The sequence below is a fragment of the Stenotrophomonas lacuserhaii genome, from assembly GCF_014836545.1.
Lineage (GTDB): Bacteria > Pseudomonadota > Gammaproteobacteria > Xanthomonadales > Xanthomonadaceae > Stenotrophomonas > Stenotrophomonas lacuserhaii.
The window spans coordinates 1-109,017 of the sequence record NZ_JACSQS010000003.1; the positions used below are offsets into that span (position 1 = coordinate 1).

The window sequence follows — 109,017 nt, forward strand, 5'->3', positions numbered from 1 at the left end:
CCCCCCCCCCCCCCCCCCCCCCCCCCCCCCCCCGCCCCAAACCAAAGAATCCGCACTTAGCGACCCGCCACGAGGGGCTTAGCCGTTCGCAGCAATCAGTACGCGAATTCGCGGAACACGTGGTCCACGTCGCCATTCCAGCGCCCATGGAACAGCGCCAGCTTGCGCTCGGCCGGGGTCAGGCCGGACTCGACGATTTCCTGCAGCACGTCCAGGTAATGGCTTTCGTCCATGCCGTCGGCGTTCAATGCCGCGCGGCGCTTCAGGCCGCCCACCGCGATCTTCACCGCCTCGCGCGAAAGATCACGCACCGTGCCGTTGCGGAACGGCAGGTTCATCGCATGCCTGGGCACGCCATCGCGCAGCGCGTGGCGCTCGACCAAGGTGAAATCACGCACCAGGTCCCAGGCTGCGTCCAAGGCTTCATCGTCGTACAGCAGGCCCACCCAGAAGGCCGGCAGCGCGCACAGGCGGCTCCACGGGCCCCCGTCGGCGCCGCGCATTTCCAGGTACTTCTTCAACCGCACTTCCGGGAAGGCGGTGGTCATGTGGTCGGCCCAATCGGTCAGGGTCGGCAGCTGGCCGGGCAGCACCGGAAGCCTGCCGGCCATGAAATCGCGGAAGCTCTGGCCGCTGGCATCGTGGTATACGCCATCGCGGTAAGAGAAATACATCGGCACATCAAGCAGGTAATCCACGTAGCGCTCGTAACCGAAGCCGTCCTCGAACACGAAGTCCAGCATGCCGGTGCGGTCGCCATCGGTATCGGTCCAGATGCGCGAGCGGTAGCTGAGGTAGCCGTTCGGCTTGCCTTCGGTGAACGGCGAATCGGCGAACAGCGCGGTGGCGATCGGCTGCAGCGCCAGCGACACGCGGAACTTCTTCACCATGTCCGCTTCGGATGCGTAATCCAGGTTGACCTGCACCGTGCAGGTGCGGGTCATCATGTCCAGGCCGAGCGAGCCGACCTTGGGCATGTAGTTCTTCATGATCTGGTAGCGGCCCTTCGGCATCCACGGCATCTCATCGCGCGTCCACTTGGGCTGGAAGCCCATGCCGAGGAAGCCCAGCTGCAGCTCACCGGCTACCTGGGCCACTTCATTGAGATGGGTGCCGGTCTCCACGCAGGTGTGGTGGATGGTTTCCACTGCCGCGCCGGACAATTCCAGCTGGCCAGCCGGTTCCAGCGTCACCGAGGCGCCATCGCGCAGCAGGGCGATGGTGCGGCCTTTTTCCTGCACCGCTTCCCAGCCGAACCGCTGCAGGCCCTGCAGCAGTGCTTCGATACCGCGATCACCGTCGAAGGTAGGCGCACGCAGGTCGTCCAGCCGGAAGCCGAATTTTTCGTGCTCGGTACCGATGCGCCAGGCGGCGCGCGGCTTCTCTCCCGAGGCGATCACCTCCACCAGCTGCGAACGGTCAGTGATGGGCGTCTGCGCGACGTGGCTGGGGCTCGACAAGGGACAGGCTCGCTGGTGGGGTGGCGGATGGAATGGGGCTGCGGCCCCGTCATCACAAGGGCGCACTATAGCGTGAGGCCTGCCTGCGTCACGCCCCCGTGACGGACTTCAGCATCCCACCTGCGGGGGCTTGACCCCCGTACACTGGAGGGATGAGGTTCGTCCCGCCCGCCATGGCCGATTCCGACACGCGTGTCGAGGGTTGTGCCAGCGCGCGCAGCGGCAGGCACAAGCGTGACGACCAACGGTCGTCACCCACCAAAACTAGCGCGCCGGGGTCAGAGACCCAGCCAGCCGCCGATGATGCCGCGCGCTTCGTCCACGCCCAGCCGGCTTTCGCCGGAGAACACCTGCACGCCGACGGTATCGCCGAAGGCCTCGTGCAGTTCCTTCTTGACCTTGTTCAACGAGATCATCTGCTGGCTGCGGCTGAGCTTGTCGGCCTTGGTCAGCAGCGCATGCGCCGGCAGGCCGCGCTGCACCGCATAGGACAGCATCTGCCGGTCGTATTCCTTCAGCGGATGACGGATGTCCATCACCACCACCAGGCCGCGCAGGGCTTGCCGGGTGCGGAAGTACTGGTCGATGAAGGCCTGCCAGTGCGCCTGCAGGTCCAGCGGCACCTTGGCGTAGCCGTAGCCGGGCAGATCCACCAGATGGGCTTCGGGGGTGACCCGGAAGAACACCAGCTGCTGGGTACGACCGGGGGTCTTGGACACACGGGCCAGCGCGTTCTGGCGGGTAAGGGCGTTCAGGGCACTGGACTTGCCGGCGTTGGAGCGGCCGGCAAACGCCACTTCGGCACCTTCATCAGGCGGCAGCTGCCGCATGTTGTGGGCCGAAACGAAGTAGTGCGCGCGTTCGATGAGAAGAGACATGGCGCATAGGATCGCATGTTGCGCTGCCGCGCGCCCGACCATTGTTTGACCGTGCCATGAACCGGCGTTGATAATCCGGCGTATCCGGGCGGAGGGCCTGGCCGGACCAGAACGGAGCTTTAGCATGCGCCACGCTCGCGTTATTGCCGTTTCCGCTGTCGCCATATCCATCCTGGGCGCTGCCGCCTGGGCGCAGACCAGCATCACCCCGCTGCCGGACAACGGCCCGATCCAGACCGCATCGCTGGAAATCGACTTCAGCAAGACCCAATGGGGCGATGCCAAGGCCGGCCAGACCAAGGCCGCCGCCTGCGCGGCCTGCCATGGCGCCGATGGCAACGCGAGCATCGAGATGTATCCCCGCATCGCCGGGCAGAGCGAACGCTATTCCGCCCAGCAGATGGCACTGATCGCCACCGGGCAACGCACCTCGGGCGCGGCGGTTGCCATGGTGCCCTTCGTCAAGGATCTCACCGCACAGGACATGCGGGACATCGGCGCGTTCTTCGCCACCCAGAAGGGCGCCGCAGGGATCGCCGATGACACCGCCGTCGCCGATGGCCCCTACAAAGGTCTGAAATTTTACGAGATAGGCCAGCAGCTGTATCGCGGCGGCGACGTGGCGCGCGGCCTGCCGGCCTGCATGGCCTGCCACGGCCCGACCGGCGCGGGCAACCCCGGCCCCGCCTATCCGCACATCGGCGGCCAGCACGCCAGCTATGTGTCCCGTCGCCTGCAGGAGTACCAGGCCGGCCGCACCGGGGAGACGGACAAGACCCACTTCCAGATCATGGCCAGCGTGGCATCCAAACTCACCGAGCAGGAAATCCAGGCGCTGGGCAGTTACCTGCAGGGCCTGCACGATCGCGCCGACGATGTCGCCGCGCAGGCCACCGCAGCGGCGCCGACCGCTGCACCCTGACGACCGTCGATCGCCTGCGGTATCCCCCGCGGGCGCTGGCTGAGGTATGTTCATCTCCGCGCCGGCACCCGCCGACGACTGTTTTCATGGAGATGCGTGTCGATGAGGTTGATTCCCCGTCTGTTGCTGTCCCTGCTGGCGTTGCTGCCGCTGGCCCTGTCCGCCGCGCCCGCCGCGACCGACCTGCAGGAAGGTCGCGATTACGAGCGCATCGCCCAGCCCGGCCCGTTCCAGCCGCTGGCCGGCAAGATCGAGGTCGTCGAAGTGTTCGGCTATACCTGCTCGCACTGCGCGCACTTCGAACCGCAGCTGGTCGCCTGGGTCGCCAAGCTGCCCAAGGACGTGCGCTTCACCCCCGTTCCGGCCGCCTTCGGCGGGCCGTGGGATGCGTGGGCCACCGCCTACTACGCCGCCGACCAGCTGGGCGTCGCCAAGCGCAGCCATGGCGCGGTGTTCAAGGCCCTGCATGAAGATCGCAGCCTGCCGATGCAGAACGTGTCGGCCGACGAACTGGCGACCTTCTACAAGCAATACGGCGTAACCGAGGCCGCCTACGTGGCCGCGCTGAAAAGCGAGGCGGTACAGGCCAAGGTCAGCGCCGCGCGCGATTTCGCCCGTCGCACCCGGGTTCCGGGCACGCCCAGCCTGGTCATCAACGGCCAGTTCCTGGTCAAGGGCAACAGTGCCGAAGACCAGCTGCGCATCGCCTCGGCGCTGATCGCACAGGCCCGCTCCGGCAAGGCCCGCTGAACCACATGCCATCCACACGCGGTGCCCATGCACCTGCGTGTCATCATTCGTTCCTGGCTGGCGCTCGACGCTGGCCTCAACCATTGCTGGAGAAGCTTTGATGAAGACCCGTTTCGCCCTGACCCTGCTGGCCCTGCTGCCGATCCTCGCTGCCTGCAAGGCCGACGACGGCACCGCCAATGTCGCCGCACCGACCGAAACCACCCCGGCCGCTGAAACCGCTCCGGCAGCCGATGCCGCCGCACCGGCCACCAGTGAACAGGCTGCCGGCACCGAGCAGGCTGCGGGCAGCGAAGCCGCACCGGCGGCCGCCAACGATGCGCCGATGCGCCTGACCGGTCCGGAACCGGTGGCCGGCACCGACTACGTGGTGATCGAGAATGGCCAACCGTTCCAGCCGGTGGCAGGCAAGGTCGAAGTGGTCGAGATCTTCGGCTACGTCTGCCCGGCCTGTGCGGCGTTCCAGCCGCTGGTGGGCCCGTGGAAGGCCGGCCTGCCGGGTGATGTGAACTTCATCTACGTGCCGGCCATGTTCGGCGGCACCTGGGACGACTATGCGCGTGCGTTCTACGCTGCGCAGACCCTGGGCGTGCAGGAAAAGACCCATGAAGCCGTCTACGCCGCCATCCACGCCGAGCAGACCCTGAAGGGCGAGCGCGGCCGCGATTCGGTCGATGACATCGCCGCTTTCTACGCCAAGCACGGCGTGGATGCCAAGCAGTTCAGCGCCGCCATGAGCAGCTTCGCCGTCAATGCCAAGACCAACGCCGCCAAGCAGTTCGCCCAGCGAAGCAAGATCTCCGGCACGCCCTCGCTGATCATCAACGGCAAGTACCTGGTGAAGGGCAAGTCCTTCCCGGACTACCTGCGCATCGCCGACCACCTGATCGCGCGTGAGCGTGCGGCCAAGGCCGGCAACTGATCCCGGACAAGCGCATTCCGTCGTGAATTCCCCCACATCACGCACCCTGCGCCTGCTGACGGCTAATATCCAGGCCGGCTCGAGCACCCGCCGTTACAGCGACTATGTGACCCGCAGCTGGTCACATGCGCTGCCGGCGGGTCGCAAGCGCAGCAGTCTGGATGCGATCGCCACGTTGGCCCGCGGGCACGACATCGTCGGCCTGCAGGAAGCCGACCCGGGCAGCCTGCGCTCGGGCTTCACCAACCAGACCCACTACCTTGCCGAACGCGCTGGCTTCAATTACTGGAGCCATCAGCCGAACCGGCGCATGGGCGGGGTGGCCTCCTCGGCCAACGGCCTGCTGAGCCGGCTGGAACCGGTGGAAGTCCAGGACCACGCCCTGCCCGGCCGCATCGGCGGGCGCGGCGTGCTGCTGGCCAAGTTCGGCGATGGTGCCGACGGGCTGGCGGTGGCCGTGGCGCACCTGTCACTGGGTGCCGGCTCACGGTTGTCGCAGCTTTCGTTCATCGCCGAAATGCTGTCCGACCACCCCAACGCGGTGTTGATGGGCGACTTCAACTGCCTGGCCGAACGCCCGGAAATGCAGGTGCTGTACCAGAAGACCACCCTGCAGCCTCCCGGCTGCGTAGTGCCCACCTTCCCCAGTTGGCGCCCGGACCGGGCCATCGACCACATCCTGGTCAGCAGCAACCTGCAGCAGCGCAGCATCGAAGCCGTCCCCGCGGCGTTCTCCGATCACCTGGCGCTGGCCATGTCGATCGACGTCCCGGCCAGCGCGCTGCGCTGAAAAAGGGGACGGAGGGGATTAAGTCGTTTTCGGCCAAGCAAGCGAGCCGAAAACGACTTAATCCCCTCCGTCCCCTTTTTCTGCCATTGATGATGCGAATCAGTCCCATTATCATGGTGTGATCGTGATCGCACAGGATGGTGCGGACGCGCCTTAGCTCGCCCCCACTTCCCGCTCCGTCTGGCCACCAGGGATCCCCGGCCAGGCGCCTGTAGCGACCTGCCTGGTTGATGCCGATGACCCGTCCCGCCCCTCTCGCCCTGCGCCGCCTGCCGCAGGCCCTGATGGTTGCCCTGTGCAGCCTGGCTGCCGCACCTGCGTTCGCGCAGGACACCGACACGCCCGATGGCAGCGCCGCCACCACGCTGGATGGCATCGTGGTCAAGGGTGAGCGCGCCGAAGGGTATTCGGTCCGCCGTACTTCGGCCGGCACGCGCTTCGACCTGGCCCCGCGCGAGATTCCGCAGTCGGTCAGCATCATCAGCCACCAGCGCATCGAGGACCAGAACCTCGACGACATCATCGACGTGCTGGCCAACACCACCGGCGTCAGCAGCACCCAGTCCGACACCGAGCGCACCGAGTTCTACGCGCGCGGCTTCTACATCGACAGTTACCAGTTCGACGGGCTGCCCACCCAGATGGTGCAGAACTGGAGCTACGGCGATTCCGGCCTGGACTTGGCCCTGTACGACCGCGTGGAAGTGGTCCGCGGCGCGACCGGCCTGCTGAGCGGCGCCGGCAATCCGTCGGCTTCGGTGAACCTGATCCGCAAGCACGCCGACAGCGCCGAACTGACCGGCAACGTGTCGGTCAACGTCGGCAGCTGGGGCCGCACCCGCAGCACCGTGGACGTGACCACGCCGCTGAATGCCAGTGGCTCGGTGCGTGCGCGCGTGATCGGCAGCTATCTGGACACCGAATCGCAGATGGACCGCTACAACCAGCACAAGACGCTGGGCTATGCGGTCATCGATGCCGACCTGACCCCCGACACCCAGCTCAGCGTGGGCTACGACTACCAGCAGAAGCGCGCCAACGGCGCCACCTGGGGCGGCTTCCCGATGCTGTTCTCCGACGGCAGCCCGACCGGCTACGACGAATCGTTCAGCGCCAACCCGGGCTGGACCTACTGGGATACCACCAGCAAGCGTGCGTTCGCCACGCTGGAACATGCCTTCGCCAACGACTGGAAGGTCAAGCTCGGCGCGACGCATGACACCACCAAGGCCGACGACAAGCTGTTCTACCCGGCCTACAACGACTGGACCACCGGCGCTTCGCTGCTGGACAGGAACACCGGCGCCGGCGTTTCGCCCTCGGCTGGTTTCTACAACACCGAGCGCAAGGTCAACGCAGTGGACGGCTTCGTGGAAGGCCCGTTCCAGCTCTTCGGCCGCGAGCACCAGTTCATGGCCGGCCTGAGCTACAACAAGCGCGAGTTCGCCAATTACGGCGACTACCAGGTTGGCTGGGCGCCGCTGGACAACTATTTGGCAGGCGTGGGCAACTTCCCGGAGCCGAACTGGTCCGCCACCCTGCCGTTGCAGAGCGAAGGCACCATCACGCAGAAGGCCGGCTATGCCGCCACGCGCCTGTCGCTGGCCGATCCGCTCAAGCTGATCCTCGGCGCACGTTACACCGACTGGAAGAGTGAAGGCGAAGGCGACGACCGCTCGCACACGGTCACCACCCCGTACGCGGGCCTGGTGTTCGACATCAATGACACCTACTCCACCTACGCCAGCTACACCGAGATCTTCCAGCCGCAGACCGCGCGCGACCGCAGCGGCGGCTACCTGGATCCGGTGGACGGCAAGAGCTACGAGATCGGCGTCAAGGGTGCATGGTTCGACAATCGCCTGAACGCCTCGGTCGCAGCCTTCCGCATCGAACAGGACAACGTGGCGCAGGTCACCAGCGAGCCGATCCCCAGCCGCCCGGGCGAGTTTGCCTACGTCGCCGCGCGCGGCACGGTGAGCCGTGGTTTCGAGTTCGAGCTCAACGGTGAACTGGCCCCGGGCTGGAATGCGACCTTCGGTGCATCGCGCTACGTGGCCAAGGACATCAACGACGCCAACATCAACACCAACCTGCCGCAGACCACGATCAAGCTGTTCACCAGCTACACCCCGCGGTCGCTGAGCGCACTGACCGTGGGTGGTGGCGCCAACTGGCAGAACGGCATCTACTACCCGGTGCCGGCTTACGGCCGCATCGAGCAGGACGGCTACGCGCTGGTCAGTGCCTTCGTGCGCTACCGCCTCTCGCCGGAGTTCAGCGTGCAGGCCAACCTCAACAACCTGCTGGACAAGACCTACTTCTCGCAGATCAACGGGTATGGCGCGTATGGTGACGGCCGCAATGGGTCGCTGACGTTCACCTACAACTTCTGACTCTGGTTGGTTGAACGCCGGGGTCAGAGTCCTTTCGCCCTGCGGAAGGACTCTGACCCCTTTTCTGCCCCCTTTTCTGTGACTGACGTGCCCAGCGTCAGCTGATCATTCCCGGGCCTTTCCGATCCGCGTCAGCGCTTGCAGCAATTCGTCAGGTATGGAACCGTCCGCCGGCCAACCTTGCACCTCAGCAACCAATTCACCATCGCGGAAGAAATAGAACGACGGGATAACTGAAAAATCCAACGCCGTCCATTCATTGTTTCGATAGCTGATCATGATCTTTTGATCCGGCATCCGGGCATTCCAGGCGCGTATAGCTTTCAGATCAGCACTATTGGATGCAGGCGCCACCCACAACGCGCGGGCGTCCTCGAATGCCTGCTTCAACGCAGGACTGTCATTTATCGCCATCGCGGCTCTATCCGATATATGGCATCCGGCAACCACGATGATGCGTGGCCCCTTAGTGAGATCGACCGAAGTGACGGTCCCGATGTCTCCATCCAGTCGGACGTAAGCAGGCCTGCCGGCAGTGTAATCGTCAAAGACAAGCTTGTCGGGCAGCAAGCCGCCTTCCTTCCCAGGTCGCTCCGGCAATAACAATCTGGCGTCTTCGATGTTCCAGGCGGCTGTCTGGTTTCGCGCCATGAGATCCCGCATCTCCGGATCCACACCACCCATCCGCTCAAGCTCATTGAATGCCATCCGTGCCTGCGCGAGATGCAAATCGACGTCATCGGTTCTGAAGATGAAATCATGCGCCAGCACCACATCCAACATCTTCAAACGATCACGCAACGCATTCAAGCCTTGCGCCAGTCCAGAATCACCAGGGTCATCTGCTGCAGCCAGCTCGCTCAGCTTCAAGACCTTGGTAGCAGCAGAGACGTCTCTGTCTTTTGCTATCGCCAGCGCCTGCTCGTGGAGCAACCTGTGCGGCGCAGCAAGGACGCAGCAGGATATCGGCATCAGAACGAACAGGCCCACCACCGCATAGAATTGGAGTTTTATACTACCCATGAGCACTCACACGTAGAATGCCGCCCACAGTGCGGGCGGCAAGCGCAAAGGAACTTAGCGAGGCCTACAGGCATTGGGGTCACAATTTGCGCCGTACTCGTATTCACACCGCACGACGTTGGGTTCCCTGACCCAGCAGACCGAATTCCTTTGAGTCATTGGAAGCTCATCCTGCAGGCTCGCAAGGAAGATCATTGACTCTTCTGCCTCACTCTTCACAGGCATGTGAGGCAACTTGGTCAGGTCATTCTGCGCACCGAAAAGCGCAAGGATCCGGTAGCGATCCACAATGGACAGTTCCGTCAAACTCAACCAAGAATATGAAGCCAGTCCCTTGTCGGTAAATACGAGCGACTTCACGAATCGACGCCGCTGATCTTCACTCAATGCAAGCAGCGGCGTTGCCGGCGCATCTTTCAAATGCAGATCGACATCAGCCAACGACTTCAGCGGCGCAACGGAGCGACTGGCCTCGCGCAGCGCGATGGACACCTGATCCGACATAGCGCCTTCCGCATTTTCAATCTGGCTTGCACCGGCGTCGGATAAAAGCAATAGAGATCCGACTGCCGCCATACATACCATCCATTTTCTTTTCATGACTATCCCTATTTGAGTGTTGACAGGCTTGGAACCCCAACGTCTCCCGAAGTGACAGGAGGCGGGGGAAATAATGAATATCATCAGCAACTTGGGGCATCAATACGGACAAGGAAAAATGACCGATTTTTGATAGATGGAACCCCCTAGGTGGCGCCATCTATCAGTCGACGAACAGCGCATCAGAAGCGCAGCTCCGCGCGTGCGTATTAGAGAGTCTCCAGGCGCCTGTCAGCTATAATGATTAAAACTTGCAAGATGGGCACACAGCGACGGGCACCGAATCCCAGTTTTTTGACGGCGATGTCACGCTCCAATCACGGTCACAGCCCACGTTGAAAAACGGGCTGAATTGGTGATACACGGATGATTCGTGTTTTGAGTCGCAGATCACGGAAACACAGCCGATAGCCGAGCAAATAATCTATTGCAACGATAGGTCGCCAACGTGTCGCAGGCGCGAAATGAACAGGATCCTTATCGCCGCAATATTGTTCTCACTGCTGGCAACATGGAGCGCCGGCAAGGCCCAGGAACCGGGCCAACCTGCTTGGTCCAGTGCAACGACTGCATTTTCCCTCGACAGGCTGCAATCAATACGCAGCCCTCAGGATTGAAGCTGGTAGTGGACTTCAGCAATGCACAGCTCTACGGTTTCCAAGTTGAGTACGACCGTGAGACGAGATGCTGGCTGGCATTCTCTCAGCAGGTCCCAGAACCGATAACTACAGCCTTCCATCGGATCATGGATGCGACTGCGGCATCCGGCCTGGAAATGGAAGACCAGACGCGGTCCAAGAATGGCCTGAGAAAAAATGGCGGACCTCTAGTCACGCTACACCCGGACAATCCTGGGAACGCAAACAACATCCGATTTCCAGATGCTTACAAGGGCCATAATGCCTACGACATCGTCGACTCCGCCACCTCAAGATCCAGACTAGGTCAGAATCTCGCACTGGAGCTGGCTGGCGCGACAGGCAACAACCCCAACTGGAACTCCATCGCACTGACACTGCAGCAGGCTGCGCTGACGTTCGGATCAATATACGGCAGCGGAACGATCACGATCCGTATCACCTGGCGGGATGGATCCACGACCAGTTACACAGTCACCGCTGAAAACGTCAGTGAGGCAAAATACTCCCCAGGACAGAGCAGGGACGCAACCGGGAACATGGTCCCGGACCAGTCCATCGTCGAACCAGCGACAGCTCCGCGATACGCAGGCGCCTACTACTTCGGTGACGCAAATGATCGAGCGCGCTGGACCAGAAGTGCATCCCACTTCGGCGTTCCGGTAAGCGGCGGAAGTTCGGCAGGACGCAGGATGTCCTGCTCATGGGACGGCGAGACCATCACGTGCCAGGCAATGTAGGCGGCACGACCAAGAGAAGAACTCCCGGGCAGCCAGCAGGACGGTTCGTGCCTGCCCGCCAGCAGACAGCAAGTTGATACCCGGGGGTCAGAGTCCTTTCGTACAGCGAAAGGGCTCTGACCCCCTCCTGCATCAGAAGCGCAGGTCTGCCCGTGCGTACCAGAAGCGTCCACGCGGGATGTCATACGTGGACGCGTCGTAGCCGTTCAACGAGCACGACAGGCAGATCGGCGGATCCTTGTCGAACACGTTGTTCAAGCCCAGACTCAGCTGCAGGCCCTTCATCCAGTCGACCTTGTAGCCCACCTGCATGTCATGGAACGTGGTGGCGGCCAGCTTGTTGGTACCAGCGACCTGGTCACTGCAGATCGGGAAAGCGGAGGCGTCGCCGCACTGTTCAGTGAGCTCGGAGATGTGCCGCACCGTCCACGAGGCATTCCAGTTGTCCAGCGCCCACGACACGCTGGCATTGCTGGTCCATTCCGGGATTGAGCTATCCGCCACTTCCACGCCCGGCTCCTGCGGCTGCCGCTGGCCGGCCGCGCCGAGTGCCTCGTAACGGCCAACGAAGGTGTTCTGCCAGCCCAGCTTGAACTGACCGATGTCGGTCTGCGGCAGGGTGTAGAACAGATCCACGTCCCAGCCATCGGTCTTGATCGAACCGAGGTTGGTCAGGCGGTTGTTGAAGCTGCTGATCGCACCGGTGTTGGCGCGGGTGATGCCGTTGCAGTACAGCGGGTCCAGTGAATCCACGCACAGGTCCAGCTGGGTCTGCGCGTTGATGGCCTGGATGGCGCCCTCGATGGTGTGGCGGTAGAACGTCACTTCCACGTCGAAGCGCTCGGACCATTCGGTATTGTTGGCAAACCACGGGCTCCAGACGAAGCCGGCACTGAAGCTGCGCGAATGCTCCGGATCCAGCTCGATGTTGCCGCCGGTGGTGACCGAGATCTGCGAGTTCGCCGACTGGAAGCCGGTCGGCACGCCGAGCGCGGCGCAGTTGGCTGCATTGCCGCGTGGTGCATCGCCGCCCAGGCCGATCGAGCACGGATCGAAGATCTGCAGGTCAGCGCGTGCGGCCGAACCGTACAGTTCTCCGATGGACGGCGCGCGGAAGCCTTCGGCATAGCTGGTACGCAGCACGAAGTCATCGGTCACTTGCCAGCGCAGGCCATATTTCGGCGTGAACTCTCCACCAAAGGTGGAGTAGTCCGAGTAACGTCCCGCCAGGCTCAGGTCCAGCTTCTCGCCCAGCGCGCTCTTGGCGAAGATCGGGATGCTCAGCTCCAGGTAGGCTTCGTTGACGTCGTAGGAACCGGACGTCGGCAGTGACGGGACGCCGTTGTAATGGCCGATCACGGTCAGCGGATCGGGCTGATAGGAACCCTCGTACTTGCGGTACTCGTAGCCCGTGGCGAACGCCACCGGGCCGGCAGGCAGGGTGAACAGCTCGCTGGAGAGGTTGGCAGTGAACAGGCTCAGCTCGTTCTGGCTGCGGTCACGCACCACCGGCTGGATCCACTGAAGCATCTCGGGGGTGATGCTGCCTACACCGCCGAAGATGTTCAACGGCACGCAGCCAGGCGTAGATGCGCATACCGCCGGGTCGCCGAGTGCGGTGGCGATGTTGAAGATGTTGTAGCTGCCGTAGTTGGTCTGCTCGGCCTTGTTCTTGCTGTACATGCCGTTGACGTCCCAGAACCAGCTGCGGTCCGCGGCTTCGAAATCACCCACCAGCCCGGTGGCAAAGTAGCTGGTATTGACCTCCTGCTCAAACACACGCGCGCCGCCTTCCACCGGGCGTCGGCCAATGAACTGCATGTTGTCCGAGGAAACAAGATCGAAGCCGAAGGGGTTGAACGGATTCAATGCCGAGATGGTGATGTTGTCTGCCAGCGGGTTGCCGGTGGCGCCATCAGGGCCGAAGAACAGCGGCTCGGGGCCGGCCTGGTTGGTCGATTCACGGCGGTTGCTCAGCGCCTTGACGTACCACTGCAGGTTATCGGTGATGTCAAAGCGGAACTGACCGAAGACACCTTTGCGCTCGGATGGAGTCAACAACAGGTTGTATTCAGCGAAGTTGAAGCGGTCTGCGGTGGTGAAGCAGTGGTAATCATCACTGCGGCTGCACCCGGCGCTGCCATCGTAGTTGGGGGTGCTGGCACCGTTGTTCGGCACGAGGTCCTGCACGGCGCCGGTGTTGGGATCGATGAAGCGGAAGCGCCCCTGCGGAATGCCACCGCTGCCGAACGTCAAGCCAGTGCCCGGAACCGGGAAGCGCGACTGCTCACGGGTCCGCGCATACACCGGATCCTGCTTCGTATAACTGGCCCCCAGGAACAGGCTGTAGCGATCGCCCTGCGTGCCCCAGGCCAGGTCGATGCCCTTCTGCGTGCCATCGCCCTTGCTGTACTCGCCGTAGTTCATCGTCACCTGGGCGCCGTCGAAATTGCGGCGGGTGATGATGTTGACCACACCGGCGATGGCATCGGAGCCGTACAGCGAGGATGCGCCGTCTTCCAGCACTTCGATGCGTTCGACGATGGCCAGCGGAATGGTATTGAGATCGGTCGCCGAGCCGACGCCGGAGGCGGACGATTCGTTGACCCAGCGGATGCCGTCAACCAGCACCAGCACGCGCTTGGCGCCGAGGTGACGCAGATCAACCTGTGCCGAGCCGGCCCCTACGCCGCTGCCATCTGGCGGGAAGCCGAAGTTGCCCGACGAGTTGAACTTGGCATTCAGCGCCGAGCCCGATCCGGTGAGCTGCTGCAGCACCTCGCCGATGGAGGTCAGGCCGGTGCGTTCGATTTCAGTGCGGGTGAGGGTCTGGATCGGTAGATGGCCTTCGACCTCGGCACGCTTGATGCGCGACCCGGTCACTTCAACACGGTCCAGGTCAGTGGCGACACGAGGTGTCTCCTGCGCCATGACGCTGACGGAGGACATCAGGCCGACGCACAGGGATACAGCGACCGCCAACGGGCGGTAATGCAGGTTGTTCATTCGCTTCTCTCTCTCCAGATGGGCGTGCTAATCAACTGCGGAAATCACACAGCGTCCTAGTTGTAAACAACTTGTAAAACATACGGCGTGACCTGGTCCTCGCTTTCACTTGAGCTGCACAAAGCCGAATTGGGATGCGCGATAGCTGCCAAAGACCCGGCGCGGTCGCGTGAGCAGCAGAATTCAGGCGTCAGCGGCTATGCTCCTCGGCATGACTCGACACTCCCGCCCTGCCCTGTCCCTGCTTGCCGCCGCTGCGTTGTCCTGCGCCGCGCCAAGCGTCTTCGCCCAGTCCTCCGACGCCCAGCGCGCGCAGTTGAAAGCGGCCATCGCCGATGCCGAGCGCGGCCAGTTCAATGCGGTCCAGGCCGGCACCCTGAGCCGCAACCCGGCCTATGGCTGGCTGGAGTACGCCAACCTGCGACGCAACATCGAAACGGTCAGCAACGACCAGGCCCAGGCCTTCCTCAAGCGCTACGACGGCCAGGCCGTGGCCTCCACGTTCCGCAGCGTGTGGCTGCCGGCGGTCGCACGCCGACAGGACTGGTCGACCCTGCTGGCCAACTGGGCCCCGACTGAAAACGTCGGCCTGCGCTGTGCCCAGCTGACCGCGCGCCAAGCCACCGGCAAGGCCGATGCGCAGTGGACGAGCGAGGCGCAGGACCTGTGGCGCAAGGCCGACAAGTCGCTGCCCGATGGCTGCGATGCGGTATTCGCCGTACTGCAGACCCAGGGCGGCATGACCGACGCATTGCGCTGGGAGCGCGTGGACGCCGCCGCCGATGCCGGACAGCCGGCGGTGATGCGCAGCGCCGCGCGCGGCCTGCCCGCGGCCGACCTCGCCCTGGCCACCGATTACGCCGCCTTTGTCGATGCGCCCAGTGCCAAGGCCCTGAACTGGCCACGCAACGAGCGCAGCCGCCGCATTGCCACCGATGGCCTGCAGAAGCTGGCCAAGGCCAATCCCGACGCCACCGAACAGCAGCTGCCGCAGTACGCCCAGGCGCTGGGCCTGAGCGCGGAACAGCAGGCGCTGGTGCGCTACCAGATCGCGCTGTGGACGGTGGCCTCCTACCTGCCCGATTCCGCGCGCCGGCTCAATGCCGTACCGGATTCGGCGTATGACGAGCGCCTGCACGAATGGCGCGTGCGCGAGGCGATGTCGCGCGGTGACTGGCCGGCCACGCTGGCCGCGATCCGCAAGATGGGCCCGACCCAACGGGCGGACTCACGCTGGACCTATTTTGAAGCCCGCATGCTGGAAAAGACCGGCCAGACCGCGCAGGCCAAGCCGGTATTCGCGCGCGCCGCCAGCTCGCCGACCTTCCATGGTTTCCTGGCCGCCGACAAGCTGGAACAGCCGTACATGCTGTGCCCGTGGAAGCCCAACGACAGTGCATCGGCGCGTGCCGCCGTCTCGCGCGATCCGGCCATCGTGCGCGCCATGGAGCTGTACCGCATCGACCGCGCCAGCTGGGCAACGGCCGAATGGAACAGCGCGCTGGCCAAGTTCGACGACACCCAGCGCCGCCTGGCAGTGGAAGTGGCGCAGGAAAACGGCTGGTTCGATCGCGCGGTGTTCTCCCTCGGCAAGCAGCCGGACGAACAGCGGCTGTACCACCTCCGCTTCCCGCTGCACCACGATGGCAGCATCCGGCGTGAGGCCGCACGGAATGCGATCGACCCGGCCTGGGTGGCCGCGGAAATCCGTGCCGAAAGCATCTTCAGCCCCAATGCGCGCTCGCCCGCCAACGCCATGGGCCTGATGCAGGTGCTGCCGGCCACCGGCGCTGCAGTGGCCAGGAACATCGGGCTGACCACCTACGGCGGGGCCGCCAGCCTGTACGACCCGGACACCAACATCGCCATCGGCACCGCCTACCTGCGCCAGCTGATGAACAAGTACGACGGCCTGCCCTACGTCACCATCGCCGCGTACAACGCCGGTCCCACGCCGACGGCGCGCTGGCAGACCCAGCGCCCGGGCTTTGATCCGGACCTGTGGATCGAGACCATCAGCTACAAGGAAACCCGCGAGTACGTGGCCCGCGTGCTGGCCTTCAGCGTCATCTACGACTGGCGCCTCAACGGCGATGCGCTGCCGCTGAGCGACCGCCTGATGGGCAAGCTGGTGGATACCCGCAAGAAGTTCACCTGCACCGCAGCGGCGGGTGCCAAGGCGGATTGAGCTGCGGCGGCAGGAGCGTGACGACCAACGGTCGTCACCCACCCACAGCAGAGGCATGACGGCCAGCGGCCGTCACTACCGGGCGCAGCGGGCCGTATCATGGGGGCCATGAAGATCTATCTCGTCGGCGGCGCGGTGCGCGACCGCCTGCTGCAGCGCCCCGCCGGTGACCGCGACTGGATGGTGGTCGGCGCCACGCCCGCGCAGATGGAAGCCCAAGGCTTCCGGGCGGTCGGGCGCGACTTCCCCGTGTTCCTGCATCCGGACACCGGCGAGGAATACGCCCTTGCCCGCACCGAACGCAAATCCGGCCGCGGTTACCGCGGCTTCGTGGTCGATGCCGATCCATCGGTCACGCTGGAAGAAGACCTGCAGCGGCGCGATTTCACCATCAACGCGATCGCCTGCGATGAAGACAGCGGCACCCTGGTCGATCCGTATGGCGGTGTCGACGATATCGAGAACCGCGTGCTGCGCCACGTCGGTCCGGCCTTCGTCGAAGATCCCCTGCGGGTGCTGCGTGCAGCGCGTTTCATGGCCCGCTTCGCCCCACTGGGTTTCACCATCGCCGATGAAACCATGGCACTCATGCGCGATGTCGCCGCCAGTGGTGAGCTCGACGCGCTGGTGCCCGAACGCGTATGGCAGGAACTGCGTCGTGCGCTGGCATCGGAGCGTCCGTCAGCCTTCCTGCGCACGCTGCACGATGCGCACGCGCTGGCGCCGATCCTGCCCGAGCTGGACGCGCTGTACGGCGTGCCCCAGCGCGCGGAGTACCACCCGGAGGTGGATACCGGCATGCACCAGGAAATGGTCAGCGACATGGCCGCGCGACTGGCGCCGGGCGATGATCTGGTCGGCTTCGCCGCGCTCACCCACGACCTGGGCAAGGCGCTCACTCCCCAGCAAGAATGGCCGCGCCACATCATGCACGAGCAGCGCGGGTTGAAGCCGCTTAAAGCGCTGTGCGCGCGGTTGAAGGTACCGGCCGAGCACCAGCAACTGGCCGAGGCCGTCTGCCGCGAGCACCTCAACGTGCATCGCATCGACGAGCTGCGCGATGCCACCGTGCTGGAGCTGCTGGGCCGCTGCGATGCGCTGCGGCGACCGGAGCGCGTCGCCCGCATCGCGCTGTGCTGCGAAGCGGACAAGCGCGGCCGGCTCGGCTTCGAAGAAGGCGACTACCCGCAGGGCGAAACCCTCAAGCGCCTGCACCAGGCTGCGTTGTCCGTGCAGGCCCGTGACTTGGACACCACCCACCTGCAGGGCCCGGCGATCGGCCAGGCACTGGCCAGGGCGCGCATCGCAGCGATTGCGGCGGCGCGCTGAACCGCCAGCATCTGCCAGCGGCGATCCTCAGCGGGCTTCGCCGCGGGTGAACGCGTCGGCGCGCTGCTTCAACTGCACCACCGCATCGGGAATCATCTCCATGCCCAGGTCGAAACCGGGATTGAGCACGATGCCGACGCCGTCTGAAATCGCGCTCAGCAGCCAGCGCACTTCCACCTGCAGGGCGTTCTCGAACTGCGGCAACTGTTCGCTCCACGCGCTGGCACGTTCGACGGCGGAGAAGATCGCGAACATCGGCTCGTCCGCTTCGCTGGTCAGTACCAGCGGATTGATCGATTCATCCCAGTCCGCGTCCGGGCCGACCGGCTTGTCCAGCAGCACGAACACCTGGTCGCCCAGCAGGCTGTCCAGGAACGCCGGTGCCTGCAGGGTGCCGTCCTGCGCCTGCACCAGGCGCACTTCCAGATCGTTCAGCGGTTCAAAGGGGGCTTCGGCTTCCACGGTTACTCCTGGTTGCGTGCTGACACGCGTGATCGATACCGCGACTTTAACAGGCCGTGACGTTGTCATCCTGTGGACTGGCGCCGCCCCGCGCCGATGACCTCACCCAGCACGCGGAGCCGCCTTGGCCTGTGCGACGCAGCCCGGTTGCGAGAGCAGCCAACGGCTGGCGGCAGTCACCGTGGCCGCCTCCCCCTCGGTGGGCTGGTCCGGCACGATCGGTCCACCATCGCCCACGCCATTGCGGTCGGCCATCAGCGTGTCGGTCAGCAGGAAAAGAGTGCCATCGGGCAGGCGGATGGAGGCGTTGGAGGTGGCAAAACCGGCGGTCGGCGCGCCGAAGCTGCGCGAATCCGGGCGCCCACGAAAGGCCAATGCCGTGGCTTCGCCGGAACTGGCCGTGCGTTCTCCCAGCAGCACGGCCACCGGCGCGCCCGGCTCACGCAGGCGGTATCCGGCCTGGCCAAACCCGAGCATGGGACGGCCTTTCACCATCAGCGTGCCGTCATGCGATTCCCACGGCACATCCGGCCCCGCGCCACGCAGCATGCCAAGCACCTGGATGCCATCGCCGGGGATCCGCAGCAGCGGCTCCACGCCCAGCAGCATCGGCCACATGTTGCCGCCGCTGTTGTTGCGCAGGTCGACGATCCAGCCACAGCGCGGGCTCGAATCGGCATCGCGCACGCGCCGCTGCAGGTCCACCGCGCGCTGCACCGACTGCCGCGCCTGCTCGGCCGGGGAGCTGGCCAGGGCCGGGGAAAAGCGGTCGACCGCTACCCAGCCAAGCCGGCGATCCAGCGTGGCAGGCAGGCCGCCGCGCCCTGCTGCGGTACCCGCCCCAGGCACCGCGTCGAGCCGCGCGGGCAGCTGCACGGTGTCGGTGGCTAGCCAGCGTCCATGGCCCTTTGAACTGCGCTGGATGGCGGCATCCAGCAAGGAGCGCACCCGTGCGGGATCGCCGTGCGCGCGGGCGATATCGGCGCGCACCGCCTTCCAGTCCACGGCCCCGCGGTACAGCGCCCGCTGTTCCATCAGGTCAAGCATCTTCGCCTGTGATTCGGCGGAAGGAAGGTCCACCGCCTGCGCGGCGGCAGGCACCAGCATCATCGCAACCACCCACGCATGCCTACCGGCCATCGCGCTACATCCATGTAGAGGAAGCCGGATGATACGTGAACCGGCCATGGGTAGAGCCGACTTCAGTCGGCTACCCGCAGGTCACCAATCCAAACGCAGGCCGATGTTCCCCTCCACGCTCCTGCGTTCGCGGTTGCGGTCCTCCAGGTCATGCGTGTAATCAGCCACCGCGTACGCGCTCACGTTGCGGTTGAAGCGCCCCACCACGCCCACGCCGACTTCCCACGCGCTGGTCTCCTGCCCCGCCACGATGCGGTTGCTGCCGAAGTCCACGCGGTTGTCACCGTCCAGCGTCTTCCAGTAATTGAGCTTGAAATACGGCTGCCAGCCGTTGTCGGCCAGTCCATGATCGCCGGCCAGGCGCAGGCCGATACGGCCGGTCCAGGCGTTGTCGGCACCGAAGCGGATCGCCGCCACCGCATCGGCCGCATCGTCCAGCGACTGCCGCTGCCAGATGACCTGCAGCTGCGGTTCCAGCCACCACGACGACTGCCCCAGGCGCAGCAGCGGCTTGCCCGCTTCCAGCGAGGCACTGGTGCCATCGCCGCGGACGTCGATGCCCAGCCCGCGGGTCGACCATGCCTGTCCGCGGTAACGGCTCTGCATCACCACCGCATCCAAATAGCCACCGGCAGTGCCGACACCCGTCCAGCTCAGGCCCACGTGCTTGTCATCCAGCCGGGTCTGGCCCACGTGCACGTTCTCCCAACCGAGCGCCAGGCCGGTGATGCGCCCGGTGGCGCGGGTGCGGCCGACGAATACGCCCCACTGGCTGCGGAGGGTGCCAGCGTCGCTGGCATGCAGGTCGATGCCGGCCTGCAGTCCCTGCAGGTCGCCGTCGAAGCCGGTGAGCGCATCGCCGTTCCAGTGCTGCTCCTCGCTGCTGCCGATCAAGCGGCCCCAGGCGGCGCGCGCGACGCCCTCGCCCGCCAGCAGGCGCTGTTCGCCCTGGCGCTCGTGGAAGGTACCCAGCGAGGCCTGCGATACCGTGCGCAGCAGCGAGGGAACCACCGTATACGCCGGTGTTTCCAACCGGTAGATCGGGGTCACAGCGGCCTGCGACGGGCGCGCGCCGGGCGTGGGCGGGGTGGCCAGCGGACCCGGCACCACGGCGATTTCATCGGGCACCGGCGGCGACGGGGTGAGGACCGGCGGGTCAACCGGCTCCGGCTCCGGTGGCGGTGCCGGCGGTGCCGGTTCGGGCGCCACCGGGTCCGGATCCGGGGCCTCCGGATCGACCGGCACATCGGGCGGCGGCGGTGGCGCCGGCGGCAGGACCGAGGGCGGCGTGCCGAGGTCTTCCGGCGGCGGCGGCTCCGGCAATGGCGGTGTGGTCGGCGCAGGCGCCGGGGCAGGATCCGCGCTTGCCACGAGGGTCGAGCGCAGGTACCAGTTTTCAGCGGTGCCGCCGCTGACGCCGCCCTTGAACAGGAAGTACTCGTAGGCACCGGCAGCCACCGGCGAGAACAGCGCGAAGGCATCCGCGCTGGTGGTGGCGCCGTTGCCTGCCTGCACCAGCAGGATGCCATCGGTGAGCGTCGCCCCGCCGGCGCCACCGGCGTTGATCACGTCGATACCGGTGGTGCCGGTACCGGCGCCACCGGAGATCACCAGGCGGTCACTGGCCGAGCTGTCATCGCCCAGCACGGTGTTGAGGTACAGGCCACCGCCGTTGCCGGTGTAGTTGCCGTTGATGGTGAACACATCGCCGGCCACATCATTGCTGCTCATGTCGATGCGCCCGGCATTGAGCACGCTGGCCAACGACCCGGCAGCGAAGGCGGATACGCCGTTCGCCCCGCTGGAAAACAACGCACTGGTGGCATCGATATCCAGCGCCCCGGTGGTGGTGCCCGCATCGCCCAGCACCAGCGTGCCATCGAACGTCATCTGGCTGTCGTTGGCCAGCGCGATGCGTTCCCAGCCGGTGTAGCGCGCTACCGCGGCGGTCTTGACGTTGTCCATCGCCAGCGCGTCGGTGCCGCTGCCGCCATCCAGCCGCGGTACCGCGCCCAGGTGCGATTCGTTGAGGTCGGACAGCCGCGCGGTGTCATCGCCCTCGCCCATGTCGATGAGGTCGTGCACGACCCCGCCACCACTCCAATCGAGGACGTCGTTGCCCACGCTCATGCGGATTTCGCCGCGCACCGTGCCGCCGGTGAGGGTCACCCTGTCATCGCCGCCACTGACACTGATGTTGCCGCCGATGTAGCCATCGGACAGGATGATCGTGTCGCGGCCGAAGCCGGTGACCAGGTTGCCATCGATGGTGCCGCCGGACATGTCGAACACGTTGTTGTCCAGCTTCATGTTGACCCGGCCGATGCGACCGCCGGTCATTTCGGCGTAGTCGCCATCTTCGAACGCCCCGACGATGCGGCCACCGGTCATGCGGAACGAATCGAAATTGTCCCCCTGCAGCAGCGCCCCGAGGCTGCCATCGGTCATCAGGAAGCTGTCGGTGCCGCTGCCCTGCTGCACGGTGCCGGTGATGCTGCCACCGCTGACCTGCAGGCTGTCGGCACCGTCGCCCTGGTCCAGCGAGGCGAGGCTGCCCGCACGTATCACCGCCACATCGTCACCGCCGCCCTGCGTGGCCGCGCCTGTCAACGTACCGCCCTGCAGTTCCAGCCGGTCATTGCCGGCACCCTGCGCCAACGTGCCGCTGATGCTGCCCCCCGCGCGCAGGATGGCGGTGTCGTTGCCACCGCCCTGGGCGACATTGCCGATGATGGCCCCGGAGAGGTCGACCAGGTCGTCCCCTTCGCCCATCACCACGGCATCGGCGTTGCCCACATCGACCACCGCACCGGCCAGCAGTCGTACCGAGCCGCTTGCGGTGGCGTTGCTGCCGGTACCCAGCGTGCTGGTCCACGGCGTGGGCGGGGCCGCGTCGCAGAGCGTGCTGGTGCCGCTGGTGATGCAGTCGGCACTCGCGTTGAGCGTGACCAGCAGCAGCGCGGTGCCTGCCATGGCCCGCGAGTGGAGGAGATCTGAGATGCTGAATGCAAGCCGGGAGGGTGCGGGAGGGTGCAAGGACCGTTCTCCATCATCATGATCGGAAGATACGAAATGCCGCTGGATGTGTCGGCACCGACACCCATCTCGTGTCCGCCTGGATGCGGCGGTTGTCCCGGAATGTCCCCTGCGTCAGGTGCCGCCTTGAATGCGCTGCAACCGCAGTCTGCCACCGGGTTCTACGTAAATTCCACATTTAAATGTGAGGCCGTTCACACATTGGATGTGGACGGGCCTTGGGCTCACGCGCCGCGAACAGGACTAAACAGGTTCAGATCTTCAGGTAGATGCGGCGTGCGTCCAGCCACCACGCCACCGCCCACCACGCAGCGACAAAGGAAACCGCGATCAGCAGCGAGGCCGTCGCCAGCTGCGTCGGCATTGCGCCAGCGGCAGCGTTCCAGGCCGCCTGCCAGAGCCCGCTGGCGCCCAGCAGCACCGACATCACCGATGCGCCGAGATAAACGGTTATGGCGTTCACGCCGAAGCGGCGCCCCAATGCCGGCCAGCCGCGCTGGTCGATCAGCCAATGCGCGGCGAGCAGGGCGATGATCGCCAGGCCCCCCGTCCAGAGCACATACGGCGGCGTCCACAGATTCTTGTTGAGTGGCAGCCACACTGCTGCCGCCAGGCCGATGGCCAGCAGCAGCGCGCCGCCGATGGCCAGCCGCAGGGCTGCGGCGGCACGCAGCATCTGCCCCGCCAGCAGCCCCAGCAGCGTGGTCGCCAGCGCACCCAGCGTGCTCATCAGCCCTTCTGGATCATGGCCCAGTCCGCTCGCCGCCTCGTACTGGTAGATCCATGGGGCGAACAACGCGGTGTCCAGCCGGCTCACCGGGTTGAGCAGCGGCAGCAGCGTATCGGCGCCCAGCAACAGACTGGAATAGCCTGCAAGCAGCAGCACCAGCGCCGCCCACTGCAACCGCTGGCGCGCGTACACCGCCAGCAATCCCACCAGCGCCGAGCACACCGCGATGCGCTGCAGGACGCCCCAGAGGCGGTAGTGCGGCAGCTCCAGCAGCCACCACGCAAGCGCGTGCAGCAGCAGGCCGGCCAGCAGGATCCGCAGTGCGCGGGTCAGCACGCCGCGCGCCAGCGCAGGCCGTGCCGCTGCGTTCGCTGCGCGTGGCACCACGCTGAACGCCATCGACACGCCGACCAGGAACAGGAAAAACGGAAACACCAGGTCGGTCGGCGTGCAGCCATGCCATGCCGCATGCAGCAACGGCGCATGCACATGGCCCCAGTCACCCGGGTTGTTGACCAGCAACATCGCCGCCACCGTGATCCCGCGCAGTGCATCGATCGATGCCAGGCGCGTGCCGGCGGCCGTGCTCATGCCGCTTCGTACTGCCCGGCAATCCAGGTGCCGCGCACCTGCAGGGCATCGTCCAGCAGCACCAGGTCGGCCTGGAAGCCCTCGGCGATATGTCCCATCCGGTCATCCACGTTGAGGAAGCGCGCCGGGTAGGTCGAGGCCATGCGTGCGGCTTCGGCCAGTGGCTGGCCGAGCAGCTGCACGGTGTTGCGCACCGCCGTGGCCATGTCCAGCGCGGAACCGGCCAGCGACCCGGCCGCGTTGCGCACCACGCCGTCCACAGCGGTGATGATCTCCCCGTACAGCTCGTAACTGGGGTCATCCGCACCGACCGGCGGCATCGCATCGGTCACCAGCAACAGGCGGCCGCGCGGCTTGGCGGCCAGCGCAACGCGCAGGCTGCCCGGATGCACGTGCACGCCATCGACGATGATCCCGACCCAGCTGTCCCGGTCTTCCAGCGCAGCACCCACCGCACCTGGCTCACGGCCCTGCAACGGTGACATCGCGTTGTACAGGTGGGTGAAGCCGCGGATACCGGCATCCAGCCCGGCGCGTGCTTCTTCGTAGGTGGCCGCGGTGTGCCCGGCCGCCACGATCACGCCACGCTCCACCAGCGCGCGGATGGTCTCCAGCGGCACCCGTTCCGGCGCCAGCGTCAGCAGGGTCACGCCATTGTCCAGTGATGCCGCCAGCGCGACCTCATCGGCGTCCGGCACGCGGAACTTGCTGACGTCGTGCGTGCCTTTGCGGGCCGGCGCGATATAGGGACCTTCCAGGTGGATGCCGATCACGCCGGGCACCCCCTGCGCGATGGCATCGTGGGTGGCAGTGATCGCCGCGCGCATCACCTGCAGGTCATCGCTGATCAGCGTCGGCAGCAGCGCGGTGGTGCCGAAGCGGCGATGCGCCGCGGCGATCGTGCGCAGGGTCGGCACGTCCGGCGTGTTGTTGAACAAGGCGCCGCCGCCGCCATTGACCTGCACGTCGATGAAGCCCGGCAGCAGCCAACCACCGCCCAGATCGACCTGCTCGTCGGCCTGCCCCAGCGACGGCGCCGCGTCGGGCAGCACCGCGCTGATGCGGCCATCTTCGATCACCAGCGCGAGGTCATCGCGGAACTCGTCGCCCACCAGCATCCGGGCATTGCGCAGCACCTGCTTCATCAGACGGTCTCCGTGACCTTGTTCAGATGCGGCGGCAGGTCCGGGTTGTGCCCGCGACGCAGCGCCAGCGCATTGATCGCGCGGTAGAAGCTCTGCACCGTCAGCAGCGGTGCGCACAATGGATGCGGCGCGGCGGCCAAGGGCAGGTCTCCGCCGGCGCCCGCCAGCCAGACCTGCGCACCGCGCGCGGCGAATTCATCGGCCACCGCGCGCGTACCGGCGCCTGTTTCGTCCGGCTGGGCGAAGGCCAGCACCGGGAAGCCCGGCCCGACCAGCGCCATCGGTCCGTGCTTGACCTCCGCCGAGCTGTACGCCTCGGCATGCAGGCCACAGGTTTCCTTGAACTTCAGCGCCGCTTCCTGGGCCGCGCCGAGACCGAGGCCACGCCCCAGCACGAACAGATTGGAGGCCTCCACCAGGCCCTCGGTGACCGCGCTCCAGTCCGCCTGCCAGGCCTCGCGCAGGGCCGCCGGCAGCGCGTCCAGCGCCGCGCGCAGCGCGCTGTCCTGTTTCCAGTACGCGGCCAGCTGCAGCACGGCGGCCAGCGAGGCGAGATAACTCTTTGTCGCCGCGACGCTGCGCTCGGCCCCGGCGTGCAGCGGGATCACCGTATCGGCCAGCTGCGCCAACGGCGAATCCTCCACGTTGACCAGCGCCACCACGCGCGCGCCGGCGGCCTTGGCCGCCTCCGCATTGCGCAGCAGGTCCGGGCTCTTGCCGGACTGCGAGATCACGATGAACAACGCCCCGCGCAGCTGCAGCGGCGCGGCGTATACCGATCCCACCGATGGCGAAGCCGACGCCACCACCAGCCCCAGCTGGGTCTCCAGCAGGTACTTGGCATAGGTCGCCGCATGGTCCGAACTGCCGCGCGCGCAGGTCACCACGAACGGTGGCGGCGCAGCGCGCAGGCTGGCGGCCAGCGTTTCCATCACGCCATGGTTGCGCGCGAACTGGGCGGCGATGACATCGGCCGCTTCGGCGGCTTCGCGGAACATCAACGTGTCGGCAGGGGCTGGCAGGGTCATGGCGGTACTCAAGGAGGATCGGAAGAAAGGGCGCGCGCGGCGGCCGGACGCATCGGCGCGGTCGAACCACGCACCACCAGCTGTGGCACGAAGCCCTGGTTGTGCAGCGGCGACGGCGCATCGTCGTACGCATCGCTGCGCAGCTGTGCGATCAGCAGGCGCGCGGCATGCCGGGCGATGTCTTCGGTGGCCTGTTTGGCGGTGGTCAGCGGCGGCCAGGACTGGCGCGAAAACGGACTGTCCTCGAAGCCGGCGATGGACAGGTCGTAGGGCACGTTCATGCCGGCCGACTTCGCTGCCGCCAGTACGCCGGCGGCGATTTCATCGTTGGACCCGAAGATGGCGGTCGGCGGCTCGCGCAGCGCGAGCAGGCGCCGTGCACCGCGGAATCCATCGTCGAAGGTGTAATCGCCCTGCACCACCAGGTGCTTGTCCACGGTCATGCCGTAGTCCTTCAACGCGGCCTCGTAACCGGCATGGCGCTCCACCGACGAACGGTGTGAACTACCGCCCCACAGGAAGCCGATCCGCTGGTGGCCAAGCTGGATCAGGTGCTCGGTGACTTCGTAGGCGGCCTCGCGGTCGTCGACGAACACGCAGGCCCCGTCGGCGGGATCTTCGGTAGCGGCGATGATGCGCACCAGCTTGATGCCGCGCGCGGTCAAGGCCTGCACCAGGTCGCGGCGCTCGGACATCGGCGCGGTCAGCACCAGCCCGGCCAGTCGCGAACGCTGTACCCAGTCGGCCAGCTCTTCAGCCAGCAGCGGCGAGCTGGAATCGCAGGGGTGGATCTGCAGGCCGAAGCCGGTCTCGCGGCAGGCCGCCAGCACGCCGTTCTGCACGCCGATGATGTGGTACGGGTTGGGGTTGTCATACACCAGCCCGACCACGAAGGTGGTGCCGCTGCGCAGGTTGCGCGCCGAGGGATCCGGCTCGTAATCCAGCTCGGCCACCGCACGCAGCACCCGCGCGCGGGTGGCCTGCATCACCGACGGTTCGTTGTTGATGACGCGCGACACGGTCTTCAGCGAGACCTTGGCCTTCTCGGCGACGTCCTTGATTGTGGCTCTGCGCATTGCCGTTCCCCGCGGTTGATCCGTGGCGTCCATGATCGCCGATCAGGCAGCGTCGCGCGGCAGGCCCGCGCGGTGCCCGATGGTCGAATAGAACAGGATGTACAGGTAGCACGGGACCATCAGCAGCAGGAACACCAGCTGGAAGTCGACATGCTGCTTGAGCACGGCAAAGGCCTGCGGAATGATCGCACCGCCGGCGATGCCCATCACCAGCAGCGCCGAACCGGTCTCGGTGAAGCGGCCCAGGCCGCGGATCGCGAGCGGGAAGATCGCGGGCCACATCATCGCGTTGGCGAACCCGAGCAGTGCCACGAAGGCGACCGACGCATAACCATGGGTGAAGTAGGCCCCCAGGCAGAACAGCACGCCAAGCGAGGCGGAAATGCTCAGGTAGCGCGACTGGGAAACAAAACGGGGGATCAGCAGCAGGCCCACCACGTAGCCCACCAGCATCGCCCCCAAGGTAAGGGAGGTGAACATCTTGGTCTGGTCCAGCGGCAGGTCGAATCCGTGGCCGTAGGTGCCGATGGCATCACCGGCCATCACTTCCACGCCCACATAGACGAACAGGCACAGCACGCCCAGCCACAGGTGCGGGAACTGGAAAATGCTGCTGCGTTCGATCCCGCCCTTGCCGGCCGGTGCGGCATTGGCCTCGGAGGATTTCAGTTCGGGCAGCGGCGAGAACAGCACCGCCACCGACAGCACCACCAGCAGCGCGGCCATGCCCAGGTAAGGCGCATGGATCTTGGCGGCGAAGTCGTTGAGCAGTGCCGCGCGGGTTGCCACGTCGGCCTGCTCCACCGCGGTGGAGAGATCGCCCACGCCATGCAGTACCAGCGTGCCGATCAGCACCGGCGCGAGCATGCCGGCGATCTTGTTGCAGATGCCCATCAGCGCGATGCGCCGCGCTGCGGTTTCAATCGGCCCCAGGATGCTGATGTACGGATTGATCGCGGTCTGCAGCAGTGCCAGGCCGCTGCCGATGATGAAAAGACCGCCCAGCGCGCCCGGATACCAGCGTTGGGTGGCGAACTCACCGAAAGTGGCTGCACCGGCGGCCATCACCAGCAGGCTCAGGCTCAGCCCTTTCTTCATGCCGGTACGGCGCAGAATCCACGAGGACGGCAGCGCCAGGAAAAAGTAGGACAGGTAGAACACCATCAGCACCAGGAACGCGCCCACCTCGTCGAGCTCGAAGGCCAGTTTGACGAAGGTGATCAGCGGTCCATTGAGCCAGGTGAAGAAGCCGATCAGGAAGAACAACACGCCGACGATGGCGATGGACGTGGTGACGCTGGTACGCGCACCTGCAGCGTGGACGGCGGACATCGGCAAGGCTCCTGCTGCGACTCCGCGCAGGGCGTCGTCGACGAGTGGCTGGGAACAACGTTGTCACATTCTTTCGACGGGCATAGGGACTTTGTCAACTCACAAAATCCTCCCCACTGTATTTGCTGCAATGCCGCATCCTCGTGGCTGTCGGACACACTGAACGCGCTGGACCGCTCAAGCGCATGCGCGGCGGATGTTTGCCCCAAGGAAGCGGGACCGGCATGTAATCGTTTTCTGCGGAAACCATCTCTTGCGATGCAGCAACGAAAAATTCACGAAGCCGTTGACATCGTTGTCAACACGGCTTCATATTCCGCTCAACGGCGGGTCACCCATGGCCCGCACTCCGCAGGAGCCCGCGTGACCGCTGCCAGCCATCCCGCACCCACCCACGTCCTCTCCACTGCAGCGCCGGGCTTCCTGGCCGCGGACGTCGGTGGCACCCATGTCCGGGTGGCCCGCGTAGAGGCGAGCGGCGACGCCGCGCATCCGGTACGCGTGCTGGACTACCGCAAGTACCGCAATGCCGATCATCCCGGCCTGGGCGCGATCCTTTCCGACTTCCTCGGCGACGGCATGCGTCCGGCGCATTGCGTGGTGGCCACCGCCGGCTACGCCCGCGAAGACGGCACGGTGATCACCGCGAACGTGCCCTGGCCGCTGTCGGCGCGCCAGCTGGAAACCGAGGTCGGGGTGCAGCACGTGCACATCGTCAACGATTTCGAAGCCGTGGCCCACGCGGCGGCCCAGGTCGATGCGAGCGGCGTGCTGCAGCTGTGCGGGCCGGACAGCGCGCCGATCGGCCCCACGCTGGTGGTGGGACCGGGCACCGGACTGGGTGCGGCATTGTGGATTCCGACCGCGCATGGTCCGGTGGTGCTGGCAACCGAGGCCGGCCAGGCCAGCCTTGCCGCCAGCGATGAACTGGAAATGGCGATCCTGCGCCACATGCTGCGCGCACGCTCCCACGTGTCGGTGGAACATGCGCTGTCAGGCCCCGGCCTGATCAACCTGTACACCGCGCTGTGCGCACTGGAAGACCACCCCGCCGTGCTGGGCACCCCCGATGCGGTGACCGCTGCCGCCATCGCGGGCACCGACGCATTGGCACGCAGGGCACTGGACGTGTTCTGCGGCCTGCTCGGCAGCACCGTCGGCGACATGGCCCTGCTGTACGGCGCCCATGGTGGCGTCTACCTGGCCGGCGGCATCCTGCCGAAGATCCGCGATTACCTGCGCGCCAGCACCTTCGTGGCGCGCTATCTCAACAAGGGACCGATGAGCGAAGCGCTGCAGCGGATCCCGGTGAAGGTGGTCGAACATGGGCAGTTGGGCGTCATCGGCGCGGCCAGCTGGTATCTCGGCCAGCAACCCCGCTGACCTCGCGGCGCGCTGGAGCGCGTGGCGGCCTGAACGAACGAGGCGGTACCCGGAACACGCAGCACGCTGTACCCGGAACACCCGACCCGCCGGCCGCGGCGAGGTCGTACGAAAGCAACAACCACGCGCCGACGCGGCGAAACTTCGTGTGATGAGGAGAGACATCATGAACACCCGCAAGTCCGTACTTTCGGCCGCCATCGTCGGCTGCCTGGCTTTCAGTGCCCACGCCCAGCAGACCCAGACAGCGCAGGACCTGGACACGATCACCGTGGTCGGCATCCGCGCCAGCCTGGAAAAGTCGCTGGATACCAAGCGCAACAACGTTGGTGTGTCCGAAGCGATCACCGCCGAGGACATCGGCAAGTTCCCCAGCACCAATGTCGCCGAAGCGCTGTCGCAGATTCCCGGCGTCACCCTGGATCGCCGCTTCGGCCAAGGCGAGCGGGTCAGCATCGACGGCACCGATCCCAGCCTCAACCTGTCCTTCCTGGATGGCCACCCGGTCGCTCAGGCCATCTGGCTGTATGGCGAGCAGCCCAACCGCGGCTTCGACTACACCCTGCTGTCGCCGCAGATCCTCGGCCGCGCGGAGATCATCAAGTCTTCCGAAGCACGCCTGACCGAAGGCAGCCTCGGCGGTACCGTGCTGATGCACACCCGCCAGCCGCTGGACCTGAAGAAGAACGAAGTGGCCGCCTCTGTAGGCTACAGCTACAGCCAGCAGGCCAGCGAAGGCAAGCCGAACGCTTCGGCGCTGTACAGCTGGAAGAACGACGACGAAACGTTCGGCATCGCCGTTTCCGCACAGCACTATGAAGAGGCGATCGACCGCCAGGGCATCGAAGTGTTCGGCTACGCCAAGGCCAGCAGCTTCACCAACGCAACGGGCGTGGCCGGCGATGTCGACGTGCCGAACTCGATCAATGCGGCCTGGTTCCAGCAGGAGCGCAAGCGCGACAGCGCCGTGGTCAACCTGCAGTTCAAGCCGAACGAAGACCTCGAGTTCAACCTCAGTGGCCTGTACATCAAGGAAAACTTCGACAACTACAACCAGTCGATGTACTCCTTCCTGACCTGGAACGACGGCACCCGCAACGCCATCGACCAGCTCGGCGGCGTGCGCAACGGCGTGGCCACCAGCGGCCACTCCAATGCCAATGCCGATGCCACCAGCGGCACCGTCATCTATGACAACAATGTGCGCGAATCCGAAGTCACCACCAAGGGCCTGGACCTGCGTGGCGCCTGGAAGGGCGAGGGCTGGGGCGTCAACGGCCAGGTCGGCCAGAGCAAGTCCGAAAACAAGAACCTTGCGCAGTACTTCATCGAACCGGTCTACAACGGCGCCTACAGCTGGAGCGTGGATGACGGCCTGACCTTCGAAGACCCGGCCGGCGCGCGTGACCCGGCCAACTGGGGCGCTCCGGGCGGCTGGCTCGGCAACAACGGCATCTTCGCCACCGACAGCAAGGACACCTACGCGCAGCTGGACTTCAACGTGCAGTTCGACAGCGTGTTCAACCAGCTGCAGTTCGGCGTGCGCCACGGCAAGCACGAAGAAAACTTCGAGCTCAACGTGTACGGCGGCGTGCGTACCGGCACCCTGGCCGACGTCGGCACCATCGGCCTGACCGACGGCATCCAGGGCTTCGGTGACGACCAGTCGCACCACATCCAGGTGGGCCGGGACAACGTGCTGGCCTGGGTCAAGGGCAGCCCGCTGGACTTCGCCAACCCGGATCCGTCCAGCTACCTCAACAACAGCTGGGCGCTGGAGCAGACCAACAACGCCGCCTATGCGCAGTTGAACTTCTCCAACGGCCCGCTGCGCGGCAACGTCGGCGTGCGCTACGTCGACTCCAAGACCGACGGCAGCGGCTTCGTCTACGGCGGCACGCCGACCCTGACCGACCTGGACAGCAAGTGGCAGACCCGGAGCAAGAAGGAAGACTTCGTGCTGCCCTCGGTGAGCCTAGCCTGGGACACCGACAGCGACTGGGTGTTCCGTTTCTCCGGTGCGAAGGTGATCGCCTGGGCGCCGTACAACCAGATGGTCAACAACACCTTCCTCAACGATACCCAGCTGACCGGTTCGGGCGGCAACGCCGACCTGTCGCCGTATGAGTCGTGGAACTTCAACGCGTCAGCCGAGTACTACTTCGCGCCGCAGGCAGTCGTGGCGTGGTCGATCTTCTACAAGAAGATCGAGAACTACATCGACACCTCGGCCACCATCGAGCGCCAGTACAACTCGATCCGCGATACCTCGCCGCTGACCTGGGACAGCATCGTGGGCACCAACGGCTGCACCGCCGATGGTTACTGCGACTACAGCATCCAGCGTCCGCGCAATGCCGGCAGTGGCCACGTCAAGGGCTTCAACCTGAGCTTCCAGCAGCCCTTCGGCGAGAGCGGCTTCGGCCTGACCGGCAACTACACCTACGCCAACGGCGAGAACAACACCGGTGATCCGCTGCCCTACCAGTCGCGCAATGCCGTGGCCTTCAGCCCGTACTACGAAAAGGGCCCGCTAAATGCCCGCCTGACCTACAACTGGCGTGACAGCTACCTGGCCGGCGGCTACGTGGCCGGCGCAGCGCCGGCAAGCGTGGACGACTACGCCGAACTGGGCGCCAGCATCGGTTACACCTTCAACGAGAACTGGTCGCTCAACATCGACGCGCAGAACCTGCTGGACGAGACCTACTTCCAGTACCTGGGCGACAAGGAGCACCTGGCCGGCAAGTACAAGAGTGGCCGCCGCTACATGGCCACGGTGCACTTCAAGTTCTAAGCTGCAGCTGGCAATGTCCCATCGCAACGGGCCCGGTCATCCGGGCCCGTTGCATGATGGGGACGGTAAAACGGGAGGCACCGGCCAAACGTCGGCGCCCCGCCACCACAGGAGTCACCTGATGCGCTTCACCTCCCTGGCCCCGCTGCTGCTGTGCCTGGCCATCGCGCCGCTGGCGCGCGCCGCCGATGCACCGGCCATCGACAACGCCCCCGGCCCATTGCTGCGCGACGGCAGCCTGCCGCTCATTCCCGCACCGGCCCACGTGGAACGCCTCGATGGCGCGCCCTTCAAGGTGGAAGCCAGCACCCCGGTCTGGGCGCGCGGCGACGCGGCCACGCGCGTGGCACGCCAGTTCAGCACGCTGTTGCGCGACAGCGGCGGCCCCACCCTGCCGGTCAAGAACGGGTACGGCAAGAACGGCGTCAACTTCGTGCTCGACACCGCGCTGAAGACCGGCGCCGAAGGCTACCAGCTGCGCTCCAACGGCGACGGTGTGACCGTTGCCGCGGCTACCGAAGCCGGCCTGTTCTACGGGGCGGCGACGTTGTCGCAACTGTTCACCAGCAACACCGACGGTGCCCTGCAGGCACTACGCATCGACGATGCCCCGCGCTTCAGCTGGCGCGGCCTGATGTTGGATTCGGCGCGGCACTTCCAGAGCCTGGACGAGATCAAGCAGGTGCTCGATGCGATGGCCGCGCACAAGCTCAATACTTTCCACTGGCATCTCACCGATGACCAGGGCTGGCGCATGGAGATCAAGCGCTACCCGAAACTGACCGAGGTCGGCAGCTGCCGCATCCCGGCCGGTGACGGTGGCCGCGATCCGGCCACCGGTGCACCGCGCCCTTACTGCGGCTTCTATACCCAGCAGCAGATCCGCGAGGTCATCGCCTACGCCGCCGCGCTGCATATCCAGGTGATCCCGGAGATCGACGTGCCCGGCCACGCGACCGCCGCCATTGCCGCCTACCCCGAGCTGGGCGTACTGGATACGCCGTTGCAACCGCTGAGCGAATGGGGCGTGTTCCCCAACCTGTTCAACACCGAGGAAAGCACGTTCACCTTCCTTGAAAACGTGCTGGAAGAAGTCATCGCCCTGTTCCCGTCGAGCTACGTGCATGTGGGCGGCGATGAAGCGGTGAAGGACCACTGGATCGCCTCGGCGCGTGTGCAGCAGCGCATGCGCGAACTGGGCGCCAGCGATGAAATGCAGATGCAGAGCCACCTGATCAAGCGTCTGGAAACCTTCCTGGAACAGCACGACCGGCGCCTGATCGGCTGGGATGAAATTCTCGAAGGCGGCCTGCCGCCGCAGGCCACGGTGATGTCCTGGCGTGGTACCGAGGGTGGCCTGAAGGCGGCCAGCGAAGGCCACGACGTGGTGATGTCGCCGGTCACCGACATGTACATGGATTACCTGCAGACCTCATCGCCGAACGAGCCGCCGGGCCGTCCGTTGCTCACCACGCTGGCGCGTACCTACGCCTTCGAGCCGGTGCCGGCCACGCTGGCGGCGGACAAGAAGCACCACATCCTCGGCCTGCAGGCCAACATGTTCACCGAACACACGCGCAGCTACCACCGCCTGCAGCACAACCTGTTCCCGCGCCTGGCCGCCGTGGCCGAAACCGGCTGGAGTCCGGTGCAGCAGCGTGATTTCCGCGACTTCCTGGCCCGCCTGCCTGCGCAGCTGCAGCGCTATCGTGCATGGGGGCTTGCGTATGCGCAGACCCCGTTCGAGGTAGCCGTCGAGCATCAGGACGACCGGCGCGTCGGCAGCGTGCGGGTCAGCCTGGCCAATCCACTCGGCTACGAAGTGCGTTATCGCACCGATGGCCAGCCGGTGACCGCAGACTCGACGCTGTACAAGACGCCGCTGCAGGCCACGGTGCCGGTGACCGTGCACGCTGCCGCGTTCTTCAACGGCAAGCCGCTGGCTGCCGCACCCAGCGTGGCCGCGTTCACTGCGCAGTCGCTGCTGACCCGCCGCGACGACGAACTGCTGACCTGCCCCGGCCCGGGCCAGCTGCTGCTGCGACTGGAAGATGACGGCCCGGCTGACGGTGCGCGCGCGGTATTCAACGTCAACATCTTCAACCCGTGCTGGCGCTGGGCCGATGCCGATCTCACCGGAATCCGCACGCTGAAGGTCCGTGCTGGCCGCATTCCCTATTACTTCCAGCTGGCCCACGATGAACCGCAGCGCAAGTTCGAAGCGGCCAGGCGGGCACACGGTGAAATGAAGGTCCGCCGCGGCGACTGCACCGGCCCGGCATTGGCCGAAGTGCCGTTGCCCGCCCAGGTGGGTGCCGATGGATTCGTCACCCTGCAAGCGGCATTGCCCAAGCAGGTGGCCGGCAAGGGCGACCTGTGCATCAGCTTCACCGGTGACACCCGTCCGGCGATGTGGGTGCTGGATGAAGTGACCCTGGCCCGGTAGCGCCGCGGCGCCGGTCGACGGTCAGCCGCGCAGGCGCAACAACAGGTCCCGCCACGGCGTCAGCGCCGTGGCGAGGCCGGCCACGACGCCGATGGTATTGGCCAGCGCATCGGCCGGATCGGCCATGCGGGTTTCGGTCAGCGCGCCCTGCGCGATCTCGATACCGACTCCCATCAGCACCAGGCCCGCGGCCACCCACAGCAGCGCGCGCCCGCGCTGGAACACCTGCACGGCACTGCCCCCCAGCAGGAAGTACGCAAGGAAATGCTCCAGCTTGTCACTGCCCTGCGGCAGCGCCAGCGGCGGCGGCGGGATCAGGCAGACCACGATCACCGTCACCACCGCGGCCAGCCACACGCACAGCCAGAACCGCCGATGGCGCAGTGGCTTGAGCCACTTGCCGCTCACAGCCGCCAGCTCAGGTCACCGAGTTCGAAGGACGGCTCGAAATCCACGTCGCGCTGCAGGCCGATCACCTGGAAGCGCTCGCCCATGCCGCTGGGCAGGGTGAGCTTTTTCACCTCCTCACGCAGCTGCACGCGACCTACGTCGTCGGTGCGCTCATCGGCCAGCGCAAGCACCTGGTCCAGCCCGTTACCGAGCAGGAAACTGGCCTGGCTGCAGTAACCGGCCAGGTCGAAGCCGGCATGCAGGCCCGCTTCGGCCATGGCAGTGAAGTCCACCGAGGCGGTGATGTCCTGCAGGCCCGGCCACAGGTACACCTCGTTGTGTACGTGGTGGCGATAGAACGCACGCACGGTACCGTCATCGCGCTCCGGCAGGTAGTACTCGCCGCGGCTGTAACCGTAGTCCACGAACAGCATCGCGCCGCGTTTCAGTCCGCCGGCCACCGCCTGCAGCCAATAGGGAAGCTGCGGCAGCAGTTCGGACCGGTAGCCATCGGCGAACGGCTTGTCCAGGTAACGTTCCAGGTGCCGTACCGCGCCGTTGAGCAGCATGTCCGCTGGTGCCGTGGCGCGCACGAACTGATCGTTGGCGTCCAGCGCCACGGTTTCCTCGTACACCTCACCGGCGTTGATCACGAAGCGTGGCGTAGGCAGTGCATCGATCACCTCGTTGGCGAACACCACGCCTTCCCAGTCGTCGTCGAACGGCCGGTCCAGCCATTCCACGCGCCCGCCGATCTCCGCCGGCAGGTTCTGCTGCAACCGCTCGCGCTGGCGCTGGCGCAGGTCGGCGCTGGGCTCGAGGATCGCATAACGCGCCGGCAGCGCCTGCAGTTCCGCCAGCCGCAGCAGCAGCGCTTCGGCGAAGGCACCGGTACCCCCTCCGAGTTCAAGCAGGCGGGCCTGCGGTCCCAGCTGGCCGAACACCGGGGCCAGCGCATTTGCGACCGTGGCGGCGAACAGTCCGCCCATTTCAGGCGCAGTGGTGAAATCGCCGCTGGCGCCGAACTTGCTGGCGCCTGCGCTGTAATACCCCCAACCGGGTGTGTACAGGCACAGCTCCATGAAGCGCGAGAACGGGATCGCACCGCCCTGCGTACGGATTTCATCGCGCAGGGCGGCCGCCAGCTGTTCGCTATGGGCCAGGGCGTCGGTATCGGGCAGCGGAAGGGTGGACTGCATGGCGTCTTCAAATGCGGTGACAATGATGCACAGGATAGCCGAGCCATGGAGTACCCGATGACCCCTCCCGCCCCCGTGGCCCTGATCACCGGCAGCGCGCGCCGCATCGGTGCGGCCATTGCCGGTCATCTGCACCAGGCTGGCTACAACATCGTGCTGCACGCCAACCGCTCCAGCGACGAGCTGCAGCAGGCCGCTTTCGCGTTTGAACTGGCCCGGCCAGGCAGCGTGCTGGCACTGCAGGCCGACCTGCGCCAGGCTGATGCCCTGGCCGACCTGGTCGAACAGGCAGCGGCCCATTTCGGCAGGCTGGATGCGCTGGTCAACAATGCCTCCAACTTCTTCGCTACCCCGCTGGGGCAGATCACCGCCGAAGCCATCGATGACCTGTACGCGGTGAACGCCCGGGCGCCGCTGCTGCTGGGGCAGGCCGCCGCGCCCCACCTGCGTCGCAGCCACGGCAGCATCGTCAACCTCACCGACCTGCACGGCAGCCAGCCCATGCGCGACCATCCCGCCTACTGCATGGCCAAGGCCGCGCTGGAAATGGTCACCCGCTCACTGGCGCTGGAGCTGGCGCCCAAGGTCCGGGTGAACGCGGTGGCCCCCGGCGCCATCCTGTGGCCGGAAAGCGGCAAGGATGATTTCGCCCGCGAGGCGCTGCTGGCGCGCACCCCGCTGGCGCGCATCGGCACGGTGGAAGAGATCGCCGAGGCGGTGCGCTGGCTGATCGCCGATGCCGGCTTCGTCACCGGCCATACGCTGCGGCTGGATGGCGGGCGCACGCTGTCCTGAGCCGCCGGCTTCGGTCGTGCTGACCGCGGTGGGTGACCACTGGGAGGGGATGACGACTGGGGTGGGTGACGACCGTTGGTCGTCACTACCTTTGCCGCTGCGCTCGCCGAGCATGGCTCGGCGCTACCGTTGCCTTCGGCGCGACCGCGCGCTCGCCGCTGCATCAGCCCTCTCTGTCCGGACCCAGTTCCACCACCTCGAAGGCGTCGCCGAACTGGCGGTGGGCCCGCCACAGCGCCGCCAGGGGCAGCCCGCTGACCGGATCGACGAAGTCCGGTGCGATGTCGGCCAGCGGCTTGATCACGAACGCATGCTTCAATTCCGGACGGGGAATGCGCAGGTGCCCCGGCCCTTCCACGATCAGATCGCCGTAGAACACCACGTCGATGTCCAGGGTCCGGTCGGAAAAGCGCGGCCCGCTGCGATCACGCCCGTGCCGGTGTTCCAGCGCATGCGCCCACGCGTCCAGCGTGTCCAGGTCCAGATCGGTTTCGATGGCCACCGCATTGTTGAGGAACGCCGGGCCGTCAAAGCCCACCGCCGCGGTGCGGTAGGCCGGAGAGACGGTGATGGCGCCAAAACGTTCCGCCAAGGCGGCCACGGCGGCATGCAGGTGACGGCGGGGCTGGACATTGCTGCCCAGGCTGAGGAGCACGGTGGTCATGCGGATCATCGGGTGGCAGGGGGGAGGTAATGTCTTCATCACGGCATCACCCGTACCATTGGACCGCACTTGATGGGACGATGCCAATGACTTATTGCGTCGGAATCGACGTGGACGAGGGGTTGGTCTTTGCCGCCGACACCCGCACCAATGCATCGGTGGACGATGTACGCGTCCATCGCAAGCTGCATGTCTTCGAATACCCCGGCCAAGCGGTGTTCGTGCTGATGGCCAGCGGCAACCTGGCCACCACCCAGCTGCTCGTTTCACGCTTGCAGCGCGACGTGGAAGAGCAGCGCACGCCGAATCTGCGCGGCCTGCGCCACCTGTTCGAGGTCGCCGAATATGTCGGCGCGCTGCTGGTCGACAGCCAGGTCAAATGCCGCGACGTGGAACACGGCCACGACGGGGTGAACACCCAGGCGACCTTGATCCTCGGCGGGCAGATCGCGGGCGAACGACCCGGGCTGTACATGATCTATCCCCTTGGCAATGCCATCTCCGCCTCGCCCGAAACGCCGTACCTGCAGATCGGTGAATCCAAGTACGGCAAGCCGATCCTGGACCGCATCATCCGGCCGCGCACGCGACTGGACGATGCGGCGCGCACCGCGGTGGTGTCGCTGGATTCCACCATCCGCTCGAACCTGTCGGTGGGCCTGCCGCTGGACCTGGCGCTGGTGCGCCGCGATGAACTGCGGATCGGCGGACAGCTGCGCCTGAGCGGAGATTCGCCGTTGTATGCCGATATCCACCGCAACTGGGCGCATCGGCTGGAACAGGCGGTCGCCGCGCTGCCGCGCTTCCCGTGGGAGCAGCAGGCGTGATGCCTGTACAGCGCGCGCCATGCTCGGCGAGCGCCAAGGCGTGACGACCAACGGTCGCCACCCACCCGTGGCAGAAAGCCGTCGTCACCCACCCGTGGCAGGAAACGGTCGTCACCCACCTGCAGATGGGGCATGACGGCCAGCGGCCGTCATTACCGGTGCGAGCGCAGCGCCTTGGCCACGGAACGGAACACCTGCTGCATCTCCAGCGGCTTGCGTAGCGCGTGCAGCGTAATCCCCGGTGGCGCGACAATCGGCGACACACAGGCCTCATCGCGCAGCAGCAGTGCCGCGCCGCGGTACCCGCGTGCCGAGAGCTCTGACAACAGCGCGCTGGCGCTCAGCAACTGGGCGCCACCATCGAGAATGACCAGCGCCGGCATGGCATCGGGCCTCAACGCGCGCAACGCCGCTGCGCCGTCGGATGCCAGTTGCAGTTCATACCCTTGGCTGCACAAGGCGTTACCCAGCAGCGACAGGCGGGTTGCCTCGGCATCCACGACCAGGATGGACTGCCCCGTGCCGGCGGCCTGTGGTGTGCTGGGCGGCACCGGCAGCCCGGCCTGCTCGCTGACCGGCAGGTGCAGATCGAAACGCGTCCCCTTGCCCACGGCGCTGGTCACCACGATGCGCCCGCCACAGCTTTCCACGATCCGTTTGCAGGACACCAGGCCCAGGCCGGTGCCGTCCGGCTTGGTGGTGAAGAAGGGGCTGAACAGCCGTTCCAGCGTTTGGGCATCCATGCCGATGCCTTCGTCGATCACCGAAATGACCAGCCACTGCCGCCCCTCGCGGCTGCCGTCCGGGCCCACCCGCAGGGTGAGCCTGCCACCATCGGGCATCGCCTGGAGGGCATTGAGTGCAAGGTTGAGCAGCACCTGTTGCAGCTCTGTGTAATTGCCGTCCACCGCCGGCGCGCCATCGGCCGCCTCCACCTGCAGCTCGATGTCGCTGGGCAGGGTGCCGCGCAGCAGCAACTGCACCGCCTCGAACAGATGGTGCACCGGTACCCGCTCGCTTGGCTTGCGCGAGCCGCGCACGAAGGACAGCATCGACTCTGCCATCTCATGCCCGCGCCGCCCGCATTCGGCGATGACCTCGGCCATGTGCAGCAGTTGCGGATCCTGCGTCCGGGCTTTCAGCAACTCCGGCACGATCAGCAGAGGCTGCAGGATATTGCGCAGGTCGTGGCTGAGTCCGGCCGCGAGCAGCGACAGGCTTTCCAGCCGCTGCGCGCGCATCAGCTCCCCTTCCACCCGCTGCCGTTCGCCCGTCGCACGCGCATCGCGCACGGCACGGGCGACCGCCGAAGGCAGCCGCGCGGGCTGGTGCTTGAGGATGTAATCGCTGGCGCCGCGTTGCAGGGCGGCCACCGCCGCCTCTTCGCCAAGCGTGCTGGACAGGAACAGGAACGGCAGGTCCGGTTGCGCCAGGCGCACGATGTCCAGGGCCTGGAAGCCCGAAAAAGCGGCCATGTTCAACTCGGCCAGCACCACGTCCGGCTGGAAGGACTGCAGCGCAGCCAGCAGCTCGCCTTCTTGGTCCACCCGCTGGAAACTGGCGCGCATGCCTGCAGCGAGGATCTGCGCGATGACGCGCTCGGCATCGTCGGGCATGTCCTCGACCAGCAGGATACGCAGATCGCCCACCTCAGTTTTCACTGGCATGGTCTCACCCTGGCCACCCACATTGCCGATCCCCCAGCAAACTCCAGAACGCCGCCCCCCGCGCCGCGCGACCATGGGGGCCGCGAAGGGCGCGTGAAGCCACTATAGTCCAGCGGGGAGGCATCCGGCCATGGGGGTGGCTGCGTCGAACCAAGGCCCCCGGCGCCGGATCCTGTCCACCGCCGTGCAGGCGACCAATACGCGCGGGAAGCACGGCGTTCCGGATCTGGGCAGGACAGGCCGTGGGCAGTCTGGATACCGCCCAGGCCACAGCCAGATACGGCAAAGGCGCCCACCTGGGGCGCCTCCGCCACTATCTCCAACTGCCTGTCGGCTTACTTCATCGACGCGGTGCCAGCGACCTTCAGCTGGCTGGAATCAACGCGGGTAACGCCCTTGATCCCCTTGGCCGTGTTGACCGCCTTGTCATGCTCGGCCTTGTTGGCCACGTTGCCCTGCAGGGTCACCACGCCGTTGACGGTGGTCACGCTGATATCGGTGGCCGGCACATTGCTGCTGACGGCCAAGTCGCCCTTGACCTTGGTAGTGATCCACGTATCGGTCACCGGCTCGTTGGAGTCATGGGTAGCCGCATGGGTCCGATCCTGGGCCATCGTGCCGCCCTTCTTCGCCGGATCGTTGGCCATCGCCAGCGGTGCAGCCAGCAGCATGCCCAGGCCAATGGTCGCGGTAAGCAGCTTGGAATTCGTCTTCATCGTACGGTCCTCCTCGTTGGTGGATGGAGTGTCCCGTAACCGGCGTCCAGCCCGCGTGCCGGTACTGTCATGCTGGGGTGAACCGAGATGCGGGATGCGACATCCGTTCATGTTTTGCACCGCGTGGACGAGCCGCTAGGCTGGTCATCCCCACCCAACGCGGAGCGCGCCATGCCTGTCGACCTGCAGCTTGCACTGATCGGCTACGGCCTCGCCGGGCGGGTTTTCCACGCGCCGTTGATCCAGCACACGCCGGGGCTTTTCCTGCACAGCGTGGTCAGCTCGCGTCGTGATGAACTGCGCCGCCACTTCACCGACGTGCACGTGCGCGCCGCACCCGCTGAGGTGTTGGAAGACCCCGCGGTGGACGCGGTGATCATTGCAACGCCCAACGAACAGCACGCGCCATTGGCCATCGCCGCGCTGCGCGCTGGCAAACACGTGCTGGTGGACAAGCCCTTCGCACTGGACACCGCGCAGGCTGAAACCGTGCTGCGCACCGCAGAAGACAACGCACGGGTGGTGACTGTTTTCCAGAACCGGCGTTTCGATGCCGACTTCCTCACTCTGCGCCACCTGCTGGCTACCGACGTGCTGGGCGATGTTGCCGAATGCCACTCCCATTTCGACCGTTTCCGCCCGCAGGTTCGCGATCGCTGGCGCGAGCGCGAGCAACCCGGTGGCGGGCTGTGGTACGACCTGGGACCGCACCTGCTTGACCAGATGCTGCAGCTGTTCGGTTGGCCGCAGGCGATCACCGCAGACCTGGATCGCCAGCGCAGCGAAGGCAGCACCGATTACCTGCATGCGGTGCTGCACTACCCCCGCATGCGCGCCATCGTGCATGCGGGTTCGCTGGTCAGCGCAGCAGCGCCGCGCTTCACCGTGCACGGCAGCAAAGGCAGCTGGATCAAGCAGGGACTGGATGTTCAGGAGGCACAGCTGGCGGCAGGCAAGGCACCCGGCGCGCCCGGCTGGGGACTGGATCCGCTGCATGGCGTCCACTCGGCCTTCGACGAGGCGGGCACGCTGCAGCACACCACCGTGGACAACGTGCCCGGTGACTATCGGCGGCTGTACAGCGCCTTCGCTGCAGCGATCCGTGGCGAAGGGCCGGCCGAGGTCACCCCGGGGCAGGCGTTGCAGCTGATGCAACTGCTGGATGCCGGCCGCCGCAGCGCGCGCGACGGCCGCACCATCGCGCTGTGACGTGTCTGGTGTAGCGCCGCGATCAGGTCTTCTTGATCGCGTGGCCGCCGAATTCATTGCGCATCGCCGCCAGCAGGCGATCGCTGAAACTGTTCGACTGGCGCGAACGCAGCCGCTCCAGCAGTGCGAGCGTGATGACCGGCGCAGGCACGTCCAGCGCGATGGCTTCGGCCACGGTCCAGCGGCCCTCGCCGGAATCCTCCACGTAGGGCGCGATGCCGTCCAGCGCCGGATTGCGCTGCAGCGCCTGCGCGCTCAGGTCCAGCAACCACGAACGCACCACGCTGCCATGGCGCCATACCTCGGCGACCTGGCCCAGGTCGAGTTCCATTTCTTCTTTCCGCTCCATCAACGCGAAGCCTTCGGCATAGGCCTGCATCATTCCGTATTCGATGCCGTTGTGGATCATCTTGGTGTAGTGCCCTGCCCCGCTCGGACCCACCCGTGCCCAGCCGCGGTCGGCAGCCGGAGCGAGTACCTGGAACACCGGCGCCAGCTGTTCCACGGTGGCCGCATCGCCACCGATCATCAGGCTGTAGCCCTCCTGCAACCCCCACACGCCGCCGCTGGTGCCGCAGTCCAGGTAAAAGATGTCATCGTCGGCGAGCGAACGCGCGCGGCGGATGGAATCCTGGTAATTCGAGTTGCCGCCATCGATCACCACATCGCCTTCAGCGAGATGCGGTACCAGCTGCGCCAATGTCTGGTCGACGGTATCGCCGGCCGGCACCATCAGCCACACCACGCGCGGCACCGGCAGCGCGGCGACGGCCTCGGCCAGCGTGGCGAACACCTCCATCCCCGATTCCGCCGCCCGCGCGCGTGCCGCTTCCATCGGGTCATGGCCCACTACGCGGTGGCCGCCACGCTGCAGCCGCTGGGCCATGTTGGCGCCCATCCGGCCGAGGCCGATCATTGCGATATCCATCTGTTTCACCTTTGCGTTGAGGGACGGCGACCGGCATCGCCGTCGGGTCCGGAATCAGAAGTCAGGCTGCCCGGCAGTCCGGTTGCCGCGCAGTGGCGCAACTGCGCCTGCTGCCAGCGCCGGTACAGCGTGGTAGGCAGATTGTGCACCGTCAGCTCCACCGTGAACGGCGTGCGCGGGTTGCGGTCCAGCAGGCGTGCGACGTGCAAGCCGATCGGCTTTATACCGCGCGGGTGGACGAAGATCAGGAACTGCCGGTAGAACGGATCGTCCAGCACGGCGTCCATGCGCTCCAACAGCACCGCTTCATCATCGGTGAGCGATGCGCGCAGGGCAGGATCGCGCTCGGCCAACAGCCGCTCGAAGAAGCGGACGCCACGGCGTGGCAGCTGCCGGGACAGTTCCCAGAGTTCCCGGTTGCGCTGGTCGTACCAGCCGAATCCGCCGTGCCGCCGCAGCGCCTCGGCCGCCTCGGCGCCCACGTCCACCACGATGAAATTTTCGGCCTGGTTGTTCAGGTCGTCCAGCGTTTCCCGGCCGAGCGCGTGGGTGAGGTAACCCGGCGCACCCATGAAGGCCTGGCGGCCCATCGCCGAGGTGCGTACCGCCTTGCCGTCGGCGAACAGGTCGCCAGCGTGCGCGCCGAGCAGGATGCTGTTGGTGTCGTGCAGGCCGACGAACGTGCCGATGCCGAGCTCATCGTTGTCGAACGCGGTGTCGAACGAGGCGTCCCCGTGCAGCTCGCGCTGCGTGGCCAGTTGGGCGACCTGGCGGCCGACGCCGCATTCGCTGCGCACCTTGCCGGTGTAGAACGCCGCCAGTGCCTGGCTGTTGCTGGCCGCCGGCCGGTAACCCCGCCCCAGGCTGCGCGTACGCTGCCAGCCCTGTGCGTGCGCCCCGCGCGCGCCGAAGCCGATCCATCCCAGCTGCAGGCCTGAAAACCGATAGCCCGGATTGTTCTCCAGCGCGTGGGCCGCCCGCCGCGCCGCTTCGCCCACCCGCATCGCATAGGCACAGACACTGGCCGGATCGTCCAGCAGCTGCTGCATGAATTCCGCGCGCACGGCAGGCTGCCATTGGCGCGGAAGCGTGGCGCGCAGATCGCCCTGCGCGTGCGCCTGGCGTAGATCCTCGCGGGTGCAGACAGGGCCGCCGTGCACGTCGGGTGTCGTCACCGCCGCCGACTCGAATCGCCATCCCAGGCGTTCCAGCAGCCCCTGCGTGCACTCCGGCGCGGCCGACAGCGCCGTCCCCGGAAGAAGGACCAGCAGCGCCCCCAGCAGCGCGGCGCCTGCGCGCATGTTCAGCGCAGCCCGTCGTCCGTGCTGTCCGTCGGCGGCGGATCCGCCGCAGGTGCCGGAGCCGGGGCCGCCACCACCGGCAGGTACTGCTGCAGCCGCTGGAAGAACCGGCCATAGAACTCGCCGTCCTGCACCGTGCTGCTGGCGACTTTCACCAGCGAATCGTCATTGCTGCCGAACGGCAGCGACACCGAGCCCAGCGCACCCACGCCGACACTGGCGGAGGTCGGACTCTTCTTCAACGCGTAACGGTCCTGCACCGCGCTGATGAACACCAGCGCCTGCTGGCCGCGTGGCGCACAGGAAATACGCAGCACCAGCTGTTCGTGGTCGTCATCGCGCGGCTGGAAATTCTTGCTGCCTTCCACGCCGGTCCCGTCGGCACGGGCGATCGCATAGCCCTGGCTGAGCAGGGTGCGCCGGGCGGCCTCGCAGGCCTCGGCCGGCGAACCGTCCACGGTGCGCGAGTACATGTCGCCGGAATCAAACGATTCCCGCAGCAAGGTACTGTCGGCCGCACGGCCACCACAACCGGACAGGCCGGCCATCAGCACTACGGGAGTAAGGAAGACGGCAGTCCGCATGGACGTTCCTGCAACGATTGACTCGTCGCAGCATAACGCGCGGTGCGTAAGCGGCAGGTTTACGCCCATGGCGCGCCGGCTGGCGGCGCGCCATGGGTTGGCGATGGTTCAGCGGCTGCTTCAGTCGGCCCAGCGGCCTGCGCCGGTGGACTGCGGCAGCACCTGGGCGGACAGCGGGCGGTCCTCTTCCAGCAGGTTCACCGCGTCGGCCAGGATCGCCGCCGATTCGCGCAGCAGCGGGTCCGGACGCTTTTCGGCGGCCTTCTCGCGGGCGGCATCCTTGACGATGTCGCGCTCGTTGCCGGTCAGGCCATCGTCGTTGCTGTCATCGGCAAGCGGATCCAGGTCCAGGCCCAACTGCTTGCGCACGGCCTGGCGGTCGGCGCGCTGCTTGTCCTGGCGCTCACGTTCGGTGCGGCGCTCGGCCTCGTTGAGCGAGATGTACTTCTTGGCCTTCTCTTCGCGGAACTGCTGCACGTCCTCGTTCCACCACTGGAACTCCTTGTCAGCGGCAATGCGCGTGTCGTGGCGGCTTTCCAGCTTGGGCAGCAACGGGCCGAAGTTACCGTACTGAGTATGTGGCACGGCGGCGATACGGGTCCACGGCAACGCGTTGTCGTAGGTGCTTTCGCCGAACTCACTGGCGTCCACGCTGGCCGGGAAGGCCAGGTCGGGCACCACGCCCTTGTGCTGGGTGCTGCTGCCACTGACGCGGAAGAACTGCGCGATGGTCAGCTTGACCTGGCCGAAACGCTGGGCTTCGCCGCTCGGCCAGCGGTCCAGGTCGACGATGTTCTGCACGGTGCCCTTGCCGAAGGTGGTCTCACCGATCACCAGGCCACGACCGTAGTCCTGGATGGCACCGGCGAAAATCTCCGAGGCCGAGGCCGAACCGCGGTTGATCAGCACTGCCAGCGGACCATCCCACGCCACCGCTTCGCTGCGATCGCTGTTGACGGTGACGCGGCCACCGGATTCGCGCACCTGCACCACCGGGCCCTGCTCGATGAACAGCCCAGTCAGCTCGATGGCTTCATCCAGCGAACCGCCGCCGTTGTTGCGCAGGTCAAGCACCACGCCGTCCAGCTTGTCGGTCTTGAAACCGGCCAGCAGCTTGGCCACGTCGCGGGTCGCCGATGCATAGTCGGTCGCGTTGCGGCGACGGCCTTCGAAATCCTGGTAGAACGTCGGCAACTTGATCACGCCGACCTTGCGCTCCGGCGCTCCGTCCTTGGCCGGGATGGTCAAGGTCTCGCCCTTGGCCGCCTGTTCGGCCAGGCGCACTTTCTGGCGGGTCAGGACCAGGGTGTGGTGCTTGCCGTCCACGCCCTCTTCGGCCGGGATGAACTCCAGCCGGACCTGGGTGTCCTTGCTGCCGCGGATCTTGGCGACCACGTCATCGATGCGCCAGCCGATCACATCTTCGATCGGACCGGAGGTGCCCTGTCCGACGCCGACGATGCGGTCACCGGGCTTGAGTTTGCCGTTCACCGCCGCCGGGCCACCGGCGATGATCTCGCGGATCACCACCATGTCGTCCTGGCGCTGCAGCTGGGCGCCGATGCCTTCCAGCGACAGCGACATCGCCTGGTTGAAGTTCTCGGCGGTGCGCGGGGTGAAATAATCGGTGTGCGGGTCAACGGCACTGGTATAGGCGTTGAGGAAGAACTGGAAAACGTCTTCGCCCTTCAGCTCGTTGACCGACTTTTCCAGCGTGGCGTAGCGCTTGTCCAGCGTGGTGCGGATCTCGTCCGGCTTCTTGCCGGCGAGCTTCAGGCGCAGCCAATCGTTCTTCACCGACTTGCGCCACAGTTCATCCAGTTCGGCATCGCTGGCCGCCCACGGCACATCCTTGCGGTCGTACTCGAACTTCTCGTCGGTGCTGAAATCCGGCTCGCGCTTCAGCAGATTGCGTGCATAGCCCACCCGCTGGCCGACGCGCTGCTTGTAGACGGAAAACACCTGGAAGGCCGGCTCCAGTTCGCCGCCGCGGATGGCCGTGGCGATGCCGGCCTCGAACGGGGCGAACTTCGCCACGTCGGCCTGGGTGAAGAACTGCTTGCCGCCATCGAGGGTCTCCAGGTAGCGCTTGAAGACGTCCTTGGAGGTAGCCTCATCCAGCGCGCGTGGCCGGTAGGCGTAGCGGCTGTCGGACAGCAGCCCATAGACCAGCTTGGAGGTGGTCGCCTGGTCTGCGGTGGCGGCGGCCGGCAGCGCCGGCCCGTCTGCCTGCGCCGACAGCGCCAGCGGTGCGGTGAGTGCCAGGGCAATCAGGAATGCGGGGGCTTTGAATTTCATGGAATTGCTCAGGGCACCTTGCCGAAAGGAAGACTGCGTGCATTACAGACACCACGACAGTGCCGAAAGTTGCGCGCTTTGTCACCCGCGTTCATGGAACGCGTGTTTCCAGCGTAGACGGGGTCCTGTAGCAGCATGTGAACGAGGATCGGGACCTCGGCAGCGCTGAAGGCAGCGGCAGGAGCCGCTGCCAACGTCGCTTGCGACGGCCCGGAGGGTGCCGGTCAGAAAGCGTGACGACCAACAGTCGTCACCCACCGAAGCAGTAGCGGACGGCCCGCGGCCGTCACCCCCCCGGTAGCGCCGAAGGCAGCGGCAGGAGCCGCTGCCAACGTCGCTTGCGACGGCCCGGAGGGTGCCGGTCAGGAGGGCCGGCATCGCCATGCTCAGCGAGCGCAGCGGGAACCGCTCAGGCGACGCCGGCGCCCTTGGCCTGCACGTCGGCGTGGTACGACGAGCGCACCATGGGGCCGGACGCCACATGGCTGAAGCCCAGCTCGTAGCCGTAGTCTTCCAGCGCCTTGTAATCTTCCGGCGTCCAGTACTTCAGCACCGGATGGTGGTGCGCGGTCGGCTGCAGGTACTGGCCGATGGTGATCATGTCCACGTCGTGCGCGCGCAGGTCGCGCATGGTGGCCTTGATCTGCTCGAACGCTTCGCCCAGCCCCAGCATGATGCCGCTCTTGGTCGGCACGCCCGGGTGCTGCGCCTTGAAGTTCTTCAGCAGGGTCAGCGACCACTGGTAATCCGCGCCCGGACGCACGTTGCGGTACAGGTCCGGCACGGTTTCGATGTTGTGGTTGAACACATCCGGCGGGTTCTGCGCCAGGATCTCCAGCGCACGTTCCATGCGGCCCTTGCCACGGAAGTCCGGGGTCAGCACTTCGATGCGGGTGCCGGGCGACTTCGCACGGATGGCGGTGATGCAGTCGACGAAGTGCTGCGCACCGCCGTCACGCAGGTCATCGCGGTCGACACTGGTCACCACCACGTATTTCAGGCCCATGTCGGCCACGGTCTGGCCAAGGGTGGCCGGCTCGTTGGCATCCGGCGGCTTGGGCCGGCCGTGGGCCACGTCGCAGAACGAGCAGCGGCGGGTGCAGACCTCGCCGAGGATCATGAAGGTCGCAGTGCCGTGGCTGAAGCACTCGTGGATGTTGGGGCAGCTGGCCTCTTCGCAGACCGTCACCAGACGGTTCTCGCGCAGCTTGGCCTTCAGGTTCTGCACCGCATTGCCGGAGGGAATGCGCACGCGGATCCAGGACGGCTTGCGCAGCACCGGCGCGTCGGCGAACTGCACCGGCGAGCGGTTGATCTTGTCACCGCCCAGCTGTTTGACGCCGGCCTGCAACGGCGCGGCGGCGGGAGCGGAATCGCCCTGCAGCATCTGCAGGGGAATGGTGCGGGCAGTCTGTTCGGTCATGGTGTTCCCGGCGGCAATGGGGCCGCGTGGTATGGGTTCGGTCAGGCAGACAGGTCCGGCTGCGTGGAGGACGGCTGCAGGTGCAGGCCGAACTGGCGCGCCAGGTTGTCCAGCAGGACGGGCTTGACGGCTGCCATGCCGGAGGGCCCGCCCAAGTCTACCATCGTGGTCACCTGCAGCCCCTGGTAACCGCAGGGGTTGATGCGGCGGAAGGGTTCCAGGTCCATCGCGACGTTGAACGCCAGGCCATGGAAGGTGCAGCCGCGGCGGACCCGGATGCCGAGCGCGGCCACCTTGGCTCCCCCCACGTACACGCCCGGGGCGCCGTCCTGGCGTTCCGCGCCGATATTCCACTCGGCAAGGGTATCGATGATGGCCTGTTCGATCCGGCATACGTAATCACGCACGCCGATACCCAGCCGCGGCAGGCGCAGCAAGGGGTAGACCACGATCTGGCCGGGGCCGTGATAGGTCACCTGGCCGCCGCGGTCCACTTTCACCACCGGGATGTCCCCGGGGGCGAGCACGTGTTCGGGCTTGCCGGCCTGGCCCAGGGTGAACACCGGGTCGTGCTCGACCACCCATAGTTCGTCGGCGGTATCCTCGTCGCGCTGGTCGGTGAAGCGCTGCATCGCGCGCCAGACCGGTTCGTAGGGCTGGCGACCGAGGTCGCGGACTACGGCGGGCTGGGATTGACGGCCCTGGGACGATTGACAGCCAGCGGCCGTCACTACCGCCGGTGCTACAGCGTCCACTTTACTTCCGGATGCTCGCGCAGCACCTCGTGGGCGAGGTCGTACTGGGCGCGGTCGCGGGCGGTGAATGCCATGCGCACCGAGACGTACTTGCCGTTGGAGGAGTGCTTCCAGCTGATCTGCTCGTTGAGCACGTCAATGCCAGCGGCCATCAGCAGCTTGGGGAGTTCCACTTCCAGCCCGGAGTTGGCCGCGCCCATGGCGCTGAGCTCGAACTGCCCGGGGAACTGGAAGCCGTGTTCGGGATTGTCGGACTTGATTTCCATCCGCCCATTATCGGGCCGCCGCAGATCAAACCCAAGGGGGTCGGATCGGTGGTGACGGCCGCTGGCCCTCTGGTGGGTGACGACCGTTGGTCGTCACGCCTTTGCCCTTGCCGCTACGCTCGCCGAGCATGGCTCGGCGCTACCGCTCCGGCTTCGGTGAATGACGGCCGGTGGCCGTCACTCCCCGCCTTACTTGGCCAGCTGCATGGACGTGGAATTGACCCAGCCCTTGTTGCCCATCTCGTCTTCCACTTCCCACATCGTGCCGTCCTTCTGGCCGGTGGGGTACAGCAGCATGCCCGGTTCCAGGTCACGCACGGCCGCGCCGGTGCCCTTGGAATTGGCCAGCAGGCGGCCGGCCTTCAGCATGGTCACGGCCTGGCTGCTGTTGGCGGCGGAGGCGTCGGCCGGCAGGCCGCCCAGCTCGTTCACCATGTTGGTGTAGGCCTGCAGGTAGGCCAGGGTGATCACCTGGCCCAGTTCGGTGTTGGCATAGCCGCCCACGCCCATCGCGCCGATGCCGCCACCGCCGAACAGGCCGCCGCCAGCACCCCAGCCCAGGTCGGTCTTCTTCGAATTGCCTTCCACGATCGCGACCTGCTCGGACGAACGCACGTCGGTCAGGGTCAGGGTGACGTCCGCAGTCTTGCTGCGGAAGTTCAGCCCACCCACCACGGCACCGGCCTTGCCGCCGATCAGCCCACCCAGCAGCCCTCCGATCGCATTCCCGCTGGCATTGCTGTTCTGCGAGATCAGGTCGGGCACGAGCACGTAATCGGCCGCGCGGATCTGGCCCTTGCCGATGTTCGAACGGCCACGCAGCTCACCTTCCGAAGCCAGCGCGCGCTCGGCCTGGGCGGCGGCCATGCCGACGCCACGGTCGACCAGGGTGAAGCACTTGGACTTGTTGACGAACACCTTGATCAGCTTGGAAGGCGCCGGCAGCTGCTGCCCGGTCCACCAGTTCACCACGTCTTCCGGTTCGATCACCGAAATCGAGCCCAGCGGCTTGGTGCAGACCGGGATCTGCGCCTGGCCCTGCTTGCTCTGCTCCTGCGCGGAGGTACGGCTGGAGCTGAAGCTGTCACGCAGGCCGGCCGAGGCAGGAGCACTGACGGCCATCAGGCCAACGCCCAGCACGGCGGTGACCACGAGGGTGGCGAACGAATTCTGTTGGGTCATGTCTGTTGTCCAGCGCGCCTGCCCGTTGCAGGCGGCGCGCAATCCATTGGGTTGAGAGAGGCCGGTGGTGGCAGGCCGGAATCCTTGAACAGCGCCCTCTGGCGCCGGCGCAGAGGATAAAACACCGCTGTTCCAACGGCAACCGCGGCTGAACAACGGTCCAATTGGACGCGCGGAAGGCAAATTAACGTGACGCTCATCACTTTTTTCAACCCGCCGACGGGACGGTACGAACGCGCGGCGTAGAAGTCCACGTGCGGAACGGACCAGACCGGCCACGGCCGTCGATCCGAATTCACATCGGCGCTACCGTATTTAGGAGAAAAACGTCAAAACAGCCCTCTGGAATTCCATGCACCCCACGCGTATCGCGGCAGCCCTCGGGCTGACCAGCCTGATGGCCCTCGCCCTCCCTGCCCACGCCGCCGATCAATGCAGCCAGAGTGCGCTGGCCGATCATCCCCCGCAGATCAATTTCCGCGTGGACAACGACCTGTTCGGTGGTGCCGACCAGGACCAGGGCTATACCAACGGCGCGCAGATCACCTTCGTATCCCCGAACCTGGTGGACTTCACCGACGACCCCTGCCTGCCGCGCTTGGCGCGCTGGGTCAACAGCCACCTGGAAGCGCTGCATCCGGGCGAGTTCGAGCAGCAGAACATGATCTTCAGCATCGCCCAGGGCATCTTCACGCCGAGCGATTTCACCCGCAAGGACGTCATCGAAGATGACCGTCCCTACGCAGGCGTTCTGGTCGGCAGCTTCGGCTACAACGCGCGGCGCGGCAATTACCTGCAGACCACCCAGCTGACGCTGGGCGTGGTCGGTCCCTGGGCACTGGGCAAGGAAGTCCAGGACGGTGTGCATGACCTGCTGGGCGATGACAAATTCCAGGGCTGGGACAACCAGCTGCACAACGAGCCGGTGGTGATGCTGACCCACGAACGGATGAACCGTTGGCCGCGCGATGCCACCGACAACGCCAGCGGCTGGGGGTGGGATGCGATAAGCCACTACGGCGGCGCGGTCGGCAACCTGGCCACCCACCTCAATGCCGGTGGCGAAGTGCGCTTCGGCTGGAAACTGCCGGATGATTTCGGCAGCACACCGCTGCGGCCCGCAGGCGAGAACACCGCGCCCTCGCGTGGTGGCCGGCCCAGTGGCTGGTCGTGGCACCTGTTCGCCACCACCGATGCGGCCTGGGTGATCCGCGATATCACCCTGGACGGCAACACCTTCCGCAACAGCCACAGCGTGGACAAGAAGCCTGTGGTGGCACAGGGGGGCTACGGCGTGGCGGTGATGCGCGGACGCTGGAAGTTCGCCCTGGCGCGCTATCACAGCACCAAGGAGTTCGACGGACAGCGGCAATCGCCGATCTTCGGCAGCTTCACCATCAGCCGTTCGCTGTAAGCCGGCGGGAAGGCCACCGGCGGATCTCCCCTGCCGCCGCCCAGGCACGCGATCCTACGCAGTCGGCGCCGCATCTCCATCGGACGCGACTGCCGGTGGGTGACGACCGCTGCTGGTGGGTGACGACCGTTGGTCGTCACGCTTCTGCCGTTTGCCGCTGCGCTCGCCGACCAGGGGTCGGCGCTACCGCCGCCGGTTATTCCGATTCCCACCACATCCAGAAGCTGTGCCACAGACGCTTGAAGAAGCCGGCTTCTTCGACCGCAGCGATCGCCACCAGCGGTGCCTGTGCGACCACCTTGCCATCCAGCGTCACCTTCAGCGTGCCGATCTGCTGGCCTGCGGTGAACGGCGCCACCAGCGACTTGGGCACATCGATGCTCGGCTTCAGGTCGTTATAGCGGCCACGCGGCAGGCTGACCAGCATCGGCTGCGCTACGCCCAGCTGCACGGTGTCGGCGGTGCCCTTCCACACCTTGTGCTCGGCGACCACCTTGCCGGGCTCGTACAGGCGATGGGTTTCAAAGAAGCGGAAGCCCCAGTTCAACAGCGCCAGGCTGTCATCGGCACGCTGCTTCTCCGATGCGCCGCCCAACACCACCGCGATCAGGCGCTGGTCACCGCGCTGCGCGGAGCTCATCAGGCAGTAGCCTGCGGCGGAGGTGTGGCCGGTCTTGATGCCGTCAACGCTGCCATCGCGCCACAACAACAGGTTGCGGTTGGGCTGCTTGATGTTGCCCACGGTGAATTCCTTCACCTTGTTGTAGGCATAGGTTTCCGGGTAATCGCGCACGAACGCGCGGCCCAGCAGTGCCAGGTCACGCGCCGTGCTGTGGTGGCCTTCGGCGGTCAGGCCGTGGGCGTTGACGAAGTGCGAGTTGGTCATGCCGATCTTCGCGGCGTAGCTGTTCATCAGCGAGGCGAACGCTTCTTCGCTGCCGGCCACGTGTTCGGCCAGCGCGATGGCAGCATCGTTGCCGGACTGGATCGCCATGCCCTTTTCCATGTCTTCCAGACGCGCGGTCTGGTTGACCGGGAAGCCGCTGTAGCTGCCGTCGGTACCGGCGCCGCCTTCGCGCCATGCGCGTTCGCTCATCATCACCTGGTCGTCGGGCTTGACCTTGCCGTTCTTCACTTCGGCGGCAACGACGTAGCTGGTCATCACCTTGGTGATGCTGGCCGGGGCGAGCTGGGCGTCGACGTTCTCACCGGCGAGGACCTGGCCGGACGCGTAATCCATCAGGATCCAGGCTTTGGACACGCTGGGGACCGGCGCCGGCGGCGTCGCCACGGCGGTCGGTGCAGTGGTCGCAGCCGGAGCGGCCGGGGTCGGCAGCGGGGTCTGGGCATGGGCCAGGCCCACCAGCAGGGTGGCGGCCAGCGCAGTGGCGGCAAAACGGAATTTCATGGGCGGGCAGGCTCCTGGAGCGGCCAAGGTCGGAAGGGGAAAACGACCGCCATTGTAGGCGGTCGGCAAGCGCGGCGCGGCAGGGCGTCAGGCCACGCCGGGGAATGTCATTCCTTGACGATCTGCGGGGCGCCGAAACCAAGACCGGCAATGCGGCCGGCAAGTTCCGTCGCATTGGCGTGGTCGTTGGCCGGCACCCGCAGGCGCCACAGGGTGCGACCGCCAGCGGCGATATCGCTGATGGTCGCACCGACGATGCCCGCAGCGGTCAACTGACCCTGCGCACGGGTGGCGTTGTCGCGGCTGGCAAAGCTGGCCACCTGCAGGAGCACGTTGCCGAGGACCTTTTCGGACAGCGTGGGCGGCTGCGCCGCGACGGCTGCGGTTGCCATGGCGGCGGGCCGGGCGGTTGCGGAGGGTTTATCGGGTCGACGGCCAGCGGCCGTCACTACCGGGGCAGCGGGTTTGCCGGTGGCAACGCGCACGTTGTTATCGCGCATCCAGCGGTCGAAGTTGTCGGCCGAACCGGGCTTGGCGCTGTCGGCAACGCGGTAACGGTAGGCCTCCGCGCCAGTGGGGGGCTTTGCGGCGGCGGCCACCGCTCGCGGTGCCGGTTCCCGGGTGGCCGCAGCCGGTGCTTCGGCCGGCAGGCGGTTCACCAGGGCATCGATGGCCGAGGGCGCCGCCGCCGTGGCCGCCACCATGGTAGTGGCGCGGCGCTCGGCACGGGTCGGTTTGGCGTCGGCCAGCAGGTTGCCCTCGCCCGGCTGCAGCGCGCGCACTTCCACGTTGCCGGTGCCGCGCTGGGTGATGCCCAGGCGCACCGCGGCCGCGTAGCTGAGATCAATCACGCGGCCGTCGTGGAACGGGCCCCGGTCGTTGACCCGCACGATCACCGATTCGCCGTTGTCCAGGTTGGTCACCCGGGCGAAGCTCGGCAGTGGCAGGGTCTTGTGCGCGGCGGTGAACTGGTACATGTCATAGACCTCGCGGTTGGAGGTCAGCCGCCCGTGGAACTTGGCACCGTAGTAGGAGGCCGTGCCCTTTTCGGCATAACCCCGGGTGCTGTCCATCACCTTGTACTTCTTGCCCAGCACCTCATAGGGCGACCGGTTGCCGATGGCCGAGCGGGCCAGCTCCTGCACTTCCGGCTCCGGGATGCAGGCCACGTTGGGGATATAGGTTGGCGTGGTGTCCTTCACCCCCGGCTTGTACAGGCCGCCAGCGGTGTAGTTGCCGCGGGTGGCGAGGTCTTCCGACGCGGCCGCGTACGGCGACCCTTCCGGGCAGTGCGCGGGACGGCCGCCGCCTTTGCCCTGCACCACCGTGGTGGCCGGCTTGCCGCCCGTGCTGGCGGTTCCACCGGGTTTCTTGGGCGCGCTGCTGCATGCGGCCAGCGCAAGGATCAACGCTCCGGGGACCCACCATCTGATGTTCATGCCGGTGGCAGCTCCTGTCCTGCGATGGCCTGCGACAGCTGGAACACGGCCATCGCGTACATCTTGGAGATGTTGTATCGGGTGATGGCGTAATAGTTCTGGAAGCCCAGCCAGTACTGCTTGCCGGTGCTGCCTTCCAGGGTGATCGGGGTGGCGGTGGCGCCGGGCTGCACGGCCGCGTTGGGCGTGTAGCCGCGTGCAGCCAGATCCTGCAGCGACCAGCTTGGGGTCCATTCGGTCGGATTGAATTCTTCGCGTCCGGCCGCCAGCGTGGCGGGCACGGCAACCTGTCCGCCGCGCACCCAGCCGCCCTTCTTGACGAAGTAATTGGCGATGGACGAGAACACGTCGTCGTAGCTGTTGAAGAGGTCACGGCGACCGTCACCGTTGCCGTCCACGGCGAAATCCAGGTAACTGGACGGCATGAACTGGCCCATGCCCATCGCCCCGGCATAGCTGCCCTTGAGCGTGGTGATGTCCAGCTTTTCGTCGCGCGCCAGCACGAAGGCCTTGGCCAGTTCGTCGCGGAAGAACAGTTCGCGGCGGACTTCGCGTTCCAGCTTGGCCGGATCGCCGCTGCGCGGGTAATAGAAGGCCAGGGTATACAGCGCATCCAGCACGCGGTGGTTGCCGGTGTTGCCGCCGTAGCTGGTTTCCACGCCGATGATGGCCACGATGACTTCGGCCGGCACGCCGGTGCGCTGTTGCACACGCATCAGCTCATCGCGGTGTTCGGCGAGGAACTTCCTGCCGCCGTCGATGCGCGCCTGGCTGATGAAGATCGGGCGGTACTCGTTCCACGGCTTCACCCGCTCCGCTGGGCGCGACATGGCGGCGATGATCGGCTGGCGTACCTGCGCCTGGTCGAGCACGCTGGCGATATAGGCGGGATCGAGCCCGTGCGCGGCGGCGGTGTCGCGAATGAAGTTTGCGCGTGCTGTTTCAAAGGGGACCGGAGTGAGGTCCACCGGCGGTGCGCTGGACGCAGCCGATTCGGGCGCGGCTTCAGCCGGTCCCTTGTTCTGTCCGGATGCCGGCTTGTGCGGCGCCACGGTTGCCTGCGAAGGCGGTGGAGGACTCGACGGCTGGGTCGCGCAGGCGACCAGGCCGAGGGTGAGCATGCAGGCCAGAGTACGTCGGATCATCGCCGCAGGTTAGCAGGTCATGGATGAAATAAAACCCCTAACACCATGAATAGCAAAGGATTGGTTAATCCGCTGCCTCTTTGTAAAACCAGCGTGAAGACCGGCAACGAACAAGCCGGTTGCGCCCCCATCCCCCGACGGGCGCAACCGGCCTGACGGACCATCCAATACTGCCCCTGCATCTCCCCAGAGCAGGCGGCAAAACGTGAGGTCGTGCTGCGGTTCGCCAGGTGGTCGGCGTAGAAGATGAACGCGCCCTGCCTGACGGGCGCCATTGTGCAGGCCGTTTGCGTCAAAACCATTGATCCGAATCAACAGTGTTCGGAAATGTGACGCACTGCGCACTTGAAGTGTGAAATCTTCATCGCAGGGAAACGAATCGCGGAGGGGTCAACACGGGGTCAGCGTCCTTTTCCGCAGGAAACGGACTCTGACCCCTGTGGCTACCGGTAACCGCCGTGAACGGGGTTGTGGCTGCGCACGGCCATCACCAACCCGAAGCCGGCCAGCAACGACACTGCCGAGGTGCCGCCGTAGCTGATCAGCGGCATCGGCACGCCCACCACCGGCAGCAGGCCGGAGATCATGCCGCCGTTGACCAGCACATAGACGAAGAACGCCAGGCCGGTGGCGCCGGCGAGCAGGCGCGAGTAGGAATCGCGTGACTGGCTGGCGATCCACAGGCAGCGGCCGATCACCACCAGATACAGGGCCAGCACCAGCGCCACGCCGATCCAGCCGAACTCTTCGCTCAGCACCGAAAATGCGAAGTCCGTCGTCTGCTCGGGGATGAAGTTCAGGTGCGACTGTGAGCCCTGCCCCCAGCCCTTGCCGTCCAGCCCACCGGATCCGATCGCGATCTTGGACTGGATGATGTTCCAGCCGGCCCCCAGCGCATCCATTTCCGGGTCCAGGAACATCATGATGCGATCCTTCTGGTACGGCATCAGCAACCAGAACCAGGCCACCGGCGCGACCGCGGCCACGCCCCCCACGCCCAGCCCCACCCACCACCATGGCAGGCCGGCCAGCAGCAGTACGAACACCCCGCTGGCGGCGATCAGCACGCCGGTACCGAAGTCCGGCTGCAGCATCACCGCGGCAGTGGGCGCGCCGATGATCAGCATGCTTACCAGCACGGTCGTGAAGCGCGGCGGCAGCGGCATGCGGTGCAGGTACCAGGCCACCATCATCGGCAGGCTGACCTTCAACAACTCGGCCGGCTGCAGGTAGAACAGCTTGAGGTCCAGCCACTGCCGCCCGTACTTGCCGGTACCGATGGCGAACACCGCCAGCAGCGGGATCATCGAGATGGCGTAGATCATCGGCGTGGCCGAGCGGATGCGCAGGATCGGCACCCGCGAAATACCCCACATCGCGGCCAGACCGACGGCGAACCGCGCACCCTGGGCAAATACCAGACCATCGCCCCCGGCGCTCTTCAGCGTGGCCAGGCCGATCAGCATCAATGCGCCGAGCGCCGCGCACAGCATCCAGTCCAGGGTGCTGAAGAAGCGCACCAGCATGTCGCCGGCCCAGCGCAGGAAGTCCTTCATCGGGCGGGCTCCGGGGAGAGCGTCCGCCGATCATGGATCGGCGCTACCGGGGCGGCGGGCTCCGGGGCGGGCGCCCGCCGATCATGGATCGGCGCTACCGGGGTGGCGGGCTCCGCGACCGGCGGCCCGACCTGCACCGGCAGCTCGCCGGCTTCCATCGCCGCAGCATCGCCATTGGCGCGGGCGCTGCTGTCTTCGTTGTCGAAGGCGGTGGGACCGAAGGCCACGCTGCCGCGCTCCACGTCCAGCGGCAGCACGCCCTCGGGCATCTTGCCCAGCAGCCACGCATCGAACACCTTGCGCGCGATCGGAGCGGCCGCCGAGCCGCCGTAGCCGCCACCCTCCACCGCCACCGCGATGGCGATGACCGGGTTGTCGGCCGGCGCGAAACCGACGAACAGCGAACGATGGCGCAGGTGCAGCGGCAGGCTGCGCGGATCGACGGCTGCAGTGCCCTTGCGACTGATCACCTGTGCGGTGCCGGTCTTGCCGGCCATGACATACGGCGCCCCGGCGGCCATGCGCGCGCCGCTGCCGCCCGGCTGCATGGTCGCCATCATGCCTTCGCGCACCGCCTGCACGTTGTTCGGGTTGGGGCTGAGGGGCTTGGTTTCACTTGCCGGCGTCATGGTCCAGTCGCTGTCGAAGCCGGCGCGCTGCTGCATCACCAGGTGCGGCGTGCGCAGCTGTCCGCTGGCGATGCCACTGACGCCGCGCACCAGTTGCAGCGGCGTCACTTTCCAGTCGCCCTGGCCGATGCTCACGTTCACCGTGTCGCCGGGGTACCAGCGCTCCTTGCGGGTCTTGGCCTTGTACGCCGGCGAAGGCAGGATGCCGCCGATCTCGCCGGTCAGGTCGATGCCGGTCGGCTTGCCGAAGCCGTAGTACTCCATGTAGTGGTCGAAGCGCTCGATCCCCAGGTCCAGCGCCAACCGGTAGTAATACGTATTGACCGACTGGGCGATGGATTTGCGCAGGTCGGTCCAACCATGGCCACCACGGTGCGCATCACCCCACCCACGACGGGTACCGGGCAGGTAGAACATGCCAGTGGAAAGTACCTTGTCCTCCGGCTTGCGTACCCCGGCATCCAGCCCGGCCAGGCCGATCAGCGGCTTCAGCGTCGAACCCGGCGCCACCCCGCCCAGCACCAGCCGGTTGAACTGCGGACGCGAGGGGTTGTCGTTGAGCGCGCGGAAATCCGCGTGCGAGATGCCGTTGACGAACAGATTGGCGTCATACGAAGGCAGGCTGACCATCGCCAGCACCTCACCGGTGCGCGGGTCCATCGCCACCGCCGCGCCTTCCTGCACGCCGAAGGCGGCCACCATCGCGCGCTGCAGGTCGGCGTCGATGGACAGCCGCAGGTCGGTGCCGGACTGCGCCGCCACCCGGCCGACGGTGCGGATCGCGCGGCCCTGCACGTTGGTTTCCACCTGTTCGTAGCCGACACGGCCGCGCAGTTGTTGTTCGTAGTAGCGCTCCAGCCCGGATTTTCCGATGTGGGTCAGGGCCGCGTTGCGCTCGCCCAGCATCTCCAGGTCCTTGTCATCCACCCGGCCGACATAGCCGATGACATGCGCGAACAGATCGCCGAAGGGATAGCGCCGGGTCAGGTAGGGCTCCAGCTCGACACCGGGGAAGCGCCAGCGATCCACCGCGAAGCGTGCCATCTCCTCTTCGCTGACGCGCAGTTTCAAGGTGACCGGCAGGAAGCTGCGACGCGCCTTGCGCGATCGGTTGAACGCTTCGATCTCTTCCTCGCTGAGCGGGAAGATCTTCGCCAGCCCGGCCAGGGTGGCGTCCATGTCCTTGACCTTGTCCGGGGTGACGTCCAGGCGGAACGCCGGCACGTTCTCGGCCAGCAGGCGGCCATTGCGGTCGTAGATCATGCCGCGCCCGGGCACCACCGGACGCGGCTTGATGCGGTTGGCCTCCGAGCGTGTGGCGTAGATCTCGTGGTCCATCACCTGCAGCTTGAAATACCAGCCGCCCAGCCCACCCAGGCACAGCAGCACGCCGAGGAACCCCAGTGCCGCGCGACGGCGGAACTGTTCGGCCTCGGCATGTGGATTCTTGACCGCGCGGCGCGAACTCATGTCAGCGTCCGCGCCGTCCGAAGCGCACTGCATCCAGCAGCACGAACACCAGCGGCCATAGCGCCATGCCCAGCAGCGGTGCCCACCAGTAGGCCCACGGCAGGGTGGGCTCGCCCACCACCACGTGCACCACGGCACTCACGATGCGGTCGTTGAACAGCAGGCCGCCGATGGCGAGGATCTGCTGGGACATCGGGAAGAAGCGGATGCGGGCGCGGAAACGCTGCAGGATGAAGGCCATGATCACCAGCCGCAGCGCCTGTTCGCCGAGCACGCCGCCGTACAGGAAATCGGCGATCACGCCGGTGGCGAACGCTACGCCCAGGCCTACCCGGTCGGGGGCTTCGATCACCCAGTAGGCCAGCACCAACGCCAGCCAGTACGGACGCAGCGGCTGCAGCAGCGCCGGCAGCGGCAACAGCCCCAGCAGCAGCGCCACCACCAGGCTGAGCGGCAGCACCCAGCGGTTGTCGCGCAGGCGGCTCACGGTCGCACCCCGGTGGGTTCACGCCGAGCAGGGCTCGGCGCTACCGGAGCCGCGGCCGCTTCGGTAGGTGACGACCGTTGGTCGTCAGGCGTGGTGGGTAGTGACGGCCGCTGGCCGTCAGCATCCGTGGATTGACGGCGAGCGGCCGTCGCTACCGGGGTCGGCGGCGGGATCCGGATCGGCGAGCCCGGCCGCAGCAATAACACGTCGCGACCGCGATCCAACGCCGCGGCGGGCTTCAGCTCACCTACCAGGAAGGCATGCGTGTCATCGGGGCGCAGCGCAGCGATGCTGCCCACCGGGAAACCAACCGGGAACCGCCCGCCCAGCCCGGAGGTGACGATCTCATCGCCCACTTCCACGCCCGCACCCAGCGGAATATCGCGCAGTTCAAGCGTATCGCCGCGCCCATAGACGATCAGGCGCACGCCGTTGCGCGCCACCGTCACCGGCACCGCATGGTCCGGGTCAGTCAGCAGCAGCACGGTGGAGGTACTGGCGGTCACGCTGATCACCTGCCCCATCAGCCCGCCGGCATCGATCACCGCCTGGCCCACGTGCACGCCTTCGCGGCTGCCGGCAGCCAGCACCAGGCGCTGCTTCACCGGATCCAGGTCGATATCCAGGATCGGCGCCAACTGCACGTCCAGCCCGCTGCGCTCGGCCACGTTCAACAGTTCGCGCAGCTGCGCGTTGTCCAGCGCGGCGGTCTGTAGGCGGGTCAACCGCGCATTGGCGATCAGCAGGTTGTTGCGCAACTGGCGGTTCTCGGCCACCAGCTGGCCATGGCTGGCTGCGTTGTCACGCACCTGGTTGCCCAGGCGCCCGGGCAGGCCGGCCAGGTTCCAGGCCGGCTGTACCAGCACGTTGGCCTGGTCACGCAGGCGCGCAAGCCAGCCGGCCTGGTCGTCCAGCACGATCAGGGTGATCGCCAGCACCAGGTAAGCCAGCAGCCGCAGCGGGCTGGCGGCATCGCCGGAGCGGGAAGCAATGGGGGGTCCGGCGTAGGGCGGCACGATGCAGCTTCAGCTAGGAATCAGATGGGAAACACGACGGCGCCCTGCCGGTGCCGGCCCGCCGCGAAGGCGGGCCGCACCCCGGAAGGGCGCGGCGCTCACGTAATGCCGGGGAGACTTACTCCGGCGCAAAGAACTCGTTGCCGTGCATGTCCACCAGCTCCAGCGCACGACCGCCACCGCGGGCCACGCAGGTCAGCGGATCGTCGGCCACCTGCACGTGCAGGCCGGTTTCTTCGGAGATCAGGCGATCCATGTCACGCAGCAGGGCGCCACCACCGGTGAGCACGATACCGCGCTCGGCGACGTCGGCGCACAGTTCCGGCGGGGTCTGTTCCAGCGCCAGCTTGACCGCGCTGACGATGCCGGACAGCGGCTCGTGCAGGGCTTCGAGCACCTCGTTGGAGGTGATCTTGATCATCTTCGGCACGCCCTCGGCGAGGTTGCGGCCGGAGATCTCCATCTCGATCACCTGCGCCTGCGGGTAAGCGCAGCCCAGCTCCACCTTGATCCGCTCGGCGGTGGCTTCACCGATCAGCATGCCGTGGTTGCGGCGCACGTAGTTGGTGATGGATTCATCGAAGCGGTCACCGCCGATGCGCACCGAAGCGGAATAGACGATGCCGTTGAGCGAGATCACCGCCACTTCGGTGGTGCCGCCGCCGATATCGATGACCATCGAACCGCGGGCCTCGGTCACCGGCATGCCGGCACCGATTGCCGCGGCCATCGGCTCTTCGATCAGGAACACGTCGCGCGCACCGGCCTCTTCGGCCGATTCCTTGATCGCGCGGCGCTCCACCTGGGTCGAACCGGCCGGCACGCAGACCAGCACGCGCGGGCTCGGGCGCAGGAAGCGCGACTTGTGCACCTTCTTGATGAAGTGCTTCAGCATCGCCTCGGTGTAGGTGAAATCGGCGATGACGCCGTCCTTCATCGGGCGGATGGTGGTGATGTGGCCGGGGGTACGGCCGAGCATCTGCTTGGCTTCGGCGCCGACGGCAGCCACCGAGCGGGTGCCACCGATGGCACGGTCCTGGCGCACGGCGACCACGGACGGCTCGTTCAGCACGATTCCCTGTCCGCGCACATAGATGAGGGTGTTGGCCGTGCCCAGGTCGATGGACAGGTCATTGGAGAACATGCCGCGGAGTTTCTTCAACATCGAGGTGGTGATCCTGAGGGGTGCGCAATTCCGGCCTGGAATGGGGAATCGTGGGCAAAATTTAGACAGACAAGCCTAACAACCCGCCCCCCTGCGGGCAAGGATATTTCCAGCCGGACCCGCGTATTCACTGGCTTTCGGCACGATTGGTACAGGTTGGGCGGCGATCCCGCCCTCGGCCCGTACCGCGCACCCGCCGGCGTGCCCGATAGACGCCCCGGCACCGGCCCATGCCAGTCCCGGCACAGCCCGGCGCTACCCTTCGGCGGCGCCAGCCGGTAACCTTTGCGCCGTCGGGCGCCCATGGGCGCCGTTTGCTTGCCCACCGCCGCGGCCAGCACTCCACTCATTCCCGCATAGGCTTACATCGATGTCCGCTTTGATCTGTGGTTCTCTTGCCTTTGACACCATCATGGTGTTCCCGGACCAGTTCAAGAACCACATCCTGCCGGACAAAGTGCACATCCTGAACGTCTCGTTCCTGGTGCCGCGCATGCGTCGCGAGTTCGGCGGCTGCGCCGGCAACATCGCCTACAACCTGCACCTGCTGGGCGGCCACCCGATCCCGATGGGCACGGTGGGCACCGATTTCGGCCCGTACCGCGAGCATTTCGATGCACTGGGCATCGACCTTTCGCGCGTGCGCGTGATCGAAGAACTGTTCACCCCGCAGGCCTTCATCACCACCGACCACGACAACAACCAGATCACCGCCTTCCACCCGGGCGCGATGATGCGTTCGTATGAAAACCACGTGCGCGACGTGCCGGGCGTGAGCCTTGGCCTGGTCGGTCCGGATGGCCGCGAAGGCATGATCCAGAACGCGCTGGAGTTCCACGAAGACGGCGTGCCCTTCATCTTCGATCCCGGCCAGGCCATGCCGCTGTTCAACGGCCCGGAGCTGCGCACGTTCATCGAACAGGCCGACTACGTGGTGGTCAACGATTACGAGTCCAACCTGCTGCAGGAGCGCACCGGCTGGGACGAGCAGGAAATCGTCAGCCGGGTGCAGGCGTACATCACCACCCGCGGTCCGAAGGGTGCGGTCATCCACACCCCGGAGAAGAGCTACGACATTCCGCCGGCGCACGAGCGCCGCGTGGTCGACCCCACCGGCTGTGGCGATGCGTTCCGCGCCGGCCTGATCTACGGCATCCAGAAGGGCTTCGACTGGCTGACCATCGGCCGCATGGGCAACCTGATGGGCGCGCTGAAGGTCGAGCACCCGGGCACCCAGAACCAGCGCTTCACCTTCGATGAGTTCAACGAACAGTTCAAGCAGCAGTTCGGTTACGCACTGAACGTCTGACCGCGCAGGGTGGTAGCACCGAGCCATGCTCGGCGGAATGCCCGGAGCGCCGCTGCGCTCGCCGAGCATGGCTCGGCGCTACCGCGTCACCTTTCCAGCGCGGCCTGCAACGCGCGGCAATCGGCGAAGCGCCAGTCGGCCATGCCGGGCCACGGATCACCGGGCGTATTGACCAGCACGGTATGCGTGCCGGCGGCACGCCCTGCGGCCAGGTCCATCATATGGTCACCCACCATCACCGCCTGCGTGGCGGCGATGCCCCACCGCTCCAGGAAATAATGCAGGCCATCCGGTGCCGGCTTCGGGGCGACCTCGTCGCGACCGATGATGTCCGCATCCTGGAAAAGATCGCCCACGCCGATCGCATCCAGGGTCAGCTTGGCCACCGCGTGGTCGTTGCGGGTCAGGATGCCCAGCCTGCTTCCCTGCCCGGCCAGCGCGCGCAGCAGATCCACGGCACCCTCCGCCGCGACGGCGGCCTCGGCCAGCGCGCGCTCGTGCTCGAACAACCACGCACGTTTGGCACGCGCTTCATCGGCCGGCAGCGCCACCAGGTGGGCGATGATGTCTTCGTCCATGGCGATGTCCAGCGCGCGCTTGATGGCCGGGAAGTCGTGCACCGCAACGGTCAGCGTGCCATCCATGTCGAATACCCAGTGCCGCAGTCCGTCCAGTGCCGGCTGTACAGCCGGCACCGCGCGCGCACTCATTTCCATGGCATCTGGCTGGCATCCACGCCGCCGGTTTCGAACACCACGGTGCGCGTGCCACCGGCCTTCACCGGAAACTCGATGCTGATCGCCTGTGCCTGCCGCGCCAGCTTCCACAGCGCCGCGTGGTCGGTGATGAACATGGCGATCGCTTCGTCCGTATCCGGGCGCCACGCGGCCATCGCGCGCGGCTTGCCGCCGTCCACGCTCACCTGCACCCGGCAGCCGCCGGGACAGCGGAAATCGCCGGCCTGCAGCACCAGATAGGCGTGCTGTTTCCACTGCGGATGGTCGCGGAACACCAGCTGCACCGGCTTTGGACCGCTGCCGTCGACATCCACGCGCTGCTTGCCGTAAATCGACGCAGAGCGCTGGGTTCCCTTGGTGCCGACCGGGATCTGGTTGTACTGCCACAGGCCCTGCATGCGGCGCAGGTTGCGCGCCTGGTCCGACTGCGCCTTGACGTCGGCAAAGCCCGGTTCGATCCGCGCCGCCGCTGCGGTGCCCTTGTAGATGTCCAGCAGCGAGCCGCCATGCATGCGGGCACGCTCCCAGTCCTTGGCCGCCACGGCGGTGTCGTACTGCCGGGCTACCTCGTCGGCCTTGGCTTCCTTCTGCGCCTGCACGGCCGCTTCGGCCGCCTGCTGCGCCTGGCGTTCGGCTTCGGGATCGCTGCAGGCGGCCAGGGACAATGCGCAGGCAGCGGCGAGGATCAGGTGTTTCATCGCGGATTCCGGGGTGATGGCGTGGCTATACAGTACCTGCCAAGAGCGTGACGACCAACGGTCGTCACCCACCACGACCAAAGGTCACCCACCACGACCAAAGATCAACCACCACGACCAAGCATCGTCACCCACCACGAGCAACGGTCGTTACCGGGAAGGGGCCGCGCCTTCGCCAACCTGGCGCCACCAGTGCGTGGAGGGCGCGGGGGCGCCGATATCCAGCCGTTCGCCCATCTGCGGGGCGGTCAGGGTGACGCCGCGTTCGGCCGCCAGCGCAGTGATGCGCTCAAAGGGCTCCGTCCACGGATGCAGGGCCAGGTCGAAGGTGCCGTTATGGATGGGCATCATCACCGCTCCACGCACGTCCAGGTGGGCCTGCAGGCTCTGCTCGGGCTGCATGTGCACATCGGCCCAGTCGGCATCGTAGGCACCGGTTTCGATCAGGGTCAGGTCGAACGGCCCGTAGCGTTCGCCGATGCGCGCGAAGCCGTCGAAGTAACCGCTGTCGCCGCTGAAGAAGATGCGCCTGCTGCCGCTGTCGATCACCCACGATGCCCACAGCGTGCGATTGCCATCTGACAGCCCGCGGCCGGAGAAATGCTGCGCCGGCGTGGCGGTGACCTTCAGTCCCTGCACGCCGGTTTCCTGCCACCAGTCCAGCTGCTGGATCTTTTCCGCCGGCACGCCCCAGGCCACCAGGCGATCACCCACACCCAGCGCGGTGAGGAAATGGTCGACCTTCGGCGCCAGCGCGCGGATCGCCTCGTGGTCCAGGTGATCGTAATGGTCATGGGAGATGATCACGCCGGTCAGCGGCGGCAGCGCGGCGATGTCCAGCGGCGGGGCGTGGAAGCGTTTGGGCCCCATGAATGACATCGGCGAGGCACGCTCGGAGAACACCGGATCGGTCAGCCAGAAGTGGCCGTCCAGCTTCATCAGCAGGGTCGAATGGCCCATCCGCCACAGGCTGTCATCCGGCGCATCCAGCAGCGCCTGGCGGGTCAGCGGCTGCACCGGAATCGGGGCAGGCGGGGTGGCGTCCTTCGGCTTTTCCACCATCAAGCGCCACAGCACGCCCAGCGTGCCGATGAAGCCCAGCGACGACGTGCCGGCCGGATTGTGGAAGCGTCCGTCGTGGAACTGCGGCGACTGTTCGTAGGAAGCGGCAGGACGTGCACCGCAGGTCAGCAGGCCAAGGGTCATGGCGATCAACACCGTAGAAAGAAGGAGAAGGCGCGGCAGGCGGCGGGTCATTCGGGCTTGCCCTGAAAAGTACACTGGCGAGTCTACTTCCATTTCAGGAAAAGTAAACTGGACGGTGTAAAATAGCCGGATGAGTGCCGATATCCGCCCTACCCGCCTCACCGACCGCAAGCGCGCCGCGATCCTGTCCGCCGCCGTTGCCGAGTTCCGCAGCTTCGGTTTCGCGGCCACCAGCATGGACCGCATCGCCGCTGTCGCGGGGGTTTCAAAGCGTACGGTGTACAACCATTTCGCCAGCAAGGACGAGCTGTTCACCGCCATCCTGTGGCAACTGTGGGAAGCCAGCCAAGCGGTGGAGGCCGTGGCCTACAGCGCGGTGCAGCCGCTGCGGGAGCAGTTGTTGCGGTTCACCCGGCAGAAGATGCGTTTGATGTCCGATGCGAGCTTCATCGACCTGTCGCGGGTGGCGATTGCCGAGCTGGTGCACGCGCCGGAACGGGCCCGGGCGATGATGGACAAGCTGGCGGAGAAGGAAGAAGGGTTGGCGACCTGGATACGCGCGGCGCAGGCCGATGACCGGCTGGGAGCGGACGTCGCGCCGGGCGAAGCGGCGCATCAACTGCAGGGCATGTTGAAGGCGTTCGCGTTCTGGCCGCAGGTGACGATGGGCCAGGCACCGCTGGCGCCGGAAGCGCAGCAGCGGTTGATGGAAGACTGTGTGGACATGTTCCTGGCCCTGCACGCAAAGGCGTGACGAGGCGGGCACGTCGGTAGCGCCGAGCCGTGCCCGGCGAGCGCAGCGGCAGATGCACCGCGTGACGGCCAACGGTCGTCCCCCACCAGACGCTACGGCATGACGACCAACGGTCGTCACCCACCAGACGCTACGGCGTGACGGCCAGCGGCCGTCACTACCGGCGCCTGCGGCTTACTTGGCTTCGGCCTTGGACAGCATGTCCTGCACCGAACCGGTGGTGATCGGGTGGTAGCCCGGCTTGGCCTTTTCAAACGCCGCCTTGGCCACTTCCAGGCCTTCCGGGGTCTTCACCAGTTCAGCGTAGATCGGCATGATCAGCTTGCGACGGCCGACCCGCTCGATGAACTCGGCGGCCGCCGGCGTGGCCTCCGCATAGCCACTGCGGATGGCCAGCGGGTACCAGCGCATGGCGATTTCACCATTGGGCGTACCGGTGAACTTGAACACCCGATCCAGCGCGGCCAGCTTGTCCAGCGGCTGCGTGGCGCCCAGGCCGTCGATGAAGCGCACCCACTCCTGCGTGCTCCACTCGGCGGTCAACTGGTTGGTCGGCATCTTGCCGGTGCCTTCCCAGGCGATGCGCGCGGTGTCCACGTTGCTGAAGTTGCGCGACTGCGCCTTGGCGGCGAACGCCGGAATACCCGGCTGCTCCAGCCACGCGGTCAGTTCGGCCTCGGTCACTGCGTTGGGATTCTTCGGCAGCAGGTTCTTCTTGAGGTACTCGACGAACTGGTCGGTATTGGCGCTCTGGAACGCATGGTCGTTGAACCAGCCACGCAGGAAGGGATCGAACACTTCACGACCGAAGCGCTGTTCCAGGAACTCCAGGAACCAGGAACCCTTCACGTAGGCGACCTGGCTCAGCGCTTCGTCCGGGTCACGTTCGTTCAGCGGCGGCAGCGCCAGCGCCTGGTCGGCCGGGCTCATGTCCTTCACTTCGGCCAGCAGGTCGGTCTGGTCGATCTGGCGCTCCATCTCGGCCATTTCCTTGCCGTACAGCGCTTCGGTGATGCGGCCCTGCACGTAGGTGGTGAAGCCTTCGTTGAGCCAGATGTCCTTCCAGCTGGCGTTGGTCACCAGGTTGCCCGACCAGCTGTGCGCCAGTTCGTGGGCGACCAGCGAGACCAGCGACTTGTCGCCGACGATCACGGTCGGAGTTGCGAAGGTCAGGCGCGGGTTTTCCATGCCACCGAACGGGAACGACGGCGGCAGCACCAGCATGTCGTAGCGGCCCCAACGGTACTCGCCGTACAGCTTTTCGGCCGCACCGATCATCTTCTCGGTGTCTTCGAATTCCTTGGCGGCCTTGCCGACCATGGTCGGTTCGGCCCACACGCCGGAGCGGCCGGAGATCGGCTCGAACACCAGGTCACCCGCCGCGATGGCCAGCAGATAGGACGGGATCGGCTGCGGCATCTTGAAGGTGTAGTCGCCATCACGCGCGGCCTTGGGATCGTTGTCGGCGCTCATCAGCACCATCACGTCCGGGCGGCTGGTGACATGCGCGCTGTAGGTGAAGCGCACGCTCGGCGTGTCCTGCAGCGGCACCCAGGAACGGGCGTGGATCGCCTGCGACTGGCTGAACATGAAGGGCAGTTTCTTGCCTTCGGTCATCGAGGGCTCCAGCCACTGCAGGCCCGAGGCGGTCGGTGCGGTGTGGTAGCTGATCTCGACCTTGGTCGGCTGGGCCGGCGCTTCGATGGTCAGCTTGCTGCCGAATACTTTGTCCACTGGCGCCAGCACGAAGGGCAGCGCGCTGCGCGCACCATCGGCGGCAATGGCTTCCACCTTGGCCACGTCGAGCGCGCGGGTGTCCAGCACCAGCTGCTTGGCGTCCTTGTTCTTCCACTCCAGGGTGTAGGTCGCGGTGCCGCCGATCTGCCTGGCGTCGAAGTCCAGCTTCAGGTCCAGCGCGATGTCCTTGATGACGACCTTGTCCGGCTCGGCATAGGAACTTTCGTCGTGGCTGCGATTTTCGGCCTTCACCGGAGCAGCGGGCGCCTTCTGGGCGGTCGGGGCCGTGGCAGCGGGGGCTGCAGGCTCCTGGGAGCAGCCAGCGGCAATGGCCACGGCCAGCGGAATGAGCAGGAACGGGGTACGCATGAATCGAGACCGTTTCAGGGGTAAACCGTGATTTTACCCCTGAACCGCCCCTGGTAGCGCCGAAGGCAGCGGCAGGAGCCGCTGCCAACGTTGCTTGCGACGGCCCGGAGGGTGCCGGTCAGGACGACCGGCATAGCCATGCTCGGCGGATCCCTGACGCCGAGCATGGCTCGGCGCTACCCGCTTACAGCTTGTAGCCTGAATGGATGGAGACGATGCCAGCCGACAGGTTCTTGTAGTGGCAGCGCTCGAAACCAGCCTCGCCCATCATCGCCTTCAGTTCATCCTGCGGCGGATGCTTGCGGATGCTCTCGGCCAGGTACTGGTAGCTGTCCGAATCGCGCGCGAACAAGCGGCCCAGCTTCGGCAGCACCTTGAACGAGTGGAAGTCGTAGATCGGCTTGAACCAGTCCAGCGTGACTTCGGAGAACTCCAGCACGCGGGCCTGACCGCCCACCTTCAGCACGCGATGCATTTCGCGCAGCGCAGCATCCTTGTCGGTCACGTTGCGCAGGCCGAAGGCAATGGTCACCAGGTCGAAGCTGGCATCCGGGAACGGCAGCGCCTCGGCGTTGCACTGCACGTAATCCAACCCGGCCACCAGGCCGCGGTTGGTCAGGCGATCGCGGCCGACCGACAGCATCCCAGCATTGATGTCGCCCACCACGACGGCGCCCTCGGCCCCCACCCGCTCTTTCAACAGGGCGGCGATGTCACCGGTACCACCGGCAAGATCGAGCACGCGGTCACCCGGCTTCACCTGCGCGGTCGCCACGTAGTAGCGCTTCCACACCCGGTGCACGCCCAGGCTCATCAGGTCGTTCATCAGGTCGTAGTTGCGCGCGACCGAGGTGAAGACCTGGCCGACCAGCTTCTGCTTGTCCTTTGCATCGACATCGCGGAAGCCGAAATGGGTAGTTCCGGACTTGTAGGGGGATTCGCTCATGGACTGATTATCGCACCGCGCGGGGTCGGCGGCACCCCCTGCCCGTATCATGGCCGCCTGACTGACGGAGACCCGCATGATCACCACCCCCGATTACCAGGCCCTGCTGCAGACCGCCATCGCCGAAGCCCGCCAAGGGCTGGCAGAAGGGGGCGTGCCGATCGGCGCAGCGCTCTACCACAACGATGGACGCCTGCTCGGCTGTGGCCACAATCGCCGCGTGCAGGAAGGCGACCCATCCGTGCACGGCGAGACCGATGCGTTCCGCAAGGCCGGTCGCCAGCGCGGTTACAAGAACACCATCATGGTCACCACGCTGGCCCCCTGCTGGTACTGCAGTGGGCTGGTGCGGCAGTTCAACATCGGCACCGTGGTGGTGGGTGAATCACGCACCTTCCAGGGCGGTATCGACTGGCTGCGCGAGAGTGGCGTGAACGTCATCGACCTGGACAACCAGGAGTGCGTTGACCTGCTGGGCAACTTCATCGAGCGCCACCCGGAGATCTGGGACGAAGACATCGGCGAGTGAGCTTTTCCTGAATAATTCAGCGCGCAGGCAGGCATAACCGACTGAACACGCGCGCGTGGGCGGGGAAATACGACTGGGCCACGCTGATTGCACGCAGCAATGACGCTGCGTGCACTGACTGATAGCGATGATCGGAGCTCCCCCGCCACCCTCCATGAGAAGTCAGAACCCATGCGCGCAGATGCACCCAATGTCCCTCCGGTCATCGACGTGGAAGCAGAGCTGAACTACTGGCGCCAGCGACATGCCGACGGCGCGATGGGTCCGGGATCCTTCGGTCACTTCGTGCCGTGGATCAAGTTCGCCTGTGATTCACTGATCACCCATCCCCGCGCCAGCAACGAACAGCGCGAGGAAGCGTTCCAGACCCAATACGCACTCCAGATCATGCCGCGGCTGACCGAAGCGCAGGCGCGCGCGTTCATCGAGCAGGTGTGGGACCACGTCTACGTGTCCAGCATGATCCAAAGCGCCGACCGCCCCCGGCTGATCGCCTGACCGAATGTGGGGCAGCGCCGAGCAACGCTCGGCGAGCGCGGAGTACGGCGCGCATCGACACGACGTACACGTTGGCCGGCGTATTCATCCGGCATGAGCCTCAAGTCCGTTTTCAACACCGTTGCCAAGCGCACCGCCTACGCCACGGGCACGCCGTGGACGTTCATCACCGCTGTGTCGGTCGTGGTGATCTGGGGTGTGACCGGGCCCTTGTTCGATTTCAATGACACGTGGCAGCTGGTGATCAATACCGGCACCACCATCATCACGTTCCTGATGGTGTTCCTGATCCAGCACACGCAGAACGCCGATACGGCCGCGATGCAGATCAAGCTGGACGAACTCATCCGCGTGACCGCGCACGCCAACAAACAGCTGCTGGACCTGGAAGAGCTGGACGAGGAGCGGCTGGAAGAGATCCGCAAGGAGTATGAGCGTATGGCCCGCGAAGCCGGCGATGCGCTGGAACGCGTGCGCGCGTGCCGAGGGGATGGCGAGGTCTAGAGCGTGACGACCAACGGTCGTCACTACCAGTATCCGGGGTAGCGCCGAGCCATGCTCGGCGAGCGCAGCGGCAACCGCCTGACGACCAACGGTCCTCACCCACCACGGCAAGGAGCTGACGGCCAGCGGCCGTCATTACCGGATGCGCGGTCGTCACTATTCGAAGCTCAGCTGCGCTCGCGCCAGCCGCCGCCCAGCACCTTGTACAGTGTGATGCGGTTGGCCTGCTGCGCCAGCGCCGTCTGCAGCTGACTCTGCTGCGCGTTGTAGGCGGTGCGCCGCGCATCCAGCAGGGTGACGAAACTGTCCAGCCCGGCGTCATAGCGCGCCTGCGACAACTGCTCGGCCTGCGTGGCGGCCGCCAGCAGCGCCTGCTGCGAAGCCGCCTGCGCGTCCAGGCTGGTGCTCAACGCCAGTGCATCGGCGGTCTCGCGGAAGCCCACCTGGATCGACTTTTCGTACTCGGCCAGTGCGATGTCACGGTCCGCGTTCGCCACTGCCAGTCCCGCCCGCAGCTTGCCGCCCTGGAAGATCGGCAGGCTGATCGTCGGCAGGAAACTCCAGACCCGTGTGCCGCTGTCGAACAGGCCGGACAACTCGCCCGAACTGCTGCCCAGCGTGCCGGTCAGCCGTATGCTGGGGAAAAACGCAGCGCGTGCCGCACCGATGTTGGCATTGCCTGCCAGCAGGGTATGCTCGGCGGCCATGATGTCCGGGCGGCGCAGCAGCACGTCACTGGGCAGGTCGGCCGGTGGGGGCGCCAGTGCCACCAACTGCAGGTCGTTGTTGCCGGCCGGCAACAGCGCCTCGTCCACCGGGCCACCGATCAGCAGCGCCAGTGCATTGCGGTCCTGCTGCACCTGGCCCCGCAGGCGCGCGGCATCGGTACGTGCGGTTTCCACCAGCGTACGCGTCTGCGCCAGTTCCAGCGCCGAACTTCCGCCGCGTTCGAAACGCGCCTGCGCCAGCCGCAGCGAGTCTTCGTGGCTGGCCAGGGTCGCCTCGGAAATCCGCAGCAGTTCACTGTCCGCACCGAAGGTGAGCCACGCCGTGGCGGTCTCGGCGACCAGGCTCAGCTGCGCATTGCGCCGATTGGCGGCGATGGCGAAGTATTGCTGCAGGGCCGCTTCGCTGAGGTTGCGCACGCGCCCGAACAGATCCAGCTCGAACTCGGTCACGCCCAGGCCCGCGGTGAACTGTTCGCTCACCGGCATGTCGCCGCCGCTGCGCTCCATCTGGCCCTGTACGTTCAGCGCAGGCACGCGGTCGGCGCGCTGGATGCGGTACTGGCCGCGTGCGCGCTCGACGTTGAGAACGGCCACGCGCAGGTCGCGGTTGTTGGCCAGGGCCTGTTCGATCACCTGTTGCAGGCGCGGGTCGGTGAAGAAATCACGCCAGCCCAGGTCGGCGGCGTCGGTCGGCCGGCCCTGCCCCGCCGCGGCCGGCCACTGCGCGGGAATGGACGGCGCGACGTCAGTCCGGTCCGGGACCAGGGAGGCACAGCCCCCCAGGCTCAGGCTGGCGATCAGCGCCAGCAGCAACGGCGTCTTGTTCATGGGGTATCACTCGACTTTGCTGCGTTGCGCAGCGTGCGGTTGAACAGCTTCTGCACCACCACGAAGAACAGCGGGATGAAGAACACGCCCAGCAGGGTGCCGGCCAGCATGCCGCCCAGTACGCCGGTGCCGATGGCACGCTGCGCACCGGAGCCGGCGCCGGAGGCGATCGCCAGCGGCAGCACGCCCAGGCCGAAGGCCAGCGAGGTCATGATGATCGGACGCAAACGATCGCGTACCGCATGCATCGTCGCTTCGATCAGCCCGGCGCCCTTCTCCAGGTTCTCCTTGGCGAACTCCACGATCAGGATCGCGTTCTTCGATGTCAGGCCCACCGTGGTCAGCATCGCCACCTGGAAGTAGATATCGCGCTCCAGGCCCATCAGCGTGTTGGCCAACACCGCACCGAGGATGCCCAGCGGGGCCACCAGCAGCACCGAAGTCGGCACGCTCCAGCTTTCATACAGCGCGGCCAGGCACAGGAACACGATCAGCAGCGACAGCGAGTACAGCAGCGGCGTCTGCGAGCCGGCCTGGCGCTCCTGGTAGGACAACGCGGTCCACTCGATTTCATAGCCCGGCGGCAGGTCGCGGGCGATGCGTTCGATCTCGTTCATGGCATCACCCGATGCCACGCCGCTCGCCGGCTCGCCCTGGATCTCCATCGCCGACACGCCGTTGTAGCGTTCCAGGCGGGGCGAGCCAAAGTCCCAGCGCTTGGAAGCGAAGGCACTGAACGGCACCATCTCACCGGCGCTGTTCTTCACCGACCACACGTTGAAGTCATCCGGATTCATGCGGAAGTCCGCATCGGACTGCACGTACACGCGCTTGACCCGGCCGCGGTCGATGAAGTCATCGATGTAGCTGCTGCCCCACGCGGTGGCCAGCGTGTTGTTGATCGAGGCCATGTTCAGGCCCAGCGCATTGGCCTTTTCCACATCGACGTCGATGCGCAGCTGCGGCGTATCTTCCTGGCCGTTGGGGCGCACGTTGGCCAGCAGCTTGCTCTGCCCGGCCGCACCCAGCAGCTGGTTGCGCGCGTTGAGCAGGGCTTCGTGCCCCTGCCCGGTATTGTCCTTCAGGAAGAAGGTGTAACCCGAGCCGATGCCCAGTTCCGGCATCGCCGGCGGCGGGAAGGCGAAGATGAAGGCATCCTTGATCTGGCCCAGCGCGCCCATCGCGCGGCCGGTGATGGCGCCCACGCTCTGTTCGTCGTCGCGGTCCTTCCAGTCCTTCAGCTTGACGAAGGCCATGCCCGCGTTCTGGCCCATGCCGGCGAAGCTGAAGCCCTGCACGGCGAAGATCGATTCGATGGCCTCGCTTTCGTTTTCCAGGAAGTGGTTTTCCAGCTTGGCCATCGCCTCCAGCGTGCGTTCCTGGGTGGCACCGACCGGCGTCTGCACCAGCGCCATCAGGATGCCCTGGTCTTCATTGGGCAGGAACGAACTGGGCAGGCGCACGAACAGGATGCCCATCACCAGCGCCAGCCCGGCGAAGATGCCCATGAAGCGCCACGGCCGGGCGATGATGCCCTTCACCCCGCGCTGGTACTTCTCGCTGGACCTGTCGAAGCCGCGGTTGAAGCCACCGAAGAAACGACCGGACCAGCCCTTGTGGGCGACGTAGTGTTCGCCCTTCTTCAGCGGCTTGAGCATGGTGGCGCACAGAGCGGGGGTCAGCACGATCGCCACCAGCACCGACAGCCCCATCGCCGAGACGATCGTCGCCGAGAACTGCCGGTAGATCACGCCGGTGGCACCACTCATGAAGGCCATCGGCACGAACACCGCCGACAGCACCAGGCCGATGCCCACCAGCGCACCGGTGATCTGGTCCATCGACTTGCGCGTGGCTTCCAGCGGCGACAGCCCTTCTTCGGCCATGATCCGCTCGACGTTCTCCACCACCACGATGGCGTCGTCGACCAGCAGGCCGATCGCCAGCACCATCGCGAACATGGTCAGCATGTTGATGGAGAAGCCCAGCGCGGCCAGGATGCCGAACGTACCCAGCAGCACCACCGGTACCGCGATGGTGGGGATCAGCGTGGCGCGGAAGTTCTGCAGGAACAGGTACATCACCACAAACACCAGCACGATCGCTTCGATCAGGGTCTTGATCACGCCCTTGATCGACACCTGCACGAACGGGGTGGTGTCATACGGCACCACCGATTCCAGCCCGGCCGGGAAGGTCGCCTTCATGTCTTCCAGCGCGGTACGCACGCCATTGGCGGTGTCCAGCGCGTTGGCGCCGGTGGCCAGGGTGATGGCGATGCCGGTGGACGGCTTGCCGTTGTAACGGGTGACGAAGTCGTAGCTTTCCGCACCCAGTTCCACGCGGGCTACGTCACCCAGGCGCAGCTCGCTGCCATCGGTGCCGCCGCGCACCAGGATGTTGCGGAACTGCTCCGGAGTCTGCAGGCGGTCCTGCGCATTGATGGTGGCATTGAGCTGCTGACCTTTAACCGACGGCGCACCGCCGAGCTGGCCGATCGCCACCTGGGCGTTCTGCGCGGTGATCGCCGCGGTGACTTCATCCACCGACAGCTTGTAGGTGTGCAGCTTGTTCGGGTCCAGCCAGATGCGCATGGCGTACTTGCCGCCGAACACCTGGATGTTGCCCACGCCGGGCACCCGGCTCAACGGATCGACGACATTGGAGCCGACGAAGTCGGAGATGTCGTTGGCATCCATGCTGCCATCGTTGGACACAAAGCCGATCACCTGCAGGAAGCCGCTGCTGGACTTGGCCACGTTGATGCCCTGCCGCTGCACTTCCTGCGGCAGCAGCGGCATGGCCAGCTGCAGCTTGTTCTGTACCTGCACCTGGGCGATGTCCGGGTTGGTACCTGATTCGAAGGTCAGGGTGATGGTGGCCTGGCCGTTGGCCGAGCTGTTGGAGGAGAAGTAGATCAGCCCGTCGAGGCCTTTCATGTTCTGCTCGATGATCTGGGTCACCGAGTCTTCGACCACCTTGGCCGAAGCACCTGGATAGGTCGCGGAGATCTCGACCGCCGGCGGTGCCACTTCCGGGTACATGGACACCGGAAGGTTGATCACCGCCAGTGCACCGGCGAGCATGATGATGATCGCGATCACCCACGCGAAGATGGGTCGATCAATGAAGAAACGTGCCATGGAGTTCTCCGCTTACTGCGCGTCGGTGCCGGCCGGAGCCTGGGCGGGTGCGGCGGCGCCGGCTGACGCTGCGGCCGGGGCGGCGGCCTGCGGGGCGGCCGGCCTGGCCGGCTCGCTGCCCTTCTCGGCAGCCTGCACCGGCATGTCCGGCGCGATCTTCTGCAGCCCTTCGACGATCACCTTGTCGCCGGCCTGCAGGCCGTCTTCCACCAGCCACTTGTCACCCAGTGCGCGGCTCACTTTGACGGGGCGCACTTCCACCTTGCCGTCCTTGTTGACCACCATCGCACTGGTATCGCCCTTTGCATCGCGGGCGATGCCCTGCATCGGCACCAGCACGGCGCCATTGCGCACGCCGCCGCCGATCACCGCGCGCACGTACATGCCCGGCATCAGCACGCCTTCGGGGTTGGCCACCTTGACCCGCAGGCCGTAGCTGCCGGTGGTCGGATCCACGCTCACTTCGGAGAACTCCAGCGTGCCCTGCTGGTCGAAGGTGCTGCCATCGTCCAGCAGGATGGTGACCGGCAGGGTCTGGTTGTCCTGCAGGCGGCCGGCAGCCAGTTCGCGGCGCAGCTGCAGCAGCTCGGCGGCGGACTGGGTCAGGTCCACGTAGATCGGGTCCAGCTGCTGCACGGTGGCCAGCGCTTCGGTCTGGGCGGCACTGACCAGCGCGCCCTGGGTAACTGATGACTTGCCGATGCGGCCGCTGATCGGCGCGGTTATGCGCGCGTAACCCAGCGTCACATTGGCGGCATCCAGCGAGGCCTTGGCAGCTCCTACATCGGCTTCGGCCTGCTTCTGCGCGGCGATCGCGTTTTCCAGGTCCTGCTTGCTGACCGCATCCACTTTGGCCAGTTCGGTGATGCGCGCCGCGCTCAGCTTGGAGGCATTGGCGGTGGCTTCGGCACGGGCCAGCTGGGCACGCGCATTGTTGGATTGCGCGCGGTAGCTGGCATCGTCGATCTGGTACAGCGGCTGGCCTTCGGTCACCAGGCTGCCTTCGGTGAACAGGCGCTTGCCGACGATGCCGTTGACCTGCGGCCGCACTTCGGCGACCAGGAAGGCGGTGGTGCGGCCGGGCAGTTCGCGGGTCAGCGACACCGATTCGGCCTTCAGGGTGACCACGGTGACCTGGCCGGGGCCCTGCTGTTGGGGCTGGTCATCGCCACCGCCACAGGCGGCCACGATCGCGGCGATGGCCAACGACAAGGCAAGGGGACGAATACGGGACAGGAGCATGGGGGAGGGTCTCGATGGCAGGAATCCGGTAGCGCCGAGCCATGCTCGGCGGCCGTGGGCCCGCTGCGCTTCCAGGCGCGCCGGGACCCTCGGCAATCATGGGCAGGAAATATACATACATGACTGTTTGTTTGTAAAGCGGTATGATTCGTTGATATTTCGCGCAACTTCTGAGCAATGGCCCGAAAGACCAAAGAGGAAACCCAGGCGACCCGCGAAGGGATCCTCGACGCCGCCGAATCCTGTTTCCATGAGCACGGGGTAGCCCGCACCACGCTGGAGATGATCGGTGCGCGCGCCGGCTACACGCGCGGCGCGGTGTACTGGCACTTCAAGAACAAGATCGACGTGCTGGCTGCGGTGATCGAGCGCGTGCGCCTGCCCTTCATGCAGGAACTCGACCGCGCCGCCACCGAGTCACGCGACACCCCGGTGCTGGATCTGCGCTCGGTGATCCTGGGTTCGCTGATCGACCTGGCGCAGGACGAACGGCTGCGCAACACCATGGAGATCATGCTGCGCAGTGATTCATCGGCCGACAGCAAAGTGTTGGCCGACCTGCAGCAGGAAGGGTTCCGCGATGGGCTGGAGCGCATGGCGCGCGCCCTGCGCCGGGCCGCGCAACTGGGCCAGCTCAAGCCCGGGGCGAACCCCGAAGTGGCCGCGCGGATGCTGCACGCCACGGTACTGGGCGTGCTGCACGGGGCGATGGTGGAACCGGAACTGATGGACATCCGCCGCGATGGGATGCTGGCGCTGGACATGACGCTGGCGGCGTATGTCAAAGAAGGCGTATTCGAGGCGGGCAGCGCGCCGGCGCCGCTGTAGTGCTGACCGCGGCCGCGCGCCCCTTGGCGGGATGCGGCCTGCGAAGCCGCGTCACCGTCCCCTGCCCCGTTACCGTGAGGGCACCGCACAGTTGGCGCTGATCAGCTCACCGCTGTTGCCCGCAGGCACTGCGTAGTCGATCACGCACTGCTGGCTCTCATCGGTTCCCAGGCGCACCGTCAAGCGGCCCGCTTCTTCGATGCCGCGCACCCACAGGCGGCTGGCCTGGCCGACCACGCCCACCACCTCACCTGCTTCGTTGTAGACATCGAACCCGAACGGCAATGCCCGTCCATCGGCCTGGAAGGCTTCGATCAACGCGCTGCGCCCGTTGCTGGTCGGGACCACCAGCTTGACCACCGCGCCGGCCGTGGGTACGCCGATGACGGACGTGGTCTTCAGCTCCACATCCAACGGCAATCCCTTCGGATCCACCGTCACCTCGTTGCGGCGGAACGGGGTCATGTACGGGACGACAGCGTACCCCTTCGCATTGGTCTTGACGCCTACGGTGCTGTCCAGCGCCGCACCTGCTGCGTCGGGTACCTGCACCAGCGCGATGGTGTCACCGAGCTGCTGGGCGAACACCAAGCCATCGCCATGCAGCACGATGCCACCGGTCGCGCCCAGGCTGAGCCCACGGCTGCCGGAGCCATGGTTGTAGCCTGCGTTGAGCGTGGCCACCGATGCCTGGTAGCTGACGCCTGCGTCGTAATTCGCGCCCGTACCGCTGTAGCGGCTGATCGATGCGTTGTAGCCGCCCTGGCGACGCTCGCCGAACGTGCCGGTGACACCGGCACGCTCATCGTCACGGCCATCGCTGCTGCGGTTCACCGCAGTGACCAGGCGCGGCGCGCTGCTGCGCGAGCCCAGCGGCACGGTCACGTTCAGATGGAAACTGTTGCCTACGCGGCCCGCCCCGCCACCCAGACTGCGCTCCAGGCTGCGCTGCGCCGACAGACTGTAGCTGGCAGGGCCAAGCCGGTCGGCGTAGCCCACCGAAAAATTCGTCCGGCGCTGGCCCAGGCCCCAGTAATCCACGCTGCTGGCGCTGGCATACAGCGACGCTGCACCTTCGCCCAGGCGCTGGTTCAGGTTGATATCCAGCCGCGAGCGCTGGCGGGCGAACAGGCGCCCGCCTTCCCCATCGGCCATCTGTTGGCGCAGGCGCGCCGCATCGCCCAGCGACAGATATCCCTGGGTCGAGAAGCGGTACGCGGCCATCGACAGATTGGTCCCGGTCGCCGGAATATCCTTGCTGAAAGCCAGCCGGTAGGACTGGCCCTGCATGCGCGAACCCGACGCCGGCAGCGCGCCGCGCAACTGCGTGCGGGCCACCGTGACATCACCGGAGAACGCACCGAAGTGGGTGTTCAGCGCGCCGCCGAGCAAGCCCGCGGCATAACCATCGCTGGCGGTGACCCCAGCAAAACCGGTGAAACGGTTGCTCATCCCCTTGCGCAGGGTGGCTTCCAGCAATGCCGGGGTACCGCGCAGCCACGCGTCGTCCAGCGTGCCCACGGTGACGTTGAAGCGATGCTGGCCGGCACGCAGCAGCTGCGGCACGGAAGCGAACGGAACCACGAAATGCTGCACGCGGCCATCGTTCTCGATCACTTCCACGTCCAGGTCGCCGGCATAGGCGGTGCCGTACAGGTCATTGATCTCGAACGGACCGGCGGCGACGTTGGCCTGGTACAGCACCGCGTCGCGCTGGCGGATCACCACCCGTGCGTTGGTCTGTGCCACGCCACGCACCGTGGGGGCATAGTCACGCTGCGACTGCGGCAGCATGCGCGGATCGGTCGCCACGCTGACGCCGCGGAAGCTGACCCCGTCGAACAGGTCACCGTTGGTGCTGGCTTCACCGACGGTCAGCTCGGTGCCCCAGGAGGCGATGGAACGCTGGGCGTAGCTGCGCCCAGCGCGGTACGACGTACCTTGGCCGCTGGACTGCGACAGATAACCATCGTGGCGCACCCGCCAGGCTCCCAGGTTGACCCCGGCGTTGAGCATCGCGCTGGTCGACTGACTTTGGTAACCACGGCTCTGGATGCGCTGGTGGATGATGGAGTAGCCCAGCGTCGCCGCGTTGATGCCGTCATCCCACAGTTCCGGACTGACCCAGCCACGTGGATCACGGGACAGGTACGCCTGCGGGATGCTGACCTCCAGCGTCAGTTCGCCGGTCTCCAAGCGCATGCTGGCCTGTGGGATGAACGTGGAAAGGGGCTCGCAGCTGACGGTGTCGGGCAACGGCTGGAGCTGGATCGGTTGGCCATCGCCATCGGTGGCGCTGCCCGGCTGCGGCAGCCGCGCCGGATCCACCCCGAGTACCTCCACCAGTTCCGGTGACAGGCATATGGCAGTCGAGCCGTTGTCCAGCGCGCGCAGCTCCACATCACGGCGCGCGACAACCACGCCATTGACCTTGATGTCGGCACTGTAGATGCCCGGCGCATCCTCGCCGCTCTCGAACCGGCTGAGGTCCAGCGCACTGGCCTGCGAACCCTGCAGGAACTGCGCGTTGAACTCCACGTTGGGCGCCGCCCACGCCATGGCAGGAAACAAGGCACCCACCACGGCAAAGGCCAGGCGGCACGGTTTCGGCGCTGACGATGTCGGGCTGCGGAACAGCATGGGTGGTCTCCAGGAAGGCATGCAGCGGCGACACCTGCCAGGGGCAGGCATCGGCGGGTGTGACGTCGATCAGGGGGCGGAGCGGGCGATCAGCGCTACGGATCAGTTGCCCGACAGCGGCACGGACTGGCCGATGCTGGCGCCGAAGTCGTTGATGTACTCGAACTGCACGTTGCCGCCACCTGGACGTGCCTTCAGGCTGCCCAGCGCATAGCGTTGGGTGGACTGCGGGGCGATCATCGGCGGGTCGACCGCGGGGTGGTCGACGCCCTGCACGCGCAGGCCCAGGGTGCCGACATGCACGTAATAGGGTGTGGGATTGGTGGCCTGCAGCGCCCAGCCCTTGCCATCCGGCACCAGGCTCCACTGCAGCTTCTGCGGCGCCGTGCCGGCATCGTCCAGTCCGCTGGGGCGGTAGATCAGCTTGATGCGCGTGCGCAGGCTGAACTGCAGGTAGTTGCCGGTGGCGATCTCGCCGTCCTGCGGTACCGGCGGGATATCCAGCACGTTGAGGTAATAGATGCTCTCGCGGTCCTGCGGCAGGTCACCGCCGGTAAACAGGATACGCAGCGACTGCGACTTGCCGCCGTCCAAACGGAACACGGGCGGACGCAGCACGAACGGGGTGACGCTCTCTTCCGGCGCGGCCAGCTTGTCACCGGCGTCGGTCCACGCCTGCACCAGCGCTGCCTTCTGTCCGACGTTTTCCACGCGCACGGTGATCTCGCGCTGGTTGCCGGGGAATATCTGACGGGTGCCGTGCACGATGACGCCCGCGTCGGCAGAAACACTGGCCAGCAGCGAGGCAACAGCTACACAGCAGAGGAGTCCGGTACGGATCAGGTTCATGACAGGTCACTCGTTGCGGGCATGGGCCCAGGGTGGCCGGGGCCCGAAGGCCCCGACCGGTACTACGACGGCCGCTCGATTACTTGTAATCGATGGTGTAGCCGACGCTTGCGTTGACGTTGCCGGCGGTGGCGGCGCCGGTGGCGCGGTATTCGGCGGCGAAGTCGATCTGCTTGGTGGTCGCCAGGTCGATTTCAGCCGAACGCCACGGCGTGGAGATGTCGATCGGCGCGTCGGTGGCATCGCGCAGGGCGATCTGCACTTCAGTCGCCGCATCAACGGTGGCTGCATTGTTCAGGTAGCCGTTGCTCTGGTTGGCGTCGCGGTTCGGGTTCAGTTCGATGGCTGCATTGCCGCTGGTGCACTGGGCGGCGGAACCGCCGATCAACAGCGAAACGGTCTGCTTGCCGGCGGTGCTACCGGCGCTCGCCAGCGCGGTGGTCGGCATGGTCGGCAGGGTCACGATCGGATCCTTGGCGGTGCCGCCGCTGCCCGGCCAGGTGATGTCGCAGGTGGTGGCCGTGATCTGGCCATTGAAGGTGATCGTGCCGCTCTGCGCCGAAGCAGAGAACGAGGCACCGATGGCCAGGGCGGCGGAGAGCGCGATAGCAAGCTTGTTCATGGAATCAGATCCTTGGTTGATCGGGGGGGAAAGTCTGGTTGGCGGAATCCGGCGTGGGGTGGACGGGGGGCCGGCAGGACTGGCTTGTCCTTGCCAGCTAATCTAGTAACCGGGCCGCCGGGATTTAATAGGACGGGGATGAAAGCTGGGCCACGGCGACACGGGCAGGCCTGCAATGGCACCGCGTTACGCGGGAGCCCGCCATCAGACGGGTCTGAACAGCACCGCGTTCGCGGCATCTGATTGGCGAGCCGCGTACCGACCGGCCCGGCCCGGCGGCTCAGGGATAGTTGAGGGTGTAGCGCAGCGGGGCCTGGAAAGCGCCCGGCACGGCATCCTGGCTGTCGGCGTAGTACTCGGCAGAGAAGGTGAACTCGGCGCCGCCAGCGGCTGCGGCGACCGGTCTCAGCACGACGCCACCGGTCAGGTCGATCCGCGCATCCTGCGCATCGCGCAGGGCCACCACGGCGTTGGTACCGCCGCCCACGCCGATCCCCGTACTGCGCAGTCGCCCGTTGAGCAGGTTCGCCGAACGGTCGGTGTTCAGCGCAATCGCCAGGCGATTGCTCGAACAGACCGGGTCAGCACCCCTGATCCGTACGACGACCGGGGTGCGCCCCCCGCTCTGTCCTGACAGCAGCGAGTTCGACGCGATCGTTGGCAGGGTTACGGTCGCGTCATTGCCGACCACACCGTTGAAGGAGACTTCGCAGGTTACGGTCGAGACCGCTCCGTTGAAGGTGATGTCGCCACGCTGGGCCTGCGCCGTGGCGGAAGCGCCGAGCAGGATGAGCGCCAGCGTGGCAGGCAAGCGCACTGTTGCAGTTTGCATGGAAGGGGCTCCTTGTATTGTGCAATGACCATTCGCACCCGGAACGGGCTGTTGCCGGGAAGGCCATCGTCGAGGAGCGCAGCCGCAAACAGACTAGGACGCGACGGAAGGCGCAGCGTCTGCGGCAGTTGTTCTGGATGCGATCACAGCAACAGTGTGATCAGGCGCACGTGCACCCGCGAATCGACCGCAATGTCGGGCACCAAAGCTTCCGGCCGCGTCAGGGCGTGCACCGGTAGCGCCGATCCAATGGTCGGCGAGCGCAGCGGGCGGTGGCGCATGGCCGCCACGCCGGCAAAAGCAAAGGCCGCCTTTCGGCGGCCTTGCGGTATCAGAGAATGTAGCGGCTGAGATCAGGATCCTTGACCAGCTCACCCAGATGTTTGTCCACGTACGCGGTGTCGATGGCCATCGTCTCACCATCACGATCCGGCGCTTCATAGCTCAATGAATCCAGCAGACGCTCCAACACGGTATGCAGTCGACGGGCGCCGATGTTCTCCTGCCGTTCGTTCACCAGGAACGCAATCTCGGCCAGCCGGTCGATGGCATCTTCGTTGAAGCTGATCTTGACACCTTCCGTCAGCAGCAGCGCTTCGTACTGCTTGGTCAACGCTGCCTTCGGTTCAGTCAGGATGCGTACGAAATCAGCCTTTGTCAGGGCCCCCAGTTCCACGCGGATCGGGAAGCGGCCCTGCAGCTCGGGGATCAGGTCACTGGGCTTGGCAAGATGGAAGGCACCGGAAGCGATGAAAAGGATGTGGTCGGTCTTGACCGTGCCGTACTTGGTGGACACGTTGGATCCTTCCACCAGCGGCAGCAGGTCGCGCTGTACGCCCTCGCGGGAGACATCCCCGCCACCCACGTTGTCACCGCGTTTGGCGACTTTGTCGATCTCGTCGATGAACACGATGCCATGCTGTTCGCAGGCTTCGATCGCCGCGGTGCGCACCTCATCTTCGTTGACCAGCTTGCCGGCTTCTTCTTCCTGCAACAGCGGACGCGCCGCCTTGATGGTGAGCGTGCGCTTGTTCGATTTGGCGCCGCCCAGGTTGGCGAACATCGACTTCAGCTGCTGGCCCATCTCCTCCATGCCCGGAGGGGTCATGATGTCCATGCTGACGTTGGCGGCGATCTCCAGTTCGATCTCGCGGTCGTCCAGCTCGCCGTTGCGCAGCATGCGGCGGAACTTGATGCGGGTCTCGTTGTCCTGCGAGGACGGTTCGTTGCGCGCCGCTTCCGGATCAAAGCCGATGCCACCGCTGCGACGTGGCAGCAACGCATCCAGGATACGGTCTTCGGCGCGCTCTTCGGCCTGCGTGCGCACGCGCACCTTGGCCTGTTCGCGGTACAGCTTGACCGCAGTGTCGGCCAGGTCGCGGATGATCTGCTCCACGTCCTTGCCCACGTAGCCCACCTCGGTGAAGCGCGTGGCTTCCACCTTGACGAATGGCGCGTTGGCCAACGTCGCCAGGCGGCGGGCGATCTCGGTCTTGCCGACGCCGGTCGGACCGATCATCAGGATGTTCTTCGGCATCACTTCATCGCGCAGCTCGGCCGGCAACTGCATGCGGCGCCAGCGGTTTCGCAGCGCGATGGCCACCGCGCGCTTGGCATCGTGCTGGCCGACGATATGGCGGTCCAGTTCCTGCACGATCTCGCGCGGGGTCATGGAAGCGGAGGTGTTCTCGAATTTGTTGGACATGGGGTGCTCACGAATGAGGATTGCCGACTGACGTCGGCACTAGCATGACGATGGCCGACCAGGGTCAGCACTAGCGGTGCGGTCAGAGCTCTTCGACCACCACGTTGCGGTTGGTGTAGATGCAGATGTCGCCTGCGATGCCGATGGCTTCGCTGGCGATGGTGCGTGCGTCCAGTTCGGTATGCGCCATCAACGCGCGCGCAGCGGACAACGCATACGATCCGCCGGAACCGATGGCGATGATGCCGTCTTCCGGCTCGATGACATCGCCGGTGCCGCTGATGATCAGCGAAGTTTCTTTATCGGCCACCGCCAACAGCGCTTCAAGCTTGCCCAGCCTGCGCTCGGTACGCCAGTCCTTGGCCAGCTCGACGGCGGCCCGCTGCAGCTGGCCATGCTTTTCAAGCTTGGCCTCGAACAGTTCAAACAGGGTGAAGGCATCAGCCGCTGCACCGGCGAAGCCGGCCAGCACCTGGCTGTCACGGCCCAGCCGGCGCACCTTGCGTGCATTGCCCTTCATCACCGTGTGGCCGAGGGTGACCTGGCCGTCGCCGGCGATGGCCACATGCTCGCCGCGGCGGACGCAGACGATGGTGGTGGCGTGGAAAACTGTGGGGTTCTGGCTGGGGTCCATGTGGCCTCCGGTAAGCTGTGCGAAGGACATGGGGCCAGCGCCGGCCGCCATCAAGCGGCTACGGTAGGAAGCCGTTCAGCGGACTGGCGCGTCGTCCTCGGACGATCCGGCGGCAGGCGTGCTGCCACGCTGTCGCTTTGCCCGTGGATGCGCCGCGTCGTACACCTTGGCCAGGTGCTGGAAGTCCAGGTGGGTGTAGATCTGCGTGGTTGCGATGTCGGCGTGCCCCAGCAGTTCCTGCACGCCGCGCAGATCGCCGGAAGATTCCAGGATGTGGCTGGCGAAACTGTGCCGCAGCATGTGCGGGTGCACGTGCTTGAACAGGCCCTGGCGCTGCGCCAGCTGCTTGATGCGTACCTGCACGGCACGCTGGCTGATGGCACCGTTGCGCCCAGGGAAAACAGGCGCTGCGGGGGCAGCGTTGGTTTCTGCACGCCACGCTTCCAGCGCCTCGCGCGCGGGGCCCCCGAACGGGACCCGGCGCTGCCGGTTGCCCTTGCCCAGCACGTTGACCAGGCCGCTGGCGAAATCCAGGTCGCGCCAGGTCAGTGCGCACAGTTCGCTCAGGCGCAGGCCGGAGGAATAGAACAGTTCCAGCAGCGCGCGGTCGCGCCTTCCAAGTTCACCATCAGGAGGCAGTTCGACCAGACGCACGGCCTCGTCTGCGTCGAGCACCTGCGGCAGGCGCCGCGGTGCACGTGGGGCCTTCAATCCAAGCGTCGGATCGACCTGCAGCCGGCCATGCTTGAGCTGCCACGCGTAATACCCCCGGCAGGCGGACAGCCGCCGCTGCAGGCTCTTGGCCGACAACCCCCGACGATGTTCGTCGGCGACGAAGCCGCGCAACTGCTCGCCGTCCAGCGCATCCACGCTGCAGTCGCGCGCCTCGGCCCAGCGCTGCAGCGCGTCCAGGTCACGCCGGTAGGCATCCAGCGTGTGCGCCGACATGCGGCGCTCGACCGTCATGTACTGCAGGAATGCCGGCACCGCATCGTTCACGGCGATCAGCCGAACCGCTTCAAGGCCACGACCAGCGATTCGCCCATCATGCGCAGGAACAGCGTGCCCATGCCCGGGTAGAACCGGTTGGGATCGTGGCTGCCGACGGCGATCAGGCCGACGCCGGGAAGCGGCAACAGCGCCGTGGTCTGGATCTCCTCGGCACGTGCGCCATACAGCACCGCATTCTTCTCCGGCTGCAGGCGGCCGCAGATCGGCTCGCCGTCCTTCAGGCAATCGCGGAACGGGCCCATCAGCGGATTGTCGGCAGCCAGTACCTGCAGCCACGGCGCCTGCTCCAGGCCGGGCACCGGCACGTGCACGACCAGCCGTACCAGATCGCCATCGAAATCTTCTTCCAGCGTCGCGGCCATCGCGCGCAGCGTATCGGCTGCGCTGTCCTGCTTCATCAACGCCAGCGTCAGCTGGTGGGTACGCACGGCCAGCCGCTCGTTCACCTGCGCGGTGTGGCCCAGGTCCGCCAGTCGACGCGACAGCTCGCGGTTCTTGTCACGCAGCACGTCCAGCTGATAGCTGGCCAGCGACGCGGTGGGGCCGTCATCGCGCGGCACCACCAGGGTCAGGGCAAGGTCCGGGAACTGTTTCAGGAAGCCCGGATGCCGCCGCAACCAGGCGGCAACCTCGTGGCCGGCGAGCTTTTCCGTACTGTCACTCATGCATTCCACTCCCCTTCGAAGACGAATGCGCTGGGTCCGGACATCAGCACTGGCTGGCCTTCACCGGCCCACTGGATGCGCAGCTCACCTCCTGGCAGGCTGATCCGTGCATCGGGGCCCAGGCGACCACGCCGCATCAGCGAAACCGCCGCAGCGCAGGCGCCGCTGCCACAGGCCAAGGTCTCGCCGACACCACGTTCGTACACCCGCAGGCGCGCATGGTCGGGCTCCAGCACCTGGGCAAAGCCCACGTTGACCGATTCCGGGAACGAGGCATGCTGCTGCAGCGAGGCGCCCAGGCGTTCCACCGGTGCGGCATCGACCAGGCCGACTTCGATCACTGCATGCGGATTGCCCATCGACACCGCACCGAAGCGGACGGTCTCGCCCTGGAGGGGCAGCAGGTATTCATCGCGCGGGCGCGCGAAGCCGATCAGCGGAATCTGCGCCGGTTCAAACACCGGCACGCCCATTTCCACCGAAAAACGATCCTCGCCCAGCGTACGCACCGAATGCGTGGCCAGCGGGCTGTCGATGGCGAACTCACGATCTCCGGTATCGCCATTGCGGACCAGCCAGGCGGCCACGCAGCGTGCGCCGTTGCCGCACTGCTGAGAGCTGCTGCCGTCCGAATTCCATATCCGGTAGGACGCCACCGACATGGGCGCCCGCGGTGGCTCGATGGTGATGATCTGATCGCAGCCTACGCCGGTGTGCCGGTCGGCCAGCCGCGCGGCCAGCTGCGGCGAAGGCGGCGCGGTGCCGTCGCGCAGGTCGATCATGACGAAATCATTGCCTGCGCCGTGCATCTTGCTGAAACGCAGCGGGGTGCCGCGCGGTGTCTGACGGCCAGCGGCCGCCGCTACCGCATCCTGTGCTGCCTCACTCATTGTTGTCGCCGGCGCCATCGTCGATCTGCGGCGTCACCGGGTCCGGAACGGTGCTGGGATTGCCCGCACCGGTGTCCTGGGTAGCAGGCGGGGTGGCTTGCTCCTGCGTGGCATCATCGGCGGCGGGGACGTCGACCGGCTCGGCGACTTCTTCCACCGGCACCGGCTTCTGCGGCATGACCAGCGGACCCTTGTTGCCACAGGCGCTGAGGAACAGCAGCGCGGACGCTGCCAGCGGAATCAGGATGAGGGTTCGGCGGGGATTGTTCATGCCCCGAGTGTAGCGCCGAGCCCTGCCCTTCGTCGCCCACCGCGCCTGCTCCGCCGCGGATGGATTCACGCTCCAGCAGGGGGTAGCGGACGCATCCACAGCCACCCGCACACCACCATCATGCTGCCGATGGAGAACCCCTTGACCCAGGCCACCGGCACGCACCAGAGCATGATGCCGGCACAGACCGCCATGGTCAGCGTGGCCATCCATTTGCCACGGCGGCTGACCGCCCCGTGCGCCTGCCAGTTGCCGATCGCCGGGCCGAATCGCGGGTGGCCGAGCAGCCAGCCGTGCAGCCGTTCGGAACCGCGCGACGCCGCCCAGGCCGAAATCAGGATGAACACGGTAGTGGGCAGGCCCGGCACGAAGATACCGACGATGCCGGTGCCCAGGCTGGCATAGGCCAGCAACCACCACGCCCATTTGAAGCGCGCCCGGCGCGCAGGCGCCGGGGCGTCAGGATCAGCAGGACGGTCAGGCGTGTTCATGCCACCAAGGATACGGTAGTGATGGCCGCTGGCCGTCAAACCGGGTTGGCCGCTGGCCCTCGCCTTGGGTGGGTGAGGGCCGTTGGTCGTCACCCACCAGCGGCCGTCACTACCGGGCAATCAGGGGCCCGGAACGCCCAGCTGGTCCAGCACGAACGCATACGATTCGGCCAGTTCCTGGTAACGCTGGAAGCGCCCGGACTTGCCACCGTGGCCGGCTTCCATGTTGGTGCGGAACACGATCGGATGGGTACCGGTATTGTCATCGCGCAGCTTGGCCACCCACTTGGCGGGCTCCCAGTACTGCACCTGCGAATCCCACAGGCCGGTGCCCACGAACAGCGCCGGGTAGGCCTGCCTGGCCACGTTGTCGTACGGTGAGTACTTCAGCATGTAGTCGTAGAACGGCTTCTGCTCCGGGTTGCCCCACTCGTCGTACTCGTTGGTGGTCAGCGGGATGGTCGGGTCGAGCATGGTGGTCACCACGTCGACGAACGGCACCTGCGCCACCATCACCCGATAGTCCTGCGGCGCCTGGTTGGCCACCGCGCCCATCAGCAGGCCACCGGCACTGCCACCGGACGCCGCGACGCGATCCTTGGCGGCCCAGCCCTGCTGCACCAGCCCACGGGTGACGTCGATGAAGTCGTTGAAGGTGTTCTGTTTGTTCAGCAGCTTGCCGTCTTCATACCAGTCGCGCCCCATCTCCTGGCCGCCACGGATGTGCGCGATGGCATACACCACGCCACGGTCGAGCAGGCTCACCGCGGTCTGGTTGAAATAGGGGTCCATCGACATACCGTAGCTGCCGTAGGCGTACTGGAACAACGCGGCGGTCCCGTCCTTCTTGAAGCCCTTGCGGTACACCAGGGAGACCGGCACCTTCACGCCATCGCGCGCGGTGATCCACACACGGTCGGTTTCATACTTCGACGCGTCATAGCCGATCACCGGCTGCTGCTTCAGTTGTCGGCGCTCGCCGCTCTGCGTGTTGATCTCGAACACCGTGGTCGGGGTGGTCATCGAGGTGTACGCGTAGCGCAGCCACGGCGTATCGGCTTCGGTGTTGTCATCCAGGCCCATCGAGTACGCCGGCTCATCGGCCTTCACGTAATCGGTGCGACCGTCCTTGAACAGCAGGCGGATGCGCTCCAGGCCTTCGGAACGTTCGGCAATGGCGGTGAACGCATCGAACAGTTCGAAGCCTTCGATGTACACCGCCGGATCGTGCGCGATCCAGTCCTTCCACTGCGCGCGCGAAGTCGCCTCGGTCGGCGCGGTGACCAGCTTGAAGTTCTTGGCCCCGTCGTTGGTACGGATCACCCAGCGACCATCGAAGTGGTCCGCATCGTATTCCACTTCGCGGTGGCGCGGCGCCAGCACGGTGAAGGTGGTCGGATCGCTGGCCGGCGCATAGCGCTCTTCGGAGGTCACCGTGCTGTGCAGGCCGATGGTGATGAAGCGGTCGTCGCGGGTGCGGCCGATGCCCATGTAGAAGCTGTCGTCCTGCTCTTCGTACACCACCACGTCGCTGCTGGCCGGGGTGCCCAGCACGTGCTTCTTCACCCGCACCGTCAACAGGGTTTCCGGATCGTTCTCCACGTACAGCACGGTGCGGTTGTCATCGGCCCACACCAGGTTGCCGGACGAACCGGTGATGGTGTCCGGCAGCACCTCACCGGTGCGCAGGTCCTTGAAGCGGATGACGTACTGGCGACGGCCCACGTCATCGTCGGCCCAGGCCAGCAGCTGGTTGTCCTGGCTGACTTCCATCGTGCCGACGCTGAAGTAGCCCTTGCCGGCCGCCATCTGGTTGACGTCCAGCAGGATCTCTTCGGCCGCCTGCATGTCGCCCTTGCGGCGCGCATGGATGGGATAGTCCTGGCCGGTCTCGAAACGGCTGTAGTACCAGTAGCCACGCTCCCGCGCCGGCACACTGGAATCGTCCTGCTTGATGCGCGCGACGATCTCCTTGTACAGGGTCTCCTGCAGCGGCTTCAGTGGTGCCACCACCTGGTCGGTGTAGGCGTTCTCGGCCTGCAGGTAGGCCAGCATCGCCTTGTCTTCGCGCTTGTCGTCGCGCATCCAGTAGTAGTCGTCGTTGCGGCTGGCACCGAACGGGGCCTTGACCACGTGCGGGCGCTTTTCGGCGTCCGGCGCGACGGGCGGGGGGGCGGCGTGGGTGGTGGTGGTCATCAGGCTCGCAAGCAACAGGCAGAGGGTGGACTTCACGAAGTAAGGCTCCTGGGACGGGATTGCAACGGCTTCCTTGAACCGCCAGTCTGGGCGTACGCGTGGCAGTGGACAAGCCTGCCGTTGGTCACCGGCGTACCATGGGCGGCATGAGCCCCCTGCATGACGACAAGCGACCGGCCTACAGCCGGCGCAGCCACGATATCGCCCCCTTCCACGTGATGTCCCTGCTGGCGCGTGCGCAGGCGCTGGAACAGGCCGGCCACGATGTGATCCATCTGGAAATCGGCGAGCCGGACTTCACCACCGCCGCACCGGTGGTGCGTGCCGGGCAGGCCGCGCTGGCCGCCGGCCACACCCGCTATACCGCCGCGCGCGGCCTGCCTGCGCTGCGCGAAGCGATCGCCGGTTTCTACCGCCGCCAATACCAGCTGGATATCGATCCGCAGCGTATCCTGATCACCCCGGGCGGTTCCGGCGCGCTGCTGCTGGCCAGCAGCCTGCTGGTGGACCCGGGCAGGCAGTGGCTGCTGGCGGACCCGGGTTATCCGTGCAACCGGCATTTCCTGCGTCTGGTGGAAGGCGGCGCGCAGCTGGTGCCGGTCAACGCCGGCACGGCTTACCAGCTCACTCCAGACCTGGTGGCCACGCACTGGAACGAACACAGTGTCGGGGCGCTGCTGGCCTCGCCCGCCAACCCCACCGGCACGGTGTTGTCGGCACCGGAGCTGGCGGCGCTGTCGCAGGCGCTGCACGCACGGGGTGGGCACATGGTGGTCGATGAGATCTACCACGGCCTGACCTACGGCATGGACGCGGCCAGCGTGCTGCAGGTCGACGACTCGGCCTTCGTGCTGAACAGCTTCTCCAAATACTTCGGCATGACCGGCTGGCGACTGGGCTGGCTGGTGGCACCGCCGGCCGCAGTGCCGGAACTGGAGAAGCTGGCCCAGAATCTGTACATCAGCGCCTCCAGCATCGCCCAGCACGCCGCGCTGGCGTGCTTCGAGGACGAAGCGATGGCGATCTTCGAACAGCGCCGCGAAGCATTCCGGCAGCGGCGTGATTTCCTGCTGCCGGCGCTGCGCGAACTCGGTTTCCGTATCGAGCTGGAACCGCAGGGCGCGTTCTACCTGTACGCGGATGTCAGTGCATTCACCGACGACGCACAGGCGTTCTGCGCGCACTTCCTGGAAACCGAGCACGTGGCCTTCACCCCCGGCCTGGATTTCGGCTTCCACCGGGCCAACCAGCACGTGCGGCTGGCCTATACGCAGGAAATCACACGCCTGCAGGAAGCGGTGGAACGGATCGCACGCGGGCTGCGCACGCTGCCCCGGTAGTGAAGGCCGCTGGCCGTCGACCAGAGGCTTCATGACGGCCAGCGGCCGTCACTACCGAAAGAAAAACGCCGCCCGGAGGCGGCGTCTTTCATACCGTCATTTACCGCCCAGGCGCTCCCACAGGAAGCTGTAGGCCAATGCGGACATGTGCGCGGCCTGCGCATTGTTCGCCGCACCGCCATGACCGCCTTCGATGTTCTCGTAGTAGGTCACGTCCTTGCCGGCGTCGATCATCTTCGCCGCCATCTTGCGCGCGTGGCCCGGATGCACGCGGTCATCGCGGGTGGAGGTGGTGAACAGCACCGGCGGGTACGCTTTCTTCGCATCGAACAGGTGGTACGGCGAGAAGGTCTTGATGTACTCCCAATCGGCCGTATCCGGGTTGCCGTATTCGGCCATCCACGAGGCACCGGCCAACAGATGGCTGTAGCGCTTCATGTCCAGCAGCGGCACCTGCACCACCACCGCACCGAACAGCTCCGGGTACTGGGTCAGCATGTTGCCGGTCAGCAGGCCGCCATTGCTGCCGCCCTGCACGCCCAGGTGCTTGGCCGAGGTGATCTTCCGCGCGACGAGATCGCGCGCGACTGCGGCCATGTCCTCATACGCCTTGTGGCGGTTCTGCTTCAGCGCGGCCTGGTGCCAGCGCGGCCCATACTCGCCGCCGCCACGGATGTTGGCGACCACGTACACCCCGCCCTTTTCCAGCCAGGCACGGCCCATGCCGCCTGAATAATTCGGGGTCAGCGAGATCTCGAAACCACCATAGCCGTACAGCAGGGTCGGGTTCGAACCATCGCGCGGCATGTCCTTGGCGTGCACCACGAAGTACGGCACGCGGGTGCCGTCCTTGCTGGTGGCGAAGTGCTGTTCGATGACCTTGCCTTCGGCATCGAAGAACGCCGGCATGGTCTTCAGCACTTCCGGCTTGCTGCCGATCTCGGCCAGCGCCAAGGTGGTCGGGGTCAGGTAATCGGTGGCGGTCACCCACACCGCGTTGCTGTCGTTGCTGTCCACCGCGCCGACACCCAGCGTGCCGAATGCCGGCGCACCGACGAACTCACTGCGGGTCCAGCCGTTGGCGCCGGGGGTCAGCACGCTGAGTCGGTTCTTGACGTCGTCCAGCACGTTCAGCACCACGTGGTCCTTCGTCCACACCGCACCGGCCAGCGAGGTGGTGTCGGTCGGGGCGAACAGCACGTCGAAATCGCGCTTGCCGGCGAGGAAGTCCTCCAGCCTGGCCGCCAGCAGCGAGCCGGCCGCGTAGGTCTTGCCACCCACCGTCCACGGCTCGCGCAGCTCCAGGCTCAGCCACTGCTTGTGCAGGCCCTTTTCAGCCGAGTTCGGCGCGTCGATCTTGCTCAGCTTGCCATCGTCGGCGCGCAGGTACAGCTCGTTGTTGTAGAAGGCCAGCGTGCGGCTGACCAGGTTGCGCTCGAAGCCCGGGGTGTCATCGTGCAGCGCCGCGATGTACATGTCATCCGGCTTGCCTTCATACACCACCTGCGCCGAAGCCAGCGGCGTGCCGCGCTTCCACAGCTTGGCTACCCGTGGGTAACCGGAGGTGGTCATCGAGCCATCGCCGAAATCGGTATAGACGAACACGCTGTCACGGTCGACCCAGCCCAGCCCGCCCTTGGATTCGGGCCGGAAGAAGCCATCGGTGACCCAGCTGCGGCTTGCCAGGTCGAACTCACGGGTGACATCGGCATCGGCGCCGCCACGCGACAGCGCGATCAGGCAACGGTCGTACTCCGGCCGCAGGCATTCCACGCCGTGCCACACCCAGTTCTCGCCTTCGGCCTTGTTCATCGCATCCAGGTCGATCACCGTTTCCCACTGCGGCGACGCCTTGCGGTACTCGGCCAGGGTGGTGCGGCGCCACAGCCCGCGTTCGTGCTGCTTGTCTTTCCAGAAGTTGTAGTAGTACTCGCCGATCTTCTCCACGCCGGGAATCTTGGCGTCCGAATCGAGCACTTCACGGATGCTTGCTTCCATCCGGGCAAAGGCCGGCGACTGCGCAAGACGGGCTTCGGCCTTGGCATTCTGCTCTTTCACCCATGCCAGCGGCTTGTCACCGGCAACCTCTTCCAGCCAGGCGTACTGATCGTTCTGTTCAGTTTCAGCGGCCACGGCGGTCCCCACCGAGGCAGCGGTCATCATGCCGGCCAGCAGGCAGGCGGAAGCGAGTCGTGACATTGCGGTTCCAGGCGGTCATAAGCTGCAGAACGCTATCACAGGGCCTGCGCCCTGCCCCCGTGTCGAAGGTCAGGCCGTACGGACCGCGCGCGTTCCCCGCCGCCGCGCCTGCACACGCCGGCGTTGCCAACGCGGCAGGGGGAAGCGCAGCAGCGACCACCAGGCCACCAGCGGCATGCCCAGCAGCCACAGCGGCATCCAGCCAAGCCAGCCGGTGCTGCCGCGCGCGGCCGGCCATACCAGCACCATCGCCAGCCCGGCCAGCGCGGCGTGCCTGACGCATCGCAGCAGGCGCGGGTCCGGAGCGGTGTCCGGCGAAGGAGAGCGGGCAGGATGACGTGGGCGCATGGAGGTCTCCGAAGGCGAAAAAGGGTTTCGAGTCGCCACCTTGCCCCTGTCGTTTCTCACCAGCTGCGACATCTCACGGTCAGACACCATTGACGAATCCCTCGCGCGCATTCGACCATGCTTGCGCAAGCCCTCCTGGAGCCCGCTTTCCCATGCCGTCGATCCGCCCGTTGTGTGCTGTCCTGCTGACCACCCTGATCGTCGGGCCGGGTTGTGCGATGTTCCGTTCCAGCGCGTCCAGCGCGCCGGAGCCGGTGGCCGTGGCCGATCAGGACGATCGGGGGGCGCCGATCAACCTGCAGCGCTTCATGGGCACCTGGTATGTGATCGGCCGCGTGCCGAATTTCATCGAACGCGGCCACGTAGCCAGCGTCAATGAGTACACCCTGCGCGAGCCGCAGAAGATTGGCATCACGTATCGCTATCGCGATGGCTTCAGTGAACCGCTGCAGGAAATCCAGGCGCGCGCCTCGGTCGACGAAGACAGCGGCAACCACGACTGGCGCACCTGGTTCTACCGCGTGGTCCCGACCCATTCGCGCGTGCTGGAAGTGGCACCGGATTATTCGTGGGCGCTGGTCGGCTATCCCGGCCGTGAGATGGCGTGGATCTTCGCGCGCAAGCCCGAAATGGAAAACGGTCTGTACAAGAAGCTGGCCGAACGCCTGCGCGACGAGTACGGGGTAAACACCGACAAGCTCAAGCGGGTGCCGCAGCAGCGCAGCCAGGTCGACAAACTCGGCTACGAAGTGCCCAACCAGCGCTGAGCGTGGGCCACCGCGCCGGGCACGACCCGGCGCTGGGGTCATTTCCGGCTGTAGTGCGCGACCAACCTGTCGCCCAGCATCTGCAGCAGCTGCACCAGCACCAGCAGCAGCACCACGGTGACCAGCGCCACGTCGGTATGCGAGCGCTGGTAACCATCGCGGAATGCGAGATCACCCAAGCCACCGGACCCGATCGCACCGCCCATCGCAGTGAAACCGATCAGTGCCACGGTGGTCACCGTCGCGCCGGCGATCAGGCCGGGGCGGGCTTCGGGCAACAACACGCGGCTCACCAGCTGCCAGGTGGTGGCCCCCATCGCCTGAGTGGCCTCGATCACCCCGCGGTCCACTTCGCGCAGCGCCGTCTCCACCAGCCGCGCGTAGAACGGCGCTGCCCCGATGACCAGCGGTACGATGGCACCACGCACACCCAGCGAGGTGCCCATGAGCCCCAACGTGACCGGAATCAGCACGATCATCAGGATGATGAAAGGCACCGAACGCAGCAGGTTCACCACCAGCGCCAGCGCGCCGTAGGCAACCGGCCTGCGCCGCAGTTGTGGTGAGCCGAACAGGTACAGCAGCACCCCGAGCGGCAGGCCGATGGCCAGGGTCAGCGGCAGCGACCCGGCCAGCATCAGCAGCGTGTCGACGGTGGCCTGGCCGATATCGGCCCATTTGCCGGCGTCCAGGTGGCGGAAGAAGCCGCCATTGCTTGCGAAGATCATCGGCGCAATTCCTCTACGTGCACGCCGGCAGCGGCGAATGCCTGTTGCGCGGCAGCCTGGTCGCCGCCGACCAGCGACACGATCAGCTGCCCGTACGGGGTGTCCTTGATGCGGTCGATGCGGCCTGACAGGATGTTGTAATCCACGCCGGTCTGGCGGGCGACGCTGCCCAGCAGCGGTTGGTAGGTGTCAGCACCCAGGAACGTCAGCCGCACGATGGTGCCGCCAACGGTATCGAAATCACCGTGCAGCGTGCCCTCGTCGATGTGCTCGGATTCGCTGACGAAACGGCGCGTGGTCGGATGCTGCGGATGCAGGAACACATCGGTGACCGGCCCCATCTCCACCAGTTCACCGGCATCAAGCACTGCCACGCGGTCGCAGACCCGACGGATCACATCCATTTCGTGGGTGATCAGCACGATGGTCAGGCCCAGTTCCCGGTTGATCTTCGACAGCAGCCCAAGCACCGAGGCGGTAGTCTGCGGATCCAGTGCACTGGTGGCCTCATCGCACAGCAGGATCCGTGGGCCGGTGGCCAGCGCGCGGGCGATGCCGACCCGCTGCTTCTGCCCACCGGACAGCTGTGCCGGGTACTTGTCCGCATGCGCCTGCAGGCCGACGGTCTGCAGCAGTTCGGCCACCCGGGCGTCGATCTGCGCGCGTGGCGTGCCGGCCAGCTCCAGCGGGAAGCCGACGTTGGACGCCACCGTGCGCGAGGACAGCAGGTTGAAGTGCTGGAAGATCATCCCGATGCGCCGACGCAGCGCACGCAGGCCGGCTGCATCCAGGGCGGTGACGTCTTCCCCTTCGATGAGCAGGCGGCCGCCGCTGGGCTCCTCCAGCCGGTTGATCATGCGGATCAGGGTCGATTTGCCCGCGCCGGAGTGGCCGATGATGCCGAACACTTCGCCGGACTCGACGGTCAGGTCCAGGGGCTGCAGCGCGCTGACGGCGCGGCCGGCCACGGCATAGGATTTGTGCAGGCGCTGGAACTCGATCACGGCAGCAGCTCACCGGATGGGCGTTGGAGGGGGGGCGTGCAGCCTACCAGCGCGGACGGTCTTGCGCCTATGCCGGTGAGACGAATGATATTCCGGATGGTTCTAAGCCACGTGACAGGCCTCGCGCGCGGCGGACTGTCGCCTTCGCCATGGCCAGTCCCAACCCGGCCCCGCCCGCCGCCCGAGGAACCAGTGGAGGCGCAGGCTGCGCAATGGGACGTGACGCAATTCCGACAAGCGCTGGCTATTGGCGTGGGTTGCGAACCGCGCAAACGGGCCCAGCTGGCCGACATGATCGGCGACGGTGACGCCGTGGGGCATGGCCATGACGAACCAGGCGGGCCCAATGCCCACCGGCCTCAAGGGTGATCCAGCGGCTTCGGTGGCTGCTGGCGGTTCACCCGCTCACGGTGCAGCAGGTACAGGCCCGATGCCACGATGATGGCTGCGCCACTCCAGGTCCACGCATCAGGCAACTGCTGCCAGAACAGCAGATCCCAGCCGATCACCCAGACCAGCCCGGTGTACTCCAGTGGCGCGATCATTGACGCTTCGCCCAGCTGGAAGGCCCGGGTCAGCGCGATCTGTCCCAGTGCGCCGGCCAGCCCCATGCCCGCCACCAGCGGCGCATCGGCCAACTGCATCGGCACCCACTCCGGCCAGGCCAGTGCACCGGCCCCGATCCCCATGATCACCAGGAACCACACCACCATCGACTGCGAGGTATCGGTGCGGGTCAACAGGCTGACGGTGATGGCGGCCACCGCATACGCCGTGGCGGCCACCAGCACCATCAGCCCGGGGATGGAAATGAACCCGTCCACGCCGGGCCGCAGCACCACGATGACCCCGAGCAGGCCGATGCCGATGGCCACCCAGCGCCGCGGCCCGACACGCTCGCCCAGCAGCGGCACCGACAGCGCGGCGATGATCAGCGGGGCGACGAAATAGATGCTGTAGGCGGTTGAAAGCGGCAGGTCGCGCAGCGCGAAGACGAAGCAGCCGATCATCACCATGCCCAGCACGCCGCGCAGCAGGTGCAGGCCCCAGCGCTTTGGAATCAAGGAACGCGGCCCGGCACTGGCCAGCACCCAGACCAGCACGAACGGCAGCGAGGCGGCGCCGCGCAGGAAGGTCACCTGCAGCGAAGGATATCCAGCCGCCAGCTGCTTCATGCCTGCGTCCATCAGCGAGAAACAGGCGACAGCGGCAACCATCCAGATGACGGCGCGCGAAGGGGAGGCGGGGGCGTTCATGGCCCATTATCGCCCCTGCCACGCCGACCTTCCAAGGCGGGTTGGGTAGAATGGGGGGCACTGAATCCAGGAGTTTCCCCATGCCCTCTTTCGACGTCGTCTCCGAAGTGGACAAGCACGAGCTGGTCAATGCGGTCGACCAGGCCAACCGTGAACTGACCACGCGCTTTGATTTCAAGGGCGTGGCCGCGAAGTTCGAGCTGGAAGACAGCGTGATCTCGCAGAGCGCTCCCAGCGAGTTCCAGCTGCAGCAGATGACCGACATCCTGCGCGCCCGGATGGCCGCCCGCCAGATCGATACCAAGAGCCTGGAATTCGGCGAGGTGGAAACCAACGTCGCCGGCGCGCGGCAGAAGATCACCGTCAAGCAGGGGATCGAGCAGAAGATCGCCAAGAAGATTGCCGCCACGCTGAAGGAAGCCAAGCTGAAGGTGGAAAGCCAGATCAACGGCGACAAGCTGCGGGTGAGCGGCAAAAAGCGCGATGACCTGCAGGACGCGATGGCCCTGCTGCGCAAGAACGACTTCGAACTACCGCTGCAGTTCGACAACTTCCGCGACTGATCGCCGACTTCCCCGCCAGCCTGCCGAGCCCGCCATGACCGATTCCGTTGTTACCTCCGAAGGGCCGCCCGCCGAAGACCCTGTTGCCGCCACCCGCCTGTGGCTGGAGCGCATCGTCATCGGCTTGAACCTGTGCCCCTTCGCCAAGGCGGTCTATGTCAAGGAACAGGTGCGCTATGTGCTCAGCGATGCCACCACGCCCGAAGCGCTGGTGGAGCAGTTGGCGGAAGAACTGGTGCTGCTGCGCGATGCGTCGCCCGAGCAGATCGACACGACCCTGATCATCCATCCGGACGTGCTGACCGACTTCCTGGACTACAACGATTTCCTCGACAACGCCGACGCGGCGATCGAAGCATTGGATCTGCAGGGGATCCTGCAGGTGGCCAGCTTCCACCCGCAGTACCAGTTCGAAGGCGTTGCGCCGGACGACGCCAGCAACTACACCAACCGCGCGCCCTACCCGATCCTGCACCTGCTGCGCGAAGACAGCGTGGCACGTGCGGTGGACGCCTTCCCGGACCCGGATGTGATCGTGGAACGCAACATCCAGACCCTGGACCGCATCGGCGTGGAGGGCTGGTGGCGGCGCCTGCGCGGACAGGACCTGTCATGAGCATCGTGCCGGCCGTATCCGCGTGGCCCAGCGCGCCGCTGGCGGGCAAGGTGGTGCTGGTGACCGGGGGGGCCAACGGCATCGGCCGCGGCATCGCGCAGGCGGTGCTGGGTGCGGGCGGCCAAGTGATGATCGGCGACCTCGACGTGGGCGCAGGCAAGGCCTGCCTGGCCGAATGGGATCGCCCTGCCGACGCCGCCTTCCGCAAGCTGGACATCACCGCCGAAGCCAGCGCGCGCGGCTTCGTCGCGGCCGCGCTGAAGCGCTTCGGCCGCATCGACGGGCTGGTCAACAATGCGGGGATTGCCGGTGCGCACGGCACCGCGCTGGCCGACATGGAGTGGAGCGAATGGCAACGTCGCCTGTCCTCGCTGCACGGCGCCTTCCTGTGCAGCAAGCACGCACTGCCTGCATTGGCGGCACACGGTGGTGGCGCGATCCTCAACATCGCCTCGACGCGCGCGCAGCAGTCCGAACCGAACAGCGAAGCCTATGCCGCCGCGAAGGGCGGGCTGGTCGCCTTCACCCACGCGTTGGCACTCAGCGCCGGGCCCGCGGTGCGGGTGAACAGCATCAGCCCTGGATGGGTCGCGACCGGTGCCTGGCAGGCGCCGGCGCGGCGGCGTACACCGTCGCTGTCCAAGGCCGATCACGCGCAGCACCCGGTGGGCCGTGTCGGCCAGCCCGACGACATCGGCGCGCTGGCGGTGTTCCTGCTGTCGGACATGGCGGGTTTCATCACCGGCCAGGACCACATCGTCGACGGCGGCATGACCCGCAAGATGATCTACGTCGACTGAAAAAGGGAGGGGAGGGGCTCAAGTCGCCACTGCCGCGTATCGCGACCTGACTCGCACACGCTCCTTTTCTGGAAGCGACGGACGGCGGTCGGCGCCATCGTGAAAGGTGCAAGGGAAGGCCGCGCGGTGATGTCCACCAGCGCGCACCGTAAAGGGATGTCCGATGCAGAGCTGATGAATAGTCCGTGCTGACCACCAACCCCAACGTCTCCACCATTCCGCCCGCCCCCGGCGCTGCCGTCGCAGGCGGACTTACGCCGCTCTCGACCCGGGCTCTTGCGGGATCGCGCCCGATTGCCGTGGTGCCTGCAGTCGTCCGCAATATGGATCTGCCACCACCTGCGGCGCGCGGCAGCGCATCCTCCGCGGTAAACATCGAACGGGCAACCCAGTCCACGCCCGTGGCACTGGTCGACCCTCGAGCCCACTCCCCGAGCCTGGCCACGCCCTTCTTGAGCGTCCTGCGGCCTGCGGGTGGGAATACCCAGTGTCTGCAAGACGGCCGTGAATCCTCGGCGCCGGTCGAGCCTCTGTTCGTGGGTACCGCACCTACATGCGCCCGCCCCCGCCCGGTGGCAGTGGTGTCTCCAACCGTCCGCAGTCCGGAGCCCTCCCCACCGGCGCGGCACAGTGACGCGGCGGCCCGCGGAGCAGATACTACGCAGAGCACGCGAAGCATGGCCGCCGCAGAGGTCGCCCGCCAGGCTGCCAGCTCCGGCGACCGCGACCTGCTTGAATCAAGCCTGGTGCAGGGCGCAGGTGTAGACGAGAGGGGACCGGCAGGCACTACCCTGCTTATGGTGGCAGCGTCTGCGGGCCACGAAAACATCGTGGAACTATTGCTTGAACGCGGTGCGGATCCACATGCGACGTGCACGCACGGCAGTACCGCCTTGAGTTATGCCTGGAATTATCAGCAGGAGGGCGTAAAGGCTGCGCTGGAAACAGCACTACGCAGCGGCCCCGCTTCCTCTTCATAGGAAATAGTGGGCTATCGAGGGCTCGCAAACGCCAGCAGGCATTTGCAGGCCTGCCGGCGTCCTTGCTTCTTCTACGGCATTGCACTTTGCAGTGCGCCGTCCACGCACGTTGCTTGGCCTTGTGCAGCCGCCAGCCACGCATCGGCGGAGAAGTGCGCCACGGAGGTCAGCCTGACACCGCCATCCCTGAGTGCCGCAGCAGCGCGTCGATACTCGGCGCGCGGCCGCGGAAAGCCTGGAAGTTTTCCGCGGCACTGCGGCTGCCACCGCGCCCGATGATCTCATCGCGGAACCGCGCGCCGGTCGCCGCAGTGGCATCCGGCGCCTCCTCGAAGGCCGCATAGGCGTCCGCACTCAGCACTTCAGCCCACTTGTAGCTGTAATACCCGGCCGCATAGCCACCGGCGAAGATATGGCTGAACTGGTGCGGGAAGCGATTCCATTCCGGCGGATGGTTCACCGCCACCTCCTCGCGCACACGCTCCAGCAAGGCCAGCACGCTGTCCTGCTGCGGTTCGAACTGGCTGTGCAGCAGCATGTCGAACAAGCCGAATTCCAGCTGTCGTACCGTGGCCATGCCACTGTGGAAATTGCGCGCCGCCAGCATTTTCTCGTACAGCGCACGCGGCAACGGTTCGCCGGTTTCCACGTGCGCGGTCATGCCCTGCAGGTGGCTCCACTCCCAGCAGAAGTTTTCCATGAACTGGCTGGGCAGCTCCACCGCATCCCACTCCACGCCGTTGATGCCTGCCACGCCCAGTTCGCCGATACGCGTCAGCAGCTGGTGCAGGCCGTGGCCCATTTCGTGGAACAGCGTGGTGACCTCGTTGTGGCTGAAGGTCGCCGGCATGCCATCGGCACCGCGGCCGAAGTTGCAGACCAGGTAGACCAGCGGCGTCTGCACGCTGCCGTCTGCGCGCACGCGACGGTTGCGGCAGTCGTCCATCCACGCGCCGCCGCGCTTGCCTTCGCGTGCATACAGGTCCAGGTAGAACTGCCCCACCAGCGCTCCCTGCGCATCTTCCAGGCGGAAGAAGCGGACGTCGTCATGCCACACCGGCGCGCTGTCCGGCTGCACCCGCAAGCCGTACAACTGCTCGATAACGGCAAACAATCCGCCCAGCACCTTGGGTTCGGTGAAGTACTGTTTTACATCCTGCTCGGAGTAGCTGTAGCGCGCCTGTTTCAAGCGGTCCGCAGCGAATGCCAGATCCCAGGCGTGCAGGTGGTCCAGGCCCAGCGTGTCACGCGCGAACTGCTCCAGTTCCACGCGATCCTGGCGGGCGAAGGGCTTGGCACGCGCCGCCAGGTCGCGCAGGAACGCCAGCACCTCGGCCGGGTCCTGCGCCATCTTGGTGGCGATGGAATAGTCCGCATAAGAGGCCAAGCCAAGCAGTCCAGCCAGCTCCGCGCGCAATGCAAGGATGCGGTCGATGTTGCCGCTGTTGTCCAGTGAGCCCTCCCCAAATTCCGAGGCGCGCTGCGCACTGGCGCGATACAGGGTCTCGCGCAGGTCGCGGTCTTCGGCATAGGTCTGCACTGGCAGGTAGCACGGCATCTGCAGGGTCAGTTTCCAACCGTGCTTGCCGTCCTTTTCGGCGGCTGCGCGCGCAGCGGCCCGGACATCCTGCGGCAGGCCCGCCAGGCGCGCTTCGTCCTGGACGAACAACGACCAGGCGTCGGTCGCGTCGAGCACATTCTGCGAGAACCTGGCCGCCAGCGCGGACAGTTCTTCCTTGATGGCGGTGAAGCGCGCTTTGTCGGCGCCATCGAGTCCCGCGCCCCCCAGGCGGAAATCCCTCAGGGTGTTGTCCAGCACCTTGCGCCGCGGCGCATCTAAGCCGGTGGCGCCGGCGCTGGACGCCAGCGTCTGGTACTGACGGAACAGTGCCACGTTCTGGCCCAGTGCGGTGCCGAAGTTGGTGATCCGCGGCAGGTTCTGGTTGTAGGCTTCACGCAGCGCCGGCGTGTTCATCACCGCCTGCAGGTGACCGACCTGGCCCCAGGCCCGCCAGAGTCGCTCGGTGGCATCGTCGAGCGGGACCACGAAGGATTCCCATGACACCGGCTGCACCCGCTCGGCGGCGGCGACGGCGGCTTCCGCCTCGGCCAGCAGCACGTCCAGCGCCGGTCCAATGTGCTCAGGCCGGATCTCGGCGAAACGCGGCAGGCCGGAGAAATCAAGCAACGGGTTGGTGGCGGTCATAGGGGCTCCAGTAGCGGGTGCCACGCGCGGTGGCATGCTGCTGGATATGGCGCCGCGCCGCCGGGATGGCAAGGGGGGTCAGATCGTTTCCAGGCTGCTCACCGGCAGCGCCGGCAAGGTGCCCCCTGCCAGTACCGCTGCAAGCACTTCATCGGCGCCCACCACGTCGATCCCCATCCGTTCATACCAGGAAGGATCGTAATAGCTGTGCGCGTAGCGCTCGCCGCTGTCACACAGGATGGTGACGATGCTGCCACCGCGACCTGCCTCACGCATCCACTGCGCGGCCTGCAGTACGCCGATGAAATTGGTGCCGGTGGAACCGCCGACACGGCGCCCCAGGCGGCGGCTGACCTGGCGCATTGCCGCCAGCGCAAGCGCATCGGGCACCTTCACCATGGCGTCCACGCTGGTCGGGATGAAGCTGGGCTCCACCCGCGGACGGCCGATGCCTTCCACCCGTGAACCGCCTTCGCAGGTCAGTTGCCGCCATGGCTCACCGGCCAGCGCGGCGCGGTAGCCGTCATAGAACACCGACACTTCAGGATCCGCGCAGAGGATGCGGGTGTCATGCCGACGGTAGCTGACGTAGCGCCCCAGCGTGGCCGCGGTACCGCCGGTGCCTGGGCTGCAGACGATCCATTCCGGAATGGGATGCGGCTCTTCGGCCATCTGTTTGAAGATGGATTCGGCGATGTTGTTGTTGGCCCGCCAGTCAGTGGCCCGCTCGGCGAAGGTGAACTGGTCCATGAAGTGGCCGCCGGTCTCGCGCGCCAGCTGCTCGGAGGCGGCATTCAGGCCGCACGCGCTCTGCACCAGATGACAGCGGCCGCCGTGGAACTCGATCGCGGCGATTTTCTCCGGCGAGGTGCTGGCCGGCATCACCGCGATGAAGGGCAGGCCGAGCAGGCGCGCGAAATACGCTTCGGATACCGCCGTCGAACCACTGGAGGCTTCGATCACCGGCCGTCCCGCGCGCAGCCAGCCGTTGGCCAGCGCGTACAGGAACAGCGAACGCGCGAGGCGGTGCTTGAGGCTGCCGGTGGGATGGCTGGACTCGTCCTTGAAGTACACCTCGATGCCGTCGAACCCGGGCAGGTCCATCGGAATCAGGTGGGTATCGGCCGAACGGTTGAAATCGGCCTCGATCTTGCGGATGGCGGCAGCCACCCATTCACGCTGCGACATGGCGGAATCGTTGTCCGTGGTGGAACGGTGCGGTGGACGCATTCTACGCCGGACCGTCATCCGCCGGCCGGTAGAATGGGACATCGCGCCATTCCGGGCGCCGCCATTGAAGGATCCACATGACCCTTGCCGAACTGCAGACCGTTCCGGGCGTCGCTGCCCAGCCGCCGGCGGAAACCGCCGGCTTCGTTTTCAACCACACCATGCTGCGGGTGAAGGACGCCACCGCCTCGCTGGATTTCTACACCCGTGTGCTGGGCTACCAGCTGATCGACAAGCGCGACTTTGCCGAGGCCCGGTTCAGTCTGTACTTCCTGGCGCTGCTGCCGGCAGGCACACCGGTGCCTGAGTCGGACGCCGAGCGCCGCCTGTGGATGGCAGGCATGCCGGGGGTGCTGGAACTGACCCACAACCATGGCACCGAAGCGCAGGACGGCCCGGTGTACCACGATGGCAACAGCGATCCGCGCGGCTTCGGCCACATCTGCGTGTCCGTGCCGGACATCCAGTCGGCCTGCAAGCGCTTCGACGACCTGCAGGTGCCCTACCAGAAGCGCCTGGAAGACGGCCGCATGAAGCACCTGGCCTTCATCAAGGACCCGGACGGCTACTGGGTAGAGATCATCTCCAACGGCTGACGGAAAAAAGGGGACGGAGGGGATTAAGTCATTTCTGGCACAATCGGGCCGCAAGCGACTTAATCCCCTCCGTCCCCTTTTTCATGGAGCGTGAGCATGGAAACCAACGAGCTGCATCGCGGGCGATTGATCGACCACATCCAGCTGATCGTGCGCGATCTTGCCGCCAGCCGACGCTTTTACCAAGCAGTATTCGACACCATCGGCATCCCCATCGCCGGCGAAGGCGAGGACTACTTCTGGGCCGATGAGCTGTTCATTTCCAGCGCGGACAGTGACGCCGCCGCCGGCCAACTGACCGGCCGCCACCATCTGGCCTTCCAGTCACGCGACCGTGCCACCGTGGAGGCGTTCCACAAGGCAGCCCTTGCCGCCGGCGGCAAGGACAATGGCGCGCCGGGCGAACGGCCCTATCATCCCGGCTATTACGCCGCGTTCGTGCTGGACCCGGATGGCAACAACATTGAAGTGGTCCATCACGGTGAAGCGCGGTACAGCGCCGATTCGGTGAAGGTCACCTTCTGACGGTCTCGACGGCCTGAAACGAAGAAGCCGGGCGCTGCCCGGCTTCCCATGTCGCGATGTGCCGAGGGGTCAGTGCGCGGCCAGGTAGATGTCCTGCAGCACGGCCTTTTCCAGCTCCAGCTCGCCCAGCAGGTTCTTGACGATATCGCCGAGGCTGAGGATGCCGACCAGCGTCGCGCCTTCGGTCACCATCAGGTGGCGGCGTCGCGAATACGTCATCAGGGACATTGCCTGCTTGAGCGTGGCCTCCGGCGCGATGCCTTCCAGGCCCGTCGACGGTACGCTGGAAATCACCCGGCGGCCGGCCTGCGGACCGTCATCGGCCAGGCTGCGCACGATGTCCTTCTCGGAAATGATGCCGACCGGGGCACCGTCTTTGGTCACCACCAGGGCAGCGATCTTGTTCGCGCTCATCTTGTGCGCGGCAGCACCGATCGTATCCTCGGAATCGATGGTGATGACAGCTTCTTTCTTGGATTGCAGCAGCTCGCGGACGTTCATTCTTGTTTCCTGTTGCAGGTCACTGATTCGAAAAATGTGCTCTGCCGATGCGCCCCCTCCCCGGGGACCGACCTTCCAGCGCACGTCTGGTGCAGCGCGAACGGGGCAGGTTCAATCGCTCAATCCCACCCCGGCGGGTTCGATTCTACGACTGCGACCATCGGTCACTACCGGCATCGATGACACAGTGCATCGTGGAACCAACCAACAGTCCAGAGAATGGCACTGCCGTAGAAACCGCTGCTGAACACAGCCTACGAAGTGCGCTCAAGATGCGTCGCCCTCTGCCGAGATGCGGACAGAACACCGGAGTTGTGTCCCAGTTGCAATCCGGCGTCTGTCATGACACACGCCGCGCACCCTGTTTGGACGCTGCACCCATGGCATGCAGCGTCCTGCCGCAGCGTGGTGGTTTCAGCCTGCGCCGCCCCCCATGGTTAGGGCAGTCCACGACGCCACGCGTCGCGCTCCCCTCCTCCACGGATGTCCCCATGTCCCACCTGTTCTCCCCGTTCCAGCTGAAAGGCGTGACCCTGCGCAACCGCATCGCGGTACCGCCGATGTGCCAGTACAGCGCCACCGATGGCGTGCCCAACGCCTGGCACCTGGCGCACTACACCGGACTGGCCCGCGGCGGTGCTGGCCTGGTCATCGTGGAAGCCACCGGCGTATCGCCGGAAGGCCGCATCACTCCCGGCTGCCTGGGCCTGTGGAACCAGGCGCAGGCTGACGCACTTGCCCCGATTGCCGCCGCCATCGCCAAGACCGGTGCGGTACCGGGCATCCAGATCGGCCATGCTGGCCGCAAGGCCAGTGCCAACCTGCCGTGGGAAGGTGACGACCATATCGCCGATGACGAGGCGCGCGGCTGGCCGACTCTGGCGCCATCGCCGATTGCCTTCGGCGGCGGTCTGTCCAAGCTGCCGCAGGAAATGACGGTCGAGGACATCAAGCGCGTGCAGGCTGACTTCGTCTCCGCCGCCGAACGCGCGCGCGATGCCGGGTTCAAATGGCTGGAACTGCACTTCGCACACGGTTACCTGGCGCAGAGTTTCTTCTCCGCCCATAGCAACCAGCGCGATGACACCTATGGCCGGAGCTTCGACAATCGCGCCCGGTTCCTGCTGGAAACGGTCGCCGCGGTACGCGCGGTATGGCCGGCCGAGCTGCCGTTGACCGCGCGCATGGGCGTCATTGAATACGATGGGCGCGATGAAGAAACCCTGGCCGAATCCATCGAACTGGTCCGCCAGATGCGCGACCGTGGGCTGGACCTGCTCAACGTCAGCATCAACTTCGTCATCCCGACCGGCGTCGTGCCGTGGGGTACTCCGTCGTTCCTGGCGCCGATTGCCCAGCGCGTGCGCGATGAAGCCGGCATCGCGGTGGCGGTTGGCTGGTGCGTGGATGGCGCTGAAGCAGCCGAAACCATCGTGCAGGAGCAGCAGAGCGACCTGGTGATGATCGGCCGCGCGCACTTGGCCAACCCGCATTACCCGTACCAGCTGGCGCAGGAACTGGGGGTTGAAAGCCCGGCCTGGACCACCCTGCCGGCGCCGTACGCGCACTGGCTGGCGCGCTACCGCGGGCCGGGCCGCGCTTCGGCGCAGTAAGCAGGAGGTTTGAGGTCAACGTCAACGTCAAAAGCTGCAGGGCTGTTGCGTTGGCGGGGCGGGGTGGGTTCGTGGGAATCGCCGCAAGTACGTCCATGTAGGCTCGCCATCCGCATCCATGCGGGTGAGCGTTCCCACGAAC

The 109,017-nt window shown here is 66.3% G+C and carries 92 protein-coding genes; 30 read left to right on the forward strand and 62 right to left on the reverse strand.

Features of this window, described 5'->3' with window-relative positions; all coding sequences use genetic code 11:
• Positions 1-95 precede the first annotated feature (95 nt).
• Positions 96-1,460: a glutamate--cysteine ligase gene (locus H9654_RS04240; protein ID WP_191769298.1), complete on the reverse strand. Its 1,365-nt coding sequence runs from the start codon at positions 1,458-1,460 to the stop codon at positions 96-98.
• Between the two features lie 278 nt (positions 1,461-1,738).
• Positions 1,739-2,338 (reverse strand): ribosome biogenesis GTP-binding protein YihA/YsxC, encoded by a 600-nt coding sequence (yihA, locus tag H9654_RS04245; RefSeq protein WP_042614138.1) that lies wholly within the window; start codon positions 2,336-2,338, stop codon positions 1,739-1,741.
• Between the two features lie 124 nt (positions 2,339-2,462).
• On the opposite strand from yihA, the gene H9654_RS04250 reads away from it, so the two are divergent.
• The 5 genes from H9654_RS04250 to fhuE all read left to right on the forward strand — a co-directional run bounded on the left by H9654_RS04250 (position 2,463) and on the right by fhuE (position 8,118).
• Complete coding sequence (locus tag H9654_RS04250) at positions 2,463-3,260, forward strand: c-type cytochrome (protein ID WP_191769300.1); 798 nt, start codon at positions 2,463-2,465, stop codon at positions 3,258-3,260.
• A gap of 102 nt (positions 3,261-3,362) precedes the next feature.
• Positions 3,363-4,010, forward strand: coding sequence for a thiol:disulfide interchange protein DsbA/DsbL (locus tag H9654_RS04255; RefSeq protein WP_191769302.1), 648 nt, complete (start codon positions 3,363-3,365; stop codon positions 4,008-4,010).
• Between the two features lie 100 nt (positions 4,011-4,110).
• The gene (locus H9654_RS04260) at positions 4,111-4,932 is read left to right on the forward strand and encodes a thiol:disulfide interchange protein DsbA/DsbL (RefSeq protein ID WP_191769304.1); all 822 of its coding nucleotides are present in this window, start codon (positions 4,111-4,113) and stop codon (positions 4,930-4,932) included.
• Between the two features lie 52 nt (positions 4,933-4,984).
• The gene (locus H9654_RS04265) at positions 4,985-5,722 is read left to right on the forward strand and encodes an endonuclease/exonuclease/phosphatase family protein (protein ID WP_191769632.1); all 738 of its coding nucleotides are present in this window, start codon (positions 4,985-4,987) and stop codon (positions 5,720-5,722) included.
• Between the two features lie 236 nt (positions 5,723-5,958).
• Positions 5,959-8,118: a ferric-rhodotorulic acid/ferric-coprogen receptor FhuE gene (fhuE, locus tag H9654_RS04270; RefSeq protein ID WP_191769305.1), complete on the forward strand. Its 2,160-nt coding sequence runs from the start codon at positions 5,959-5,961 to the stop codon at positions 8,116-8,118.
• A 105-nt stretch (positions 8,119-8,223) separates the two neighbouring features.
• On the opposite strand, the gene H9654_RS04275 is transcribed toward fhuE, so the two are convergent.
• On the reverse strand, positions 8,224-9,108 hold the full coding sequence (locus H9654_RS04275) for a hypothetical protein (RefSeq protein ID WP_191769307.1): 885 nt from the start codon (positions 9,106-9,108) through the stop codon (positions 8,224-8,226).
• 87 nt (positions 9,109-9,195) lie between these two features.
• Entirely contained in the window at positions 9,196-9,717 is a 522-nt protein-coding gene (locus tag H9654_RS04280; protein WP_191769309.1) for a hypothetical protein, read from the reverse strand.
• Between the two features lie 637 nt (positions 9,718-10,354).
• Between H9654_RS04280 and H9654_RS04285 the strand changes: the two genes are divergently transcribed.
• Positions 10,355-11,119 (forward strand): hypothetical protein, encoded by a 765-nt coding sequence (locus tag H9654_RS04285; RefSeq protein WP_191769311.1) that lies wholly within the window; start codon positions 10,355-10,357, stop codon positions 11,117-11,119.
• Between the two features lie 132 nt (positions 11,120-11,251).
• Here the strand turns inward: H9654_RS04285 and H9654_RS04290 are convergent, their stop codons facing one another.
• Entirely contained in the window at positions 11,252-14,125 is a 2,874-nt protein-coding gene (locus H9654_RS04290) for a TonB-dependent receptor (protein ID WP_191769313.1), read from the reverse strand.
• A gap of 199 nt (positions 14,126-14,324) precedes the next feature.
• On the opposite strand from H9654_RS04290, the gene H9654_RS04295 reads away from it, so the two are divergent.
• A complete protein-coding gene (locus H9654_RS04295; RefSeq protein WP_191769316.1) occupies positions 14,325-16,313 on the forward strand; it encodes a transglycosylase SLT domain-containing protein in 1,989 nt (662 codons plus the stop codon).
• 108 nt (positions 16,314-16,421) lie between these two features.
• Positions 16,422-17,642 (forward strand): multifunctional CCA addition/repair protein, encoded by a 1,221-nt coding sequence (locus tag H9654_RS04300; RefSeq protein WP_191769317.1) that lies wholly within the window; start codon positions 16,422-16,424, stop codon positions 17,640-17,642.
• A gap of 27 nt (positions 17,643-17,669) precedes the next feature.
• Here the strand turns inward: H9654_RS04300 and H9654_RS04305 are convergent, their stop codons facing one another.
• The 8 genes from H9654_RS04305 to H9654_RS04340 form a co-directional block, all read right to left on the reverse strand.
• On the reverse strand, positions 17,670-18,104 hold the full coding sequence (locus H9654_RS04305) for an SseB family protein (RefSeq protein WP_042614147.1): 435 nt from the start codon (positions 18,102-18,104) through the stop codon (positions 17,670-17,672).
• 102 nt (positions 18,105-18,206) lie between these two features.
• Positions 18,207-19,244, reverse strand: a complete 1,038-nt coding sequence (locus H9654_RS04310) for a S41 family peptidase (RefSeq protein WP_191769319.1) — start codon at positions 19,242-19,244, stop codon at positions 18,207-18,209.
• Between the two features lie 81 nt (positions 19,245-19,325).
• Positions 19,326-22,217 (reverse strand): autotransporter family protein, encoded by a 2,892-nt coding sequence (locus H9654_RS04315; RefSeq protein ID WP_191769321.1) that lies wholly within the window; start codon positions 22,215-22,217, stop codon positions 19,326-19,328.
• Positions 22,218-22,533: 316 nt separating this feature from the next.
• Positions 22,534-23,601: a heparan-alpha-glucosaminide N-acetyltransferase domain-containing protein gene (locus tag H9654_RS04320; protein ID WP_191769323.1), complete on the reverse strand. Its 1,068-nt coding sequence runs from the start codon at positions 23,599-23,601 to the stop codon at positions 22,534-22,536.
• On the reverse strand, positions 23,598-24,746 hold the full coding sequence (nagA, locus tag H9654_RS04325; RefSeq protein ID WP_191769325.1) for an N-acetylglucosamine-6-phosphate deacetylase: 1,149 nt from the start codon (positions 24,744-24,746) through the stop codon (positions 23,598-23,600). The genes H9654_RS04320 and nagA overlap by 4 nt, the downstream gene beginning before the upstream one ends.
• Entirely contained in the window at positions 24,746-25,774 is a 1,029-nt protein-coding gene (locus H9654_RS04330; RefSeq protein ID WP_191769327.1) for an SIS domain-containing protein, read from the reverse strand. Before H9654_RS04330 ends, nagA begins: the two co-directional genes overlap by 1 nt.
• A gap of 8 nt (positions 25,775-25,782) precedes the next feature.
• Positions 25,783-26,850, reverse strand: a complete 1,068-nt coding sequence (locus H9654_RS04335; protein ID WP_191769329.1) for a LacI family DNA-binding transcriptional regulator — start codon at positions 26,848-26,850, stop codon at positions 25,783-25,785.
• Between the two features lie 42 nt (positions 26,851-26,892).
• A complete protein-coding gene (locus H9654_RS04340; RefSeq protein WP_191769331.1) occupies positions 26,893-28,182 on the reverse strand; it encodes a sugar MFS transporter in 1,290 nt (429 codons plus the stop codon).
• A gap of 363 nt (positions 28,183-28,545) precedes the next feature.
• Between H9654_RS04340 and H9654_RS04345 the strand changes: the two genes are divergently transcribed.
• The 3 genes from H9654_RS04345 to H9654_RS04355 all read left to right on the forward strand — a co-directional run bounded on the left by H9654_RS04345 (position 28,546) and on the right by H9654_RS04355 (position 34,808).
• The gene (locus H9654_RS04345) at positions 28,546-29,565 is read left to right on the forward strand and encodes a glucokinase family protein (protein WP_318241112.1); all 1,020 of its coding nucleotides are present in this window, start codon (positions 28,546-28,548) and stop codon (positions 29,563-29,565) included.
• A gap of 166 nt (positions 29,566-29,731) precedes the next feature.
• Positions 29,732-32,362: a TonB-dependent receptor gene (locus H9654_RS04350; protein ID WP_191769334.1), complete on the forward strand. Its 2,631-nt coding sequence runs from the start codon at positions 29,732-29,734 to the stop codon at positions 32,360-32,362.
• Between the two features lie 121 nt (positions 32,363-32,483).
• Positions 32,484-34,808, forward strand: a complete 2,325-nt coding sequence (locus H9654_RS04355) for a beta-N-acetylhexosaminidase (protein ID WP_191769336.1) — start codon at positions 32,484-32,486, stop codon at positions 34,806-34,808.
• A 21-nt stretch (positions 34,809-34,829) separates the two neighbouring features.
• On the opposite strand, the gene H9654_RS04360 is transcribed toward H9654_RS04355, so the two are convergent.
• Together H9654_RS04360 and H9654_RS04365 are read right to left on the reverse strand one after the other, a co-directional pair.
• Positions 34,830-35,216, reverse strand: coding sequence for a VanZ family protein (locus H9654_RS04360; RefSeq protein ID WP_191769338.1), 387 nt, complete (start codon positions 35,214-35,216; stop codon positions 34,830-34,832).
• Positions 35,213-36,397, reverse strand: coding sequence for a class I SAM-dependent methyltransferase (locus H9654_RS04365; RefSeq protein ID WP_191769340.1), 1,185 nt, complete (start codon positions 36,395-36,397; stop codon positions 35,213-35,215). Before H9654_RS04365 ends, H9654_RS04360 begins: the two co-directional genes overlap by 4 nt.
• A gap of 57 nt (positions 36,398-36,454) precedes the next feature.
• Here H9654_RS04365 and H9654_RS04370 point away from each other — a divergent pair, with 57 nt between their 5' ends.
• Positions 36,455-37,192 carry a pteridine reductase gene (locus H9654_RS04370; RefSeq protein WP_191769342.1) on the forward strand — a complete coding sequence of 246 codons (738 nt, stop codon included), beginning with the start codon at positions 36,455-36,457 and terminating at the stop codon, positions 37,190-37,192.
• Positions 37,193-37,355: 163 nt separating this feature from the next.
• Here H9654_RS04370 and folK read toward each other — a convergent pair whose 3' ends face one another.
• On the reverse strand, positions 37,356-37,856 hold the full coding sequence (gene folK, locus H9654_RS04375) for a 2-amino-4-hydroxy-6-hydroxymethyldihydropteridine diphosphokinase (RefSeq protein ID WP_191769344.1): 501 nt from the start codon (positions 37,854-37,856) through the stop codon (positions 37,356-37,358).
• Between the two features lie 86 nt (positions 37,857-37,942).
• On the opposite strand from folK, the gene H9654_RS04380 reads away from it, so the two are divergent.
• Positions 37,943-38,683, forward strand: a complete 741-nt coding sequence (locus H9654_RS04380; RefSeq protein WP_191769346.1) for a proteasome-type protease — start codon at positions 37,943-37,945, stop codon at positions 38,681-38,683.
• A 152-nt stretch (positions 38,684-38,835) separates the two neighbouring features.
• Here H9654_RS04380 and H9654_RS04385 read toward each other — a convergent pair whose 3' ends face one another.
• Both H9654_RS04385 and H9654_RS04390 read right to left on the reverse strand, forming a co-directional pair.
• Positions 38,836-40,350, reverse strand: a complete 1,515-nt coding sequence (locus H9654_RS04385) for an ATP-binding response regulator (RefSeq protein ID WP_191769348.1) — start codon at positions 40,348-40,350, stop codon at positions 38,836-38,838.
• A 335-nt stretch (positions 40,351-40,685) separates the two neighbouring features.
• Positions 40,686-41,066, reverse strand: a complete 381-nt coding sequence (locus H9654_RS04390) for a BON domain-containing protein (RefSeq protein ID WP_191769350.1) — start codon at positions 41,064-41,066, stop codon at positions 40,686-40,688.
• Between the two features lie 171 nt (positions 41,067-41,237).
• On the opposite strand from H9654_RS04390, the gene H9654_RS04395 reads away from it, so the two are divergent.
• Positions 41,238-42,275: an oxidoreductase gene (locus H9654_RS04395; RefSeq protein WP_191769351.1), complete on the forward strand. Its 1,038-nt coding sequence runs from the start codon at positions 41,238-41,240 to the stop codon at positions 42,273-42,275.
• A 22-nt stretch (positions 42,276-42,297) separates the two neighbouring features.
• Here H9654_RS04395 and gnd read toward each other — a convergent pair whose 3' ends face one another.
• The 8 genes from gnd to H9654_RS04435 form a co-directional block, all read right to left on the reverse strand.
• Positions 42,298-43,203 carry a phosphogluconate dehydrogenase (NAD(+)-dependent, decarboxylating) gene (gene gnd / locus H9654_RS04400; RefSeq protein ID WP_191769353.1) on the reverse strand — a complete coding sequence of 302 codons (906 nt, stop codon included), beginning with the start codon at positions 43,201-43,203 and terminating at the stop codon, positions 42,298-42,300.
• 5 nt (positions 43,204-43,208) lie between these two features.
• Positions 43,209-44,504 (reverse strand): hypothetical protein, encoded by a 1,296-nt coding sequence (locus tag H9654_RS04405; RefSeq protein WP_191769355.1) that lies wholly within the window; start codon positions 44,502-44,504, stop codon positions 43,209-43,211.
• A gap of 2 nt (positions 44,505-44,506) precedes the next feature.
• Positions 44,507-45,088 (reverse strand): DUF2242 domain-containing protein, encoded by a 582-nt coding sequence (locus tag H9654_RS04410; RefSeq protein WP_191769357.1) that lies wholly within the window; start codon positions 45,086-45,088, stop codon positions 44,507-44,509.
• 120 nt (positions 45,089-45,208) lie between these two features.
• The gene (locus tag H9654_RS04415) at positions 45,209-47,386 is read right to left on the reverse strand and encodes a carboxy terminal-processing peptidase (RefSeq protein WP_101098921.1); all 2,178 of its coding nucleotides are present in this window, start codon (positions 47,384-47,386) and stop codon (positions 45,209-45,211) included.
• 409 nt (positions 47,387-47,795) lie between these two features.
• Positions 47,796-48,809 (reverse strand): lipoyl synthase, encoded by a 1,014-nt coding sequence (gene lipA, locus H9654_RS04420; RefSeq protein ID WP_191769359.1) that lies wholly within the window; start codon positions 48,807-48,809, stop codon positions 47,796-47,798.
• A 41-nt stretch (positions 48,810-48,850) separates the two neighbouring features.
• The gene (gene lipB / locus H9654_RS04425) at positions 48,851-49,540 is read right to left on the reverse strand and encodes a lipoyl(octanoyl) transferase LipB (protein ID WP_191769634.1); all 690 of its coding nucleotides are present in this window, start codon (positions 49,538-49,540) and stop codon (positions 48,851-48,853) included.
• Between the two features lie 11 nt (positions 49,541-49,551).
• Positions 49,552-49,830, reverse strand: a complete 279-nt coding sequence (locus H9654_RS04430; RefSeq protein WP_101098918.1) for a DUF493 family protein — start codon at positions 49,828-49,830, stop codon at positions 49,552-49,554.
• 189 nt (positions 49,831-50,019) lie between these two features.
• A complete protein-coding gene (locus H9654_RS04435; RefSeq protein WP_042615460.1) occupies positions 50,020-51,012 on the reverse strand; it encodes a CsgG/HfaB family protein in 993 nt (330 codons plus the stop codon).
• A 352-nt stretch (positions 51,013-51,364) separates the two neighbouring features.
• Between H9654_RS04435 and H9654_RS04440 the strand changes: the two genes are divergently transcribed.
• A complete protein-coding gene (locus tag H9654_RS04440; RefSeq protein WP_101098917.1) occupies positions 51,365-52,426 on the forward strand; it encodes a lipid A deacylase LpxR family protein in 1,062 nt (353 codons plus the stop codon).
• Between the two features lie 196 nt (positions 52,427-52,622).
• Here H9654_RS04440 and H9654_RS04445 read toward each other — a convergent pair whose 3' ends face one another.
• The 8 genes from H9654_RS04445 to H9654_RS04480 all read right to left on the reverse strand — a co-directional run bounded on the left by H9654_RS04445 (position 52,623) and on the right by H9654_RS04480 (position 62,741).
• On the reverse strand, positions 52,623-53,834 hold the full coding sequence (locus H9654_RS04445) for a D-alanyl-D-alanine carboxypeptidase family protein (protein ID WP_182657326.1): 1,212 nt from the start codon (positions 53,832-53,834) through the stop codon (positions 52,623-52,625).
• A 107-nt stretch (positions 53,835-53,941) separates the two neighbouring features.
• Positions 53,942-55,273, reverse strand: coding sequence for a septal ring lytic transglycosylase RlpA family protein (locus H9654_RS04450; protein ID WP_191769360.1), 1,332 nt, complete (start codon positions 55,271-55,273; stop codon positions 53,942-53,944).
• Positions 55,270-56,418, reverse strand: a complete 1,149-nt coding sequence (gene mltB, locus H9654_RS04455; protein ID WP_182657328.1) for a lytic murein transglycosylase B — start codon at positions 56,416-56,418, stop codon at positions 55,270-55,272. The genes H9654_RS04450 and mltB overlap by 4 nt, the downstream gene beginning before the upstream one ends.
• Before the next feature lie 443 nt (positions 56,419-56,861).
• Positions 56,862-57,974 carry a rod shape-determining protein RodA gene (rodA, locus tag H9654_RS04460; protein WP_101098912.1) on the reverse strand — a complete coding sequence of 371 codons (1,113 nt, stop codon included), beginning with the start codon at positions 57,972-57,974 and terminating at the stop codon, positions 56,862-56,864.
• The gene (gene mrdA, locus H9654_RS04465; RefSeq protein ID WP_191769362.1) at positions 57,971-60,073 is read right to left on the reverse strand and encodes a penicillin-binding protein 2; all 2,103 of its coding nucleotides are present in this window, start codon (positions 60,071-60,073) and stop codon (positions 57,971-57,973) included. The genes rodA and mrdA overlap by 4 nt, the downstream gene beginning before the upstream one ends.
• A gap of 1 nt (position 60,074) precedes the next feature.
• Positions 60,075-60,560, reverse strand: a complete 486-nt coding sequence (mreD, locus tag H9654_RS04470; protein ID WP_101098910.1) for a rod shape-determining protein MreD — start codon at positions 60,558-60,560, stop codon at positions 60,075-60,077.
• Positions 60,557-61,576: a rod shape-determining protein MreC gene (mreC, locus tag H9654_RS04475; protein WP_191769364.1), complete on the reverse strand. Its 1,020-nt coding sequence runs from the start codon at positions 61,574-61,576 to the stop codon at positions 60,557-60,559. Before mreC ends, mreD begins: the two co-directional genes overlap by 4 nt.
• Positions 61,577-61,694: 118 nt before the next feature.
• Entirely contained in the window at positions 61,695-62,741 is a 1,047-nt protein-coding gene (locus H9654_RS04480; RefSeq protein WP_057509333.1) for a rod shape-determining protein, read from the reverse strand.
• A gap of 370 nt (positions 62,742-63,111) precedes the next feature.
• Here H9654_RS04480 and H9654_RS04485 point away from each other — a divergent pair, with 370 nt between their 5' ends.
• Positions 63,112-64,050 carry a carbohydrate kinase family protein gene (locus tag H9654_RS04485; protein ID WP_191769366.1) on the forward strand — a complete coding sequence of 313 codons (939 nt, stop codon included), beginning with the start codon at positions 63,112-63,114 and terminating at the stop codon, positions 64,048-64,050.
• Between the two features lie 86 nt (positions 64,051-64,136).
• Here H9654_RS04485 and H9654_RS04490 read toward each other — a convergent pair whose 3' ends face one another.
• From H9654_RS04490 to H9654_RS04500, 3 genes are all read right to left on the reverse strand, one after another.
• On the reverse strand, positions 64,137-64,760 hold the full coding sequence (locus H9654_RS04490; RefSeq protein WP_191769368.1) for an HAD family hydrolase: 624 nt from the start codon (positions 64,758-64,760) through the stop codon (positions 64,137-64,139).
• The gene (locus H9654_RS04495) at positions 64,757-65,485 is read right to left on the reverse strand and encodes a hypothetical protein (protein WP_191769370.1); all 729 of its coding nucleotides are present in this window, start codon (positions 65,483-65,485) and stop codon (positions 64,757-64,759) included. The genes H9654_RS04490 and H9654_RS04495 overlap by 4 nt, the downstream gene beginning before the upstream one ends.
• Positions 65,486-65,635: 150 nt before the next feature.
• Positions 65,636-66,691 carry an MBL fold metallo-hydrolase gene (locus H9654_RS04500; RefSeq protein ID WP_225211876.1) on the reverse strand — a complete coding sequence of 352 codons (1,056 nt, stop codon included), beginning with the start codon at positions 66,689-66,691 and terminating at the stop codon, positions 65,636-65,638.
• Positions 66,692-66,821: 130 nt separating this feature from the next.
• Between H9654_RS04500 and H9654_RS04505 the strand changes: the two genes are divergently transcribed.
• A complete protein-coding gene (locus H9654_RS04505; protein ID WP_191769374.1) occupies positions 66,822-67,445 on the forward strand; it encodes a TetR/AcrR family transcriptional regulator in 624 nt (207 codons plus the stop codon).
• A gap of 174 nt (positions 67,446-67,619) precedes the next feature.
• On the opposite strand, the gene H9654_RS04510 is transcribed toward H9654_RS04505, so the two are convergent.
• Both H9654_RS04510 and ubiE read right to left on the reverse strand, forming a co-directional pair.
• Entirely contained in the window at positions 67,620-69,551 is a 1,932-nt protein-coding gene (locus H9654_RS04510) for a M1 family metallopeptidase (RefSeq protein ID WP_191769376.1), read from the reverse strand.
• 184 nt (positions 69,552-69,735) lie between these two features.
• The gene (gene ubiE / locus H9654_RS04515) at positions 69,736-70,497 is read right to left on the reverse strand and encodes a bifunctional demethylmenaquinone methyltransferase/2-methoxy-6-polyprenyl-1,4-benzoquinol methylase UbiE (protein ID WP_101098903.1); all 762 of its coding nucleotides are present in this window, start codon (positions 70,495-70,497) and stop codon (positions 69,736-69,738) included.
• Positions 70,498-70,573: 76 nt separating this feature from the next.
• Between ubiE and H9654_RS04520 the strand changes: the two genes are divergently transcribed.
• The 3 genes from H9654_RS04520 (at position 70,574) to H9654_RS04530 (ending at position 72,028) form a co-directional block, all read left to right on the forward strand.
• Positions 70,574-71,026 (forward strand): nucleoside deaminase, encoded by a 453-nt coding sequence (locus H9654_RS04520; RefSeq protein WP_101098902.1) that lies wholly within the window; start codon positions 70,574-70,576, stop codon positions 71,024-71,026.
• 171 nt (positions 71,027-71,197) lie between these two features.
• Positions 71,198-71,524 (forward strand): hypothetical protein, encoded by a 327-nt coding sequence (locus H9654_RS04525; RefSeq protein ID WP_042615015.1) that lies wholly within the window; start codon positions 71,198-71,200, stop codon positions 71,522-71,524.
• Between the two features lie 93 nt (positions 71,525-71,617).
• Positions 71,618-72,028, forward strand: a complete 411-nt coding sequence (locus H9654_RS04530; protein ID WP_191769378.1) for a low affinity iron permease family protein — start codon at positions 71,618-71,620, stop codon at positions 72,026-72,028.
• A 167-nt stretch (positions 72,029-72,195) separates the two neighbouring features.
• On the opposite strand, the gene H9654_RS04535 is transcribed toward H9654_RS04530, so the two are convergent.
• The 3 genes from H9654_RS04535 to smeD are packed head-to-tail and all read right to left on the reverse strand — an operon-like array spanning position 72,196 to position 77,969.
• Positions 72,196-73,584, reverse strand: a complete 1,389-nt coding sequence (locus H9654_RS04535) for an efflux transporter outer membrane subunit (RefSeq protein ID WP_191769379.1) — start codon at positions 73,582-73,584, stop codon at positions 72,196-72,198.
• On the reverse strand, positions 73,581-76,727 hold the full coding sequence (gene smeE / locus H9654_RS04540) for a multidrug efflux RND transporter permease subunit SmeE (protein WP_191769381.1): 3,147 nt from the start codon (positions 76,725-76,727) through the stop codon (positions 73,581-73,583). The genes H9654_RS04535 and smeE overlap by 4 nt, the downstream gene beginning before the upstream one ends.
• A 12-nt stretch (positions 76,728-76,739) precedes the next feature.
• On the reverse strand, positions 76,740-77,969 hold the full coding sequence (smeD, locus tag H9654_RS04545) for a multidrug efflux RND transporter periplasmic adaptor subunit SmeD (RefSeq protein WP_191769382.1): 1,230 nt from the start codon (positions 77,967-77,969) through the stop codon (positions 76,740-76,742).
• A gap of 177 nt (positions 77,970-78,146) precedes the next feature.
• Here smeD and H9654_RS04550 point away from each other — a divergent pair, with 177 nt between their 5' ends.
• Positions 78,147-78,797 carry a TetR family transcriptional regulator gene (locus H9654_RS04550; RefSeq protein ID WP_101098897.1) on the forward strand — a complete coding sequence of 217 codons (651 nt, stop codon included), beginning with the start codon at positions 78,147-78,149 and terminating at the stop codon, positions 78,795-78,797.
• Between the two features lie 69 nt (positions 78,798-78,866).
• On the opposite strand, the gene H9654_RS04555 is transcribed toward H9654_RS04550, so the two are convergent.
• The 12 genes from H9654_RS04555 to H9654_RS04610 all read right to left on the reverse strand — a co-directional run bounded on the left by H9654_RS04555 (position 78,867) and on the right by H9654_RS04610 (position 91,639).
• Positions 78,867-81,437, reverse strand: coding sequence for a fimbria/pilus outer membrane usher protein (locus H9654_RS04555; protein WP_191769384.1), 2,571 nt, complete (start codon positions 81,435-81,437; stop codon positions 78,867-78,869).
• A gap of 102 nt (positions 81,438-81,539) precedes the next feature.
• Positions 81,540-82,286: a fimbrial biogenesis chaperone gene (locus tag H9654_RS04560; RefSeq protein WP_191769385.1), complete on the reverse strand. Its 747-nt coding sequence runs from the start codon at positions 82,284-82,286 to the stop codon at positions 81,540-81,542.
• 79 nt (positions 82,287-82,365) lie between these two features.
• On the reverse strand, positions 82,366-82,908 hold the full coding sequence (locus H9654_RS04565; RefSeq protein ID WP_191769387.1) for a fimbrial protein: 543 nt from the start codon (positions 82,906-82,908) through the stop codon (positions 82,366-82,368).
• 280 nt (positions 82,909-83,188) lie between these two features.
• Complete coding sequence (locus tag H9654_RS04570) at positions 83,189-83,740, reverse strand: fimbrial protein (protein WP_191769389.1); 552 nt, start codon at positions 83,738-83,740, stop codon at positions 83,189-83,191.
• A 331-nt stretch (positions 83,741-84,071) separates the two neighbouring features.
• Positions 84,072-85,412 carry an ATP-dependent protease ATPase subunit HslU gene (hslU, locus tag H9654_RS04575; protein WP_406833453.1) on the reverse strand — a complete coding sequence of 447 codons (1,341 nt, stop codon included), beginning with the start codon at positions 85,410-85,412 and terminating at the stop codon, positions 84,072-84,074.
• Positions 85,413-85,527: 115 nt separating this feature from the next.
• Complete coding sequence (hslV, locus tag H9654_RS04580) at positions 85,528-86,079, reverse strand: ATP-dependent protease subunit HslV (protein ID WP_042614336.1); 552 nt, start codon at positions 86,077-86,079, stop codon at positions 85,528-85,530.
• Between the two features lie 75 nt (positions 86,080-86,154).
• The gene (gene xerC / locus H9654_RS04585; protein ID WP_318241113.1) at positions 86,155-87,078 is read right to left on the reverse strand and encodes a tyrosine recombinase XerC; all 924 of its coding nucleotides are present in this window, start codon (positions 87,076-87,078) and stop codon (positions 86,155-86,157) included.
• Positions 87,079-87,083: 5 nt separating this feature from the next.
• On the reverse strand, positions 87,084-87,755 hold the full coding sequence (locus H9654_RS04590; protein WP_191769393.1) for a DUF484 family protein: 672 nt from the start codon (positions 87,753-87,755) through the stop codon (positions 87,084-87,086).
• Positions 87,752-88,564: a diaminopimelate epimerase gene (gene dapF, locus H9654_RS04595; RefSeq protein ID WP_225211891.1), complete on the reverse strand. Its 813-nt coding sequence runs from the start codon at positions 88,562-88,564 to the stop codon at positions 87,752-87,754. The genes H9654_RS04590 and dapF overlap by 4 nt, the downstream gene beginning before the upstream one ends.
• A 73-nt stretch (positions 88,565-88,637) precedes the next feature.
• Positions 88,638-88,916 carry an LPS translocon maturation chaperone LptM gene (gene lptM / locus H9654_RS04600; RefSeq protein ID WP_191769397.1) on the reverse strand — a complete coding sequence of 93 codons (279 nt, stop codon included), beginning with the start codon at positions 88,914-88,916 and terminating at the stop codon, positions 88,638-88,640.
• Positions 88,917-88,981: 65 nt separating this feature from the next.
• Positions 88,982-89,407, reverse strand: coding sequence for a YbaN family protein (locus H9654_RS04605; protein WP_191769399.1), 426 nt, complete (start codon positions 89,405-89,407; stop codon positions 88,982-88,984).
• 120 nt (positions 89,408-89,527) lie between these two features.
• A complete protein-coding gene (locus tag H9654_RS04610; RefSeq protein ID WP_191769401.1) occupies positions 89,528-91,639 on the reverse strand; it encodes a S9 family peptidase in 2,112 nt (703 codons plus the stop codon).
• A 101-nt stretch (positions 91,640-91,740) separates the two neighbouring features.
• Here H9654_RS04610 and H9654_RS04615 point away from each other — a divergent pair, with 101 nt between their 5' ends.
• On the forward strand, positions 91,741-92,943 hold the full coding sequence (locus H9654_RS04615) for a pyridoxal phosphate-dependent aminotransferase (RefSeq protein ID WP_406833454.1): 1,203 nt from the start codon (positions 91,741-91,743) through the stop codon (positions 92,941-92,943).
• A 96-nt stretch (positions 92,944-93,039) separates the two neighbouring features.
• On the opposite strand, the gene H9654_RS04620 is transcribed toward H9654_RS04615, so the two are convergent.
• Both H9654_RS04620 and H9654_RS04625 read right to left on the reverse strand, forming a co-directional pair.
• A complete protein-coding gene (locus H9654_RS04620; RefSeq protein ID WP_191769404.1) occupies positions 93,040-95,142 on the reverse strand; it encodes a prolyl oligopeptidase family serine peptidase in 2,103 nt (700 codons plus the stop codon).
• A 69-nt stretch (positions 95,143-95,211) separates the two neighbouring features.
• Positions 95,212-95,490 carry a hypothetical protein gene (locus H9654_RS04625; protein ID WP_191769406.1) on the reverse strand — a complete coding sequence of 93 codons (279 nt, stop codon included), beginning with the start codon at positions 95,488-95,490 and terminating at the stop codon, positions 95,212-95,214.
• A gap of 218 nt (positions 95,491-95,708) precedes the next feature.
• Here H9654_RS04625 and H9654_RS04630 point away from each other — a divergent pair, with 218 nt between their 5' ends.
• Entirely contained in the window at positions 95,709-96,257 is a 549-nt protein-coding gene (locus tag H9654_RS04630) for a lipocalin family protein (protein ID WP_372487476.1), read from the forward strand.
• A 38-nt stretch (positions 96,258-96,295) separates the two neighbouring features.
• Here H9654_RS04630 and H9654_RS04635 read toward each other — a convergent pair whose 3' ends face one another.
• The 3 genes from H9654_RS04635 to H9654_RS04645 all read right to left on the reverse strand — a co-directional run bounded on the left by H9654_RS04635 (position 96,296) and on the right by H9654_RS04645 (position 99,245).
• Positions 96,296-96,985 (reverse strand): methionine ABC transporter permease, encoded by a 690-nt coding sequence (locus H9654_RS04635; RefSeq protein ID WP_101098882.1) that lies wholly within the window; start codon positions 96,983-96,985, stop codon positions 96,296-96,298.
• The gene (locus tag H9654_RS04640) at positions 96,982-97,989 is read right to left on the reverse strand and encodes a methionine ABC transporter ATP-binding protein (protein ID WP_101098881.1); all 1,008 of its coding nucleotides are present in this window, start codon (positions 97,987-97,989) and stop codon (positions 96,982-96,984) included. The genes H9654_RS04635 and H9654_RS04640 overlap by 4 nt, the downstream gene beginning before the upstream one ends.
• Positions 97,990-98,348: 359 nt before the next feature.
• Entirely contained in the window at positions 98,349-99,245 is an 897-nt protein-coding gene (locus H9654_RS04645) for a DMT family transporter (protein WP_182657351.1), read from the reverse strand.
• A gap of 80 nt (positions 99,246-99,325) precedes the next feature.
• On the opposite strand from H9654_RS04645, the gene H9654_RS04650 reads away from it, so the two are divergent.
• From H9654_RS04650 to H9654_RS17975, 4 genes are all read left to right on the forward strand, one after another.
• A complete protein-coding gene (locus H9654_RS04650) occupies positions 99,326-99,808 on the forward strand; it encodes a YajQ family cyclic di-GMP-binding protein (RefSeq protein ID WP_057508881.1) in 483 nt (160 codons plus the stop codon).
• A gap of 34 nt (positions 99,809-99,842) precedes the next feature.
• Positions 99,843-100,424, forward strand: a complete 582-nt coding sequence (locus H9654_RS04655) for a DUF1415 domain-containing protein (protein ID WP_191769408.1) — start codon at positions 99,843-99,845, stop codon at positions 100,422-100,424.
• The gene (locus H9654_RS04660; RefSeq protein ID WP_191769410.1) at positions 100,421-101,224 is read left to right on the forward strand and encodes an SDR family oxidoreductase; all 804 of its coding nucleotides are present in this window, start codon (positions 100,421-100,423) and stop codon (positions 101,222-101,224) included. Before H9654_RS04655 ends, H9654_RS04660 begins: the two co-directional genes overlap by 4 nt.
• 677 nt (positions 101,225-101,901) lie before the next feature.
• Entirely contained in the window at positions 101,902-102,204 is a 303-nt protein-coding gene (locus tag H9654_RS17975; RefSeq protein WP_191769412.1) for an ankyrin repeat domain-containing protein, read from the forward strand.
• Positions 102,205-102,370: 166 nt separating this feature from the next.
• Here H9654_RS17975 and H9654_RS04670 read toward each other — a convergent pair whose 3' ends face one another.
• The gene (locus tag H9654_RS04670; protein WP_191769414.1) at positions 102,371-104,410 is read right to left on the reverse strand and encodes a M3 family metallopeptidase; all 2,040 of its coding nucleotides are present in this window, start codon (positions 104,408-104,410) and stop codon (positions 102,371-102,373) included.
• Between the two features lie 78 nt (positions 104,411-104,488).
• Positions 104,489-105,598 carry a PLP-dependent cysteine synthase family protein gene (locus H9654_RS04675; RefSeq protein WP_191769416.1) on the reverse strand — a complete coding sequence of 370 codons (1,110 nt, stop codon included), beginning with the start codon at positions 105,596-105,598 and terminating at the stop codon, positions 104,489-104,491.
• Positions 105,599-105,717: 119 nt separating this feature from the next.
• Here H9654_RS04675 and gloA point away from each other — a divergent pair, with 119 nt between their 5' ends.
• Both gloA and H9654_RS04685 read left to right on the forward strand, forming a co-directional pair.
• Positions 105,718-106,236: a lactoylglutathione lyase gene (gene gloA / locus H9654_RS04680; RefSeq protein WP_191769418.1), complete on the forward strand. Its 519-nt coding sequence runs from the start codon at positions 105,718-105,720 to the stop codon at positions 106,234-106,236.
• Between the two features lie 96 nt (positions 106,237-106,332).
• Positions 106,333-106,761 (forward strand): VOC family protein, encoded by a 429-nt coding sequence (locus H9654_RS04685; protein ID WP_191769420.1) that lies wholly within the window; start codon positions 106,333-106,335, stop codon positions 106,759-106,761.
• Between the two features lie 69 nt (positions 106,762-106,830).
• Here H9654_RS04685 and H9654_RS04690 read toward each other — a convergent pair whose 3' ends face one another.
• Positions 106,831-107,262 (reverse strand): CBS domain-containing protein, encoded by a 432-nt coding sequence (locus H9654_RS04690; protein ID WP_101098874.1) that lies wholly within the window; start codon positions 107,260-107,262, stop codon positions 106,831-106,833.
• Positions 107,263-107,753: 491 nt separating this feature from the next.
• Between H9654_RS04690 and H9654_RS04695 the strand changes: the two genes are divergently transcribed.
• Complete coding sequence (locus H9654_RS04695; RefSeq protein WP_191769422.1) at positions 107,754-108,875, forward strand: NADH:flavin oxidoreductase/NADH oxidase; 1,122 nt, start codon at positions 107,754-107,756, stop codon at positions 108,873-108,875.
• Positions 108,876-109,017 lie beyond the last annotated feature (142 nt).

Excerpts from the sequence above, each read along its gene's own strand:
- yihA (WP_042614138.1), bottom strand. The coding sequence starts at position 2,338 with ATGTCTCTTCTCATCGAACGCGCGCACTACTTCGTTTCGGCCCACAAC.
- H9654_RS04250 (WP_191769300.1), top strand. The coding sequence starts at position 2,463 with ATGCGCCACGCTCGCGTTATTGCCGTTTCCGCTGTCGCCATATCCATC.
- H9654_RS04255 (WP_191769302.1), top strand. The coding sequence starts at position 3,363 with ATGAGGTTGATTCCCCGTCTGTTGCTGTCCCTGCTGGCGTTGCTGCCG.
- H9654_RS04260 (WP_191769304.1), top strand. The coding sequence starts at position 4,111 with ATGAAGACCCGTTTCGCCCTGACCCTGCTGGCCCTGCTGCCGATCCTC.
- fhuE (WP_191769305.1), top strand. The coding sequence starts at position 5,959 with ATGACCCGTCCCGCCCCTCTCGCCCTGCGCCGCCTGCCGCAGGCCCTG.
- H9654_RS04280 (WP_191769309.1), bottom strand. The coding sequence starts at position 9,717 with ATGGCGGCAGTCGGATCTCTATTGCTTTTATCCGACGCCGGTGCAAGC.
- H9654_RS04290 (WP_191769313.1), bottom strand. The coding sequence starts at position 14,125 with ATGAACAACCTGCATTACCGCCCGTTGGCGGTCGCTGTATCCCTGTGC.
- H9654_RS04295 (WP_191769316.1), top strand. The coding sequence starts at position 14,325 with ATGCTCCTCGGCATGACTCGACACTCCCGCCCTGCCCTGTCCCTGCTT.
- H9654_RS04300 (WP_191769317.1), top strand. The coding sequence starts at position 16,422 with ATGAAGATCTATCTCGTCGGCGGCGCGGTGCGCGACCGCCTGCTGCAG.
- H9654_RS04310 (WP_191769319.1), bottom strand. The coding sequence starts at position 19,244 with ATGGCCGGTAGGCATGCGTGGGTGGTTGCGATGATGCTGGTGCCTGCC.
- H9654_RS04315 (WP_191769321.1), bottom strand. The coding sequence starts at position 22,217 with ATGGCAGGCACCGCGCTGCTGCTGGTCACGCTCAACGCGAGTGCCGAC.
- H9654_RS04320 (WP_191769323.1), bottom strand. The coding sequence starts at position 23,601 with ATGAGCACGGCCGCCGGCACGCGCCTGGCATCGATCGATGCACTGCGC.
- nagA (WP_191769325.1), bottom strand. The coding sequence starts at position 24,746 with ATGAAGCAGGTGCTGCGCAATGCCCGGATGCTGGTGGGCGACGAGTTC.
- H9654_RS04330 (WP_191769327.1), bottom strand. The coding sequence starts at position 25,774 with ATGACCCTGCCAGCCCCTGCCGACACGTTGATGTTCCGCGAAGCCGCC.
- H9654_RS04335 (WP_191769329.1), bottom strand. The coding sequence starts at position 26,850 with ATGCGCAGAGCCACAATCAAGGACGTCGCCGAGAAGGCCAAGGTCTCG.
- H9654_RS04340 (WP_191769331.1), bottom strand. The coding sequence starts at position 28,182 with ATGTCCGCCGTCCACGCTGCAGGTGCGCGTACCAGCGTCACCACGTCC.
- H9654_RS04350 (WP_191769334.1), top strand. The coding sequence starts at position 29,732 with ATGAACACCCGCAAGTCCGTACTTTCGGCCGCCATCGTCGGCTGCCTG.
- H9654_RS04355 (WP_191769336.1), top strand. The coding sequence starts at position 32,484 with ATGCGCTTCACCTCCCTGGCCCCGCTGCTGCTGTGCCTGGCCATCGCG.
- H9654_RS04365 (WP_191769340.1), bottom strand. The coding sequence starts at position 36,397 with ATGCAGTCCACCCTTCCGCTGCCCGATACCGACGCCCTGGCCCATAGC.
- H9654_RS04370 (WP_191769342.1), top strand. The coding sequence starts at position 36,455 with ATGACCCCTCCCGCCCCCGTGGCCCTGATCACCGGCAGCGCGCGCCGC.
- folK (WP_191769344.1), bottom strand. The coding sequence starts at position 37,856 with ATGACCACCGTGCTCCTCAGCCTGGGCAGCAATGTCCAGCCCCGCCGT.
- H9654_RS04380 (WP_191769346.1), top strand. The coding sequence starts at position 37,943 with ATGACTTATTGCGTCGGAATCGACGTGGACGAGGGGTTGGTCTTTGCC.
- H9654_RS04385 (WP_191769348.1), bottom strand. The coding sequence starts at position 40,350 with ATGCCAGTGAAAACTGAGGTGGGCGATCTGCGTATCCTGCTGGTCGAG.
- H9654_RS04390 (WP_191769350.1), bottom strand. The coding sequence starts at position 41,066 with ATGAAGACGAATTCCAAGCTGCTTACCGCGACCATTGGCCTGGGCATG.
- H9654_RS04395 (WP_191769351.1), top strand. The coding sequence starts at position 41,238 with ATGCCTGTCGACCTGCAGCTTGCACTGATCGGCTACGGCCTCGCCGGG.
- gnd (WP_191769353.1), bottom strand. The coding sequence starts at position 43,203 with ATGGATATCGCAATGATCGGCCTCGGCCGGATGGGCGCCAACATGGCC.
- H9654_RS04405 (WP_191769355.1), bottom strand. The coding sequence starts at position 44,504 with ATGCGCGCAGGCGCCGCGCTGCTGGGGGCGCTGCTGGTCCTTCTTCCG.
- H9654_RS04410 (WP_191769357.1), bottom strand. The coding sequence starts at position 45,088 with ATGCGGACTGCCGTCTTCCTTACTCCCGTAGTGCTGATGGCCGGCCTG.
- H9654_RS04415 (WP_101098921.1), bottom strand. The coding sequence starts at position 47,386 with ATGAAATTCAAAGCCCCCGCATTCCTGATTGCCCTGGCACTCACCGCA.
- lipA (WP_191769359.1), bottom strand. The coding sequence starts at position 48,809 with ATGACCGAACAGACTGCCCGCACCATTCCCCTGCAGATGCTGCAGGGC.
- H9654_RS04430 (WP_101098918.1), bottom strand. The coding sequence starts at position 49,830 with ATGGAAATCAAGTCCGACAATCCCGAACACGGCTTCCAGTTCCCCGGG.
- H9654_RS04435 (WP_042615460.1), bottom strand. The coding sequence starts at position 51,012 with ATGACCCAACAGAATTCGTTCGCCACCCTCGTGGTCACCGCCGTGCTG.
- H9654_RS04440 (WP_101098917.1), top strand. The coding sequence starts at position 51,365 with ATGCACCCCACGCGTATCGCGGCAGCCCTCGGGCTGACCAGCCTGATG.
- H9654_RS04445 (WP_182657326.1), bottom strand. The coding sequence starts at position 53,834 with ATGAAATTCCGTTTTGCCGCCACTGCGCTGGCCGCCACCCTGCTGGTG.
- H9654_RS04450 (WP_191769360.1), bottom strand. The coding sequence starts at position 55,273 with ATGAACATCAGATGGTGGGTCCCCGGAGCGTTGATCCTTGCGCTGGCC.
- mltB (WP_182657328.1), bottom strand. The coding sequence starts at position 56,418 with ATGATCCGACGTACTCTGGCCTGCATGCTCACCCTCGGCCTGGTCGCC.
- rodA (WP_101098912.1), bottom strand. The coding sequence starts at position 57,974 with ATGAAGGACTTCCTGCGCTGGGCCGGCGACATGCTGGTGCGCTTCTTC.
- mrdA (WP_191769362.1), bottom strand. The coding sequence starts at position 60,073 with ATGAGTTCGCGCCGCGCGGTCAAGAATCCACATGCCGAGGCCGAACAG.
- H9654_RS04480 (WP_057509333.1), bottom strand. The coding sequence starts at position 62,741 with ATGTTGAAGAAACTCCGCGGCATGTTCTCCAATGACCTGTCCATCGAC.
- H9654_RS04485 (WP_191769366.1), top strand. The coding sequence starts at position 63,112 with ATGTCCGCTTTGATCTGTGGTTCTCTTGCCTTTGACACCATCATGGTG.
- H9654_RS04490 (WP_191769368.1), bottom strand. The coding sequence starts at position 64,760 with ATGAGTGCGCGCGCGGTGCCGGCTGTACAGCCGGCACTGGACGGACTG.
- H9654_RS04495 (WP_191769370.1), bottom strand. The coding sequence starts at position 65,485 with ATGAAACACCTGATCCTCGCCGCTGCCTGCGCATTGTCCCTGGCCGCC.
- H9654_RS04500 (WP_225211876.1), bottom strand. The coding sequence starts at position 66,691 with ATGACCCTTGGCCTGCTGACCTGCGGTGCACGTCCTGCCGCTTCCTAC.
- H9654_RS04505 (WP_191769374.1), top strand. The coding sequence starts at position 66,822 with ATGAGTGCCGATATCCGCCCTACCCGCCTCACCGACCGCAAGCGCGCC.
- H9654_RS04510 (WP_191769376.1), bottom strand. The coding sequence starts at position 69,551 with ATGCGTACCCCGTTCCTGCTCATTCCGCTGGCCGTGGCCATTGCCGCT.
- ubiE (WP_101098903.1), bottom strand. The coding sequence starts at position 70,497 with ATGAGCGAATCCCCCTACAAGTCCGGAACTACCCATTTCGGCTTCCGC.
- H9654_RS04520 (WP_101098902.1), top strand. The coding sequence starts at position 70,574 with ATGATCACCACCCCCGATTACCAGGCCCTGCTGCAGACCGCCATCGCC.
- H9654_RS04525 (WP_042615015.1), top strand. The coding sequence starts at position 71,198 with ATGCGCGCAGATGCACCCAATGTCCCTCCGGTCATCGACGTGGAAGCA.
- H9654_RS04530 (WP_191769378.1), top strand. The coding sequence starts at position 71,618 with ATGAGCCTCAAGTCCGTTTTCAACACCGTTGCCAAGCGCACCGCCTAC.
- H9654_RS04535 (WP_191769379.1), bottom strand. The coding sequence starts at position 73,584 with ATGAACAAGACGCCGTTGCTGCTGGCGCTGATCGCCAGCCTGAGCCTG.
- smeE (WP_191769381.1), bottom strand. The coding sequence starts at position 76,727 with ATGGCACGTTTCTTCATTGATCGACCCATCTTCGCGTGGGTGATCGCG.
- smeD (WP_191769382.1), bottom strand. The coding sequence starts at position 77,969 with ATGCTCCTGTCCCGTATTCGTCCCCTTGCCTTGTCGTTGGCCATCGCC.
- H9654_RS04550 (WP_101098897.1), top strand. The coding sequence starts at position 78,147 with ATGGCCCGAAAGACCAAAGAGGAAACCCAGGCGACCCGCGAAGGGATC.
- H9654_RS04555 (WP_191769384.1), bottom strand. The coding sequence starts at position 81,437 with ATGCTGTTCCGCAGCCCGACATCGTCAGCGCCGAAACCGTGCCGCCTG.
- H9654_RS04560 (WP_191769385.1), bottom strand. The coding sequence starts at position 82,286 with ATGAACCTGATCCGTACCGGACTCCTCTGCTGTGTAGCTGTTGCCTCG.
- H9654_RS04565 (WP_191769387.1), bottom strand. The coding sequence starts at position 82,908 with ATGAACAAGCTTGCTATCGCGCTCTCCGCCGCCCTGGCCATCGGTGCC.
- H9654_RS04570 (WP_191769389.1), bottom strand. The coding sequence starts at position 83,740 with ATGCAAACTGCAACAGTGCGCTTGCCTGCCACGCTGGCGCTCATCCTG.
- hslU (WP_406833453.1), bottom strand. The coding sequence starts at position 85,412 with ATGACCCCGCGCGAGATCGTGCAGGAACTGGACCGCCATATCGTCGGC.
- hslV (WP_042614336.1), bottom strand. The coding sequence starts at position 86,079 with ATGGACCCCAGCCAGAACCCCACAGTTTTCCACGCCACCACCATCGTC.
- H9654_RS04590 (WP_191769393.1), bottom strand. The coding sequence starts at position 87,755 with ATGAGTGACAGTACGGAAAAGCTCGCCGGCCACGAGGTTGCCGCCTGG.
- dapF (WP_225211891.1), bottom strand. The coding sequence starts at position 88,564 with ATGCACGGCGCAGGCAATGATTTCGTCATGATCGACCTGCGCGACGGC.
- lptM (WP_191769397.1), bottom strand. The coding sequence starts at position 88,916 with ATGAACAATCCCCGCCGAACCCTCATCCTGATTCCGCTGGCAGCGTCC.
- H9654_RS04605 (WP_191769399.1), bottom strand. The coding sequence starts at position 89,407 with ATGAACACGCCTGACCGTCCTGCTGATCCTGACGCCCCGGCGCCTGCG.
- H9654_RS04615 (WP_406833454.1), top strand. The coding sequence starts at position 91,741 with ATGGGCGGCATGAGCCCCCTGCATGACGACAAGCGACCGGCCTACAGC.
- H9654_RS04620 (WP_191769404.1), bottom strand. The coding sequence starts at position 95,142 with ATGTCACGACTCGCTTCCGCCTGCCTGCTGGCCGGCATGATGACCGCT.
- H9654_RS04625 (WP_191769406.1), bottom strand. The coding sequence starts at position 95,490 with ATGCGCCCACGTCATCCTGCCCGCTCTCCTTCGCCGGACACCGCTCCG.
- H9654_RS04630 (WP_372487476.1), top strand. The coding sequence starts at position 95,709 with ATGTTCCGTTCCAGCGCGTCCAGCGCGCCGGAGCCGGTGGCCGTGGCC.
- H9654_RS04635 (WP_101098882.1), bottom strand. The coding sequence starts at position 96,985 with ATGATCTTCGCAAGCAATGGCGGCTTCTTCCGCCACCTGGACGCCGGC.
- H9654_RS04645 (WP_182657351.1), bottom strand. The coding sequence starts at position 99,245 with ATGAACGCCCCCGCCTCCCCTTCGCGCGCCGTCATCTGGATGGTTGCC.
- H9654_RS04650 (WP_057508881.1), top strand. The coding sequence starts at position 99,326 with ATGCCCTCTTTCGACGTCGTCTCCGAAGTGGACAAGCACGAGCTGGTC.
- H9654_RS04655 (WP_191769408.1), top strand. The coding sequence starts at position 99,843 with ATGACCGATTCCGTTGTTACCTCCGAAGGGCCGCCCGCCGAAGACCCT.
- H9654_RS04660 (WP_191769410.1), top strand. The coding sequence starts at position 100,421 with ATGAGCATCGTGCCGGCCGTATCCGCGTGGCCCAGCGCGCCGCTGGCG.
- H9654_RS17975 (WP_191769412.1), top strand. The coding sequence starts at position 101,902 with ATGGCCGCCGCAGAGGTCGCCCGCCAGGCTGCCAGCTCCGGCGACCGC.
- H9654_RS04670 (WP_191769414.1), bottom strand. The coding sequence starts at position 104,410 with ATGACCGCCACCAACCCGTTGCTTGATTTCTCCGGCCTGCCGCGTTTC.
- H9654_RS04675 (WP_191769416.1), bottom strand. The coding sequence starts at position 105,598 with ATGTCGCAGCGTGAATGGGTGGCTGCCGCCATCCGCAAGATCGAGGCC.
- gloA (WP_191769418.1), top strand. The coding sequence starts at position 105,718 with ATGACCCTTGCCGAACTGCAGACCGTTCCGGGCGTCGCTGCCCAGCCG.
- H9654_RS04685 (WP_191769420.1), top strand. The coding sequence starts at position 106,333 with ATGGAAACCAACGAGCTGCATCGCGGGCGATTGATCGACCACATCCAG.
- H9654_RS04690 (WP_101098874.1), bottom strand. The coding sequence starts at position 107,262 with ATGAACGTCCGCGAGCTGCTGCAATCCAAGAAAGAAGCTGTCATCACC.
- H9654_RS04695 (WP_191769422.1), top strand. The coding sequence starts at position 107,754 with ATGTCCCACCTGTTCTCCCCGTTCCAGCTGAAAGGCGTGACCCTGCGC.